112 protein-coding genes and 1 pseudogene (2 of these 113 cut by a window edge) are annotated in these 115343 nt (G+C 38.6%); 64 read left to right on the top strand and 49 right to left on the bottom strand.

Annotated features, from left to right (window positions below; translation table 11 throughout):
* Positions 1-404: the 3' portion of a tetratricopeptide repeat protein gene (locus tag FY049_RS05055; RefSeq protein WP_446083282.1), read on the top strand. 991 nt of this gene lie to the left of the window's left edge; 404 of the gene's 1395 nt are visible here — the last part of the coding sequence; its start codon lies off the left edge, out of view; the stop codon is at positions 402-404.
* 136 nt (positions 405-540) lie between these two features.
* Here the strand turns inward: FY049_RS05055 and FY049_RS05050 are convergent, their stop codons facing one another.
* A complete protein-coding gene (locus tag FY049_RS05050; RefSeq protein WP_446083281.1) occupies positions 541-993 on the bottom strand; it encodes a hypothetical protein in 453 nt (150 codons plus the stop codon).
* Between the two features lie 169 nt (positions 994-1162).
* Here FY049_RS05050 and FY049_RS05045 point away from each other — a divergent pair, with 169 nt between their 5' ends.
* Positions 1163-1660, top strand: coding sequence for an RcnB family protein (locus tag FY049_RS05045; RefSeq protein WP_224964801.1), 498 nt, complete (start codon positions 1163-1165; stop codon positions 1658-1660).
* Between the two features lie 149 nt (positions 1661-1809).
* Here the strand turns inward: FY049_RS05045 and FY049_RS05040 are convergent, their stop codons facing one another.
* Positions 1810-2304, bottom strand: coding sequence for a phosphate-starvation-inducible protein PsiE (locus tag FY049_RS05040; RefSeq protein WP_004723097.1), 495 nt, complete (start codon positions 2302-2304; stop codon positions 1810-1812).
* Between the two features lie 176 nt (positions 2305-2480).
* Here FY049_RS05040 and FY049_RS05035 point away from each other — a divergent pair, with 176 nt between their 5' ends.
* Together FY049_RS05035 and FY049_RS05030 are read left to right on the top strand one after the other, a co-directional pair.
* Entirely contained in the window at positions 2481-2894 is a 414-nt protein-coding gene (locus FY049_RS05035; protein ID WP_004723094.1) for a hypothetical protein, read from the top strand.
* A 10-nt stretch (positions 2895-2904) separates the two neighbouring features.
* Positions 2905-3531 carry an FMN-binding negative transcriptional regulator gene (locus tag FY049_RS05030; RefSeq protein ID WP_419279841.1) on the top strand — a complete coding sequence of 209 codons (627 nt, stop codon included), beginning with the start codon at positions 2905-2907 and terminating at the stop codon, positions 3529-3531.
* Positions 3532-3752: 221 nt separating this feature from the next.
* Here FY049_RS05030 and FY049_RS05025 read toward each other — a convergent pair whose 3' ends face one another.
* From FY049_RS05025 to FY049_RS05005, 5 genes are all read right to left on the bottom strand, one after another.
* A complete protein-coding gene (locus tag FY049_RS05025) occupies positions 3753-5534 on the bottom strand; it encodes an acyl-CoA dehydrogenase C-terminal domain-containing protein (RefSeq protein WP_327858137.1) in 1782 nt (593 codons plus the stop codon).
* Between the two features lie 192 nt (positions 5535-5726).
* A complete protein-coding gene (locus tag FY049_RS05020; RefSeq protein ID WP_446083324.1) occupies positions 5727-7529 on the bottom strand; it encodes an acyl-CoA dehydrogenase C-terminal domain-containing protein in 1803 nt (600 codons plus the stop codon).
* Positions 7530-8001: 472 nt separating this feature from the next.
* Entirely contained in the window at positions 8002-8451 is a 450-nt protein-coding gene (locus FY049_RS05015; RefSeq protein ID WP_446083280.1) for a hypothetical protein, read from the bottom strand.
* 596 nt (positions 8452-9047) lie between these two features.
* A complete protein-coding gene (locus tag FY049_RS05010) occupies positions 9048-10694 on the bottom strand; it encodes an acyl-CoA synthetase (RefSeq protein ID WP_446083279.1) in 1647 nt (548 codons plus the stop codon).
* Between the two features lie 236 nt (positions 10695-10930).
* Positions 10931-11986: an AraC family transcriptional regulator ligand-binding domain-containing protein gene (locus tag FY049_RS05005; RefSeq protein WP_446083278.1), complete on the bottom strand. Its 1056-nt coding sequence runs from the start codon at positions 11984-11986 to the stop codon at positions 10931-10933.
* 136 nt (positions 11987-12122) lie between these two features.
* Between FY049_RS05005 and FY049_RS05000 the strand changes: the two genes are divergently transcribed.
* The 10 genes from FY049_RS05000 to FY049_RS04955 all read left to right on the top strand — a co-directional run bounded on the left by FY049_RS05000 (position 12123) and on the right by FY049_RS04955 (position 21599).
* Positions 12123-13877, top strand: coding sequence for a neutral/alkaline non-lysosomal ceramidase N-terminal domain-containing protein (locus FY049_RS05000; RefSeq protein ID WP_446083277.1), 1755 nt, complete (start codon positions 12123-12125; stop codon positions 13875-13877).
* 12 nt (positions 13878-13889) lie between these two features.
* Positions 13890-15203: a D-arabinono-1,4-lactone oxidase gene (locus FY049_RS04995; RefSeq protein ID WP_446083276.1), complete on the top strand. Its 1314-nt coding sequence runs from the start codon at positions 13890-13892 to the stop codon at positions 15201-15203.
* Positions 15204-15255: 52 nt separating this feature from the next.
* Positions 15256-16416, top strand: coding sequence for an alanine racemase (locus tag FY049_RS04990; RefSeq protein ID WP_335954549.1), 1161 nt, complete (start codon positions 15256-15258; stop codon positions 16414-16416).
* 219 nt (positions 16417-16635) lie between these two features.
* A complete protein-coding gene (gene thrS / locus FY049_RS04985) occupies positions 16636-18558 on the top strand; it encodes a threonine--tRNA ligase (protein ID WP_004723075.1) in 1923 nt (640 codons plus the stop codon).
* Positions 18559-18563: 5 nt separating this feature from the next.
* The gene (infC, locus tag FY049_RS04980) at positions 18564-19115 is read left to right on the top strand and encodes a translation initiation factor IF-3 (protein WP_081401514.1); all 552 of its coding nucleotides are present in this window, start codon (positions 18564-18566) and stop codon (positions 19113-19115) included.
* 88 nt (positions 19116-19203) lie between these two features.
* Positions 19204-19536: a DUF7709 family protein gene (locus FY049_RS04975; RefSeq protein WP_446083275.1), complete on the top strand. Its 333-nt coding sequence runs from the start codon at positions 19204-19206 to the stop codon at positions 19534-19536.
* 180 nt (positions 19537-19716) lie between these two features.
* Positions 19717-20334: a glutathione S-transferase N-terminal domain-containing protein gene (locus tag FY049_RS04970; RefSeq protein ID WP_004723071.1), complete on the top strand. Its 618-nt coding sequence runs from the start codon at positions 19717-19719 to the stop codon at positions 20332-20334.
* An 89-nt stretch (positions 20335-20423) separates the two neighbouring features.
* Positions 20424-20711, top strand: coding sequence for a hypothetical protein (locus tag FY049_RS04965; protein ID WP_004723070.1), 288 nt, complete (start codon positions 20424-20426; stop codon positions 20709-20711).
* A 35-nt stretch (positions 20712-20746) separates the two neighbouring features.
* A complete protein-coding gene (locus FY049_RS04960) occupies positions 20747-21169 on the top strand; it encodes a hypothetical protein (RefSeq protein ID WP_105713310.1) in 423 nt (140 codons plus the stop codon).
* Between the two features lie 4 nt (positions 21170-21173).
* Complete coding sequence (locus FY049_RS04955; protein ID WP_004723066.1) at positions 21174-21599, top strand: YqaA family protein; 426 nt, start codon at positions 21174-21176, stop codon at positions 21597-21599.
* Between the two features lie 99 nt (positions 21600-21698).
* Here the strand turns inward: FY049_RS04955 and FY049_RS04950 are convergent, their stop codons facing one another.
* Positions 21699-22454, bottom strand: a complete 756-nt coding sequence (locus tag FY049_RS04950; protein ID WP_446083274.1) for a TonB family protein — start codon at positions 22452-22454, stop codon at positions 21699-21701.
* Between the two features lie 137 nt (positions 22455-22591).
* On the bottom strand, positions 22592-23842 hold the full coding sequence (locus FY049_RS04945) for an MFS transporter (protein ID WP_151957170.1): 1251 nt from the start codon (positions 23840-23842) through the stop codon (positions 22592-22594).
* A 224-nt stretch (positions 23843-24066) separates the two neighbouring features.
* Between FY049_RS04945 and rpmI the strand changes: the two genes are divergently transcribed.
* From rpmI to FY049_RS04915, 6 genes are all read left to right on the top strand, one after another.
* Entirely contained in the window at positions 24067-24261 is a 195-nt protein-coding gene (gene rpmI / locus FY049_RS04940; RefSeq protein WP_002054552.1) for a 50S ribosomal protein L35, read from the top strand.
* 11 nt (positions 24262-24272) lie between these two features.
* Complete coding sequence (rplT, locus tag FY049_RS04935) at positions 24273-24632, top strand: 50S ribosomal protein L20 (protein ID WP_004723060.1); 360 nt, start codon at positions 24273-24275, stop codon at positions 24630-24632.
* A 226-nt stretch (positions 24633-24858) separates the two neighbouring features.
* Complete coding sequence (locus FY049_RS04930) at positions 24859-25236, top strand: hypothetical protein (RefSeq protein WP_327858144.1); 378 nt, start codon at positions 24859-24861, stop codon at positions 25234-25236.
* 135 nt (positions 25237-25371) lie between these two features.
* Entirely contained in the window at positions 25372-25569 is a 198-nt protein-coding gene (locus tag FY049_RS04925) for a hypothetical protein (RefSeq protein WP_004723056.1), read from the top strand.
* A 97-nt stretch (positions 25570-25666) separates the two neighbouring features.
* The gene (locus FY049_RS04920; protein WP_353161222.1) at positions 25667-26197 is read left to right on the top strand and encodes an adenylate kinase; all 531 of its coding nucleotides are present in this window, start codon (positions 25667-25669) and stop codon (positions 26195-26197) included.
* A 165-nt stretch (positions 26198-26362) separates the two neighbouring features.
* Complete coding sequence (locus FY049_RS04915) at positions 26363-26911, top strand: NADAR family protein (RefSeq protein ID WP_056514870.1); 549 nt, start codon at positions 26363-26365, stop codon at positions 26909-26911.
* A 44-nt stretch (positions 26912-26955) separates the two neighbouring features.
* Here FY049_RS04915 and FY049_RS04910 read toward each other — a convergent pair whose 3' ends face one another.
* Positions 26956-27984, bottom strand: a complete 1029-nt coding sequence (locus FY049_RS04910; RefSeq protein WP_446083273.1) for a hypothetical protein — start codon at positions 27982-27984, stop codon at positions 26956-26958.
* Positions 27985-28201: 217 nt separating this feature from the next.
* On the opposite strand from FY049_RS04910, the gene pheS reads away from it, so the two are divergent.
* From pheS to FY049_RS04895, 3 genes are all read left to right on the top strand, one after another.
* Positions 28202-29182 carry a phenylalanine--tRNA ligase subunit alpha gene (gene pheS, locus FY049_RS04905; protein ID WP_446083272.1) on the top strand — a complete coding sequence of 327 codons (981 nt, stop codon included), beginning with the start codon at positions 28202-28204 and terminating at the stop codon, positions 29180-29182.
* Positions 29183-29312: 130 nt separating this feature from the next.
* Entirely contained in the window at positions 29313-31694 is a 2382-nt protein-coding gene (pheT, locus tag FY049_RS04900) for a phenylalanine--tRNA ligase subunit beta (protein WP_446083271.1), read from the top strand.
* A complete protein-coding gene (locus FY049_RS04895) occupies positions 31691-31987 on the top strand; it encodes an integration host factor subunit alpha (protein ID WP_004723042.1) in 297 nt (98 codons plus the stop codon). The genes pheT and FY049_RS04895 overlap by 4 nt, the downstream gene beginning before the upstream one ends.
* Before the next feature lie 555 nt (positions 31988-32542).
* Here FY049_RS04895 and FY049_RS04890 read toward each other — a convergent pair.
* The 3 genes from FY049_RS04890 to trxA all read right to left on the bottom strand — a co-directional run bounded on the left by FY049_RS04890 (position 32543) and on the right by trxA (position 35112).
* Positions 32543-32791 (bottom strand): hypothetical protein, encoded by a 249-nt coding sequence (locus FY049_RS04890; RefSeq protein WP_446083270.1) that lies wholly within the window; start codon positions 32789-32791, stop codon positions 32543-32545.
* A gap of 381 nt (positions 32792-33172) precedes the next feature.
* Positions 33173-34441 (bottom strand): transcription termination factor Rho, encoded by a 1269-nt coding sequence (gene rho / locus FY049_RS04885; protein WP_004723038.1) that lies wholly within the window; start codon positions 34439-34441, stop codon positions 33173-33175.
* 344 nt (positions 34442-34785) lie between these two features.
* Positions 34786-35112 (bottom strand): thioredoxin, encoded by a 327-nt coding sequence (gene trxA, locus FY049_RS04880; RefSeq protein WP_004723035.1) that lies wholly within the window; start codon positions 35110-35112, stop codon positions 34786-34788.
* 292 nt (positions 35113-35404) lie between these two features.
* Here trxA and ppx point away from each other — a divergent pair, with 292 nt between their 5' ends.
* From ppx to FY049_RS04855, 5 genes are all read left to right on the top strand, one after another.
* Positions 35405-36925, top strand: coding sequence for an exopolyphosphatase (ppx, locus tag FY049_RS04875; protein WP_209826811.1), 1521 nt, complete (start codon positions 35405-35407; stop codon positions 36923-36925).
* Positions 36926-37027: 102 nt separating this feature from the next.
* Positions 37028-37852: an acetyl-CoA carboxylase carboxyltransferase subunit alpha gene (locus FY049_RS04870; protein ID WP_004819131.1), complete on the top strand. Its 825-nt coding sequence runs from the start codon at positions 37028-37030 to the stop codon at positions 37850-37852.
* Positions 37789-39168 (top strand): tRNA lysidine(34) synthetase TilS, encoded by a 1380-nt coding sequence (gene tilS / locus FY049_RS04865; protein WP_446083269.1) that lies wholly within the window; start codon positions 37789-37791, stop codon positions 39166-39168. The genes FY049_RS04870 and tilS overlap by 64 nt, the downstream gene beginning before the upstream one ends.
* A complete protein-coding gene (gene proC, locus FY049_RS04860) occupies positions 39165-39995 on the top strand; it encodes a pyrroline-5-carboxylate reductase (protein WP_004819135.1) in 831 nt (276 codons plus the stop codon). The genes tilS and proC overlap by 4 nt, the downstream gene beginning before the upstream one ends.
* A gap of 26 nt (positions 39996-40021) precedes the next feature.
* The gene (locus tag FY049_RS04855; protein ID WP_004723028.1) at positions 40022-40591 is read left to right on the top strand and encodes a YggT family protein; all 570 of its coding nucleotides are present in this window, start codon (positions 40022-40024) and stop codon (positions 40589-40591) included.
* 137 nt (positions 40592-40728) lie between these two features.
* Here FY049_RS04855 and polA read toward each other — a convergent pair whose 3' ends face one another.
* Positions 40729-43491, bottom strand: coding sequence for a DNA polymerase I (polA, locus tag FY049_RS04850; protein WP_446083268.1), 2763 nt, complete (start codon positions 43489-43491; stop codon positions 40729-40731).
* 162 nt (positions 43492-43653) lie between these two features.
* Between polA and FY049_RS04845 the strand changes: the two genes are divergently transcribed.
* Positions 43654-46371 (top strand): DUF2339 domain-containing protein, encoded by a 2718-nt coding sequence (locus FY049_RS04845; protein WP_446083267.1) that lies wholly within the window; start codon positions 43654-43656, stop codon positions 46369-46371.
* 100 nt (positions 46372-46471) lie between these two features.
* Here FY049_RS04845 and FY049_RS04840 read toward each other — a convergent pair whose 3' ends face one another.
* Together FY049_RS04840 and FY049_RS04835 are read right to left on the bottom strand one after the other, a co-directional pair.
* The gene (locus FY049_RS04840) at positions 46472-47647 is read right to left on the bottom strand and encodes a thiolase family protein (protein ID WP_056514842.1); all 1176 of its coding nucleotides are present in this window, start codon (positions 47645-47647) and stop codon (positions 46472-46474) included.
* Between the two features lie 117 nt (positions 47648-47764).
* Complete coding sequence (locus tag FY049_RS04835; RefSeq protein ID WP_224964820.1) at positions 47765-48187, bottom strand: GspH/FimT family protein; 423 nt, start codon at positions 48185-48187, stop codon at positions 47765-47767.
* 484 nt (positions 48188-48671) lie between these two features.
* Here FY049_RS04835 and omp38 point away from each other — a divergent pair, with 484 nt between their 5' ends.
* The 3 genes from omp38 (at position 48672) to FY049_RS04820 (ending at position 50882) form a co-directional block, all read left to right on the top strand.
* Entirely contained in the window at positions 48672-49703 is a 1032-nt protein-coding gene (omp38, locus tag FY049_RS04830) for an outer membrane protein Omp38 (RefSeq protein WP_056514838.1), read from the top strand.
* Between the two features lie 117 nt (positions 49704-49820).
* Complete coding sequence (locus FY049_RS04825) at positions 49821-50276, top strand: OmpA family protein (RefSeq protein WP_446083266.1); 456 nt, start codon at positions 49821-49823, stop codon at positions 50274-50276.
* A gap of 75 nt (positions 50277-50351) precedes the next feature.
* Positions 50352-50882 carry a cysteine peptidase family C39 domain-containing protein gene (locus tag FY049_RS04820; RefSeq protein WP_446083265.1) on the top strand — a complete coding sequence of 177 codons (531 nt, stop codon included), beginning with the start codon at positions 50352-50354 and terminating at the stop codon, positions 50880-50882.
* Between the two features lie 75 nt (positions 50883-50957).
* Here the strand turns inward: FY049_RS04820 and FY049_RS04815 are convergent, their stop codons facing one another.
* The 4 genes from FY049_RS04815 to FY049_RS04800 all read right to left on the bottom strand — a co-directional run bounded on the left by FY049_RS04815 (position 50958) and on the right by FY049_RS04800 (position 56499).
* Positions 50958-52163 carry an RtcB family protein gene (locus FY049_RS04815; RefSeq protein WP_262780675.1) on the bottom strand — a complete coding sequence of 402 codons (1206 nt, stop codon included), beginning with the start codon at positions 52161-52163 and terminating at the stop codon, positions 50958-50960.
* Between the two features lie 395 nt (positions 52164-52558).
* Entirely contained in the window at positions 52559-54022 is a 1464-nt protein-coding gene (locus FY049_RS04810) for an amino acid permease (RefSeq protein WP_004723010.1), read from the bottom strand.
* A gap of 2 nt (positions 54023-54024) precedes the next feature.
* Positions 54025-55056 (bottom strand): methyltransferase, encoded by a 1032-nt coding sequence (locus tag FY049_RS04805; protein ID WP_446083264.1) that lies wholly within the window; start codon positions 55054-55056, stop codon positions 54025-54027.
* Positions 55057-55125: 69 nt separating this feature from the next.
* The gene (locus tag FY049_RS04800) at positions 55126-56499 is read right to left on the bottom strand and encodes a uracil-xanthine permease family protein (protein WP_004723006.1); all 1374 of its coding nucleotides are present in this window, start codon (positions 56497-56499) and stop codon (positions 55126-55128) included.
* Between the two features lie 174 nt (positions 56500-56673).
* On the opposite strand from FY049_RS04800, the gene typA reads away from it, so the two are divergent.
* The 3 genes from typA to FY049_RS04785 all read left to right on the top strand — a co-directional run bounded on the left by typA (position 56674) and on the right by FY049_RS04785 (position 59913).
* The gene (gene typA, locus FY049_RS04795) at positions 56674-58509 is read left to right on the top strand and encodes a translational GTPase TypA (RefSeq protein WP_004723004.1); all 1836 of its coding nucleotides are present in this window, start codon (positions 56674-56676) and stop codon (positions 58507-58509) included.
* Positions 58510-58702: 193 nt separating this feature from the next.
* Complete coding sequence (gene mscL, locus FY049_RS04790) at positions 58703-59134, top strand: large conductance mechanosensitive channel protein MscL (RefSeq protein WP_327858154.1); 432 nt, start codon at positions 58703-58705, stop codon at positions 59132-59134.
* Between the two features lie 140 nt (positions 59135-59274).
* Positions 59275-59913 (top strand): hypothetical protein, encoded by a 639-nt coding sequence (locus tag FY049_RS04785; RefSeq protein ID WP_262780672.1) that lies wholly within the window; start codon positions 59275-59277, stop codon positions 59911-59913.
* Between the two features lie 255 nt (positions 59914-60168).
* Here FY049_RS04785 and FY049_RS04780 read toward each other — a convergent pair whose 3' ends face one another.
* Both FY049_RS04780 and mutM read right to left on the bottom strand, forming a co-directional pair.
* Complete coding sequence (locus FY049_RS04780) at positions 60169-60453, bottom strand: peptidylprolyl isomerase (RefSeq protein WP_004819160.1); 285 nt, start codon at positions 60451-60453, stop codon at positions 60169-60171.
* The gene (gene mutM / locus FY049_RS04775; protein ID WP_262780669.1) at positions 60450-61301 is read right to left on the bottom strand and encodes a bifunctional DNA-formamidopyrimidine glycosylase/DNA-(apurinic or apyrimidinic site) lyase; all 852 of its coding nucleotides are present in this window, start codon (positions 61299-61301) and stop codon (positions 60450-60452) included. Before mutM ends, FY049_RS04780 begins: the two co-directional genes overlap by 4 nt.
* A 389-nt stretch (positions 61302-61690) precedes the next feature.
* On the opposite strand from mutM, the gene FY049_RS04770 reads away from it, so the two are divergent.
* From FY049_RS04770 to FY049_RS04755, 4 genes are all read left to right on the top strand, one after another.
* A complete protein-coding gene (locus FY049_RS04770; protein WP_262780667.1) occupies positions 61691-62989 on the top strand; it encodes a carbohydrate porin in 1299 nt (432 codons plus the stop codon).
* Positions 62990-63009: 20 nt separating this feature from the next.
* Positions 63010-65148, top strand: coding sequence for a TonB-dependent receptor (locus FY049_RS04765; RefSeq protein WP_327858155.1), 2139 nt, complete (start codon positions 63010-63012; stop codon positions 65146-65148).
* Positions 65149-65167: 19 nt separating this feature from the next.
* Positions 65168-66295, top strand: a complete 1128-nt coding sequence (locus FY049_RS04760; protein WP_004819167.1) for an NADH:flavin oxidoreductase/NADH oxidase — start codon at positions 65168-65170, stop codon at positions 66293-66295.
* Positions 66296-66405: 110 nt separating this feature from the next.
* Positions 66406-67329: an AEC family transporter gene (locus FY049_RS04755; RefSeq protein ID WP_244015099.1), complete on the top strand. Its 924-nt coding sequence runs from the start codon at positions 66406-66408 to the stop codon at positions 67327-67329.
* Between the two features lie 39 nt (positions 67330-67368).
* Here the strand turns inward: FY049_RS04755 and FY049_RS04750 are convergent, their stop codons facing one another.
* From FY049_RS04750 to FY049_RS04730, 5 genes are all read right to left on the bottom strand, one after another.
* Positions 67369-68181, bottom strand: coding sequence for a tetratricopeptide repeat protein (locus FY049_RS04750; RefSeq protein ID WP_004722989.1), 813 nt, complete (start codon positions 68179-68181; stop codon positions 67369-67371).
* A 222-nt stretch (positions 68182-68403) separates the two neighbouring features.
* Complete coding sequence (locus tag FY049_RS04745) at positions 68404-69111, bottom strand: DsbC family protein (RefSeq protein WP_004722988.1); 708 nt, start codon at positions 69109-69111, stop codon at positions 68404-68406.
* Positions 69112-69213: 102 nt separating this feature from the next.
* A complete protein-coding gene (locus tag FY049_RS04740) occupies positions 69214-70953 on the bottom strand; it encodes a DKNYY domain-containing protein (protein WP_446083263.1) in 1740 nt (579 codons plus the stop codon).
* Between the two features lie 110 nt (positions 70954-71063).
* Positions 71064-71384, bottom strand: coding sequence for a low molecular weight protein tyrosine phosphatase family protein (locus FY049_RS04735; protein ID WP_327858157.1), 321 nt, complete (start codon positions 71382-71384; stop codon positions 71064-71066).
* Positions 71381-71638, bottom strand: coding sequence for a hypothetical protein (locus tag FY049_RS04730; protein WP_239046415.1), 258 nt, complete (start codon positions 71636-71638; stop codon positions 71381-71383). Before FY049_RS04730 ends, FY049_RS04735 begins: the two co-directional genes overlap by 4 nt.
* A gap of 175 nt (positions 71639-71813) precedes the next feature.
* On the opposite strand from FY049_RS04730, the gene FY049_RS04725 reads away from it, so the two are divergent.
* Positions 71814-72059, top strand: a complete 246-nt coding sequence (locus FY049_RS04725; protein WP_004722984.1) for a hypothetical protein — start codon at positions 71814-71816, stop codon at positions 72057-72059.
* Positions 72060-72506: 447 nt separating this feature from the next.
* On the top strand, positions 72507-73691 hold the full coding sequence (locus FY049_RS04720; protein WP_327858158.1) for a PQQ-dependent sugar dehydrogenase: 1185 nt from the start codon (positions 72507-72509) through the stop codon (positions 73689-73691).
* 250 nt (positions 73692-73941) lie between these two features.
* On the opposite strand, the gene ygfZ is transcribed toward FY049_RS04720, so the two are convergent.
* The gene (ygfZ, locus tag FY049_RS04715) at positions 73942-74664 is read right to left on the bottom strand and encodes a CAF17-like 4Fe-4S cluster assembly/insertion protein YgfZ (RefSeq protein WP_166783181.1); all 723 of its coding nucleotides are present in this window, start codon (positions 74662-74664) and stop codon (positions 73942-73944) included.
* A 238-nt stretch (positions 74665-74902) separates the two neighbouring features.
* On the opposite strand from ygfZ, the gene acnD reads away from it, so the two are divergent.
* The 8 genes from acnD to FY049_RS04675 all read left to right on the top strand — a co-directional run bounded on the left by acnD (position 74903) and on the right by FY049_RS04675 (position 82416).
* A complete protein-coding gene (gene acnD / locus FY049_RS04710; RefSeq protein ID WP_327858159.1) occupies positions 74903-77509 on the top strand; it encodes a Fe/S-dependent 2-methylisocitrate dehydratase AcnD in 2607 nt (868 codons plus the stop codon).
* A 151-nt stretch (positions 77510-77660) separates the two neighbouring features.
* Entirely contained in the window at positions 77661-77813 is a 153-nt protein-coding gene (locus tag FY049_RS04705; protein ID WP_446083262.1) for a hypothetical protein, read from the top strand.
* Positions 77814-77982: 169 nt separating this feature from the next.
* On the top strand, positions 77983-78117 hold the full coding sequence (locus FY049_RS04700) for a zinc ribbon-containing protein (protein WP_004722968.1): 135 nt from the start codon (positions 77983-77985) through the stop codon (positions 78115-78117).
* A 126-nt stretch (positions 78118-78243) separates the two neighbouring features.
* The gene (locus FY049_RS04695; RefSeq protein ID WP_446083261.1) at positions 78244-78819 is read left to right on the top strand and encodes a DUF4126 domain-containing protein; all 576 of its coding nucleotides are present in this window, start codon (positions 78244-78246) and stop codon (positions 78817-78819) included.
* A gap of 292 nt (positions 78820-79111) precedes the next feature.
* On the top strand, positions 79112-79315 hold the full coding sequence (locus tag FY049_RS04690) for a hypothetical protein (protein ID WP_154129523.1): 204 nt from the start codon (positions 79112-79114) through the stop codon (positions 79313-79315).
* Between the two features lie 392 nt (positions 79316-79707).
* Positions 79708-80157 carry a hypothetical protein gene (locus FY049_RS04685; protein WP_004722963.1) on the top strand — a complete coding sequence of 150 codons (450 nt, stop codon included), beginning with the start codon at positions 79708-79710 and terminating at the stop codon, positions 80155-80157.
* A 249-nt stretch (positions 80158-80406) separates the two neighbouring features.
* Positions 80407-80874: a hypothetical protein gene (locus FY049_RS04680; RefSeq protein ID WP_056515302.1), complete on the top strand. Its 468-nt coding sequence runs from the start codon at positions 80407-80409 to the stop codon at positions 80872-80874.
* A 693-nt stretch (positions 80875-81567) separates the two neighbouring features.
* A complete protein-coding gene (locus FY049_RS04675; protein ID WP_446083260.1) occupies positions 81568-82416 on the top strand; it encodes a GGDEF domain-containing protein in 849 nt (282 codons plus the stop codon).
* A gap of 555 nt (positions 82417-82971) precedes the next feature.
* Here the strand turns inward: FY049_RS04675 and FY049_RS04670 are convergent.
* The 5 genes from FY049_RS04670 to FY049_RS04650 form a co-directional block, all read right to left on the bottom strand.
* A complete protein-coding gene (locus tag FY049_RS04670) occupies positions 82972-83505 on the bottom strand; it encodes a GTP-binding protein (protein WP_446083259.1) in 534 nt (177 codons plus the stop codon).
* Between the two features lie 14 nt (positions 83506-83519).
* Entirely contained in the window at positions 83520-84491 is a 972-nt protein-coding gene (locus FY049_RS04665; RefSeq protein WP_056514772.1) for a hypothetical protein, read from the bottom strand.
* A gap of 457 nt (positions 84492-84948) precedes the next feature.
* The gene (locus FY049_RS04660; protein WP_056514768.1) at positions 84949-85608 is read right to left on the bottom strand and encodes a hypothetical protein; all 660 of its coding nucleotides are present in this window, start codon (positions 85606-85608) and stop codon (positions 84949-84951) included.
* A 15-nt stretch (positions 85609-85623) separates the two neighbouring features.
* Positions 85624-86064 (bottom strand): ClpXP protease specificity-enhancing factor, encoded by a 441-nt coding sequence (locus FY049_RS04655; protein ID WP_004722950.1) that lies wholly within the window; start codon positions 86062-86064, stop codon positions 85624-85626.
* A gap of 26 nt (positions 86065-86090) precedes the next feature.
* The gene (locus tag FY049_RS04650; protein ID WP_004722947.1) at positions 86091-86744 is read right to left on the bottom strand and encodes a glutathione S-transferase N-terminal domain-containing protein; all 654 of its coding nucleotides are present in this window, start codon (positions 86742-86744) and stop codon (positions 86091-86093) included.
* Positions 86745-86914: 170 nt separating this feature from the next.
* Here FY049_RS04650 and FY049_RS04645 point away from each other — a divergent pair.
* A pseudogene (locus FY049_RS04645) lies at positions 86915-87223 on the top strand (hypothetical protein); the annotation flags it as partial.
* A 177-nt stretch (positions 87224-87400) separates the two neighbouring features.
* Here the strand turns inward: FY049_RS04645 and rpsI are convergent.
* Positions 87401-87787 carry a 30S ribosomal protein S9 gene (gene rpsI, locus FY049_RS04640; protein WP_004647927.1) on the bottom strand — a complete coding sequence of 129 codons (387 nt, stop codon included), beginning with the start codon at positions 87785-87787 and terminating at the stop codon, positions 87401-87403.
* A 12-nt stretch (positions 87788-87799) separates the two neighbouring features.
* The gene (gene rplM, locus FY049_RS04635; RefSeq protein WP_004722943.1) at positions 87800-88228 is read right to left on the bottom strand and encodes a 50S ribosomal protein L13; all 429 of its coding nucleotides are present in this window, start codon (positions 88226-88228) and stop codon (positions 87800-87802) included.
* Between the two features lie 251 nt (positions 88229-88479).
* Here rplM and FY049_RS04630 point away from each other — a divergent pair, with 251 nt between their 5' ends.
* The 5 genes from FY049_RS04630 (at position 88480) to FY049_RS04610 (ending at position 93265) form a co-directional block, all read left to right on the top strand.
* Complete coding sequence (locus FY049_RS04630) at positions 88480-89508, top strand: hypothetical protein (RefSeq protein ID WP_335955056.1); 1029 nt, start codon at positions 88480-88482, stop codon at positions 89506-89508.
* Between the two features lie 192 nt (positions 89509-89700).
* Positions 89701-90672, top strand: a complete 972-nt coding sequence (gene pdxA, locus FY049_RS04625; protein ID WP_166783186.1) for a 4-hydroxythreonine-4-phosphate dehydrogenase PdxA — start codon at positions 89701-89703, stop codon at positions 90670-90672.
* 49 nt (positions 90673-90721) lie between these two features.
* The gene (locus FY049_RS04620; protein ID WP_335955055.1) at positions 90722-91576 is read left to right on the top strand and encodes a pilus assembly protein PilJ; all 855 of its coding nucleotides are present in this window, start codon (positions 90722-90724) and stop codon (positions 91574-91576) included.
* 27 nt (positions 91577-91603) lie between these two features.
* On the top strand, positions 91604-92416 hold the full coding sequence (rsmA, locus tag FY049_RS04615) for a 16S rRNA (adenine(1518)-N(6)/adenine(1519)-N(6))-dimethyltransferase RsmA (RefSeq protein WP_446083258.1): 813 nt from the start codon (positions 91604-91606) through the stop codon (positions 92414-92416).
* The gene (locus FY049_RS04610) at positions 92417-93265 is read left to right on the top strand and encodes a symmetrical bis(5'-nucleosyl)-tetraphosphatase (protein ID WP_056514753.1); all 849 of its coding nucleotides are present in this window, start codon (positions 92417-92419) and stop codon (positions 93263-93265) included. It abuts the gene before it with no gap.
* A 131-nt stretch (positions 93266-93396) separates the two neighbouring features.
* On the opposite strand, the gene FY049_RS04605 is transcribed toward FY049_RS04610, so the two are convergent.
* From FY049_RS04605 to hflX, 5 genes are all read right to left on the bottom strand, one after another.
* On the bottom strand, positions 93397-93843 hold the full coding sequence (locus FY049_RS04605) for a DUF2147 domain-containing protein (RefSeq protein ID WP_056514750.1): 447 nt from the start codon (positions 93841-93843) through the stop codon (positions 93397-93399).
* 52 nt (positions 93844-93895) lie between these two features.
* Entirely contained in the window at positions 93896-94339 is a 444-nt protein-coding gene (locus FY049_RS04600) for a DUF2147 domain-containing protein (RefSeq protein WP_004819221.1), read from the bottom strand.
* A gap of 94 nt (positions 94340-94433) precedes the next feature.
* The gene (locus FY049_RS04595) at positions 94434-95102 is read right to left on the bottom strand and encodes an LrgB family protein (RefSeq protein ID WP_004722933.1); all 669 of its coding nucleotides are present in this window, start codon (positions 95100-95102) and stop codon (positions 94434-94436) included.
* Between the two features lie 9 nt (positions 95103-95111).
* Positions 95112-95483: a hypothetical protein gene (locus FY049_RS04590; protein WP_034610058.1), complete on the bottom strand. Its 372-nt coding sequence runs from the start codon at positions 95481-95483 to the stop codon at positions 95112-95114.
* A gap of 43 nt (positions 95484-95526) precedes the next feature.
* Positions 95527-96858, bottom strand: a complete 1332-nt coding sequence (hflX, locus tag FY049_RS04585) for a ribosome rescue GTPase HflX (protein ID WP_056514746.1) — start codon at positions 96856-96858, stop codon at positions 95527-95529.
* 348 nt (positions 96859-97206) lie between these two features.
* Between hflX and FY049_RS04580 the strand changes: the two genes are divergently transcribed.
* Positions 97207-98019, top strand: coding sequence for a lysophospholipid acyltransferase family protein (locus tag FY049_RS04580; protein ID WP_096733262.1), 813 nt, complete (start codon positions 97207-97209; stop codon positions 98017-98019).
* Positions 98020-98160: 141 nt separating this feature from the next.
* Here FY049_RS04580 and FY049_RS04575 read toward each other — a convergent pair whose 3' ends face one another.
* Positions 98161-99789 (bottom strand): phospholipase D family protein, encoded by a 1629-nt coding sequence (locus FY049_RS04575; protein ID WP_327858162.1) that lies wholly within the window; start codon positions 99787-99789, stop codon positions 98161-98163.
* Positions 99790-99951: 162 nt separating this feature from the next.
* On the opposite strand from FY049_RS04575, the gene FY049_RS04570 reads away from it, so the two are divergent.
* Positions 99952-100962 carry a metallophosphoesterase gene (locus FY049_RS04570; protein WP_270382644.1) on the top strand — a complete coding sequence of 337 codons (1011 nt, stop codon included), beginning with the start codon at positions 99952-99954 and terminating at the stop codon, positions 100960-100962.
* Positions 100963-100978: 16 nt separating this feature from the next.
* Here the strand turns inward: FY049_RS04570 and FY049_RS04565 are convergent, their stop codons facing one another.
* Together FY049_RS04565 and FY049_RS04560 are read right to left on the bottom strand one after the other, a co-directional pair.
* Positions 100979-101560, bottom strand: a complete 582-nt coding sequence (locus FY049_RS04565; RefSeq protein ID WP_056514736.1) for a hypothetical protein — start codon at positions 101558-101560, stop codon at positions 100979-100981.
* Between the two features lie 141 nt (positions 101561-101701).
* The gene (locus FY049_RS04560; RefSeq protein WP_446083257.1) at positions 101702-102460 is read right to left on the bottom strand and encodes a ribosomal protein L7/L12; all 759 of its coding nucleotides are present in this window, start codon (positions 102458-102460) and stop codon (positions 101702-101704) included.
* A gap of 201 nt (positions 102461-102661) precedes the next feature.
* On the opposite strand from FY049_RS04560, the gene FY049_RS04555 reads away from it, so the two are divergent.
* The 4 genes from FY049_RS04555 to FY049_RS04540 all read left to right on the top strand — a co-directional run bounded on the left by FY049_RS04555 (position 102662) and on the right by FY049_RS04540 (position 104684).
* Positions 102662-103030 carry a ribonuclease E inhibitor RraB gene (locus tag FY049_RS04555; protein ID WP_004722917.1) on the top strand — a complete coding sequence of 123 codons (369 nt, stop codon included), beginning with the start codon at positions 102662-102664 and terminating at the stop codon, positions 103028-103030.
* Positions 103031-103178: 148 nt separating this feature from the next.
* Positions 103179-103625: an SRPBCC family protein gene (locus tag FY049_RS04550; RefSeq protein WP_446083256.1), complete on the top strand. Its 447-nt coding sequence runs from the start codon at positions 103179-103181 to the stop codon at positions 103623-103625.
* A gap of 248 nt (positions 103626-103873) precedes the next feature.
* The gene (locus FY049_RS04545; protein WP_004722913.1) at positions 103874-104227 is read left to right on the top strand and encodes a DUF488 domain-containing protein; all 354 of its coding nucleotides are present in this window, start codon (positions 103874-103876) and stop codon (positions 104225-104227) included.
* Between the two features lie 112 nt (positions 104228-104339).
* Positions 104340-104684 carry a zinc ribbon domain-containing protein YjdM gene (locus FY049_RS04540; RefSeq protein ID WP_034610071.1) on the top strand — a complete coding sequence of 115 codons (345 nt, stop codon included), beginning with the start codon at positions 104340-104342 and terminating at the stop codon, positions 104682-104684.
* 59 nt (positions 104685-104743) lie between these two features.
* On the opposite strand, the gene FY049_RS04535 is transcribed toward FY049_RS04540, so the two are convergent.
* Entirely contained in the window at positions 104744-105295 is a 552-nt protein-coding gene (locus tag FY049_RS04535) for a LuxR C-terminal-related transcriptional regulator (RefSeq protein WP_004722910.1), read from the bottom strand.
* A gap of 474 nt (positions 105296-105769) precedes the next feature.
* Here FY049_RS04535 and FY049_RS04530 point away from each other — a divergent pair, with 474 nt between their 5' ends.
* Positions 105770-107110: an MFS transporter gene (locus FY049_RS04530; RefSeq protein WP_056514730.1), complete on the top strand. Its 1341-nt coding sequence runs from the start codon at positions 105770-105772 to the stop codon at positions 107108-107110.
* 195 nt (positions 107111-107305) lie between these two features.
* The gene (locus FY049_RS04525; RefSeq protein ID WP_446083255.1) at positions 107306-108808 is read left to right on the top strand and encodes a CoA-acylating methylmalonate-semialdehyde dehydrogenase; all 1503 of its coding nucleotides are present in this window, start codon (positions 107306-107308) and stop codon (positions 108806-108808) included.
* Positions 108809-108995: 187 nt separating this feature from the next.
* Here FY049_RS04525 and FY049_RS04520 read toward each other — a convergent pair whose 3' ends face one another.
* The 5 genes from FY049_RS04520 to FY049_RS04500 form a co-directional block, all read right to left on the bottom strand.
* A complete protein-coding gene (locus tag FY049_RS04520) occupies positions 108996-109412 on the bottom strand; it encodes an ExbD/TolR family protein (RefSeq protein ID WP_004722903.1) in 417 nt (138 codons plus the stop codon).
* A gap of 19 nt (positions 109413-109431) precedes the next feature.
* Positions 109432-109857, bottom strand: a complete 426-nt coding sequence (locus FY049_RS04515; RefSeq protein ID WP_327858166.1) for an ExbD/TolR family protein — start codon at positions 109855-109857, stop codon at positions 109432-109434.
* A 14-nt stretch (positions 109858-109871) separates the two neighbouring features.
* Positions 109872-110738: a MotA/TolQ/ExbB proton channel family protein gene (locus FY049_RS04510; protein WP_105713262.1), complete on the bottom strand. Its 867-nt coding sequence runs from the start codon at positions 110736-110738 to the stop codon at positions 109872-109874.
* A gap of 26 nt (positions 110739-110764) precedes the next feature.
* Positions 110765-111466 carry an energy transducer TonB gene (locus FY049_RS04505; RefSeq protein ID WP_446083254.1) on the bottom strand — a complete coding sequence of 234 codons (702 nt, stop codon included), beginning with the start codon at positions 111464-111466 and terminating at the stop codon, positions 110765-110767.
* A gap of 151 nt (positions 111467-111617) precedes the next feature.
* Positions 111618-114293: a TonB-dependent receptor gene (locus FY049_RS04500; protein ID WP_327858168.1), complete on the bottom strand. Its 2676-nt coding sequence runs from the start codon at positions 114291-114293 to the stop codon at positions 111618-111620.
* Between the two features lie 723 nt (positions 114294-115016).
* Here FY049_RS04500 and FY049_RS04495 point away from each other — a divergent pair.
* On the top strand, positions 115017-115343 hold the beginning of the coding sequence (locus FY049_RS04495) for an ABC transporter substrate-binding protein (RefSeq protein ID WP_412676244.1). It continues 1464 nt past the right edge of the window; 327 of the gene's 1791 nt are visible here — the first part of the coding sequence; its start codon is at positions 115017-115019; its stop codon lies beyond the right edge, outside the window.

Below are 115343 nucleotides of genomic sequence, written 5' to 3'. Positions count from 1 at the left end.
CTCAAAACGATCCTGATGCAATAAATTATCTCGGTGTTTGTTACTATAACGAGGAAAATGAAGACTATGATGAAGCACTTGCGCAAAAATATTTTAAACAAGCTGCTCAACTAGGGTCTGTCAATGCAATGGATAATTTGGCACGCATCGAAAATGACCCAGAAGATTATCGTTGGGCTGTTTTGGCTTATGAAAATGGATCATCTGAAGAAGATACACAGAGTAAAGCCCTAGAAGCTTATCAAACAGGTAAGGGTACAACTAAAGATCCGATCAAAGCGAGAAACCTAAAAACATATATTCAAATGCGAGCCCAGTTCAACAATAATTTAGGTGGCTTGATTGAAAGCATCAATAATGATGCTGAGCGTACTGAAACTGAATCTAAGAACCGAAAAAGATAAACTCAGTTCTTAACGTTAATGCTGATCAATTAAGCATTTTTAAAACCTCCCCCCTTCAAAGTAAGTAAGTTATGTTTGTAGTTGCGAAGGGGGGAGGTTAACGAATTGAAATGAGTTCTTAGCCGGTGCTTTCTATTTATTTTTTTGGATTTGGTGGCACTAACTCATCCAAATCTTTATTTGAAATATGATCTAACTCATGTAAATCAGTTTTGATTTTCCATTTGCTTTCATCATCTACAGGTTTTGGTAAATGTGCCTCTAACCAGTCACACACCACATCGGGTGAAAAATCTGCATGGTTACATTGAATCACCCAAGCTAAAAATTGTTTCGCTTCACCATTCATATACGGAGGAGGAGAAACAGGTAAAAACTGAGTCGGAAGACGTTCATTTTTAGAAATATAATTTAGAACGTGACCCAGTTCTTGCACAGTTTGCCATGCTAACGGATGGTCAATATTGATTTGAAATTTAAACCACCATGCTTGTTTGCCATCTGAACCATAGCTATCAATAAATGCCTCTTGCACACTTGGGATTTTGCAAAAAAATTGATGTAAACGGTCAAAGCTCAGTTCAGCCACAATACAGCACTCATCAGATTAAAATTATATTTTATCAGATTGATGTCAGAATTTACCCAAGTTGATGTATAAACACTAAAGAAGATTAAATTTTGACTATAATTCATCCATTATTTATCTTGAATGATGGATTAAGCTGTTGTGTATACGTTCAAGTTTGGAGGTTGAAATGAAACAGATACTCAGTTTAAGTGTCTTGATGTTGATGCTTTCAGTGACTTCAACAATGACATGGGCAGATGCTAAAGATTGGGCGAATTATCGCAGTGTTGAGCGGCCTCAAAAGAAATATCCGACAACGACCTATAAGTATACAGATCAATATGGTCGCCAAATGTCACAGGAGATTCCTGTTCGACCTCAATACCAGCATCCTTATCCGACATACCCAAGCTATCCAAGTCGCCCCTATCCGCATCCAAATGGCCCATACCCGAGTTACCCACCACAAAATGGTGTGACGATTATTTATAATCATCAGTTTCCAACACGGACGGAGTATTCAGGTAGCAGTTATGGTTATGTAAATGGTGAGGGGGGGCATATAGAAAGCTCACAATATACCTTAATTAGTGATTGGCGCCGTTATGGATTACCTGACCCACAGGTTGGCATGCATTGGATTTTCCAAAATGGTCGTTATTTACAAGTACCCAATGATCGCTGAACGTGATTTAAAAACGTCATCAATAGCAATGCATCAAATTTTCAACACATTTAAAAAAAGTCCCTTCTCCTCTATGTCTTACGCATCAATACAGTAATACTTTGATTTTGCTTAGGGAGAGGGGCAAGCGTATGAATCAAGACAAGAGACTAAGCCAGTTCATCGTCTTCTGGTCGTGGTGTTTTGCCATGAGGTAATGATTTTTCAGTATGTTTATCACGAATGACAGAAGGATATGTCCAAGATGCATATCTCACGATCAAAATTGCAATGGCTAAAATTAAAACCGATCCCGTAATAATCACTAAATCCATATCTGCTTTATGGTCATGCTGAATATCTGAAATTAGTAATCGCGTGAGTGCGGTGATTGCGATATAAATTAAGAAACGTACAGGCATGTGGTTGGTCTTAAAATAAATCCCTACCATTGCACCTAATTCCAAATAGATGAATAACAATAAAATATCGTCAATGCTGGCGTATTGTTTCACGGTTAAAATTTCAATAATTGTATGTACCGCTGACCAAGCGATCATACAGCCAATGATAAACAGCGCAATATAATGAAATGCTTCTACTGCAATATTGCCCAATTTATCGAGGAGGTTTTCTATTTTTTCTATACGTGGATCTTTATTCATAACATCCTCCATTTGTGCGTACTATCTATGATTAAACACTATGCAAATTTCATGCACATGAAAAGTGAAGTAAAATGTTTATGGCGAATAAATAACAACTATTTCATTAAGAAATTGATCATTTCATCTGATTAGTCTATAGATAGATTATTTTCAATACAATTAAAGGAATAACAATGTATTTGTACCGACCAATTGGGCTTTTTGAATATCAATTGATTGCAAAGAGTGGCTTTAAAAATTTCCCACCAAGATTGTATTGGCAACCTATTTTCTATCCTGTTTTAAATCAGAAGTATGCTGAAAAAATTGCTTTAGATTGGAATACCAAAGATCAAGCAAGTGGTTATATTGGCTATGTCACACGGTTTGAACTGAATGATGAGTATCTGGCTCAGTTTGAAATACATACGGTTGGTGATGATTTTTGTCAGGAGTTATGGATTCCAGCTGAGCGACTAGACGAGTTTAATCAGCAAATTATAGGGAAAATTGAAGTGGTTAATATTTTTAAAGGTGAAGCTTTTACTGAAGATGCTGAATTACCTGAAATATTTAAAACTAGTCCAGATGGCTCGAAAGAGTATTAGGAAATAAAACATGTATCTTCCTACTCATTTTAAACAAGAGAATCTCCCTGAACTTTTCGATTTAATTGAAAAAAATCCATTGGGAAGTTTGATGGTTACTTATGACGGTGAAATTGAAGCGAACCATATTCCTTTTGAACTGGATCGGTCAGCTGGCAAGACTGGATTGTTACGTGGACATATCGCCAAAGCCAACCCTTTATTTACCTTGTTAGAACAGGTTCGATCGGCTTATGTGATTTTCCATGCTGAGCAAAGTTATATTTCACCGAATTGGTATCCAGGGAAATTTGAGCATCATCGGGAAGTACCGACATGGAATTATCGTGTTGTGCATGTGAAGGGAACAATTCGAAAAATAGATGATGAAAAATATTTGCGGGGTATTTTGGCGCGATTGACTCGTCAGCATGAAGCACCACAGGCGGTACCTTGGAAAATGGGGGATGCGCCCAATGATTATATCGCTGCTTTATTACAGGAAATTGTGGCTATCGAAATAGAGATCGAATCAGTGATGGCTAAGTTTAAAGTGAGTCAAAACCGTTCTCAGATCGATGCGGCAAGTGCGGCAAATGCTTTACAAAACCAATCTCCAGAGATGGCTGAATCGATTCGGAAGTTTTATCCAAAGTAAGATTTTCTGATGTAACTTGATTTATATTGCGATCAACTTTTATAGCCACACGATATAATTGCACCATCCTTGATTTTAAGATGCATAGAAAAGCAAACCTAACGGCTTTATGACATTCAAGAGATATAGATCAGTAGGTGTTCTAAAAAAAGCATCAGTTGTAAATAAAAAAACGCCCGAATCATCGGGCGTTTTATGTCTTATTTCAATTGATGATGAAATTAAGCCTGATTAGTAAAATAATCTTCGCTGAAATTCATAATAACTTCTGCACCTGCTTTGATTTTAGCAACACGTGCATTTAAATCAGGCAAGAGGCGTTGGATGAAGTAATGAGTCAATGCAAGTTTGTCTTGGTAGAATTGACCTTGCTTATTTTTTGCAGCATTGGCAATACGAGCAAACATATAAGAGAAACTTAATAAGCCAACGACATGCAGATACTCTACTGCCGCAGCATTTGCGAAATCAGCATTTTCTTTTGCACGTTCTAAAATATGCTGCGTAATCATATCTACTTCAGTTGCGATATCTAAAGTCGCATCTTTAATGAAGTTTAAGTCGGTATCTAGACCATTGGCAAAATCACGGATCTCTTCAATATATTCAGCAATGAATTCACCATTACATTTAATTGTTTTACGACCAATTAAATCTTGTGACTGAACGCCGTTGGTGCCTTCATAGATTTGCGCGATACGTAAGTCACGCACACATTGTTCCATGCCCCATTCACGAATATAGCCATGACCACCAAACACCATTTGCGCATCGATTGCGGCATTAAACGCAGTGTCTGTTAAATAGGCTTTGGCAATTGGCGTTAATAATGCAACACGATTATTTGCCTTCGCTACAGCTTCAGGATCAGTTGAAAATTTAGTAATGTCGAGTTGTTGACCAACATAGACTGCAAATGCACGAGAAGCTTCATTGTTGGCACGTGCATTGAGTAACATACGACGTACATCACCATGTACAAGGATGCTGTCAGCAGGTTTGTTTGGAGATTTAACACCTGTCGCGCTACGGCCTTGTACACGATCAGTCGCATATTGTGCTGCATTTTGGTATGCATATTCAGAAGCGCCTAGGCCTTGAATACCCATAGACAAGCGTTCGTAATTCATCATCACGAACATTGCTGCAAGCCCTTCATTTTCTTTACCAACAAGGAAACCTTTGGCTGCATCAAAGTTCATGACACATGTTGCAGACGCTTTGATCCCCATTTTGTGTTCAATTGAACCGGGACCAGCTGTATTACGTTCGCCCAATGAACCATCAGCATTGACGAGGAATTTAGGCACGATAAAGAGTGAGATACCACGTGAACCCGCAGGTGCATCAGGTGTTTTTGCTAAAACAAGGTGAATGATGTTGTCAGCAAGATCGTGATCACCACCAGTAATAAAGATTTTAGTACCAGTAATGTTATACGTACCATCTTGATTAGGTTCAGCTTTAGTTTTGATAATCCCTAAATCTGTACCTGCATGAGGTTCAGTTAAACACATCGTACCAGACCATTCACCTGAATAGATTTTAGGTAAATAGGTTTCTTTCTGTTCTTGCGATGCATAGCTGTTTAAAGCCATTCCAGCACCGACAGAGAGAAGCGGGTAGAGCATGAATGATGGGTTAGTTGCAAATAACATTTCATCTGCAAGTACGGTCAGCATTTTTGGCATTGCCTGACCGCCCCATTCCTCATCAGCACCTAGGCCAATCCAACCGCCTTCAGCGTATTGTTGGAATGCTTCTTTAAAACCAGCAGGTGTCGTGACTTTGCCATTTTCATAATGAGCGCCTTCTTCATCACCTGTACGGTTTAAAGGAAGCGTAACATTTTGTGCAAATTTAGCCATTTCTTCTAAAATTGCTTCAGCCGTTGCCGCATCAACATGTGCAAGCTTTTCGTTGGCTTGCCAGAATTTCTCTGCATTGAAAACGTCATTCAGAATGAATTTCATATCTGCAAGTGGCGCATTATAAATTGGCATGTTCGTTCACCTGTTTATTGTTTGAATCTGTAGACTTAGATCAGTTTAACCAACAAGCTTGTATGTTGTTAGATGGTCTAAGTAAATAACGCTCTATTTATAAAGAAAAAGGACTGCCAAAGCTATGACCGTCCTTTCTCTATTTCTGCACTCTTGAGTACAGTTTTCTAAATACCTAGCTCGGCATTCTACTTAGAATGCAAAGTCTTCAGCATCTAATGACATCAATGGATCTAAGCCACCCGCGATCACGTCAACATGTGAACGAACGCGTGGTAAGATTTTCTTGAAGTAGAAACGAGCAGTCTTAATTTTTGCATTATAGAAGCCAGTTTCAGTAGAGCCTTCAGCAAGTTTTTGTTGAGCAACAAGCGCCATACGAGCCCATAAGAATGCAAGCGTTACATAACCAGAGAAGTATAGGTAGTCAACCGCAGCTGCGCCTACTTCATCTGGATTTTGCATAGCTTTCATACCGATTTGCATGGTTAAATCACCCCACTCTTTGTTAAGAGCAGCAAGTGGTTCAACAAATTCTTTCAGGTCAGCATTGTCTTTGTTTGCTTCTGCAAATTTATGGATGATCTTGGTGAAGTCTTTCAACATTGCACCTTGCGTACCCAATACTTTACGACCTAACAAATCAAGTGCTTGGATTTCAGTTGTACCTTCGTATAAGCAAGAGATACGCGTATCACGTACAATTTGCTCCATACCGTGTTCAGAAATAAAGCCGTGACCACCAAATACTTGTACACCATGCTTCGCTGATTCAGAACCTGTTTCAGTTAAGAATGCTTTCGCAATCGGTGTCAATAATGACAAGATATTGTCGGCAAATTTACGATCTTCTTCAGTAACACCTTGCTCTACGATATCTGCATATTGAGATAAGAAGTAAACCAATGCACGACCACCTTCAGCAAAGGCTTTTTGTGTCATCAACATGTTACGTACAGCTGGGTGAACAATGATTGGATCAGCTTCTTTCTCTGGTGCTTTAGGACCAGAAAGTGAACGCATTGCCAAACGGTCTTTCGCATATGCAAGTGCACCTTGGAAAGAAGATTCAGATGCTGTTAAACCTTGAACAGCAGTACCAATACGTGCAGTGTTCATAAAGGTAAACATTGCATGTAAACCACGGTTTTCAGGTCCAATCAAGAAACCTTTTGCGTTATCAAAATTGATCACACAAGTTGCATTACCGTGGATACCCATTTTGTGTTCAATTGAACCACAACGTACTGCATTACGGTCTGCAATAGAGCCATCTGCATTTACATTGAACTTAGGTACGATGAATAACGAGATCCCTTTAGTGCCTTTAGGTGCGCCTGGTAGACGAGCCAAAACGATGTGAACGATGTTGTCCGCCATATCGTGTTCACCAGCAGAGATAAAGATTTTCTCGCCAGAAATTGCATAGCTACCATCTGCTTGTGGCTCAGCTTTAGAACGGATAATGCCTAAGTCAGAACCTGCATGAGATTCTGTTAAACACATGGTACCAGTCCATTCACCTGAAACAAGTTTAGGTAAATATGTTGCTTTTTGCTCAGCAGAACCATGATGCTCAATTGTACGAACCGCACCATGTGAAAGACCTGGGTACATACCCCACGCCCAGTTTGCAGAACCAACCATTTCAGAAATAGCAGTTGCTAAAGAACCTGGTAAACCTTGACCGCCATGTTCTTCTGGAACTGAAAGAGAAGGGAAGCCTAATTCTACATATTTGTCATAGGCTGCTTTAAAGCCTGTAGGCGTAGTCACTACACCATCATTCCATTTACAGCCTTCACTGTCACCGATTTGGTTAAGTGAAGATAATTCATTTTCACAGAAATCCGCGCCAGCTTCTAAATATTGATCAATCAATTCACGGCTTACGGTTTCTTGGAATGCAGGGAGTTTCGCGTAATGTTCTTCAGCATTTAATAATTCATGCAAAACGAAGTGCATATCACGTAAGGGTGCTTTGTATTGTGGCATATCGGTTTCCTCAATACTGGTTAAACCAGATTTATAATCTTCATAAATACGATGTGTGTCTTCTATGACACATATTTGTTCCGCTACATCGTGCAACATCTTATAGTGACGTACAAGTATTTCATGGTTATTTCTCTGTGACTGTAAAGTCAAAGAAAAAAGGATTGAAAGCTGTAAGTGCATTGAGTGTAAACACTTTTCATTGAAAAATAAGGATACAAATAGTCAAAATCGTAAAAACTTGTGTCCAATAAAATGCCAGTCAAAATATGACGGAAATGCCATTTATATTTTTAAAATGTAGCGAAAAGATTGAAGTGCAGACATGATCTTGGATGAGGCGTGATTGAATGTGTGGTTAAGACTATAGATATTTAGAACGTTTTTAGTTTTTTTACGCAATATGACTCTGAATGATTTAAACCAATAGACGCATTGCATGTTTTGTTGATGGTGATATTTTTTATAGCAATCATTGGCTCCAAAGCCGATCCACAATGTCTTCTACCGAGTATTCAAAATATCGCCCTGTTTGATCTTTATTGCGTTGAAACAATTGATGCTTAAATGCTTTAAAATTGAGTTTTAAAAAGTTATAGAAATACCCGCCTGAGAAAATGGTGCGGAGGTAAAAAGCATTGATGAATTCATTTGCATGTTGAGTATTAAAATCTGAGCTTTTAATCCGCTGGACAATTTCAGTAAGCTCTTGTTTTGAAATATTATGGATGATTTTAGGCTCAGGTAGGCAAATATCAAAGCTTAAATTTTCGATGCCTTCGGCTTCCCACCACTCCCAAAGATCATATTGAGAAATGTCTTTACTGGTAATTTCTGTGAGCTTTTCACTGAGTTTTTGATATTCAAGCGAATCTTCATCACCAAATTCATCGCAATAGTTTAGGGTCTGTTGCCATTTCATAAATGGCTTGCGTTGTAGGTTAAAATTGAGCAGGCAAGGCAGGAAACGAAGAGAATAGCGAGACTATTTTCGAGTTTCATAACGAAGGCTGAGATAATTTTAGCCACAACCCTTCGGGACTAGCGTGTTTTTTGCCGCTACGTCGTTACGAACTACTCATTTAGAATAACTAAATTTCGTATTTCGCGCCTAGTATCGCCTAAAAAACACACGTAGTCGCAAACATAGACGAATTGTCAATAGACCCTAGGCAATTAGCAAGCAATTCGAGCACAGTTGGATAAAGTTGTTGTACTGTTTCAAAATCGGGTTCTATTTCTGTACGAAGTCTATTCATCGTTTGCTATGTTTAAATGATCAAAAAGTTTTAATGGTGCTATCAATAAGCGACAAGAAAAGCATAATTTCTAAAATGAAGTCGAGAAATGAGAAATTAAAGTTTTAAGCCCATTTTCACCCATTTACCGCTCTCTTTCACCAATTTATCTCACTCTTTCATCAATTTACCTTACTCGCCAGTATGACCTTTTGAATAAAAACAGTCGTTTATTTTTACTGGGAAGAGGAAGGTAAATTGGATGATTTAAACGGGTAGGCTAATTAAACTCACCCACTGAGCGCTCTTTTGCCCAGTCGCGTAAGATAAATTTTTGCAATTTACCTGTCGATGTTTTTGGAATCTCACAAATCACTACACTTTTAGGGACTTTAAAGCGTGCCAAATGCTGTTTGCAGAATTCAATCACCTCTTCAGGTGTGGTTTCTGCACCGTGTTTAAGTTCAATAAAGGCACAAGGAACTTCTTGCCAACGCGGATCGGGTTGCGCAACCACTGCCGCAGTCATAATTGCGGGGTGAGTATAAAGAACCTCTTCAACTTCTAAAGATGAGATATTTTCACCACCTGAAATAATGATGTCTTTTGAACGGTCCATAATTTTTGCATAACCATCGGGCTGGCAAACCGCTAAATCACCCGTATGAAACCAACCACCTTTAAAGGCTTCTTCTGTGGCTTTGGTATTTTTTAAATAGCCTTTCATGACAATGTTGCCACGGAACATAATTTCTCCCATGGTCTTGCCGTCATTAGGCACAGGTTGCATTGTTTCAGCATCCAACACACGCATACCATCTTGTAATGGATAAGGCACACCTTGACGCGAGTGTAATTGTGCTTGCTCTTGAATAGACAGGTCACTCCAACCTGCTTGAGATGCACATAATGCAGAAGGGCCATAAGTTTCAGTGAGACCATAGACATGATTGACTTGAATACCGATATGATGCATTCCTTCAATAATTGCCGCAGGCGGTGCAGCACCAGCCACCATCACTTCTACATGATGTTTAAATTTAATTTGTTGTTCTTTTGGAGTGTTGATCAACATCGACAAGACAATCGGTGCACCACAGAAATAGTCAACTTTGTATTGATCAATAAGTTGATAAACCAACTCAGGATCAATTTTACGTAAGCAGATATTGGTACCACCATTGGCTGCAACAGTCCAAGCAAAACACCAACCATTGCAATGGAATAGCGGAAGTGTCCATAAATATTTACAACGTGGCGTCATGCCACAGGCGATGATATTACTGGCTGCATTGATATAAGCACCACGATGGTGATAAACCACGCCTTTCGGATTGCCTGTAGTGCCAGAGGTATAATTTAGACTAATCGCATCCCATTCATCCTGAGGTAAATGCCATTCAAAATCTGCATCGCCACCTTTTAGCCATTCCTCATATTCAATTTGACCAATACGTGCTGTAGCATCATTGTTTTCGTATTCCTCATCTGCAACATCAATGATATAGATCTCTTGAGCAATAAGCGCTACCGCTTCTTTAGCCAAAGCCGCAAACTCAGGGTCAACCAAAAGTACTTTGGTTTCAGCATGCTCTAACATAAACGCAATGGTTTTGGCATCTAAACGAGTATTCAGCGTATTTAAAACAGCACCAGCCATAGGGACTGCAAAATGCGCTTCGACCATCGCAGGGATATTGGGTAAAAGAACAGAAACGGTATCGTTTTTTTGAATCCCCAGATTTTGTAATTGATGGGCAAATTGACGACAACGGGTATAGGTGTCACGCCAAGAGATATGACGAGCACCATGTACAATCGCATCTTGATTTGGATAAATGTAGGCTGCACGCTCTAGATAACGTAAAGGTGATAATGCTACAAAGTTTGCAGGGGTCCGTGGTAATTGATCATAGGCACTGACCATGTTTAGCTCCATCTATATTTGTTCTAATTTCCGTGTTTAAAAGATATGCATAAGCCTGTCAGAATTCATTTAGGCTTTAGTCGAGTACTCCAGCTAAATATGCATCGTTATACATCTTTACCCTTATTTAAATATTTTTTGGAATATTTAATTTATTGAATTAAATTAATATTTTGTAAGCTTAATATAAGTATTAACCCTGATTTTATGCAGAATCTTATTTAAAACTACGTCATTCAAATACGAATAACTGAACCCAACAGTTTCGCTTTTTTGTATTCCGTTGGCGAAGATCCAGTCCATTTTTTAAACGCACGACGAAATTCCCTTAACTCACTAAAACCCAGCTTGAAACTGATTTCACTCATCGATTGATTTTCTTCAATCCACTGTTTGGCTTTTTTTTCTAACACCTGTTGCTTTAATAACTGAAAATTTAGCCCTTCATTGAGTAGTAAACGCCGTAAATGGCGTTCGCTAAAATGAAAATATTGCGCTGCTTGTTGCATATCAAAGCGTTCAGGTAGATGGCTTTCAATCAAATGTGCTAACACTTTTGCCAAACTGTGTTGATTCATTTGATCAAATTGTTTTAAAGCTTGATCACAAATCAGAATTGCACTTTGATAATTGACAGGGCTATAGTTTTTAAGGCTTCTCGACAAGAGTGTTTTGTTAAATCGGATGATATTTTTAGCCGTTTTAAAATAAATTGGGCAATTAAAAATTCTTTGATAATCATTGATGTATGCCGAATTATCATAGCTGAGTTCCAGGCTCACCAACTCATAGCTCTCGTCTAGCATCATATTGACACAGGTAATAATACTGGCAAAAACTTCATCACAGAAAAATGCTTTTAGCTCATCACAGTTACTTCGCTCAGAAAGTTCAATTTCACAATAATCATCAACAAGATTGACGGTTAAATCTAAGACACTGCCTGAAATGGGATGATAGTGCAGTGCGGTCTCCAATGCTTCAGCTACTGTTTTACAGGCTTGCATGGCAAAGCCCAAAATACCAATTGAAATCTGACCTTCACTACTGCCCAGCAATAAACCTAAATTTTGTTGCTGGGTATCTTTAACTGCGAGATGAATAACCTCACAGAGTTCTGAAAAACCAACAAAACCATGCCCTTGGCGAATTTGTTCCAAGTCTAAATTTTGTGCTGCGAACCAATTGTCATATTGCCAGTGTTGTTGTTCTGCATAATGAACCAAACTCGTCAGTATCATTGGTGGAATATAAAATTGAGTATTGGCAATTTCCTTTTGCTGCAAGCTCATAAAGTCCGCTTCGCCCCCCATATTATTGTTGCTTTTACCCTAGTTGGTATCGCATATTTTTGATTAAGATTCAATCTACTTCTGGTATTCGCTGATATAAATTCGCTGACATAAAAAAGATAAAGGATGACTGCATATGTTTATGGTGGGTTGGGATAAGCAAGAAATAAACATTCAGCCACAAGGTTATGCCATGTTTGGTTATGGTATGTGGTCGCATCGTGCTTATCAAAAACGTACAGCATTGTTTGCTCGTACATTCACTATCCGTCGTTTAGCTTTAGAACAACCCATTATTTTTTGTTGTCTGGATTTTGGTTGTATTACTTATGCGATCCGCAGTGGTGTTGTTGAGCGCTTAAAACAACAATTAGCTGAGCAATTTAATGAACAGTATTTGGTCTTGATGGCAACTCATACTCATTCTGGCCCTGGCGGTTGTGCTTATGAAGCTCTATACAATATGCCGACCCCAGGTTTTGTTCCAGAGCATGTCGAAGCTGTAATAAATGCGGTCATGCTCAGTATTTCCAATGCCTTAGACACTGAAAAAGAAACTGAACTTTGTTATCAAAGTTGCCAATTCCCTGATGATATTCCAGTGGCATGGAATCGATCATTACAGGCATATAATCGTAACCCCGATGTGATTCAAAGAACCGAAGCAGAAACCCATCTCGCCTTAAACCGTGAAATGCAATTAATCGGTTTTTATCGTGATGATCAATTATGTTCCTTTATTTCATTATTTGGAGTGCATGCAACCTGTTTGAGTAGTCAACTCAAAGCACATGATGGTGACAATAAAGGCTATGCTGCTGCGTTAAGTGAACATTATCTATTAACACAAGGTATTCCAAACCCTGTTGCCATTTTCGCACAAGCAACAGCAGGAGATGTCTCTCCACATTTTCATGGCCCCAAACAAGATGCGATTCGCAATAAAATTAAGGGCGAAAAAGAATATCAATATGCTGAGCAAAATGGGCGTTATCAAAGTGAAATTGCGATTAAGGCACTGACTACACCGCTTGAAAAAACCACTAACAATGCGATGGAAGCATGTTTACTCCAAGGCAGTATCGATGCTGTTTTATCTTATGTATATCTGAGTCAAGTCGATGTGCCGAGTGAATTTAGTCAGGGGATCCAAGGCGCTAAAACCAGTGCAGCTTGCCATGGCGTCGGCTTCTTCGGGGGAACGCCTATAGATGGTAAGGGGACACCTACAGCGATTCTTAAAGTAATGTCTTTACTTGCTAAGCGAGTACGTAAGCAACGTTTAGCAAACTCGAATTCTCTGCAGTACAGCAAATATAAAGCACTCTATGACTCACAATTCCCGAAAGAGATTGTTTTAGAAAGTCCGGATAATCAGTTGCTGGGTAAAGATTTAGATTTTTCACCAAGCATTTTTGATCCTTTAATTGCAGAAATGAATCGCCAAGTTAAAGCAGGTGCCATTCAAGACAGCCCACTGGTTCCAAGTGTTATTCCGCTACAGATTATCCAAATTGGTCAATTGGCTTTGATTTGTTGCCCCGGAGAAATTACCACAACAGCAGGGCAACGTGTAATTCAGACTGTGGCAAAACAGTTCTCAAAGCATCATGGTATTTCAAAGGTTGGTTTAGTGTCTTATTGCAATGATTATATGGGCTATATCACCACCAATGAAGAATATCAGCAACAAGCTTATGAAGGTGCACATACCTTATATGGTCAATGGACACATGCGGCAATTCAGTACAAATTTCAGCAATTGGCAACGCAACTGAATCTAGATAAATCTCAACGCGAATATGACCAAATCACACGCCCCGTAGCGATTCCACCACACGAAATAGAAAAAAGAACAAATCATGGCAATTTAAAAACTGCTGTACGCTAAAGGATGAGCATCATGAATCAATTGATTAATCAAGCACCGAGCAAGCACAAATCAAATCAGCAAAAATGGAACAATTGGTCGGGCTATCAACAGTCTCAACCCGAGCAGATTTTAAAGCCTGACAGTCTTGATGAGTTAAAACATATTGTCCAAACCCAAGCAAAGATTCGGGTGGTGGGAGCAGGGCATTCATTCACACCTTTGGTGAGTACCGATGCAACATTGCTGTCTTTGGATGGTCTTTCTGGTGTGGATCAAGTCAATACTGAATTTGCCCAAGCCAGTATTTGGGCAGGAACACGATTATTTAATTTAGGGCAATATTTAGACCCGATGCAGCAGTCTTTAATGCAACAGGGTGATATTGACCAGCAAAGTTTAGCTGGTGCTGTTTCAACAGGAACACACGGTACAGGTGTAGGCCTACATTGTATTTCAGGTTATGTACAAGCATTTGAATTACTCACAGCATCAGGAGAAATTATTCATTGTAATCGCCATGAAAATCCAGATATTTTTGCAGCAGGACGAGTGTCTTTAGGAAGTTTAGGGATTTTGACTAAAATCACCATGCAGAATAAACCACGCTATAAACTCAAAGAGCAGGTTAGACTGTGTGCGGTCAAAGACTTTATTCAAAATATTGACCAATGGAAAGCACAACATCGGCATATTGAGTGTTTTGCATTTTCTCATGCAGATAAATTGATTTTAAAAACTTTAGATATTACTGAAGATGAGGTTCAACCACGCACTGAATCATGGCCATCTGAAGATACGTTATTAACCTTATGTTGCGAGTTAACCAAATCTTTTCCTGCATTGAATCCAAAACTACAAAAGCTCTTAAGCGTTTTTATTAAACCAAGTACATTTGTTGATTGGTCAGGCAATATTTTTCCGACACCGCGTGAAACGAAATTTAATGAAATGGAATATCAGATTCCAGTTGAATTGGGTGTGGAATGTTTGCAAGCTGTTCTAGCTGCGCTAAAAAACTCAAAAGCACAAACCTTTTTCCCTGTGGAGTTTCGATTTGTCAAAGGTGATGATATTTGGTTAAGTCCGTTTTATCAGCGAGACTCTATTTCCATCTCAGTACACCAATATTATAAGCAAGCACCTAGACAATTATTTGATGAAGTTGAGTCGATTTTGCAACATTATCAGGGGCGACCACATTGGGGGAAAATGCATAGTATGGCAGCAACACAACTTAAAACCTTATACCCTAAGTGGGATGCGTTTATGCAATTGAGAGAGCGACTTGATCCAAGCAGAAAGTTTTTAAACCCTTATTTAGAAAAGCTATTCTTATCTGAATAATGGATAAAGTTGAGTGAATGGGTAAAATTAAAATAGAGCATAAAGGTAGACTATGAACAACTTTTTTGAGCAATTAAATCGTGATTTAAAACAGTCAAATGGTGCATTACCTCGATTAATTGTTGATGATCAGGCGCTTGAACAAAATCTACAGTACGTTGCCAAAAAGCTTAAATATGGAAGCCATTTGCAACCACGTATCGTGGTAAAGTCTTTGGCATGCTTAGCATTATTAAAAACCATTAGTCTAAAGCTTTCAACTCAACGGTTTATGGTATTTCATATGCCACAGCTTTTACCAATCCTTGAGAACTTTTCGGATGTAGATGTGTTGTTTGGGAAACCGATGCCTGTGAGTATAGTTCAGCATTTTTATGCGATGAATCAAAATTGCAGACAAGTCGATATACAATGGTTAATTGATTCTAAAGCACGTTTATTACAGTACCTTGAGGTCGCAAAACAGTTTAGTTTAAAGCTTAAAATCAATATTGAAATTGATGTGGGTTTGCATCGCGGTGGTGTTCGTTCCGATTTTGCACTCATCGAAATATTAAGATTGATTGAACAAAATCCTGAGCATTTAGTACTTGCTGGCTTGATGGGCTATGATGCCCATGTGACGAAGCTACCTTCAGTGATTAAAAAGATTGATGTCGCGTATCGAGAGTCACAAGACATTTATCAAAATTATAAAAATATTATTCAACAGCAATTTCCACATTTATGGCGAGCTGATCTTTGTTTTAATGGTGGTGGTAGCCCTACATTTTATCTCCACGTGGAGCAAAGTGTGTGTAATGATCTTTCTTTTGGTTCGATGTTGCTTAAACCAAGTGACTTTGACAGTGATGGATTAAGTGTTTTACAAGCTGCATTATGGATTTCAACACCTGTGTTAAAAGTACTGCCATTTACCCAGTTACCTGGATTAGCCGTTTTAGATAAATTACCCCATAGCTCTAAAGCCTTATTTGTTTATGGTGGATATTGGATGGCGCATTATGTTTATCCGCGAGGGATTCATCCGCATGCACTTTATGGGCGGAGTACCAATCAGGAAATGGTTAATGTGCCTAAAAACACTGAAATAGCTGTTGATGATTTTGTATTTTTAAGACCCACACAAAGCGAAGCGATTATTCCTCAATTTCATAAATTATATTGTTATAAAAATCGAGATTTTGAAGCATGGGAAACCTTTAGAGAGTAATGCGCCCAAAAGAGGAAGTTGATGGATAATCAAAAGTACAATTTAAATCAGAATAAAGAATAATTTTAAGACAAAGGTTTATAAATATGCTGTAAAGGTGTAAAATTCGACACACTTTTATTTTGTTCCACCGATTTTATCTTGAGGATCTTCCTCGATCATAATCTCGCGGTGACATGCTCCATTGTACGGGGCATCACTCCTTAAGGATTTTTAAATATGCCTATTATCACATTGCCAAATGGCGATCAAAAAAGTTTTGATCAAGCTGTTTCCGTTATGGAAGTTGCTCAAAGTATTGGACCTGGACTGGCTAAAAATACAGTTGCTGGGAAAGTAAATGGTCGCTTAGTCGATGCAAGTGATTTAATTACCGAAGACTCAACCTTACAAATCATCACTCCAAAAGATCAAGACGGTGTAGAAATTATTCGTCACTCTTGTGCACACTTGGTGGGTCATGCGGTAAAACAACTCTTCCCTGAAGCAAAAATGGTGATTGGCCCTGTCATTGAAGAAGGTTTCTACTATGACATCTGGATGCCGCGTCCATTTACTTTAGATGATATGGCTGCAATCGAAGCGCGCATGAAAAAGCTTATCGATCAAGATTATGATGTCATTAAAAAAATGACACCTCGTGATGATGTGATTGCTGAGTTCACTGCACGTGGCGAAGACTATAAGTTACGTTTGATTGCTGACATGCCTGAAGAAACTCAAATGGGCTTGTACTATCATCAAGATTATTTAGATATGTGTCGTGGTCCACACGTACCAAATACTAAATTTTTAAAGTCATTCAAATTGACTAAAATCTCTGGCGCTTACTGGCGCGGTGATGCTAAGAATGAACAATTACAGCGTATTTATGGTACTGCTTGGGCAGACAAAAAAGAATTAGCAGCATATATCAAGCGTATTGAAGAAGCTGAAAAGCGTGACCATCGTAAAATTGGTAAAGCTTTAGATTTGTTCCATATGCAAGAAGAAGCACCAGGTATGGTGTTTTGGCATGCCAATGGTTGGACGATCTACCAAGTGCTTGAACAATACATGCGTAAAGTTCAACAGGACAATGGCTACCAAGAGATTAAAACACCACAAATTGTAGACTTCACTTTGTGGGAAAAATCGGGTCATGCTGCCAACTATGCAGAAAATATGTTTACGACACATTCAGAAAGTCGTAACTATGCAGTAAAACCAATGAACTGCCCATGTCACGTTCAAGTGTTTAACCAAGGTTTAAAATCTTACCGTGATCTTCCAATTCGTTTGGCAGAGTTTGGTTCATGCCATCGTAATGAGCCATCAGGTTCGTTACACGGGATTATGCGTGTACGTGGCTTTACTCAAGATGATGCACATATTTTCTGTACAACTGAACAAATTGGTAAAGAAGTTGCAGACTTTATTAAACTGACTTTAGATGTTTATAAAGATTTTGGCTTTGAAGAAGTTCAAATGAAATTGTCTACACGTCCTGAAAAGCGTGTGGGTGCTGATGAGCTTTGGGATGTTGCAGAAAAATCTTTAGCCGATGCTTTAGATGCTGCAAATCTTAAATGGGAAGAACAACCAGGTGAAGGTGCTTTCTACGGTCCGAAGATTGAATTTTCATTAAAAGACTGTTTAGGACGTATCTGGCAGTGCGGTACAATCCAGTGTGATTTTAACTTACCGTTACGTTTAGACGCTTCATATGTAACAGAAGATAACGATCGTGACCATCCTGTGATGTTACATCGTGCAATTCTTGGCAGTTTTGAACGTTTTATTGGTATACTAATTGAACACTACGCAGGCTTTATGCCACCATGGTTGGCTCCAATCCAAACATGTGTCATGAATATTACGGATTCTCAAGCGGAAGCTTGTGAGCAAGTCGTCGCAAAACTCAAAGAAAATGGAATTCGAGCAATTTCAGACTTGAGAAATGAGAAAATCGGCTTTAAGATTCGTGAGCGTACACTAGAGCGTATTCCATACCTATTGGTACTTGGAGATCGAGAAGTAGAGGAAGGGACTGTGAATGTTCGTACTCGCTCTGGAAAAAATTTAGGTACTATGTCAATAGACGCATTTATTGACCTAGTGAAAGCAGCCGTAGCCGAACGCGGCCGGTATATTGTGGAGTAAGAAAGATTAAACAGCCTGACCGTAACCAACAACAAGGTGCTAAAAGTAATCGTCCTGCATTAAATGATGAGATCAAAGCGAAAGATGTGCGTCTCGTTGCTGCAGATGGAGAGCAAAAAGGCATCGTTTCACTTGCTGAAGCTTTGCGTGCTGCTGAAGAAGTTGATCTTGATCTTGTTGAGATCGTGGCGAATGCAGAGCCACCTGTTTGTAAAATCATGGATTTCAACAAACATTTATTTGACTTGAAGCAAAAGCAAAAAGATGCGAAAAAGAAACAGCATCAAGTTCAAGTGAAAGAAATTAAGTTGCGCCCTGGTACAGACGTTGGTGATTACAATGTTAAGTTGCGTGCTATTCTGAAGTTTCTTGAAGAAGGCAACAAAGTCAAAATTACTCTACGTTTCCGTGGTCGTGAAATGGCTCACCAACAGTTGGGTCTTGCACAATTGCAAAAAATTGAAGCAGACGTAGCAGAGTTTGGTATTGTTGAACAAGCACCAAAAATGGAAGGCCGTCAAATGGGTATGTTACTTGGACCTAAAAAGAAAAAGTAATTATTCATCTGTTAAAAAAGCACTGCATTAAGCAGTGCTTTTTTACGTTAAAATGCGGGTAAATTGATCTGAATCGAGTGGAGTTGATATGTCATCTATTCAAAATTCAAATGCGCTATCGAGTATTAACCAAAAAATTATTCAAGCAGGTGAGGTGTTGCCTATGGTTAAGTTAAAGGATGGTAGCGCTGTACAAACGGGCACAGTGGCAACCATGTTGCATAATATCAATCTGTATAACTCAGGTTTAAGAGGAGAGATTGAGCAAGAACTGATCCTCGCGATCCCCACCTTAGTGAAAGTTGGTTTATTTGACTTATTTAATCCAGATGAATGGATATTGGGAAACAATGCTGGTCGTAAATTTGTGGGGGAGAAGGCTAAAGCATATATAGATGCAATTGCTGAAGTAGATATTTGAAATTAATATCATAATATGAGAACGTGCTGTATTTAATAAAATGCAATAACATAATTTTAGAATAGATTATTAGAATAATCTCTTTTTATAGCATACTGAATCAAGCCAATTCATGTTATAAAAGTAAACGATTAACGCAATAAAATTCAGAGAATACGTGAAAACGAAGAAGGATGAAATATGATTGATCTCTATTATTGGGGTACTCCCAATGGTCATAAAATTACCATTGCACTTGAAGAAATGGGTTTGGATTATCAGATTTTTCCTATCAATATCTTAGAGAATGACCAGTTCCAGCCCGATTTTCTTCGTATCTCACCGAACAACAAAATCCCCGCGATTGTGGACCAAGATGGCCCAAATGGTGAGCCGATTTCAGTATTTGAATCAGGCGCAATCTTGCAATATCTTGGCCGTAAAACAGGACTGTATTATCCAAGCGATGAGCAAGATCGTGTTGAAGTCGAACAATGGTTAATGTGGCAAATGGGTGGGCTAGGGCCGATGTTAGGGCAAAACCATCATTTTGGTAAATTTGCTAAAGAAAAAATTCCTTATGCAATTGATCGTTATGTTACTGAAACTCAACGTTTGTATGGTGTTTTAAATAAGCAGCTCATTGGACAAAAATATGTGGCTGGTGAATATTCGATTGCAGATATGGCCATTTTACCGTGGGTATTACGCTATGAGTGGCAGCAAATAGAGCTAGATGATTATCCTTATGTTAAAGAATATATTGAGCGTTTAACTGCGCGCCCAGCGATACAAAGAGCGCTATCAATCAAAGTGTAAAATGTATTTTATGTTAAGATGAGAAACCACGTTACGTGGTTTTTTATTTTTTAAATAATCGATTTTTGGATGGTTGGCAGGCTTTAGTCATGAAAGATTTCTTTTTGAACTTTACGAAAATATTAGAAACAAATCCAAAAATCTACTGGAGTATTATTGTCGGTATTGCCGGTTGTTTAATGCTCTATATTGCGGAAATTGTGCATATCCAAAATATTTTAGAGCAATTAAATGGTCAAGCGTCAGCACTGATTAGAAGTGTGATCGACCCGATTGCGCAACGTTATCAATGGTCTCGGATTATCTTTATGTTGTTGGCAATCATTTGGGCACATTTTCAGTATCGTAAAACCAAAAAAATGCTAAATTTAGGGTGATTGAACTGTTAGTAGTACATTCAACAGGGGGGAGTATGAAGCAAAACTTTGTTTGGCACTTCCTTATCTCTTTTGCCGTGATGCTAATCACAGCAATGCTTTGTAGCATCTTGCAGTATCACTCCGCATATGATTACTTCTGGTTTATTATTTTTAGCATCGTGAGTGTTTCAGGCTTGGTTTTTGCTATGGTCTTTGGCATTTTTCAAAGTAAATTACAGCAAAGTCTTTTGAATACCACGATCTTACTCGTTTTGCTTTCGCTTTATTTTATTGTTTTATTCTACGGCTTTATTCATATCAAAATTGATTGGCAAGCGATTTCAGAGGGTAAAGCTCAACTCACATTGTTGCAGAAATTTTTTAAATCAGATCTTTCATTTTGGTTGGCTTTTCTGGCTCCCTTTATACTGTCATTCTTGACTTATACCTTAAAACCTAAACCCAACTTTAGCTAACTTTATGGCTTATCTTCTCTTATTTTTTTCCGCATTTGGTGCAGCGACGCTATTACCTTTACAGTCTGAAGCAGTATTGCTTGGATTACTGGTACAAACCCAGCATTCTGCATATTTATTGCTTGTTGTTGCAACGATTGGCAATGTTTTAGGTTCATGCGTGAATTGGTATTTGGGACTCAAAATCGAGCAGTTTAAAGATAAGAAATGGTTTCCTGTCTCTGAAAAGAATATGCTTAAAGCAGAAAAAATATATCAAAAGTATGGCTTTTGGTCTTTGTTGTTAAGCTGGACCCCAATTATTGGAGATCCAATCACACTTATTGCAGGGCTAATGAAAGAGAACTTTTGGCGTTTTCTATTGATTGTGACCATAGCAAAAGGTGGTCGGTATGTTTTTATTTATTTGGTGTATATCGGATTATTTTAATAAAAAGGTTAGGGGCTGTTGACAAGCCATTTATGAAATGTCAACGGACCCTAAAGACACAAAACTATCTTTAACCTTAAAAGACGCATCTTGATGAATTTATTTACATTCATTGATTCTAAATTGAATCGTATCATTGAAGCTGGATTGTTTATAGATCCATAAAGTACGGTAAGAACGTTTTACATTGATTGATGTATGCTCAACGGCTGCAAGTACTTGTTGATCAAGTGCATTAATACCAGAACGTTTAGTTAGCTTAACTTGGGTAATTTCGCCTTGTTTATTGGTTTTAAATTTAAACTTTACTGTACGATCTTTATTCTTTAATAGTGATTGATCCAGTGCAAGTTGTGGTTGTTTTAAATAAACAAAGGCAACCGACTTATCGAGTTGTTGTTTGTTCCAATTCTTTGAATTAAAGCTATATGTACATTGCTTAGCGCGCTGAACATGATCCGTTGCATTCTCTAGCGTTAAGGTAAATGTTTGATAACCGACTAAAGCAATGGCTTTTCCATTTTTTGAATAGGGTTTTACTTTTGCATTTTCCACAGCATCTACAAGTTTCTGATCCAATGCACGGATGCCTGTACTTTCTTGGATATCGGCCTCTGTGACTTCACCAGCGTTATTGGCTTTTACTCGAATGATCGCTGAACGCTCTTGATCTTTTAATTCAGTGATTTGATAGTTAATTTGAGGAAATTTGACCCATTGTATGCGTGTAGTTAAATGTTGAGGATCATTTTGTTCAGATTGCTCCCCTTTGACTTTTATTGTAGGAAGTTTATCCGCACTATAGCTATAGGTTGAAAGGCACAATAAACAAGTGGTAAAAAGAGCTTTATTCATAGGTTTGGCAATCCATGCAGTTTAATACGCATGAGAGTAGTTTAATTGCGCAAAGTATTTATCGAATTTTGTATTCTCGCAATAGAAAATGCACCCGAAGGTGCATTTTTTTACTGTTTTTTATTCAGCCAAACTCATTATTCTTGGCCTTTGGTGATGTCTACTTTGAATAAATCAGAAGTTTTTACCCAACTTATTGCGACGACAGCCAAGGTCATACACCCACCAAATACAGTGGCTGTGATTGTTCCTAAATATTTTGCAGCCAGCCCAGATTCAAATGCGCCCAATTCATTACTCGATGAAACAAACATCCCATTCACCGCAGCGACACGGCCACGCATATTTTCAGGTGGGTAAACTTGCAAAATGGTTTGGCGTACAACCACTGAGATACTGTCACAAGCACCAGTCATAGCCAAAGCAAATAAAGAGAGCCAGACGTTGTTTGAGAATGCAAAAATAATGGTAAACACCCCAAAACCTGCAACTGCAATCAGCATATTTCGCCATGCATGATGTGTAGGTGGAAATTTGGTTAAAGCGATCATGGTGAGTAACGCGCCAATAGAGGGGGCCGCACGTAAATAACCTAAACCTTCAGGTCCAACTTTTAGAATATCTTCTGCAAAAATTGGCAGCAGGGCAATCACACCACCAAACAGCACTGAAACCAAATCTAAAGATATGGCCCACAGTACAATTTTAGTTTTCCAAATAAAGCGAAAACCTTCACTTAAACTGTCCCAAAGATTGTCTTGTTCCATAGTAGGGAAAGTACGCTTCTTTAATAAGTTAATCAGACAGAAGCAAATAAATAAAAGTACCGCTACCGAGAGTAAGCTGTTTTCACGACCGATTCCTGCCAGCATAAAACCACCCAGCATTGGGCCAATAATGACACCACTTTGCCATCCAATCGTGGTCCATGTTGCACCATTGGCATACAGTTCACGAGGAATTAAAAATGGTTTTAATGAGGTTGCTGATGGATTGTAGAAACCTCGGATGGTACCCAAACCAAAAATAACCGCATAAATCCCCCAAGACAGTGTAGTAACACCAATTTGGCCATGATCATAACTGTGAAATAACCACCAAAGCACCAATGGCAAAGGGAAGGAGAAAAATAAGCAAACTTTCATAATAGTTTGTTTATTCAGCTTATCTGCAAAATAACCGCCCCAAAGCGACAGCGCAATAAAGGGGATTGCTTCTGCTAGTCCAATCAGACCCAAGGTAAGTGGATCTTTGGTAATCTGATAGAGTGAATAGGCAACAATAATTTCTTGAATTAAAATTGCGAGTGTCAAACAAAATTGATTGATGGTAACAATTGAGAAATCTCGATAGCGAAGCGCAGCAAAAGCATCCTGTGCAGGGGTCATAACTGTCCAGTTTTATCATGATGTGATGATTATAAAGATTTAATCCTGATTTTTCTTATAAAACTAGGTGAAATTTACATCGAAAATTACATTGGAGAATTGTGAAATTGTTGGATGTTTTGCTTTTGTTTTGTACAGAGATGATTTAGAATACTGCCTCCCTTACCTGCAGGTCGTTGTCGCAATGGTGCGAACGTACCGAACAGGTGTTTAAAGAGGTTGTTATGGCTAAGTTAAAAACTCGCCGTGGTGCAGCTAAGCGTTTCAAAGCGACTGCTAACGGTTTCAAGCGTAAACAAGCGTTCAAACGCCACATTTTGACCAAAAAATCTGCTAAACGTATTCGTCAATTGCGCGGTTGTGTCATGGTTCACGTAAGTGACATGAATTCAGTTCGTCGTATGTGCCCATACATCTAAGGAGATTATAAATGGCTCGTGTAAAACGTGGTGTACAGGCTCATCGCCGTCATAAAAAAATTCTTGCTCGTGCTAAAGGTTACTATGGCGCGCGTTCACGTGTTTATCGTGTAGCGTTCCAAGCAGTAATTAAAGCAGGTCAATACGCTTACCGTGACCGTCGTCAAAAGAAACGTCAATTCCGTGCTTTATGGATTGCGCGTATCAATGCTGGTGCCCGTCAAAATGGTTTGTCGTACAGCCGTATGATCGATGGCTTGAAAAAAGCTCAAGTGATCATCGACCGTCGCGTACTTGCTGACATCGCTATGCATGACTCAGTTGCATTTGCTGCTTTAGCTGAAAAAGCTAAAGGCGCATTAGCTGCTTAATCATCTTCGATGATTAAAAAAGACCGCTTTTATAGCGGTCTTTTTTATGCCTAAAAATTTATTTTCAAACTCTTGCGGGAACTTTTTAAGGTGAGTTTTCATTGAGTTTGATTGTTCGAATACAGCGCTAATCAGTAAAATTTGTGTTGATGTAAAATCTGTCATTATGGATGCTCTAACTATTTTGTTATGGCATTGAATTGACCAAATTATAGAATCTAGTCTTATGCGTAAACAATATCACTTTCGCCAAGTTGGTGAAGACACTTATATTTGGGATGTGCATCATCTGGTTGAACTGAGCCGAGACTTCCCAATCCATGAAGTTCCATTATCTGATATACAAGAACTCAATGAAGCGTATTGGTTTCCAGATACACATCCAACAACACAGCAAATGATTGAACATTTTCAACTGATACAACAGGCAGATCTAAGTTATCCAATAATTTTATCTGCTGACGGTAAAGTGATGGATGGTATGCATCGTGTGGCAAAAGCAAAATTACTCGATCATCTTACGATTAAAGCCGTCAGGTTTGAAATTACACCACCAGCAAATTTTATCAATATTGACGAGGATGATTTGGATTATGATGATTGAGCGGGCCATCCGAAGGATTTAAACATTCAAATAACTTTGCACACACATTACACAATATCAACGTGAAAGCATTATTGTTTTAGAAATAGCTCGCATAGAGTAGAACAACGAATAATAGAAAATGATGGAGTGGGTATGCGTGTTGAGATTGAAGGTTTACAACAAGGTGCAATTGAAGTTGAGTTGCAACTACTACCCAGAGTTGGGGAAGTTTTAAAAGTGATGTATGGTGCAGATGCGGAAGTTAAAGGTGAAGTAACAGCAGTTGAGCACTATATTAATCAGCATGCAAATGAACATAAAGTGATACTCAGCATACGGCCCGTATTTTGATATAGATCAGCTAAAATGATTGAATCATGATTGGGTTGTTACGTGATCTAAAGTAGCTTATTTGGCTACTTTTTTATTTTTAGAGGGTTCTAAATTTATGAAACGCATCAATGTTGTGGGGACTTCTGCGTCAGGAAAAACAACATTTTCAATAAGATTGGCTCAAAAATTAAAACTCACCTACATTGAATTGGATGATTTATTTTGGCTAGATGATTGGCAAGAGTCTACCGATACTGCATTTTTTCAGAAAATTCAGGCCAAATTAGATCAAGCTAAATCTGGTTTCGTCATAGATGGTAATTATACGCGAACCACGCAGATCAAATGGCGAGATATCGATACTGTAATTTGGTTGGATATTCCTTTTTATATCAATCTTTACCAATCCATACAGAGAGCTGTTCGTCGTGCTATTTTTAGACACAGACTTTGGGAGAGTTCAAATAATCGTGAAAGTTTTAGTAAAATGTTTAGTCGTGACTCGATTATTTGGTGGATGATTAAAACGCATCAAAAAAATCGACAGCAATATATAACGATGATGAATGATCCTCAATATTCACATATTCGATTTATCCATTTAAAATCGCGAAAAGCTGCTGATCAATTTTTGAGTTTAATTTAAGTCCTTTATAAGTTAGGATAAATTTTGAAAAAATATAACAATACGTGTCGAATATTTTTATGAAAAATTAAGTAGAATCGTGATTGAATAAGAGGTTCATGCTAATGATGGTGATGGCATAACAGAAGTATTGTATCAGTGGGATATTAATCATAGGACAATAAAATGAGTGATTCTCAATTTTTAACAACTTTACAAGAACAGGTAAAGAACGGGCAAAAGTATAGTTATTTGTGTTTTTGGGGGCATAGTCAAAAGACTTCTGGAAAAATAGACAAGAGCTGTTTGAGTCAATGGTTTCCTGCAAAATTTGAAATTGATGGTGTCAATTATCAAAGTACAGAACAGTATATGATGGCGCAGAAAGCCAAACTATTTAATGACGAGGATATTTTTCAGAAAATTTTACAAACAGACGATCCTAAGAAAATAAAAGCATTAGGTCGTTTGGTCAAAAATTATCAAGATGAGATTTGGATTGCTCATCGTTATGAAATTGTGGTTCAAGGTAATTTGGCTAAGTTTTCTCAAGACAATGATCTTAAAGCGTTTCTACTGAGTACCTCAGATCAGATCATCGTTGAAGCCTCGCCTGTAGATCAAATCTGGGGGATTGGACTTGCAGCAGATCATGTTAATGCGACAAATCCAAACGCATGGCAAGGTTTAAATCTTTTGGGTTTTGCCTTAATGGAAGTGAGAAAGCAACTTTAAAGTTGCTTTCTTTTTAATATTCATTTTATCAAATAGATAAGACATTATAGTCCAAAATAATAAGCCGCAAGGCAGATTAAAATGGTCACAATAATTAATGCAAAGACACCTGTTTTACCTGGTTTATGCTCAGGATTTGTCTTGCTGTTAAACGCTTGACGCTGCTCAGTTTTGATATTTTCATGCGTGTCAAAGGGCGAGGCAATTTGTTTTGGCGTTAAGCGTGCAGATTTATAATGATTTGCAACTTTAACAATAAATTTTGATTTTAAATCTTCAACTTTTTGCAGGAAATGGCGCAAATTCGTTTGTTCTTCAGGGCTCATGATTTGCTCATTTTCATCATAGGGATGCTTTAATTTTGCAGAAATAAAACCCTCTAATGCATCTATACGACAGAAGGTTTCATGTGCGTAATTAGCTTGATAGTCAGTGGGTAACAACGCAAGTTTAAGACTTGAATCCTCGGTCGTGTATACAGTTTCTTCTAATCCATAATAAGGTAAATCTTTATTTGCTGGTTCTGGAAAACCTTTGGCATATTGGGTATCAAACAATTCATTGTCTGTATAAATTTGAATATCATCCCAATTCGGTTGAACTAAATCTTGTTCAATCCGTTTAATTAATTTTGCATTGAGATCATAGCGCCAAAAAATCTCGGTACGCAAATCGGGACGTTGCTGCTCAGGCGCTTCATAATCATTTTCTGCGCTATACCATTCCGCCAATTCTTTACCAAAAATCCATGCGGTTTTCTTTTGTTGATCATGGCTAACAATAAAGTGGGGGATGGCTAACAGTTCAACATTTGCATTTGGATTTTGTTCATCATTTAAAATGCTAGCGCTATGTAGGCTGAGTCGATACACGCCTTGTTTTTTTAGCCCTTCAAGCCAAATCTGAAAATGCTGTGCCAATAGGTGCTGGTTGGTTAAATCACGGAAGCCAAAAGCATGCTGATTAAAAATGGCATGATTGACCCAACGAGAAAAACTGATCCCTTGAGTGAGATACTCATTGCCATAAGTGACGAGTGTAAGTTGACGTTTCCAGATTTGATCGAGTGCCATTTTTTATAGATCTCAGCGACATTAAATCCATTTTATACTTTTTATAAATCAAAGTTCTAGCATTTCAACAGGAATCAAACAGGGAAATATACAAATTATTTAGAATAAGTTGTGACTAATCGTATTTTTTGTAAAGCGGAAACTTCATTCAACTGCATAAAAACTGTTAGAATATAGAGTTATATTATTTTTCTAAAATATTGCTTTGAGAGTTACTATGTCACTGGAAGCCCTGACCACTGAAGCGCTCGCTGCGATTGCAGCAGCTCAAGACCTGACTACACTCGACCAAGTACGAGTGCAATTTACAGGGAAAAAAAGCCAGCTTGCGGAACAATCTAAGGCACTTGGCAAAATGGACCCTGAAGAGCGTAAAGTTCAGGGTGCTGCAATTCATGCAGTACGTGAAGCGATCAGTGCAGCGTTGACTGAACGCCAAACTGAATTACAGAAAGCTGAATTAGAATTAAAGCTAGCAAGTGAAACAATCGATATTACTTTGCCTGGACGTGGGCAAGCTGTAGGAAGTATTCATCCTGTTACTCAGGTTCAAGAACGTATTTGTCAATTCTTTACCAAAGCGGGTTTTACTGTTGCGACAGGGCCAGAAGTTGAAGATGATTATCACAACTTTGAAGCATTGAATATTCCAGGACATCATCCTGCACGTGCGATGCATGATACTTTTTACTTTGATGCAAACCATTTGCTACGCACCCATACCTCAGGTGTACAAGTACGCACAATGGAAAACTCGCAACCACCGATTCGTATCGTTTGTCCGGGGCGTGTTTATCGCTGTGACTCAGATCAAACCCATTCTCCAATGTTCCATCAAATCGAAGGTTTATACGTTGCTGAAAATACCAGCTTTGCACAATTAAAAGGTTTGTTGATTAATTTGCTAAATGAATTTTTTGAGAAAGATTTGAAAGTACGCTTCCGTCCATCTTATTTCCCATTCACTGAGCCAAGTGCTGAGGTGGATATTATGGATGAGCGTGGTCGTTGGTTAGAAGTTTTGGGTTGCGGTATGGTGCATCCAAATGTTCTACAAGCTGCGGGTATTGATCCTGAAAAATATAAAGGCTTTGCATTTGGTCTTGGTGTAGAGCGTTTCGCAATGTTGCGTTATGGCATCAATGATTTGCGTATGTTCTACCAAAACGATGTGCGTTTTTTACGCCAATTTGCTTAACAAATTTATACCTCTCCCTGACCTCTCCTAAAAGGAGAGGGGATGTCCAAGATAATGAGACGAAGGGTTCTGCCTCCTTTTTAAAGGGAGTCAGAGAGGAATTCATTGATATTGAATATAGGTTTTAGAAATGAAAATTAGCGAAAATTGGCTTCGCACATGGGTCAACCCTGCAATTGATAGCGATACCTTGTCTGATCAACTGACCATGTTGGGACTTGAGGTTGATGAACTGGTTCCTGCAGCTAAACCATTTACAGGTGTGGTGATTGGTGAAGTTTTAACTGTTGTACAGCATCCTGATGCAGATCGTTTACGTGTCACCACAGTGAATATTGGTTCGGGTGAACCTTTGCAAATCGTATGTGGTGCGCCAAATGTACGTGTTGGGATGAAAGCACCAGTTGCAACCATTGGTGCAGTGCTCCCGGGTGATTTTAAAATTAAAAAAGGCAAACTTCGTGGTGTTGAATCACAAGGAATGCTGTGTGGTGCTTCAGAAATTGACCTTGAAGATAAAATTGATGGTCTGTTAGAACTTCCTGCAGATGCTCCTGTAGGCACAAATATTCGAGAATATTTAAATCTTGATGATCATGTGATTGATATCAGCATCACGCCAAACCGCGGTGACTGTTTTAGTATTCGAGGGGTGGCACGTGAAATTGGGGTAATAAACCAATTGCCTGTAACAGCACCTGAGATTCAAGACGTTGCTGCTACGATTGTTGATCAGAAGCAAGTCGTTGTGACAACGGATGGTTGCCCTCGTTACTTAGGCCGTGTGATTAAAAATGTAAATACCAAAGCACCTACGCCAGCGTGGATGGAGCAAGCTCTAGCACGTTCAGGTATTCGTCAACACAGTATTCTTGTTGATATTACCAACTATGTGCTTATGGAGATTGGTCAACCGTTGCATGCGTTTGATGGTGGTCAGGTTCAAGGTTCAGTGCATGTGCGTCAGGCAAGTGCAAATGAAAAGCTTGTTTTGTTAAATGAACAAGAAATTGAATTGACCGAAGATGTTATGGTGATTGCAGATGATGTAAAAGCATTGGCGATCGCAGGTATCATGGGGGGCTTATCCTCATCTGTAACAGATGAGACCACTGAAATTTTCCTTGAATCTGCATTCTTTGCACCATTACATATCGCAGGCCGCGCACGCCGTTATGGTTTGCATACAGATGCGTCACAACGCTATGAACGTGGTGTGGACTTTGAATTGCCTATGATCGCAATGCAACGCGCTTCACAATTGATTCAAACCCTTGCAGGTGGTGATTTCGGTCCAATTACCGTATCTGAAAAAACTGAATTATTGCCTAAGCGTGAAGCAATTGAATTGAATCAAGCGCAAGTGGATCAATTGCTGGGTTATCAAGTTCCTACTGCATTTATTACAGATGCACTGCAACGTTTAGGTTGTGATGTGACTGTAAAAGCTGAAGGTGAATGGACTGTTGTACCACCATCACATCGTTACGATATGGCAATTTATCAAGATTTGATTGAAGAAGTTGCGCGTATACATGGTTATGACAATATTCAAATTAGTCTGCCAGTGATTGATGTAAAACTTGCTAAACATCAGGATCAATTTGAACTGACTCAGTTACGTCAAACTTTAGTAACACTGGGGTATCAAGAGGCGATTAGTTTTAGTTTTGCAGATTTAAAACTTGAAAAACAATTGAATTCACAAGTAAACCCATTGGCGCTTGCTAATCCGATTTCAAGTGATTTGGCAGTCATGCGTTCAACCCTGCTTTCAAGCTTAATTCCGTGTGTTCAGTACAATATCAATCGTCAACAAAGTCGTGTGCGTTTCTTTGAGCTAGGGTTACGTTTTGATTATCAAAACGCGAAAAGTATAGAAGATTTGAAACAGATTCCAACTTTGGCTATGATTGCTGTAGGATCAAAACAAATTGAATCTTGGCATGGAAAAGCTCAAGTTATGGATTTCTTTGATCTCAAGGGTGAGGTCGAAGAGATTTTAGCAGCTGGACGTGTTCACGTTGAATATGTTCGTTCTGATCGTGAATGGTTACATCCAGGTCAGTCTGCGGAAATTCTCGTGGATGGGAAATCAGTAGGTTATTTAGGTCGTCTACATCCATCTTTGGAAAATGCACTGGATTTGAGCACAACTTGGATCGCAGAGCTCGACCAATCGGCTGTTTTGCAAACTTATGTATCTAATTTTACAGAATTATCACGATTTCCATCGGTTAGACGTGATATTGCGCTTGTAATTAGTGATAAGATTAATGTTAGTGAAATTCAGCAACTTATCGAAAAAACGGGTGGAGAGCTTTTAGACTCTACTTGGTTATTTGATGTGTATACAGGGCAAGGTGTTGAACAAGGTAAGCGCTCTTTAGCATTTGCATTGTTATGGCAACATCCATCACGTACACTCGAAGATGCTGAGATTAAATCCGGTATGGATCATATTATTCAAGTGTTAGAAGACACTTATCAAGCGACATTGAGGGCCTCATGACAGCATTAACAAAAGCAGAAATGGCTGATCATTTAAGTGAGCTTACGAGTTTAAACCGTCGTGAAGCAAAACAAATGGTCGAGTTGTTCTTTGACGAGATTAGCCAAGCATTAATTGCAGGCGAACAAGTCAAACTTTCAGGTTTCGGAAATTTTGAACTACGTGACAAACGTCAACGTCCAGGTCGAAATCCTAAAACTGGAGAAGAGATTCCAATCTCAGCACGTCGAGTTGTAACATTCCGTGCAGGTCAAAAATTTAGACAACGTGTGGGTACAGAACAAGAAGATTAATCGGGAATTTGTGTGTCGTAAGATGAAAGCTCTGTAATCTAAAAGTTTTGTAAGATAAAAACCCTGAGTAATCTGCTTGGGGTTTTTTATTGCCAGAAATAAACATCATTTGAATTCCGATTAACCAGTTTGCTGTAATCACAGTGATAAGACTGGAATATCGCTTTTTATCTCTATACCCAAAGATCAAATGGGTTTAGGTGGGTGATGTTTGGTTAAAAACAGAGTAGGGGGAGATGGTGCAATTGTTGGGTGAAAGTGAGACCCTTATGCGGGATAAATTTATTTTAAGAAAATTCTAAGCACCTTTATAAAAATGCAAATAAGTAAACCTATTCTAGTGTTGGTTAAGATGATCTAAATACGCTTGCAATTTTAAAGGGCAATAACCAAAGTAAAATAGAGTGGTGTGGTTTTGTGCTTATTGGATCTAAGTGTTCTGTAGCGAAAGATAATGCAGCTTGTTTATGATGATTTAAACTTTAAAGTAAAAAACAAAGCAAAAAAAAGAGAACCTAAAAGGTTCTCTTTTCTTGATAATAATCTAAGCGATTATTATTGAGCAGCTGAAGCAGCAGCAGAAGCGTCTGCAGCAGCAGCAGTAGCATCAGATGCAGCAGCAGTAGCGTCAGCAGCAGCATCAGTAGCAGATGCAGCAGCAGCGTCAACAGCAGCAGTAGCTTCTACAGCTTGAGAAGCAGCAGTGTTTGCATCAGCAGCAGCTTCTTCAGTTTTTTTAGCACAACCAACGAAAGCTAAAGTAGTAGCAACTGCAGCAGCAATAGCGATTTTTTTGAATAACATGGCATCACTCTCATAAATTTAATTGAGACAAAAAACCCAAGTTAGCCTGTTTTTTGCTTTTTGCATGAGCAGTCTAACTGGTATGCGAATATGCTATCACTGCGCATTTTGAATTGCTACTGTTTATCTTAAAAAAACTGACCAAATTGATGAAAAAATGATGTTTTTTTAACAGTATTTTACAATCAAGTTGCGTTTTTAGATTGGTTTATTGATAAATAAGTTATTAATAAATATAAAAAATCTTAATGAATAATTTTTATATTCAAATATTTGCAATATCGTGTAACGTTGAAACTCGATGATTGTATATTTATGTAAATAATGTCAACCAAATAAAAAGGCTACTCTTAAGAGTAGCCTTTTTAAGTATTTATTGAATTAGTTAGCAGCTTTGCGCTTCATTTGATCAAAGAAATCATCATTGGTTTTGGTTTCTTTCATGCGATCCAACAAGAATTCCATCGCCACTAATTCATCCATAGGATGAAGAAGTTTACGAAGAATCCATACTTTACGTAGGTTTTCTTCGCTCATGAGACGCTCTTCACGACGCGTACCTGACTTTTTGATATTCATTGCTGGGAAGACGCGTTTTTCAGCAATACGGCGATCAAGGATGATTTCTTGGTTACCTGTACCTTTGAATTCTTCGTAGATCACTTCATCCATTTTACTGCCTGTTTCAATCAATGCAGTCGAAATAATGGTGAGAGAACCACCTTCTTCGATATTACGTGCAGCACCAAAGAAACGTTTAGGGCGTTCTAAGGCATGTGCATCAACACCACCGGTAAGTACTTTGCCAGATGAAGGAACAACAGTGTTATAAGCACGTGCTAAACGCGTGATTGAGTCAAGTAAGATCACAACATCTTTTTTGTGCTCTACCAGACGTTTGGCTTTTTCAATCACCATTTCAGCAACTTGGACATGGCGAGCTGGAGATTCATCAAATGTTGATGCAACAACTTCACCACGCACAGTACGTTCCATTTCGGTCACTTCTTCAGGACGTTCGTCGATCAGAAGGACAATCAGGAAACATTCCGGATTGTTACGCACAATAGATTGGGCAATGTTCTGTAATAACATCGTTTTACCCGCTTTTGGCGGTGCTACGATAATTGAACGTTGGCCTTTACCGATGGGTGCAACCAAGTCCACGACACGCGCTGTCAAATCTTCAGAAGAACCATTACCCAGTTCCATAACCAATTGCTCAGTTGGGAAAAGTGGTGTGAGGTTTTCAAATAAAATTTTATTGCGTGAGTTTTCAGGGGTGTCATAGTTAATTTGATTAACTTTTAATAATGCAAAGTAACGTTCACCTTCTTTAGGTGGGCGAATCGTACCTGTAATCGTATCACCAGTTCGTAGATTAAAACGACGAATTTGTGAAGGACTAACATAGATATCATCCGGACCTGCAAGATAAGAACCTGCAGCGGAGCGTAAAAAGCCGAAACCATCAGACAAAATTTCAAGAACACCATCACCAAAAATTTCTTCGCCATTCATTGCATGGCGTTTGAGGATGGCAAAAATGATGTCTTGCTTACGGTTACGAGCCATTCCTTCAAGGCCCATAAACTCAGCAATTTTAATGAGTTCGCCGATCGGTTTTTTCTTGAGTTCAGTTAAATTCATAAATGGTCAGATTGAATAAGGATGTGTGGAACACAGATAAAGAGAAAAGAAGCAAAAGTCGCCAGCAGTGTAATAGGTGAGTTGAAATTGTATAGACACAAAAACAAACTCAGAATCTATGTAGTTCTTTCGAGGAGAAATATGTAAAACAATTTCTGTTGCCGAACGGCGATCTTATGTGTTGTCCTTTAAGAAACAGGAAGAGAATCCTAATGTTCCTTGAGCATGGAATATAAGTTAGATCAACAAGTTTGTCAAATTATAGTCGAAAAAAAATACGCTCGAAAATCAAGCGTATTTCTCATTTTCCTAGATTTATACAAATAATGTATAAATTCAGCAAATTAAATATTTTCTTCAATGAATGCAGTTAATTTAGATTTTGGCACTGCACCAATTTGTTGAGCAACAACTTCACCATTTTTAAACATCAATAATGCTGGAATGTTACGAATGTTGTAGTTGACCGCAGTTGCTTCACACGCAGTTACATCAACTTTAACGATTTTAACTTTACCTTCAAATTCAGTTGAAAGTACTTCAAGGACTGGTGCAATCGCTTTACACGGTGCACACCAGCCTGCCCAGAAATCTACGATTACAGGGATATCAGATTGAAGTACATCTGCATCAAAGTTGTCATCAGTGGTATTTACGATATTGCCAGACATGGATTTTGCTCCAAAATATTTTAAAGATGAATCTATCTATGGATATAAGTATTACATAGTCATCTTTAACAATGTAGGGGGATGCTTAAATTTTCATTCTAATTTGTGAGTTTGTCCAATTGATGCTCACGATATTTACAATCGGATCTTTAGAAAAACCAGTGAAACTGTCACATAATTGTCATATATGCTGAAAAAGTAATGACTCATCAAATTGTCTAAATAAATGGCTTTTAAAAAGCGTGTATGTGAATTAATCTAAGCAGCAATTCAGTATGAGTTTGTATAAATAATGTCTGATTTTTTGATTGATGAAGAATTACTTGCTGCGATTGATATGGGGTCAAATAGTTTCCATTTGGCAATTGCTCGTGTGGATCATGGTGAAGTTAAGAAAGTTGCTTCTATGTCAGAAAAGGTTCAGCTTGCAGCTGGATTAGATGAAAATAAAAACTTAACTGAAGCTGCACAGCAACGAGGCTTGGCTTGCTTAGCGCGTTTTGTTGGGCGTTTAAGTTCAGTACAGCCGACTCGACTCAGAATTGTAGCGACAAATGCGCTGCGTCAAGCGAAAAATGGGCATGAATTTATTCAAAAAGCAGCGGAGATCTTGCCAAAACCCATTGAAATTATTGCGGGACGAGAAGAAGCCCGACTCATTTACTTGGGTGTTTCCCATACCATGGCCAATAGTGGTCGTCGTCTGGTGATTGATATTGGTGGTGGATCTACTGAACTGATTATTGGTGAAGAGTTCGAGCCGATTCATACCGAATCTTTACAAATGGGCTGTGTGGCCTTTACTAAAGCCTACTTTGCCGATGGTGATATTAACAACAAAGCTTTTGATAAAGCTGTGGTTGCGGCACGAAAAGAATTATCTTCGATTGCAAATACCTATAAAGCTGCAGGCTGGGATACTGTGGTCGGTTCTAGTGGAACCATCAAAGCATGTCGCCAAATTGCAGTCAATATGGGCTGGAGTGATGAGCAAGAGAATCTGACTCGTGAAGGTTTAGAAAAATTAAAAGACAAATTGCTGAAATTTAAAAATATTTCAGATATGGAATTTGATGGTTTAAAAGAAGATCGCAGAGCAGTATTACCTGCGGGTCTAGCGATCCTTTATGCTGTGTTTGAAGTCTTGAATATTGATAAATTGGTATATTCAGATGGGGCATTACGTGAAGGTGTAATGTATGACTTACTCGGCCGTTTCCAACACGAAGATATTCGCGATCGTAGTGTACAGGCGATGATGGGACGCTATGGTGCAGATGCAAAACAAGCTGAGCGTGTGGTTGAAACAGCACAACATTTGTTTAATGCTGTGGCCAGCACACTTAACTTAAACAGTGATGATAGTGATCTGTTGCGTCGAGCTGCTTACTTGCACGAGATGGGTTTAGCCATTAGTCATAGTGGTTATCAAAAGCACAGTGCTTACTTATTACAACATTCAGACATCCCCGGTTTTTCACAAATTGATCAAAACCATTTGTCACATTTGGTCGCTCATCACCGTCGTAAATTACGAGTAGATGCCAAATTAGACGTGTTAAAAGTGGGCGGTAACAAGCTTGTGTACTTGTGCTTGTTGCTTCGTCTTGCAGTTTTACTAAATCATAGTCGTAGCGATGAGATGCTTCCTGCCATTGAATTGACGATAGAGAATGAGCAACAATGGCAACTCAGCGTTTCTGGTGATGCCAAACAATGGCCATTGCTGGTTGCAGATTTGCATGATGAGCAAGTGCAATTTAAGCATTGGGACATTGAATTGAATATTCAGTCGGAACAGTTTATCGATTAACTTAAAGGTTTGGTGATGATGGAATGATCAATCATTTCATATCACTTAAACCTAAACTTCCGATGCGTAATCCATCGGTGAATTAGGGATAATACTCGACTTATGAAAAATAAAGCTGCTCAATCTCAAGCTTGGAAAACGGTTCAAATTGCACGTCACCCTGAGCGTCCGCAATTTTTGGATTACGTAGGCGAAATCTTTACTGAATTTGATACCTTGCATGGTGATCGTCTATACGGTGATGATGGTGCGATGGTGGGTGGATTGGCCCGTTTTAACGGTCAGCCAGTAATGGTTGTGGGCCAACACCGTGGTCGTAGTACGCGTGAAAAATTACAGCATAACTTTGGGATGTGTAATCCTGAAGGATACAGAAAGTCTCAACGCTTACTGGATATGGCGGAACGCTTTAATCTTCCTGTATTTACCTTTGTTGACACCATGGGAGCATACCCGGGTATTGGTGCTGAAGAGCGCGGTCAAGCAGAAGCAATTGCAACCAGCTTAGCACAACTTTCAAGCCTTAAAGTGCCAGTCATTGCAACTGTTTTAGGTGAAGGTGGTTCTGGTGGTGCGTTGGGCATCGGTGTTGCAGATCGCGTTATTATGCTGTCACACAGTATTTACTCTGTGATTTCACCTGAAGGTTGTGCTTCTATTCTATGGAAAACTGCAGATAAAGCAGAACAAGCCAGTGAAGCACTTGCATTAACTGCTGACAAGCTCAAAGAAATTGGTATTGTTGAATATGTGGTTGATGAAGGCGAGGGTGCTCATTTACATCCTTTTGAGGTTATGGAAAAACTCAAGGATGTGTTAAAACAAGCGCTTGATGAATTACAGCCAATGACTGCGGAAGAACGATGCGAAGCACGTTATCAACGTTTAATGAAGTTTGGCAGCGACAATTTAGGTCTTGCTTCTTAAAACAGTATTCTCAATTTCCTGAAAATACCCGTTTCTTAATCGGATGTAGTGGTGGTATGGATTCCATGCTGTTGCTACATCTGATGGCACAACTTTTCCCCAAGCAAATTCGTGCAATTTATGTCAATCATCAACTGCAAAAAGTCAGTGATGCGTGGGCTGATTTTGTAGCTCAACAATGCACAGCGCTCAATATTCCTTATATTCTTCAGCCGGTTCAAGTCGCTCAAGGCAATCTTGAGAGTCAAGCACGTCAAGCGCGTTATCAAGCCTATTTACAGCATATCGATGAAAATGAGGTATTGGTTCTTGCACATCATCAGCAAGATCAGGCTGAAACGTTAATGCTGCGTTTGCTATCAGGTGCGGGGGTTACAGGTCTATCTGCAATGCAATCCATCGATCAGCGCGATCAATTGCTGATTTGGCGGCCTTTACTTGATACTTCCCGTGAGCAGATTTGCCAATGGGTTGAGCAACTGAAAATCGATTATGTGGATGACCCTTCCAATTTAGATATACATTATGACCGTGCATGGTGTAGACATGAACTTTGGCATATTTTGCAAAGCCGTTATCCTAAAATGCAGCAAGCATTGGCACGTACCAGCTATTTAATGCAAGATGCTGATGAAATTCTCAATGAGGTGGTACAACAGGATTTAAAGTTCTGTGGTCATCCTACACAATTGGATTTAGCCAAATTGGCATCACTTTCCCCTGCTAGACAGCGGCAACTTCTCTCTATGTGGATGAAAGGTGAGGGGGCATATCGCCCAGCCTTGGACATGGTGCAAAGGCTACAAGATGAAGTAGTTGAGTCTAAGACAGATGCGCAAGCCGCTTTACATTGGAATCATTTCTATTATTTACGTTATCAAAATCAGTTGTATCGAATTGAACAAAACCAATATTTAGCATCAAAATCTAAACAATTGCCTCAAGAACAGGAAGTTCAATTTCAGCTTCATCAACAACTACAATTCACATCTGGTGTGTTTCAGATCGAAAGCTCTAAAATGGGCCTGGCTTTTGCATTAATCAATCATAAGCTAACATTAAAGCCGCGTTTGGGTGGTGAAAAAATTCATCTTTATGGCAGAGTCGGTGCTTGGCCTTTGAAAAAAGCCATTCAAGAAGCACATATTTTTCCGTGGATGCGTCATACAATTCAAATATTAAGTGTAGATAATGTTATGCTTGGGGTGTTTACACCAAATGGTTTTTGGTTGGCGCAATCTGAATATTGTGAAGTGGGTGGATGGCAACCAAATTTAATCTCTGAGTTAAAAACTAAGGTCGAGCGTGATTCATGAGTGCAGCGTTAAATTGTAATATTACTTTCATTGGTGGTGGGAATATGGCACAAGCCCTAATCGGTGGCTTGTTGAGTCGTGGATTACCTGCAACACGTATTACAGTTTCTGACCCCTTTGAAAATATTCGACAATTGCTACAAGAAAAAGATGTTCATGTGACTGATGATAATATCGCAGCAATTAAAAATGCCGATATTGTTGTTTTTGCTGTAAAACCTCAAGTTTTGGGTGGGGTGCTTAAACCTTTAAAAGGTTTACTCGAAGATAAATTATTGATCTCAATCGTTGCTGGTGCTGAAATTAAAACGATTTCAGACTTAACCGGCAGTGAGCGTGTTGTTCGTGTTATGCCGAATACCCCTGCTTTGGTTCAAACTGGTGCACATGGTATGTTTGCGAAACCAGAGGTCAGTGCTAAAGACCGTGAATTGGCAACACAAGTACTTGCTGCGACAGGTTTAACGCTTTGGGTGAGTTCTGAAGCACAGATTGATGCTGTGACTGCTGTTTCTGGTTCTGGTCCTGCATATTTCTTCTATATGATGGAAAGCATGATTCGTGCTGGAAAAAATATGGGTTTAGATGAGAAGGTTGCGACTGCTTTAACTTTACAGACAGCACTTGGTGCAGCACAAATGGCAATTACCAGCTCAAATGCGCCATCGGAATTGCGTAAAAATGTAACTTCTCCAAACGGCACTACACAAGCTGCTTTAGAAGTATTTGATCGTGCTCAAATTTCTCAAAATATTCAGACAGCTTTAGCTGCTGCGCAGAAGCGTAGTCAGGAACTGGCTCAAGAATTAAGTGACAGCATTAAATAATTATTGATTTTTAGGAACGTTCCAGTATGGGTGCAAATTCTGCGCAAATTTTTGGCATTATTATTAACGTAGCGATTTTGCTCGTATTCTTTCGTTTTTTAATGCAATTGGCCATGGTGAGTCCATACAATCCAGTGGTGATGTCGACAGTTAAAGCGACAAAAATTGTGGATATGTTTGGGCGAATTTTTCCGCCTTTGGCCAAAGGGCGAGTAAATACAGCTGCATTAGTTTTGCTAGTGGTGTTATATCTGCTTAAAATTTTTGGAATGATGTACTTGCAAGGTGCAATACCCAATAGTCCTGTACATTTGATCATTCTAACTTTTGTTACCATGATCCAAGACCTGATTCGTTTTTGTCGCTATTTAATTTTTGCGACCATTATCCTCAGTTGGGTGGTGATGTTTACTCAGTCGAGATCACCTTATATTGAAGTGATTCAAGAGCTTGCTGAACCGTTGTTGGCACCGTTCCGCCGTATCATGCCAAATATGGGAATGATTGATCTTTCTCCAATTTTAGCGATTTTGGCATTGATCATTGCTGAAAAAGTTATGGATTATGCTGCGATTGCATTGTTAACAGGGCTTTAATTTACCAGTTTAAATAGCAAAAGGACTCAATCGAGTCCTTTTTTTGTGAATGTTAAAATATAAAATTGAGTGTGCTTTCAACAAAAGATGATCGCTCCCTAACCCTCTTCTAGAAAGTTAGGGAGTCTTTTAAAGGCTTAATGTGCTTCACCCCAATTCTTGCCTTGACCGACTTCAACAACTAAAGGTACCGATAAGGTAACGACTTTTTGCATTACATCTTTAATCTGTGCAGCCAATTGATCTGCAATAGCCTCATCAACTTCAAACACCAATTCATCGTGTACTTGAAGTAAAAGTTTGGCCTGGTCTTGAGGTAAGATTTTATTGACTTCAATCATCGCCATTTTAATGATTTCAGCCGCAGAGCCTTGGAGTGGGGCATTAATCGCAGCACGTTCCGCACCTTTACGCACCATCATATTTCGAGCATCAATATCTGGTGTATATAAGCGACGACCTGTGATGGTTTCTACAAAACCTTGTTCCAGTGCGACTTGGCGGGTACGTTGCATATACTCATAAATACCCGGATAACGGTGGAAGTATTGCTTAATATAGTTTTGCGATTCTTCACGAGTAAAGCCCAGTTGACGAATCAAACCAAACTCAGACATACCGTACAATAAACCAAAGTTAACAGCTTTGGCTTGGCGGCGTTGATCAGAGGTCACATTTTCCAGCGCGACACCCAAGACCTCAGATGCTGTACGACGGTGTACATCTTGCCCATTTTGAAAGGCGTCAACCAAAGCATCATCTTGTGAGAAATGCGCCATTAAACGTAATTCAATTTGTGAATAATCGGCTGCCAAAAGTACACGCCCTTGAGGTGCAATAAAGGCTTTACGAATCTGACGACCAATTTCTTCACGTATCGGAATGTTCTGTAGATTTGGATCGGTTGAAGACAAACGACCTGTTGCTGTTAAGGCTTGATGGTAACTGGTATGTACGCGATGGGTCTCGGGATTGGCTTGTTTGACTAAGGCTTCAGTATAAGTACTTCTAAGCTTGGTTAAACCACGATACTCAATGATCAGTTCAGTAATTGGATGATCGATTTTTTCTAAAACCGCTTCAGAGGTACTGTATTGTCCCGTTGCAGTTTTTTTGCCACCTTTTAAACCTAATTTTTCAAATAAAACTTCACCGACTTGTTTGGGTGAACCGACATTAAAAGATTCGCCAGCGATTTCGATAATTTGATTTTCAAGATTTTGAATGGTATTGGCAAAGTCCACACTGAGCTGATCCAAGAAGCTTAGATCAAGTTTAATCCCATTTTCTTCCATGGTCGCCAAAACACTGGCTACTGGCATTTCAATGTGATGTAAGATATTGATCAGTTCAGGAATTTCTTTTAGCTTACGTTCCAAAACTTCATAAAGGCGGTAGGTGACATGCGCATCTTCTGCTGCATAATGTCCAGCGGTTTCAATCTCGATTTGATTAAAGGTCTTTTGTTTTGCACCTTTACCAGCAACCTGTTCAAAAGTCGTGGTCAAATGGCTCAGATAAACACGTGCAACATCATCCATACCATGGCGTGTTGTCACTGCATTCAAGACATAAGAGGCCAGCATGGTATCAAAATACCAGCCTTGTAAATGGATACCGTGATTTTCAAAAATATGTGCATCATATTTTAAATGATGTCCAATTTTTTCAACACTTGGATCTTCAAGAATCGGTTTGATTTGCTGAATAATCGCATCACGATTGAGTTGCTCAGGTGCACCTTCGTAATCATGTGCCAAAGGGATGTAATAAGCATCATTGGCATCAAAAGCCACTGAAAAACCAACCATTTCAGCGATACGGTAATCTAAGCTTGTGGTTTCAGTGTCAATTGCAAAACGTTTTTCTGTGCTTAAGCGCTGGAAGAGCTTATCCCATGCTTCTTGACTTAAAACAGTATGATAAGTGGCTTCACCAAGGCGGTCATCAACACTCGAACTTGTTGCTTGATCTGTAATTTCATTTTCAACAGGCTGCTCAGTTTTGCTAATACTTTGTGTTGTTTGTTTATAGGCTGAGCTATTTGGATTATTGGGATGATCTAGCGATTGTAATTGATTACGGAATTCAAGTTCAGTATACAAGTTGCGTAATGCTTCAACATCAGGTTCACAGAGCTTTAAATCATCATAGCTCAAGCTTAAATCGAGATCGATAACAATACTTGCCAATTGATGATCAAGTGCAATCCCTTCAACATTGTCTTTTAAACTTTGTCCAACTTTACCTTTGATATTGTCAACATTTTCTAAAATGCCAGCAATCGTACCATATTCATTTAACAGCTTCGCTGCCGTTTTTGCACCAACACCAGGTACACCACGAATACCATCAGAGGCATCACCCATCAAGGTTAAATAATCAATAATTTGATCTGGACGGACGCCAAATTTTTCGATTACACCGTCGACATCCATCGGTTTGTCTTTAAAACTGTCTTCGAGGGTCACTTTATCCGTGACCAACTGAGCCATGTCTTTATCACCAGTAGAAATTAAGACTTGATGACCGGCTTTTTCAGCGCGTTTTGCCAAAGTTCCAATGATGTCATCCGCTTCAGCACCTGGAAGCGTATGTAATGGAATACCTAAAGCACGAATCAAGGCATGCAGATAAGGGATTTGTTGTGACAATTCTTCTGGCATGCTTGGGCGGTCACCTTTATATATTGGTGACAGTACATGGCGAAAAGTCGGTTCAGGCGTATCAAAAATAACCGCCATATGTGTTGGTTGCACACGACGCATCAGTTTTTGAATTGCAGAAATTGCCCCACGAATCGCATTGGTCTGTAATCCAGTTGATGTGGTTAAAGGTGGGAGTGCATGAAAAGCACGAAATAAAAAGTATGACCCATCGACCAATACAAATGGTGGCATTGATATTTTCCTAATTCAAATAACCGCTTTATTGTACGTGATTTTTTGCGCTTGCGAAGATGCAACGGTCATCCTTGTGTTACTGAATATCTGATGAATTCACATAATCATCAGGTAAGGCTGTTGTATCATCGAGTTACTCAGGATCGAGAAAGATGAAATATGCTCAAAGGGCAGAGTGAAATTCGCATCATTTGGTTAATGATGCTGATCATTATCGCAGTCAGTGCATGGTTTTTAGATGCACGGATATTGACCTATATCTGTGGTTTGGCATTTGTCATGAGTGTGATGCAGTATGTGGATGCGATTCAAGATCCATTGCAACAGATCGCGCAACAGACACGGGTTCCACTGCAAAGCACATCAAAAGTGCCATTATATATCTCCTCGATTATCGCCGTTGTGGGTTTAACACTGCATTTGAGCTGGATGGTGGGTTTAGGGTTAACTGCTTGGATTTTCTTTTTTTTACGCTGGTTACGCCGTTTAGAGCGCTATTTGAGCCAAGTTCAATTGCAAATTCAACACTTGAAAGTGTCAGAGCTGGTACCCGCCGATATAAACCATCCATCATCGATACAACGAAGCATCGGCACGCCACAAGATTCGTCGCTAAACTTAATGGGGCAAATTCGCCAATGGATTTTTCAAGGCAACCCTGTTTTGAAAGTTGCGATCTTGGTTTTGGTGATTGGTATTGTGTTACTGCTGCGTTTTGCGACAGAGCATTGGCAATTAAGTTTAGCAGTCAAACTTTCAATTGTTGCTTTGTCCAGTGGTGCAATCACTGCGTTGGGTGTAGTACTACAAAATAAAAATCGTAGTTTTGCTTTAGCAATAGAGGGGTTGGGGCTTGCGGGATTATTTTTAACCTTATTCTTTGCCTATTACAATCAGGTGATTCCGAGTCTTTATCTGGCAAGTTTGTGTTTTGCTGTAATTATGGCGCTGACATTGAGTTTAAGCTTAAAGCAGCAAAGCGTGGAATTGGCATTGATGGCAGTGCTTATCGCTTATATTGCACCATTTACGTTGCCTGTGCGAAATGCAACGGTAGCAGAACTGATGGCTTATTATTTAGTGATTAACATTGCGATTGCTGTACTGAGTACATTAAGACCTTGGAAATATTTAAATCAGATCGGTTTTTTAGTGACTGTAATCATTGGTGGTGGTTATGCGTTCTATCATGGCTATAGTCAAGAAAAACAATCACTCACGATACTTATTCTTGCACATCTTGCAGTATTCATTTGGCTTGGTTTTCGATTTAGTCAATTGATCGCCAAACAGGATCTTGAGCAATTTAAACTGAAACCCAGTTTAGATGTTGCGTTGATTTTTGGTGCACCGATAATTGGCTATTTATTTTTATATTTAATGTATTTTCACCAAGAACTGATTCTTGCTGGTTTTAGCCTTGGTTTTGCTGTGGTGTTTGCTGGGATTTATCAGCTTTCAAAACGTAATCAATCTATTCAACTGATTTCTCAAAGTTATTTTAGTTTGGCATTGATCTTTCTTGCTTTAATTCCACCGATTCTTCTGCATGGTCAGTGGAGTGTGGTGGGTTGGGCTGTTGAAGGCCTCTGTATTTTTGGCTTTGCCTTATATAGACAATCGGTGATCAGTCGTTATATGGCGATTGCCTTGTTGATTGTTGCAGGCTGTTCAAGCCTTTATTACTTGTTTGAATTGCCTGATTTTCCAACCACGATGTATTGGTACTTATGTTTAAGCTATATCGCCGTGGTGTTATTGGCAAATAGCCGTGATGATTTTCGCAAACAGATCAGTTCAGTAACGACGTTGTTTTTAAGCCTACTGATGATTTCTGCAACCACGATGATTCTTGCATTATTGCTTGATCTCTTAGAGGGAGAGAATCGATATATATACAGTGTATTGATTGTAGTTATTGCTTATCTGTTGATGAATGAATTGATGTTATGGCTAAAGGCCAGATCAACATGGTTGATTCCAAAATGGATTGGGGTAATTCCCGTCTATGTATTTACACTCATTTTATTGCTGGATATTAGTAAAAATGGCATGTTGCTATGGACCAGTGATATTGAACGATGGGGTATCGCAGTTTCAGGTTTAGTGCTAGCGACAGTCTGGTTAAGACCTGCAAAAGGGCTACAGTTTGAAAGTGAATGGCTCAGTTTAGGTGTTTTAATCAGTTTAAGTCTAAGCAGTCTTAGCTTAATTGCAACGATGCCTTATATCAGCATGGTCATTTTACCTTTAGTGTTTTGTGGATGGTGCTTCTTTCAGAAAAACTCAGAATGGACAATGTTTTGGCAAACGCGCAGCAGTTTGTTACTGATGTTGATTTGGATGATTTGTTCTCAGCTATTTTCACAGCAAGCATTTCAAGGATATTTATTACCAATCTTAAATCCCTTTGATTTGGTTAGTATCGCCATGTTAATTGGTTTTTTCTGGATGCTGAACCTTCAATTTAAACAAGCTTTGAAGCCGGGAATCGACCATGGAATACTTGCAGTACTATGTGTTTTAAGTTTGTTATGGCTGAGTAGCTATATCGTTCTAAGAGCCTTACATGTGTATTTTGCTACACCTTATAACCAACTGAGTCTTTGGCAAGATGCCACTGCTCAACTGAGTCTAACCTTGCTTTGGGTAAGCTTAGCCTTTATTGCGATGAGCTTTGCTAGCCGTAAATTATTACGTCCTTTATGGATTTTAGGGGGGAGCATTTTGGTGATTGTCACCTTAAAATTGGTACTGTTTGATTTATCTCATATTGGAACGTTAACGCGCGTGATTTCTTTCTTGGGTGCGGGTTTTGTGATGCTGATTATTGCCTATATTGCCCCGATTCCAGAGCAGAACAATTTAAATCCTTAATTATGAATTGAGCGATATTTAAGTTGTTCAGGTGAAAGCAAAATAAAAGAGGCGTCTACCATGTAATAGACGCCTCTTTTTAATTCAAGGATTGAGGTGCTTAAAGAATTTCAATCGCTACAGCAGTCGCCTCACCACCACCAATACAAAGGGCAGCAATACCTTTTTTACCACCAGTACGTTTTAACGCATGAATCAAGGTCAGGATGATGCGTGAACCTGTAGAACCAACAGGATGGCCGAGGGCACATGCACCACCATGAATATTGACTTTTTCAGCGTCCAATTTAAATTCATCGATAGGGCACATGGTAACCATAGCAAATGCTTCATTGATTTCCCATAAGTCAACATCTTGAACATCCCAACCGGTTTTATTCAGTACTTTTTGGATTGCACCTACTGGGGCAATGGTAAATTCAGAGGGATGTTGTGAGTTTGAAGCATAGGCAACAATTTTTGCTAAAGGTTGAAGCCCTTTTGCTGCAGCATGATCCGCAGAGGTTAAAACCAGCGCAGATGCACCATCTGAAATTGAACTGGCATTGGCTGCCGTGATTGTTCCATCTTTGGCAAACGCAGGGCGCAAGCTAGGAATTTTGTCGATATTGGCATTAAATGGTTGTTCATCTTGATCTATAACAACATCGCCTTTACGGCTTGAAACTGTGACAGAAACGATTTCATCTTTAAACCAACCTTCAGTAATAGCTTTTTGTGCACGTTGTAAAGAACGAATCGCAAAATCATCCATCTGTTGACGTGTATAGCCTTTGCTATTTGCCATATCTTGGGCAAAAGAACCCATTAAACGACCCGTTTCAGCATCTTCTAAGCCATCAAAGAACATATGGTCTTTTACTTCACCATGGCCCATGCGATATCCACTACGTGCTTTTGGCAAAAGATAAGGTGCGTTGGTCATCGATTCCATACCGCCAGCAACAATCACTTCCGCCGAACCTGCTTTGATTGCATCCGCAGCCTGCATAACTGCTTTCATGCCTGAACCACATAATTTGTTAATGGTTACAGCACCGGTTGAATCAGGTAAGCCGGCTTTGCGCATCGCTTGGCGTGCCGGGCCTTGTTTTAAACCCGCAGGTAAAACACATCCCATAATGACTTCTTGTACATCATTTGGTTGTAAGCCAGCACGGGCAATGGCTTCTTTAATCGTCGCAGCACCTAGTTCTGGCGCAGTCAAACTGGTCAGGCTTCCTTGAAAACCACCCATAGCTGTACGCGCACCATTCACAATTACGATGTCAGTCATTGTTTTAATCTCCAAATGATTATTCTGTGAATATATCCAAAACCTAAGCAGTATATAAAAAATAGTATAAGAATAAAGTCTAGCGATTGAATATATGCTGACCGTAGAGAACAGTTTTTAACATTCAGGTGGTGGCCCTAAATTTATTGCTCCCATTCGTCCGATTTTGTAGCGCTTATTATTTACCTCATCATATTGGCTACAATAATAGAAGCTTCCAGGTGAACCTCTGGGTAAACCTGTATCACCTTGTAAAGTCAATACATCTCTACTGCTGGCACTTCCGACCCAAGTCAGTTTGCCATATTTAATTTTATTTTCAGTTTTGAGGAGTATGTGATCTTCAGAATCGACTTGTTTGTTTTTATTTTTATCTGTAAAAATAAGTAATCCTTTGTTCCATTTGTCTTTTTCACATCGAATTAAATCTTCAGATGAACAAATGACCACAGTAGTATGTCGAACTAAAGCTTGACTTCTTGCATAAGAAACATGCTGTTGAATATGTGCGGAAATGATTCTAATCTCTTGTTTTTGCATCCAATTATGATAATGGGGCAAACAGATTAGGCTGATAATTGTAAGGATACAAATAGTGGTAATAAGCTCGAACAAGGTAAGTCCTCGTTCTTTACAATAAAAATACATCTTTGAGGCTTCTGTTAAGTCTTGTTTTTTATTTGAAAAATAATGATTTTTCTATTAAATTTAATTGAAATGTTAACGTAGTAAAATATTTATTACTATCAGTTTCTTTTACTGCTAAAATGCACGTAGCAAAAAGATAAGCGATCCACGCAAAAAAATTGAGTAAAAAGTTACCGAATTACAACGGAAATTGTAAGTAATTTTGTCAATAATTTACTTGATTAAAGTTATCAAGCACTTGGAAAAAGCCTCAAGTGTTTGTATGATTCAACGTGAGTAGCTTAAAAATAATACTGGGGTATTAAAATTTATCTCAGGATAGCCAATAAATTTTAGGCTAAGCTTGAACAACAATTGTTATCTCTGGAGGATATCCATGAAATTGAGTCGTATCGCACTTGCTATGCTTGTTGCCGCTCCATTCGCTGCTGCTAATGCTGGTGTAACTGTTACACCTTTACTACTTGGTTACACTTTCCAAGACTCTCAACACAACAATGGTGGTGATAAAGGCGAGTTAACTAACGGTCCTGAATTACAAGACGATTTATTCGTTGGTGCTGCACTTGGTGTAGAACTTACTCCATGGTTAGGTTTTGAAGCTGAATATAACCAAGTTAAAGGTGATCTTGACGGTACTGGCGTAGCTGGTTCTGAATACAAGCAAACTCAAATCAACGGTAACTTTTATGCTACTTCTGATTTGATCACTAAAAACTATGACAGCAAAATCAAACCGTATGTATTGTTAGGTGCTGGTCATTACAAGTACAAACTTGATGACATGTCTTACCATAACAACGAAGAAGGTACTTTAGGTAATGCTGGTGTTGGTGCTTTCTGGCGCTTAAACGATGCTTTATCTCTTCGTACTGAAGCTCGTGGTACTTATAACTTTGACGAAAAATTCTGGAACTATACTGCTCTTGCAGGTCTTAACGTAGTTCTTGGTGGTCACTTGAAGCCTGCTGCTCCTGTAGTAGAAGTTGCTCCAGTGGTTCCAGTTGCTCCAACTCCAGTTGAACCAGCTCCACAAGTTCTTACTGAAGATTTGAACATGGAACTTCGTGTGTTCTTTGATACAAACAAATCAAATATCAAAGATCAATACAAGCCAGAAGTTGCTAAAGTTGCTGATGCGTTAACTACATTCCCGAATGCGACTGCTCGTATTGAAGGTCATACAGATAACACTGGTCCACGTAAGTTAAACGAACGTTTATCTTTAGCTCGTGCTAACTCTGTTAAATCAGCGCTTGTAAGCGAGTACAACATTGATGCATCTCGTTTGTCTACTCAAGGTTTCGCTTGGGATCAACCGATTGCTGACAACAAAACTAAAGAAGGTCGTGCTATGAACCGTCGTGTATTCGCGACAATCACTGGTAGCCGTACTGTAACTAAATAATCCTTTATTTAGTGAATAAAAAAGCGACTCAATTGAGTCGCTTTTTTATTTAAAGTACTTATAATTATAGAATATCTAAATAAAATTGAATCAGAAATTAATAATTACAGGTTAACAATGAAATATATTATTTTAGGACTGGTACTCATGGCATTAAATGCCTGTACGTCGACACCAATAAATTCAAATCGTGTTTCAATCCAAAAACAGTATCCAAATGAAGTGAAATCATTGAAAAGTGGGCTGTCTATATATTTTCAACCGAGATCAACAGACATTGAAGCTGAGTATAAACCTGTTTTATCTGTTGCTTCACAATTATTGAAAGACAATAAAAATTTTGTTCTCTACATTGAAGGCCATACAGACAGTACAGGCTCTTTGGCTGCAAATAATAAAGTCTCCTTAACACGCGCGAATATTGTGAAAGATTTTCTCTTAAATGAATATCAAGTCAATCCAGAACAATTGATTACGCTCGGTTTAGGACCAACCAAGCCAATTGCTGATAATAAAACAACTGAAGGTAGAGTGAAAAATAGACGAGTAACGGTGACTTTAAAAATTAAGTAATTTTGAGAAAGCCTCTCAATTTGATCATACAGCGTTATAATTGTTGATTGTAATTTCTACAAGTTTGAAAATTGAATGAGTGTGCAACTGCCTAAAGCCTTATTAGACCTAGAATCAAATTGCGGTATTTTTGCTGTTTGGATGTTATTGCAAAATTACTCAATTCAGTTAGATATTCAACAACTGGTTAAACTTTGTCATCACGATGCAGAGGATGGTACTTTTACGATTGACCTAGCCGTTGGATTAAAAAAATTAGGTTTTGATCTGTCTTTTTATACAGATGAAGACTCAAATATTCATGAAAAAGAAATCGTCCGTTATCAAGATGCGAAGAAGTTAGGGTTGCAGATTAGTCCAGCGCTGAGCTATCAAGAAATTCAAGCCTATATTGAACAAGGGTGCAATATCATTGTTTTTTATGACACTTTAGAAGGTGTTGGAAATCATTCATTGGTTTATTCGATAAATGATCAGGAGATTTGTTTCTATGATAATTTTGAAGCTATGCCGAAAGCTGTCTTTGAACAACAACGTTTAGCTGAAGGAATTTGTCAGCAAATGATTGTGATTCGTGAATATTGTCCTGTGATTCGATATTGTTAATTCAATTGCAAATGTGAATCTCAGTAAATCGAAATTTACTGAGATTCATGATAAAAATTAAGGGCTATTTCGGCTTTAGCCTTTAATACACAATACTTGTTTTAGTGTATGGACCACATCAATCAAATCATTTTGATTGGCCATAACTTGATGAATATCCTTGTAGGCACTTGGAATCTCATCAACCACACCTTTATCTTTGCGGCACTCAATGCCTACTGTTTGTGCAATCAAATCTTGCTGATTAAACAAATGCTTGGCTTTAGAACGACTCATTTTACGTCCTGCACCATGTGAGCATGAACAAAAAGAATCTGGATTACCTTTACCTTTAACGATAAAAGATTGCGCGCCCATTGAACCGGGGATAATCCCATATTCATCGAGCCCTGCACGAATTGCACCTTTACGTGTAACAAATACGTCTTCACCAAAGTGAAGTTCTTTCTGTACATAATTATGATGACAATTAATCGCTTCTTTGGTCATTTGAAAACTTGGTAATAAAGGGCGAATTGCTTCTAAAATTAAACGCATCATTTCTCGTCGGTTTTCAAAAGCATATTCTTGTGCCCATTCTACAGCTTCAACATAATCATCGAAATTCGTCGATCCTTCTGCAAAGTAGCTCAAGTCTTTATCAGGCACGTGACCAAAACGATGTTGTGCTTCTTTCTTGGCACGTTCAATAAAGTAAGTGCCAATCACATTACCTAAGCCACGGCTACCTGAATGCAGCATGACCCAGATATCATCATTTTCATCAATACACAGTTCAATAAAGTGATTACCACCACCTAAAGTCCCGAGTTGCTTTTGCCATGTAACATCAAAACTACGTAACATGCGTTTTAAAGCAGGGTGTTTGTCTGTAATACGCTGGAGTTTTTTATCTAAGGGCGAAAGGGTTGAAGCCTTTGCTTTGATTTGTTTGTGCATTTCAAAGCCGACAGGTACTTTTCTTTCAATGGCATTGCGTAAAGTGCTTAAGTTATCGGGCAGTTGAAATGCTTTTAGACTAAGTCTTAATGCATTCATACCACAACCGATATCCACGCCAACCGCAGCAGGAATGATGGCATTTTTGGTGGGAATAACACTTCCCACGGTTGCGCCTTTACCCAAATGTACATCTGGCATGACTGCGATATGTGAATGAATAAATTGCAATTGTGCCATTTTTCGCAGTTGCGTTAGGCTTTCCTCATCCACATCTTTTGTATAAATTTTTACAGGAACGCCATATTCTGCTTTGGCGTTTAAAATCATTTGTATGCTCATTTTTTTTCTCGAAGCAAATTTTTTTATTGTCCGAAGGCGGTTACAACACTATTGTCAAAGCAATGATCGATTCAAATTTTAAAGACAATAAAAAACCTAGCGAATGCTAGGTTTGACTGACATTCGGACACTTTGATTAATTCAGTGCCCGTGGGTAGACGACTGCTTAATCTTAATTTAAAGTTTTCTCAAGTTGATGCATGTCGTACTCCTATACTTTTTGATTTAAAATCAAAGGTGAAAATTCTGATTGGAAATAATCCAATGGGCGTTATTCTATAAAGAAAAAAAACTTTGTCAATGAAACATAGCAAATTAATTTTTAATTCACGTTGAATTGCTGTTATAAAAAACAATAAAGCAGCTAAAAAGCTGCTTTATTTACATCAAGTGATTTACTCTTTTTCGACTTGAATGGGTTGTACATCCATCTGATCATAAGCAATCAATTTAGATTTGTGTTTCCACTTATAGCCAAGCCAGATAACAAGGAACAGTGGAATACTGATATAAGTAGACAACACACTCATCCATTTTCCATCAAGCACAGCTTCTGCATTTTGGCCAAGAATAATGATGGCACAAAGAATAAAGGCAAACCACGGACCAAAAGGGAAGAATTTTGCACGATAAGCGAGATCTTCAAGTTTATAGCCTTGAGCCAAATAACCTTTACGGAAGCGATAATGTGAGATTGCGATACCTAACCAGACAATAAAACCGCACATACCTGACATGTTTAACAGCCAAGTAAACACGACACTTTCACCAATAAAGGTGGTTAAGAAACACAGTGCCGCAATTGCCGTTGTTGCATACAGTGCATTCATGGGTACACCGCGAAGATCGAGTTTAGAGAAAACTCGTGGCGCTTTACCTTCACGTGCCATATCAAACAACATACGTGTTGATGAATACATGCCTGAGTTACCTGCAGACATAATTGCAGTCAAAATCACGGCATTCATTAAGCCTGCTGCAAATGCTAAACCTGCTTTTTCATATAACAGAGTAAATGGTGACAGGGTAATGTTTCCATCACCTTCCGCAGCAAGTGCAAGGTTTGGATCTGTATACGCAACCAATGTACCAATGATAAAGATACACAAGATATAAAATAAAAGAATACGCCAAAAGATTTGTTTAATGGCGATTGGAATGGTTTTTTTCGGATCCTTAGATTCACCTGCAGCGACACCGACCATCTCCGTCCCTTGGAACGAGAATCCAGCGATCATGGCCACACCGACTAAGGCTTGAAAGCCACCTACAAATGGCGCTTCACCAACGGTCCAATTCTTGGTAATTGAATCTGTTGGATCTAACATGATTTTACCAATCATGAATAAGCCAATGACAATAAAGAAGATGATGGCAATGACTTTAACCAGTGAAAATAAAAATTCACTTTCACCAAAGCCTTTTACAGTTAAGGCATTGATACAAAAGATAATCGCAAGGAATAGCGCACTCCACCAAAAGCCGGGGATGTCTGGAAACCAAAACTTCATGATGAATTGAACAGCAACCAATTCAAATGCAACGGTAATGGCCCAGTTATACCAATAGTTCCAACCGAGTGCGAAACCAAAACCTTCTTCTACATACTTATTACCATAGGTAAAAAATGCACCTGATGTTGGATTGTGGGTTGCAAGTTCACCTAAACTGGTCATCAAGAAATAAATCATGATACCAATCAGAACATAAGCAAGTAATGCACCACCAGGTCCAGCAGTGGCAATCGTTTGACCAGAAGCAAGGAATAACCCTGTACCAATAGAACCGCCAATGGCGATCATGTTTAAATGTCGTGCTCCAAGCTTACGCTGGAGTTGAGGATGATCTGTTTCGCTCATCGTTATTCCTTACTACTTTTTTGAGTGTTGGCGAACAGCACTTTAAAGCCTTGTTGATCTGCTTTAGTCGTACATTGACTAAAACTCTGCTCAATGAGTAATGGGTAATTTAGGAAGCGGTTTGCCACAATCCATAATTCACCACCTGATTTTAAATGTCGTCTCGCAGTTTTACATAACGTTTCACTGGCATTGTAATCTGTTTGAATACCTTGGTGAAATGGAGGGTTACTCACAATGGCGTGTAAGAACAATGGCGCATCTTCAATCCCTGTGACTGCTTTTATTTCAAGTTGTTCTAAAGGTAAATTATTTTTTTCAAACGTCATTTGCGTTGATGCTAAAGCAAAAGCATCGACATCTAAAGCAAAAATACGATTTTTCGGATTAAGTTTACTCAGATAAGCACTGATGACACCTGCACCACAACCAAAGTCCGCAATCTTACCAGACGTCACTTGTTTGAGATAAGGTAAAAGCACTGCAGTTCCAATATCTAGACGATTTTGGCTAAATACACCAGGGACTGCACAAATGCTAAGTTCTCCGGCAGGTGTTGGAACATTATAGACTTGCGCCCATTCTGCTAATGGCTTTGCTGTCACGGTTTTATCTGTGGTGAGTTGCCACATTTGACAATGACGTGCGCTATCAAGCTTGATGGCTTGACCATAAGGCTGGAGTTGTTTTGCAGCACGTTCTACACCACCTTTTTTCTCTCCAACCAAGAAAATCGAAGCGCCAACAGCTAAACGACTGACTAAATTGTGCAAGATATAGTTGAGTAGCTCTTTTGATTTTGGAACAAAAACAACAGCTTGATCAAATTCAGCTTCTGGCAGGTCAGTACCAAAATGTACCTTTGCCTGCTGATTCTGAAAATATTGAAACTCATTGTAATTCCAAGTCCAAATGCTTGCTTCGATGTTATGAGCTAAATTTGAAAGTAGATCATCCGTTGCTGCATTTACAAATAGCACGCGTCCAGAAAGGTAGTCATGCTGTCGAATGACAACTTCGCTTTTTGGCTCCATATTCACCATCCATCAATAAAAATTAGAGCAATGCCCAGTCTAAGCTGGGCATTATAAAGAATAGATTTATTATTTTTTAGTTTCGGGTAAAACTAAATTCAAAATTAATGCAGCTAGCCCGCCAGTTGCGACACCAGAACTAAAAATATTACGCGGTAATTCTGGCAAATGTTCCAAAATTTGAGGAACTTGTGCAACCCCTAGGCCGAGACCTAAAGAGATAGCAATAATCAGTAACGCACGACGGTCTAGTTGAATTCCCGATAAAATGTTAATGCCTGAAGCAGCAACTGCACCAAACATTACCATAACCGCACCACCCAGTACCGCTTGCGGTACCGCCTGAATGATACCAGCAACAGCAGGGAATAACCCCAGAATGATGAGTAGGATTGCAATCCAAATCCCAACAAAACGACTTGCAACACCCGTCAACTGAATTACACCGTTATTTTGTGCAAAGACAGAACTTGGGAATGTATTAAAAATCCCTGCAAGAAATGAGTTGGCACCATTGACCAGTACACCACCTTTAATTCGTTCCATCCACACTGGGCCATCTACAGGCTGATTTGAAATTTTAGAGGTTGCGGTGACATCGCCAATTGCTTCTAAAGACGTGACAAGATAAATAAACGCCATAGGAATAAATAAGCTCCATGAGAAGCTAATTCCAAAATGCATTGGTGTCGGAATTTGAATCAATGGGGCATCTTTTAAACCAGAAAAATCTAAATAGCCCATAAAGCCCGCAAGAATATAGCCAATGACTAAAGCAATAAGAATTGCAGAACTTTTCACCCAAACCACTTTGAAGCGATTGAGAAGGACGATAATTGCCAACACTGTACATGACATGATGAGATTGTCGGCGCTGGCAAACGTATGGCTTTCCATGGCTTGGTAGCCACCACCCATGCTGATTAAACCTTCTTTAATTAAGGTTAAACCAATCAACAGTACCACAATCCCTGTAACCAAGGGCGTGATCAACTTTTTTACCCAAGGTAAAATACGTGAAACACCCATTTCAATAAATGAGCCTGCAATGACCACACCAAAAATAGATGCCATAACCGCTTCTACTGGTGTGCCCGCAGCAACCATGGCTGAACCAATCCCAATCATTGGACCAATAAAGTTAAAGCTTGTACCTTGAACAATCAGTAGCCCTGCACCAAATGGTCCAATTTTTTTACATTGTAAGAATGTTGCTACCCCAGAAATCACCAATGACATGGAAAGAATCATGTTGGTATCTTGAGGAGAAACACCTAAAGCTAAACAAATCAGTAAACCGGGTGTTACAATTGGAACAATAATCGCAAGTAAATGTTGCAAAGCCGCAAAAAAAGCGATGAGTGGTTTTGGGCGATCATCTAGACCATAAACAAGATCAATTTGAGCCTGTTTCTGATTGGGAGAGGGGGTAGAATTGGACATGGCACAGCAATTGGAAGTGGCAAGATGGCGCTATTCTAATCGCTTTACACACTATTACAAAATAAAAAGCCTGCTGTTGTGAAAAAAACTTGTAACTGTCAATAAACTGTCACTACTAAAAGTTAAGATTTTTCTGTATAATTTGCCCTCAAATTTAAAGCGTATCGAATTTACATGTCTGATATTAAAACTCTCCGTAATATTGCCATCATCGCGCACGTCGACCATGGTAAAACGACTCTTGTCGACAAACTTTTACAACAATCAGGTGCACTCGGTGACCGCGCGGGTGAGATTGAGCGTGTTATGGATTCGAATGCGCTTGAGTCTGAACGCGGTATTACCATTCTTGCAAAAAACACTGCAATCAAATGGTTAGACAAGCGTACAAATACTGAATACCGCATCAACATCGTCGACACCCCAGGACATGCTGACTTTGGTGGTGAAGTTGAACGTGTAATGTCTATGGTTGACTGCGTACTTCTTCTTGTCGATTCACAAGAAGGCCCAATGCCACAAACTCGCTTTGTAACACAAAAAGCGTTTGCTCGTGGTTTGAAGCCAATTGTTATCATCAACAAAGTAGATAAGCCAAGTGCTCGTCCAGACTGGGTAATCGATCAAGTATTTGATTTGTTCGATAACTTAGGCGGTAGTGATGAACAGTTAGACTTCCCAATCGTATATGCTTCTGGCTTACGTGGTGTTGCTGGTCCTTCTCCTGAAGAATTAGCAGAAGATATGACACCGTTGTTCGAAACAATCGTAGATATCGTTGAACCACCAGCAGTTGATATTGATGGTCCATTCCAAATGCAAATTTCATCACTTGACTATAATAGTTTCGTGGGTGTAATTGGTGTTGGTCGTATTCAACGTGGTTCAGTAAAAACTAATACACCAGTGACTGTTATCGATAAAGATGGCAAAACACGTAACGGCCGTATCTTAAAAATTATGGGTTACCATGGTTTAGAGCGTGTAGATGTAGATTCTGCTCAAGCGGGTGATATCGTATGTATCACTGGTTTAGATGCTTTGAACATTTCTGACACAATCTGTGATCCTAAAAATGTTGAAGCATTACCTGCATTGTCTGTAGATGAACCTACAGTTTCGATGACTTTCCAAGTAAACAACTCACCGTTTGCTGGTAAAGAAGGTAAATTTGTAACTTCACGTAATATCCGTGAGCGTTTAGATCGCGAATTGATCCATAACGTTGCTTTACGTGTTGAAGATACTGACAGTCCAGACCGTTTCAAAGTTTCTGGTCGTGGTGAACTTCACCTTTCAGTATTGATTGAAACCATGCGTCGTGAAGGCTTCGAGATGGGTGTTTCTCGTCCGCAAGTGATCATGAAAGAAGTTGATGGCGAAACTCAAGAACCATACGAAAACGTTACTTTTGATGTTGAAGAGCAACATCAAGGTTCTGTTATGGAACAAATGGGTAACCGTAAAGGTGAGTTGACCAATATGGAAGTTGACGGTAAAGGCCGTATCCGTATTGAAGCAACTGTTCCATCACGTGGTTTGATTGGTTTCCGTTCTGAATTCTTAACCATTACCTCTGGTACTGGTATCATGACTTCAAGCTTCTCGCATTACGGTACAGCTAAACAAGGTGCAGTTGCGAAACGTCAAAACGGTGTGTTGATCTCTATGGTTAACGGTACTTGCTTAGCGTTTGCATTATTCACTTTACAAGACCGTGGTCGTCTATTTGCTGAACCACAGTTAGAAGTTTATGAAGGTATGATCGTGGGTATGAACTCTCGTTCAGACGACATGACTGTGAACCCAACCAAAGCGAAACAGTTAACTAACATGCGTGCATCTGGTACAGATGAAGCGTTAACGTTAACACCTGCAATTAAATTCACGCTTGAACAAGCATTAGAATTTATTGAAGATGACGAATTAGTTGAAGTAACACCTAAATCAGTTCGTATTCGTAAAAAATTCTTAACTGAAAATGAACGTAAACGTGCTTCACGTGGCTAAGCGTTCAAACTGGGAATAATTCAATTTCTAGAAAAAAAACCGCAATTTTTTAATAAATTGCGGTTTTTTTATATAAATGTAAAAGGATATTGGTTTTTAATAAAAAGCGAGTAAATTAGGCGGAAATATATGTTGAAACATAATGTATACTTCGTCACATAAAAAATACGCAAAATCGGCGTGGAGTTAAAATATGAGTATTCTTTCAGAATTCAGAGAATTTGCTGTTAAAGGCAATATGATGGATTTGGCAATTGGTGTCATCATTGGTGGTGCTTTCAATAAAATTATCGACTCATTAGTGAAAGACGTGATTATGCCTTTAATCACAGTGATTACGGGTGGTGGTGTTGATTTTACCCAAAAATTTGTCGTACTTGGCGATAACCCAAATAACCTTTCATCATTGGATGAATTAACCAAAGCCGGAATTAACGTATTAACCTATGGTAATTTCATCACAATTGTATTGAACTTCCTGATCTTAATGTGGGTGGTTTTCTTGTTGGTTAAATTCCTAAATAAAATCCGTAAACCTGCTGAAGAAGCTCCAGCTGCTACACCAGAAGATATTGCATTACTGCGTGAAATTCGTGATGAAATAAAGAAACGCCCTGAAGCTTAATCTTCATTAAATTGATTCAAATTACAGTATTTTAATATGTCTAAACCCTGATAAAGGTATTAAATTATTGTAAAAGAGTTGAATGAAACGGTACGATCAAGTACCGTTTTTTATGCAAGCAAGAAAATAGGGATGGGCTGATGAAAAAAAACATAGGGATTATGGCAATACTTATCAGTTTGCATGCATGTTCAGAGCATCCAAAAGAGCAACAATCCGCTGATACTCAAACATCTACACAAGCGGATCGAAACCGACCTGCCAGTGGTTTAACCTTTAATGAGATGCCAAATGAAGATACCAGCTATGCCACTATAGAAACAGACTCAGTGGATGAAAATGAAACATTACTGTTGGCCCTACAAACACGTTTATTAAAAGCCAATTTTGAGTTTATAGAAAAAGACAGTGGTAGTTCTTGGTCTGAAAATGATTGTTCTCTGAATAAAGTGATTCAAGTAAAAGGTGAGGGCATCCGTTCTTATAAGGCAATCAGTAAAGTTAAGTTAGGTGATGAAAAACAATATCGTCCAGATTTTGTTTTGCTGGTTTTTGCGTTTAAGGATGAACAGGTTGCTGAGCAAAGTTTTCAAATGCTTAAGTCTGCTGTCTATTCAGCAGGAGGGTACTGTAATGGTAAATCTCCTGAAACCATCGTTAGAAATGGCAATGAAATATTTTACTTTACCACTCGCGAAGAAGCATTTAGATCATATATTGATGATTATGCCAAGTTTATCCATGAATTTAAACCTGAGCAAATTGATTCAAAAATATAGGAGGGTTTAAATTAACGAGAACAGCTCAGATTTTTATTGTTTTGTTGTCTTAATAAACAATAAGGTTTAAAGCAAATATTAACATCCTTGTCATTGCGCTACATGATAGACACACTTTGAAAGCCTGAATGATCGAAAAGCAAAAGTATTTTAATTTAGCTTCAGTGATGGTGGTTGTTGTGACTCTAATTTGAACATTGCTGATAAATAGTGGAACATTCTCTCAATGTCTCCAAAAGAATGTAAATCTTTAAACTAAAAATCCATGCGAAATTTAATCTCAACCAAGTGAAAGCCGAATTGGCTTTTTACTGGACCATGAAGTACACGTTCAGCAGCGGTAAATACCAGTTTATCAATCACAGGAACAAGTTGTCCTTTTTTTACTTCACCCAGTTCACCACCACGTTTTGCTGAATTACATGTGGAATGCTGTTTGGCCACTTTGGCAAAATCAGCGCCATCATGGATCTTCTTCTTAAGTTGTTCGGCCAAGTCCTTATCTTTGACGAGAATATGTCGAACGATTGCAGTTTTCATTTACTTTTTCCTCGTGGTTTTTGCGGGATGCTTTTCGCGATCTTTAATGGCTGGCATTGTGGGCAAAACACACTGGCTCTTTGTCCTAACTTTAAATTTTCTAAAGTGGTTTCACAGTTAATACACATCTCACCCGCACGACCATAAGCCAATAAGGTCTGCTGAAAGTAGCCATTCTCACCCATGGCGTTGCTATAGTCTCTTAAGGTTGAACCACCCAAATCAATCGCTTGCTTTAAAATTCGTTTAATTTCGATAACCAATTTTTGAATTTGCGCTTTCGTCAAACTCGAAGCAGGCTGCGCCGGATGAATCCCTAAATTAAATAAGCTTTCGGTTGCATAAATATTGCCTACACCCACAACAATATGATTATCCATGATTGCAACTTTTGTGCCGACATTTTTATTTTTAAACTTTTCTGCTAAATATTCGGCATGAAATTCATCACTCAATGGTTCAGGCCCTAAAGTATTAATCAATTTTGTTTGGCTTTCCTCATTCAGCCAAATGATACATCCAAAACGTCGAGGGTCATGATAGCGCAGCTGTGTGTCTTCAAACTGAATGATCAGATGGTCATGCTTTCTAAGCGCTTCATGTTCATCACAGATTCTAAAACTACCCGACATACCCAAATGCCATAACATGCTATGGGTTTCAAACTCTGCCAAAATGTATTTTGAACGACGTGTTAAGCGAACGAGTTTTTGACCTTGAAGTTGTTGAATATCTTCTGGAATAGGCCAGCGTAACCGTGGCTCACGCACTTGAACATGAAGAACTTTCTGGTCAATCAGGGGGAGTAAACTGGTTTTTGTTGTTTCAACTTCTGGTAATTCAGGCATGCACTTGTCACATTGGTGTGAGGACTGAATATTGTATGCAAGAATTGGATTGCGTTAAAGGGCGGTTGTGTTGAGCCTACGACTTTAGGTTAAAATTATGGATATGATCGTAGAATAAGATTGCACTTCTGTTATTAAGTGATTGTTATCTAAAATAAAGTTTATTGATAAAATAAAGTTTTCCAATTGATAAAAAATATCTGATAGTTATATGTAAAAAAATGTGTAAATTTCTAGTGAATTGTTTACTGAAATAATTCTTTTTATCTCGATATTTTAGGAAAAATAGTCATTTTAAAGCTGGAACTTTCTATTAAATTTAGACGGTTAAAGTGATTGAGAGTTGACTAGTTTATCTTTATTCGTTTTGTTCCTGATTAGGCTTTCCCATGAAAAAAATTGCTTATCCGTTATTGGCAATCTCTGCATGTAGCATGATGTCTTTTGCATCAGCTGAAGATGCGTTTAATTTACACGGCTCAACCATGACGGGTGATTGGAATGGGAGTCGGACTGAACTTGCAGAAAAGGGAATCAAATTTGATGGCACCATTGCCATGGACAGTTCATATCTCGCTGATGGTGGTTATGATGCGCACCAAGCGCCAACATTTGCGACACAATTCGGACTGGGTACAACCTTAGATATGGGGAAACTGGCGGGTTGGAATGACGTGACTATTCGTGCATTAGTTACAGCACGTCAAGGTGAAAGTACTTCACTCAGAGGTATTCAAGCACCAGATGCACCTCAATGGGCAAACTCGCAAGCCAATTGGGGACGTGGTAATTCGGGGAGCCGTCTCAGCGAGTTATATATAGAAAAGAATTTTAAGGATCAAGGACTAAGCTTGCGTTTAGGTCGTATGGGTTTAGGTACTGAATTCAATACCATGGCTTGTGATTTCCAAGGCAATGCATTTTGTGCAGCACAGATGGGGAAATGGCAAGGTAAGCTTTGGTATAACACACCAGTCTCACAATGGGGCGCACGCTTAAAATATCACATCAATCCTGAACTATTTGCACAAGTGGGGGTGTTTGAATACAACCCTGATAATGCTTTAGAGCGACAGGGCTGGAATCTGGATACAAAGCATGCTGATGGTGTAAATATTCTTTCTGAAGTGGTGTGGTCACCTAAGCAGGGTGTGAATGATTTACCAGGCAGTTATCGTATTGGTACGCTTTACAATACTGCTGATGAGGCTAAAAATCAGTACGATGTTGCTTACAAAGCAGGAACTAAGGCTGAAGATCGCACATATGGCGGTTGGATTGCGTTTGAACAGCAGTTGACTTCAACTGGAGAGGGGAAACGTGGTTTACATAGTTTTGGTAATTTCACCATTCATGATCGTACGACGACAGCCGTAAATGATTCACAGCAACTTGGTCTAAAATACTATGGTCTGTTTGATGGTCAACCAAACGATATTCTTGGTTTGGCTGTAAATCGGGTACATTTGAACGATCGGTATACTAATTATGTGAATAGTGCTCGTTCAGGAACAAATTTAAGACAGTTGAATGAAGATGCAGAGTATAATGTTGAGTTGAATTACTCATATTACCCTGCCAAATGGTTCATGCTTCGTCCTTTAGTGCAGTATGTGGTACATCCTGGTGCAACCAATCAGGTGGACAATGCGTTTGTCGTTGGCTTGGGGTCTAAAATTATTTTTTAATACCACCCGAGGACACCTTTATGCAAAGAGTGAAACATCTAAAAATTAATACAACACTACTTTGCTTAACGGTATGTATCACACAGAGCTTATATGCTGAAGTGGAATCTCAAGATTCCATTCAGCAAGATTCTACTCAGCAACTTCCAACCATCAAAATTGAAGCAACACGTTCAGATACCAGCATATTAAACACCCCAGCATCGGTATATAGAGTCGATCAACAACAAAGTCAAAATAATATTGGGGTAAACCTCACTGAAACACTCAAAGGTATTCCGGGTTTACAGCTCAATAATCGTGAAAATTATGCCCAAGACTTACAACTGTCTATGCGCGGGTTTGGCGCACGCTCAACTTTTGGGGTCCGTGGGATTCGTCTTTATGTCGATGGGATTCCTGCGACGATGCCAGACGGACAAGGCCAAACTTCAAATATTGATTTAACGAGCTTAGATCATATTGAAGTGCTGGGTGGGCCCTTTTCATCACTGTATGGAAACTCCTCTGGGGGGACTATTCTCACCACGACCAAAGAAGGAACAGGGCGTGATTCGGTCGAGTTAGGATATTCAGGTGGAAGTAATAATAAAGGCCGCGCTGACATCACCTTACAAGGTGGTGCAGATAAAGCCAATGAACCGAGCTATGTGATCAGTTCTTCTTATTTTGATACCGATGGTTATCGTGACCACAGTGCCGCAAGAAAAGTGTTGAGCAATGCCAAACTCACGTGGGATTTAGATGATGGCTCTAAGATCAATTGGCTGATCAATCATGTAGATATTTCTGCTGATGATCCACAAGGTCTGACTCGTGAGCAATGGAAGCAAAATCCTAAGCAGGTCAATGACAGTAAAAATATCTATGATGTTCGCAAAGATATTAACCAAACACAGACAGGTATCAATTGGACTAAGCCTCTGAATGATCAACAAGAGCTTTATAGTATGGCTTATATTGGTCATCGTGAAGTGACCCAATACCAGTCTATTCCAAGTTCTGCTCAAAAGAATCCACGCCATGCAGGTGGGGTGATTGATTTCGAACGAGATTTTTATGGTGCTGATTTACGTTGGACTGGCAAAGACTTATTACCGAATACACGGATCAGTGCAGGCTTGGCTTATGATGCGATGAATGAAGATCGTCAAGGGTATGAGAATTTTAATGCCAAGGGCGAATATGGGGTAAAAGGCAACTTACGCCGTGATGAACGAAATACTTTATGGAATTTAGATCCATATTTACAGGCAGCTTGGCAATTTTTGCCGACTGTACGTCTAGATACAGGATTGCGTTATAGCAATGTTCATTATGAGTCGAAAGATCACTACATCATTGGTTTGAATGGCGATGACAGTGGTCAAACCGATTATAAAAAACTGCTCCCATCAGCTGCTTTGACATGGGAAATTACTCCTGAGATCAGCAGTTATCTCAGTTATGCCAAAGGTTTTGAAACACCAACCTTTACCGAAATGGCCTATCCAACAGAAGGAACGGCAGGGATTAACTTTGCGCTTAAACCTTCAACCAGTGATAACTATGAGCTTGGTTTAAAAGCACAAAATCGTCTAGGTAATTTTACTGCCGCAGTTTTCCAAAGTAATACCCAAGATGACATCGTTTCTGCGGGAACACTCAATGGACGTGCAACCTATCAAAATGCAGATAAAACACTGCGCCAAGGGGTAGAGCTGTCTTGGAATAAAAAGCTGTGGAAAAATTTAACGGCTCAAGCCAGTTATAGTTTCCTTGATGCAACATTTGATGCAGACATTCCCAACACAGATCCTAAAAAAGTCATCCAAAGTGGCAATTACATTCCGGGAATTGCAAAAAACCAAGCCTTTGTATCTTTCGGCTGGTTGCCTGAGCAGGGCTTTAATGCAGGTGTCGATGTTCGATATATGGATAAAATCTATGTGGACGATCTCAATACAGATACTGCACCAAGTTATACAGTAACCAGTATGAATGTCGGTTATATCTGGAAAAACAACGATTGGAAAGTACGTAGTTTTGCTCGAGTCGATAATTTATTCGATAAAAATTATGTCGGTTCAGTCATTGTAAATGATGGTAATAGTCGATTCTTTGAACCTGCTGATGGTATTAACTGGAGTGCAGGACTCAGTGTCACCAAACAGTTCTAATTCATTGGGAAAATAATTTATGTCTGCTCAACCAAAGTTATTTGAATCTATTCAATTTGGTTCACTCTCCCTCAGCAATAAAATTATTATTGCGCCAATGTGTCAATACTCTGCAACAGATCAAGGTGAAGTGACCTATTGGCATGAACAGCAATGGGCAAGTTACGCTTTGTCAGGCGCGAGCTTATGTATTATTGAAGCAACAGCGGTTCAAGCCGAAGGGCGGATCAGTTATGCCGATGTGGGACTTTGGAATGATACGCAACGGGATCAAATCAAAGCTTTACTCAATAAGGTAAAAAGCATTGCTCCAACACCTTTTGCTATTCAGCTTGCGCATGCAGGTCGTAAAGCTTCGACTGAAAAGCCTTGGTTGGTCAAGCAGGGGAAAGGTCAGATTGCGCCCGATCATGCACACGGATGGCAAACTGTATCAGCCAGTGATATTGCTTTTAGCCCGAATGATATTGCCCCGCATGAATTAACCATTGACGAAATTAAAACAATTATTCAGGACTTTGCGCAAGCGGCAATTCGTGCAGTAGATGCTGGTTTTTCACTGATTGAAATTCATGCAGCGCATGGGTATTTACTGCATCAATTTATGTCGCCATTGTCTAACCACCGAACTGATGAATATGGTGGAAGTTTTGAAAATCGTATTCGTTTTACATTAGAAGTTTTTCAAGCCATTCGAGCAGTTGTACCAACTGACTACCCAGTAGGTGTACGTATTTCTGCAACCGACTGGATGGATGCAGAAAATAGCTGGAATGTTGAATCAAGCATTGGCTTATCAAAAGCTTTAGCGCAACTTGGTTCTGCTTATATCCATGTATCCTCTGCGGGATTACATATTCAACAAGATATTAAAGTGGGTGCAAATTACCAAGTGCCTTTTGCAAATGCGATTAAAAAACAGGTGAATATTCCTGTCATTGCGGTGGGCTTAATTACCGAAGCTGAACAAGCTGAACAGATCCTTCAACAAGGCGAAGCAGATGCAATTGCATTGGCAAGAGCGATTTTATATGACCCACGCTGGCCTTGGCATGCCGCAGCAAAATTGGGTGCAAAAATCTCGATTGCACCACAATATTTACGTTGTCAGCCGCACGGAATCAAAGATTTGTTCTCAGCATATTGATGGCATAACAGTTTTGATTCACTCATTATTCTTTAAACGTATTTAAACTGAATAAAGATATATTCTAGGATATATCTTTATTTGTATGATCTGGAAAAGGAACGGCTTGAATGATTTTTTCGGTAATTTTTCCAGTATTTTTCCTGTTATTTTTGGGTTTTATATCTGTCAAAATCCAATTGATCTCTAAAGAGCAAATTACTGCAATTGGTGCTTTTGTAATCAAAATTGCATTACCTGCTTTATTACTTCACGCACTGGCTGCAAAAGATTTACATGAGATTTGGTATCCTGCTTATTTCTTTGTTTATGCAGGCGTCACTTTTACTCTATTTATTTTGGCCTTTATTTTAGGGCAAAAGCTTTTTAACAACCATTTTACCCATGCTTCTGTGTTTTCACTTGGCGCATCAATGTCCAATACCGGGTTACTGGGCGCAGCAATTTTGACTTTGCTGATGGGTAGTGAAGCCATGATTTATATTTCACTGATTGTGATCATTGAAAGCGTATTTCTTGTACCGCTGATGTTAACCTTGGCCGAAATAGGGCGACAAAGACAAGCCAATTTAGCCGCTATTTTAAAAACAACATTTCTGACTTTATTAAAAAACCCATTGTTCTTGTCAGTGATGATTGGCATGAGCTGTGCGATCTTCGAAATTCAAATTCCACATGTATTAGACCAAGTATTTGCCTTGTTAGGTCAGACTGCCTCACCTTTAGCGTTATTTATTATTGGTGGTGGGATGGTTGGGATTACGATTCAATCACTTAATCTGCAAACTATTTATTTGGTGGTTTCTAAAAATATCTGTATGCCGATATTGGTCTATTTAGGCTTGACTCATTTAACCGATTTGGATCAAAAGATGATTTATGCAGGTACCTTGATTGCCGCTTTGCCTATGCCTTCTATATTTGGAATTTTTGGGCAAGTCTATGGTTTAAATGAAAAAGCACTGACACCATTGATGATTAGTACTTTACTGAGTTTTATTGTGGTGAGTGTTTTGATTGGTGTTTGGTGGTAAAAAAATACTCTCTTGCGAGAGTATTTTTTTAAGAGCTGCTTATTTTTTTGCTGGTGCTTTGGGAGCAGGTGTTTTGCCTTTTTCAGCAATCAGTTTGTTTACAACATCCAAAGACTCTTTTGCCTTAGGCACATTATTTTTAGCAAGTTCTGAGAAAATCTTTTGTGCTTCTGGCAGATTTTGATCAATGATATTGCCATTGGTCAGCATATTTCCGACAGCCATCAATGCTGGAATATATCCTTTTTTAGCTAAATCTTGGATTGATTTTAAACCTTGATTGACTGCGGCTGCATTTTTCTTCTTTAAACCATCGGTGATGTCATATAGCGCTTTCGCATGAATCGCGGGTGCAAAATCTTTTTTCACTAAAGGATCAAGTTTTTGTAAGCCAAGCTTGTCAGATGCGGGTGTGCCTTCAGCAAATAATAAAACCGCAAGTTCCACTGTAGCATCATCAAATCCTTGAGCAGAGGACTTTTCTAAGTATTCACGAACTTTCTTTTCGTCTTTGGCTAAGCCCAATTGACCTACCGCATAGCTTTGTGCCAAGACATAACTTGCAACAGGATAGCCTTTTGCAGAAGCATCTTGATAATATTTCAAAGCTTTCTTATCGTCTTTGGTTGTGCCTTGTCCCGTTTGGGTTAAATAGCCTAAGTTATATAAGGCTTGCGCATTGCCAGCTTTTGCAAGACGTTCAAGTTCTTGATACGCCGCAGGATAGTTTTTTGCTTGAATCAGCTCTTGTGCTTTGACAAATGCAGGGTCAACGTTACTTTTAGCTGTATCTGCTGCAAATGCAGAAATACATGAAAAGCTGAGTAGTGTAGCGAATAGAATTTTTTTCATTTTGACGATATACCTTGTTTTAATTTCAACATAATTCCATTTATGGTGTGAGAACATTGTTGAGGACGTTTTTATCATAATTTGAAAATTATAAATGTAAACATGCCTATTGTATAAGTTAGTGTATTTAAATTTTAATTTATTTATAAATAAGAAAGAATTAAGGATATTTTAACAACATTAAAGCCTAGAGAAATTTTTTATTCTCTAGGCTGTGGGCTGTTATTTTACTGCTTTGAGGAGTAATTCAATTTCGCCTGCCTCACGTGCGCCTGAAATACGGGTGCCATCTTGTAAGAAGAATGTCGGTGTACCATCGACTTCGAGTGATTTTGCTAAAGCAATGTTTTTCTCAATTGGGGTCGTACATGACTTGTTTGAAGTCGGTTGTTTCTTGTCAATTAAATAGTCTTCCCACGCTTGGTACTGGTTTTTAGAGCACCAGATTTGCTGTGAAATACTTTCAGCATTTGGATGTAAACGGGTAATTGGGTATAAAAATAAGTAAACGGTTAAGTTGTCGATATTTTTTAATTCTTTTTCAAGATGTTGGCAATATGGACAGTCAGGATCACTAAATACGTAGATTACACGTTCACCTTTACCTTTGACATGCTTAATGGCTTGTTTCAACGGTAATGATTTTACATCAATACTTTTTAGGGCTTGCATACGTTCTTCGGTCAGGTTTTTTTGTTCTTTAAGATCAATTAAATTGCCGACAAAGAAATATTTTGCTTCTTCATTGGTATAAACAATACGTCCACCCATATAGACTTCATAAACATCTTTAATTGGTGAGTTTTGTACCGATTTCACCTGAATCTCAGGATATTTGGTTTTTAAGTTTTGCTGCAAAGTTTGAATATCTGCATGTGCAGAAGAAAAGGTAAAAAGACCCAAAGTCAGAAGAGATAACCAGATTTTCATGTTAAAGCTCAAAATAATAATGTGGATATTGTGCACTCAATAATGATCAAAAATATATTGAGATCATGTAATTGCCAATGCGATATTCAGTTGATACCACGTTTAATTTCGTATTGTATTCTGGATACCATGGCGTGTTAACTCATTTCTGAGTTGTTGGATATATTGATTTAATTCTACTTGTGAGTCACTCCGTAAACGTAATTGCGTACTAAAATTAAAGATTCTGCTGCGTTTTCCATTGCGCTGTAAAATTTGAAAGTGCCCAAGATAACCACCATTCGCTGTTGTCCTATGGGCACTAAATTCAACGCATGTGACCTGATCTAAAGGGTAAGAGGTCATCATCAAATTACTGACGATCAGTTTATGATTGCGTATATAAAATGGGGCAAAATTTAAATTAAACCGTTTAAAGATCCACATCAGCATACTCAAAAATGCTACAAACATGATTGGAATAAACAAGCCCCAATATTTGTCTGAGCGGTTAGTTGTCTCTACTTCGAGTAATTCTACATGTTTGGCTTCAACCATTTTTTGCTCATCAATCCATTGTCGAATATCGTCAGTGCGTGGTTGAGTTCTCAGTAAATTCTGAATCGTTTGTGGGTCACGAATATGATAAATCGTGGCCTTAACCAGTTGGCTATTTCCCAACTGATCAAAATAGTAAAATGCATTGCCATTTTTCCATACAGTGCCATAGTTGTAATTTACATCTCCAAGTTTTTGCCATGTGGAATGAAGTGGTTCAGCTAATTTTAGAATATGGGTGGATTTGGAAGAGGCTGATCCTTTATTGCTGCGATATTCACTGGCTTGTAGATAGAGTATTTGTGTGCCATCAGAAAAAATCAGCGGTGCGACTTCTTTAAACGCGTTGCCTAAAAACGGATTATCACCTGCGCGATGCATTTTTTTCTTATTCAGATCAAAATAGTAAATCCCCGTGTCGTTATAAAACAAAGCATGGTTAATGTGATCGCCATGTTCGCTTAAGAGATGATAGGGGGCGTATTTGGGATCAAAGGCAAATTCGTTGACATAGACCATACCATCGACAGGATTGAGTAAATAATATTGGTTATTTAAACCATCTATTTCAATACTATAAAGTTTTCCATTGTCTTTTAAATCGAGCAAAGTGTTGTTGTAATAGACGTTTTTACCATCCGCTCGATAGGCATAGTTACGTTCGCCTAAGACAAGTTTGAGTTGGTCTGGATTGGCTCCAGAAAGCAATTTCCCTTGAAAATAGGTGAATGTCCCATTACTTGCCGTATCATTTTCGGAATTAACACGATAAGGCCAGTTGCCTCGTTCAAGTTTAAAATAGGGGTAGAGATAGCTTTGTGGTTTTGAGCCTAGGGCAAAATTTTGTTGCATGATTTGCCAAATTTCTCGAAGCGCAGCTAAATCCTTATTTCGTTCGGTGGAGGGGGAGCAATACCAAGTGTCTTTTCCAGCAGTAAAATAACCATCGCCAATGGTCTTCACCTGTTGAGGTTGCACACCTTTTAGGATGATATTGCCACAATAGACATGTAGTTTATCTGCACCTAGTTGTCGGTATTGGTAATTATCATTGGGTAAATAAAAACTTTGAATATCTGCTTCTGGGATCAAATAATCACCATTGCTGGGTACAGCGGCATAGATTTGGTTGTTATATTTTTCAAATATCCCAAGTTTTTCTGTAGTCGCAGTAAAAGGAATCTCATCTGAATTTGAGTCAGAAAATCTAAATATAAAACTAAAGCTGAACAGAAGCGCGCATATCACTAAGATAAGCATGAAGGTTTTAAGGATAGAAAATACTTTTAGTGGATTCTGCATCATTTATTTTATTGTTAAATATTGATCGGGTTGAGTTATGGCAATTTAAGGTTGTTTCGTCATCATTTTGATTATGAATTGGTCATACAGATTGATGGCAACGACTTTAGCATTTAAGGCAAATAGGGTTGCATAGCCTCTGTTAAAATTTCAATTAACTCTTCATCCATATAGTGATAATCGTCTGGAATATCCAATATCATGACTTTTTTATGTTGTAACTGGTTGGGGAATTTCTCTTTGATATTTTGTTTATGTTTTTGCTCCATGACAAAAATCATATCTGCCCACGCAATATCTTTGGCAGAAATACGATGTTTGGCGTGTTTACTTGTTCCAGCGGAACGTGTGGAAATGCCATAGCCCACTGCAAAGACACGCTCGGCAGTGGGACTACGCCATTGGTTACGACTACAAATAAAAAGGGTGTTCAATCAGCAGTCTTCCAAAAATCATATTGTGCTTGTTTTCGTCTTTTGGCAGAAGAAATACGTGGATATTCAATTCTTAATTGTTTCGAGCGAGATCTTTTTAACGATCTGTTCCAAAGTAATTTCCAGTCTTTTTCTGGTTTCCAAAGGGTTGAAGTATGTCTGCAATCTCGACCACGGTGTAAATAATTTACCTTACGTCTCCAAGCGCGATTGCGGTTTAATTCATTTTCAAAATATTGTTGTGTAATGTCCATAGATAAAACTCATGAGTTGATCGGGTTCAGCAGCCGCGATAACACATGATTGGGCTATTTTATAAGTATTTATCTGGGTAAACAAGCCGAATGATTTTGATAATGTTTATTTAGGGCCATTTTAAAGGCAATGAAAAGGGTATAATTCTGGCTAAATAGAACGTGTGAGTAGACGATGTTTATTAAAGGCATTAGACGTAATTATGACAAAGTCAGCCAAGATGACAGTATTGCCGATGAAGATAAGATAGATGCTTTGTTGATCAAACTGGGTGGTGAGTTTCTTGTCAGTAAGGATGACCGTGTTTATATTTTTGAAAAAGATGGTCAGACGGCCAAGTTTGATGCAAAACATGCACGGGCATTTCACTTTAAAGATTATTTGTGTAAAGACATGAATAAATTATTTCATGGGTTTTAATCAACTGCTAAATCTATTGGGCTTTTGGTGTTTACCATGAGCCTGATGTACTACTACCATTTGAGCTGTCGCTTAAATCTCTACTGCTACTTGATGAGCTTGAAGTAGAAATTGAATAGGATGATCGTGCTAAAGTTGATGGTCTTTCTTTAAACCATTCTTGATATTCTAATGGATAATTATGTTGATAAGGTTTGGCAATTGAATCTAACAACGCCTAGAACAAAAAATAGTATAGATGCGCTGCATGCCGTAGAACTAGAGTCAATGCATTAATCCACTACAACAATACTTTCGGCGCTTGGCTAAAAACAATATAAAATAATGGTTTGTATTTGGATGGTCTTTGTATTTTTCTAGCAAAATTATTTGACTATATACTCGTGCTTCAAGTTATATAATATAAAAAAGAAGGCTGTTTTTGCTAAGATTAATCGAGACGTATCTATGATGAAAGTACTGTCAATCTTATTCATAAGTTTAGTTTGTTCAATGGGGATTTTAGCTCAACAGCCAAATCTTGTGCCTCATCAGGTTAACTTAAAAAATGGGAAGCGCTTTTCTTTAAATCTTCCAGCAAATTACGAAATTATTCCAGCGGCTGAGGGCTTAAAGCGAGTTCGTTTTTTTAGCAAAGCTCCTGATGGCAGAATGTTTGTAACAGATATGCACGATTTGACTGATAATAAAAAAGGCATCGTTTATATTTTGGATGAATGGAACCCTGAAACGGGAAAATTCGGCAAAATTATTCCTTATATGACGGGGCTGAAGAACCCTAATTCAGTCCAATTTTATACAGATTCTTCAGGACAAGATTGGTTGTATTTAGCGGAAACTAATCAACTGACCCGACGAAAATTTACCAAAGGTGAAATTAAACCAACCGATAAAGCCGAAGTTTTAGTGACTTTTCCTGACTATGGTTTAAGTTATAAATATGGTGGTTGGCATCTAACGCGAACAATTGCTGTGGGTGGGAACGGGAAAATTTATGTTTCAGTCGGCTCAAGTTGCAATGCTTGTACTGAGAAAGAAAAAGTTCGGGCAACAGTATTAGAAATGAATCCCGATGGTTCGCAACAAAAGATTTTTGCTACAGGTTTACGCAATGCAGTCGGTTTGAAATGGGTTGGTAATTTTTTATTTGCCACCAATCAAGGTGTGGATCATTTGGGTAAAAATAAGCCTGATGAAACTTTTTATGCACTCAAACGTGATGCAGATTATGGTTGGGCTTCATGTTATTCGTCGAATGGTAAAATTTTGGCAGATCCAAAATTTAAACGTCCGTTAGGTTGCAAAAATGTATTGCCTCCTTATGCCTATTTCCCTGCGCATTCATCTGCACTTGGCTTTGATTATTTTGATCATCCCGATACAGACGATACCATCAAAAATTCTTTTTTAGTTGCTTTACATGGTTCTACGGATGCCACAATTGGTCATGGTTATAAAATTGTGATTATGCGTAAAGGGCAAAAATTACAGACATTTATGGATGGTTTTTTAGTGGGCAAAAATGTCTATGGTCGCCCTTGTGATATTTATCGGGTAGATGAAAATTCATTTTATTTTTCCGATGATAAGAGTGGTGTGATTTATTATGTGAGGCAGAAAGAATCTTCCTAAACTTTGAACTTTTCTAAAATTTTAGGAGTTAGTAAAAAGAGCATGGCTGAGAATACAAAATTCAGGTGAAAGTAAAAATATAAATTGTCGATAAATCTTTGGAAGCAGTACTAGATTAGTAAAGTATTTATCTATGGAAGTGAATCTAAATAGTTATTATTATTGAAATTATTGTGATTGAATTAATCGTTTAATTCTCTAAATAAACCTACAAGGTTGTAGGTTTATTATTGTAGAAAATTTTGAGAAATTACTGCGGTCTCGCCACATCACCACTTAAGCTTTCAGGTAATGCTAAAACAGTCACGTTTAACTCTTCTAAAGCATCAGGACGGGCAACCACAAGCGCAATATAACCATTTTCAAATGCTGCACTGTTTACCACTTGAACACCTTTATTTAACTGTTCAGCTTGAGCAGGGGCAGGACCTGTACCTTGAATGACATGTAACCATGCTTTTGGTTTTGCCTTAAACCAGAGGCGTGCAATCACTTCCTGACCAAGGTAACAGCCTTTGTCATAATTGATTCCTTCACGTTGGTGTAAGCGTAATTCTTGTGGTTGAAATACATGTTCAATTGCTTGATTTATATAAGCCTGACCAGTTTGAATTGCAGCAATTTCCCATACTGAAATATCGGTTTCTGTAGCAGAAAAATCAGTCGTTGAACCATTCAATGTTGGAAAAACTTGTCCAGTTTCTTCAAGCTTCATTTTAGAAAAAGCGCCGTATTTTTTAATATGTTTAGCAAATTCTTCGGCTTGATCTTGAGTCGTAACAATCTCTAAATGTTCAGGATTAATTTTTTTAAGCCATAAGCCAAAATGGATACGGCCTTTAAGATCACAAATCGCAGTGTATTGGGTGATATTTTCAGCCAAAGCTTCAACGTTTACAGTCACTTGACCTTGTAGAAATTTGATTGCATCAACACCAATCAAGGTAAATGAGGAGAAAGCTAGATCGCTCATGAATTGCTCGCTTATCTTAAATCTAATACTAAAGAATTAATCTTATTTTCCGCTATTTTTCAAAAAAAAGCAGATTTAGTGCAAATATTTTAATGAAGTTGTTACTAAATATTTCCAAAACCCCCGTTTTTATATCTAAGCTTATGAAATATAAACGATTTGGGAAATGGGTTTTCGACAGTGTACTATGCCAATCATTAGACACGCAGTACAAAATGATGCAAGAGGCACAAAACTAATGAATAACAACTATCGTAAACCACTGCAAGGTACCCAGCTCGAATACTTCGATGTGCGTCAAGCCGTAGAAGATATCCAGCAAGGCGCATATGCAAAACTTCCATACACTTCAAAAGTATTGGCCGAACAGCTGGTACGTCGTTGTGATCCAGCTATTCTCGAACAGTCTTTAAAAGAACTGATTAATCGTAAACAAGACCATGATTTTCCTTGGTATCCGGCACGTGTGGTATGTCACGATATCCTTGGACAAACAGCATTAGTCGACCTTGCAGGTTTGCGTGATGCGATTGCAGATCAAGGCGGTGACCCTGCTAAAGTTAATCCTGTTGTACCAACGCAGTTGATCGTTGACCACTCTCTAGCAGTGGAATACGGTGGCTTTGACCCAGATGCATTTGAAAAAAACCGTGCTGTAGAAGACCGTCGTAATGAAGACCGTTTTCACTTTATTGAATGGACCAAAACAGCGTTTGAAAATGTCGATGTGATCCCAGCAGGGAATGGCATCATGCACCAAATCAACTTGGAGAAAATGTCTCCAGTGATTCAAAACCGTGAAGGTATCGCATTTCCAGATACTTGTGTCGGTACCGATTCACATACGCCACATACAGATGCGTTGGGTGTAATTTCTATCGGTGTTGGTGGTTTGGAAGCTGAAAATGTCATGCTGGGGCGTGCATCTTGGATGCGTCTTCCAGACATAATCGGTGTGGAATTGGTGGGACAGCGTAAAGCTGGTATCACGGCAACAGATATCGTTTTAGCACTTACAGAATTCTTGCGTAAAGAACGTGTAGTGGGTGCATATTTAGAATTCTTTGGTGAAGGTGCGGACAGTATGTCTGTAGGAGATCGTGCAACGATTTCCAATATGACTCCAGAATATGGCGCAACTGCGGCAATGTTCTATATCGACCAGAACACCATTGATTATTTAACCTTGACTGGTCGTGAATCAGACCAAATCAAATTGGTGGAAAGTTATGCCAAAGAAATTGGTCTTTGGGCATCGGATATGCAACAAGCAGAATATCCTCGGGTACTTCGTTTCGATCTTTCAACGGTAACACGTAATATTGCAGGTCCATCAAACCCACATGCACGTGTATCAACTGCAGATTTAAAAGAGAAAGGCATTGCAGGCGTAGTTGAAAACCGTACTGATGGTTTAATGCCTGATGGTGCAATCATTATTGCCGCGATTACCTCTTGTACCAATACCTCCAACCCTCGTAATACAGTTGCCGCGGGTTTGTTGGCACGTAAAGCAAATGAATTGGGCTTAGTACGTAAACCTTGGGTGAAATCATCATTTGCACCAGGCTCTAAAGCTGCTGCACTTTATCTTGAAGAAGCTGGCGTACTTGAGGATTTAGAAAAGCTTGGTTTTGGTATAGTGGCCTATGCATGTACGACGTGTAACGGTATGTCTGGTGCTTTAGATCCAAAGATTCAGCAAGAAATTATTGACCGTGATTTGTATGCGACTGCGGTACTTTCAGGTAACCGTAACTTTGATGGTCGTATCCATCCTTATGCAAAACAAGCATTCTTGGCTTCACCACCATTGGTGGTGGCTTATGCAATTGCAGGCACAATTCGTTTTGATATTGAAACGGATTCATTGGGCAATGACAAAGACGGTAATCCAATTTACCTAAAAGATGTTTGGCCATCGGATGCTGAAATTGACGCGCTGGTTAAAGAATCTGTAAAACCTGAACAGTTCCGTAAAGTGTATATCCCGATGTTTGATTTGGGTGTGACAGAAAAATCAGAAAGCCCGTTATATGATTGGCGCCCGCAAAGTACTTATATTCGCCGTCCACCGTATTGGGAAGGGGCTTTGGCTGCACCACGTACATTGTCAAATATGCGTCCACTTGCAATCTTACCTGACAACATTACCACGGATCATTTATCACCATCGAATGCAATTATGATGGATTCGGCAGCGGGTGAATATCTGCATAAAATGGGCGTACCTGAAGAAGACTTTAACTCGTATGCAACGCATCGTGGTGACCATTTGACCGCGCAACGTGCAACTTTTGCCAACCCAAAACTGTTTAATGAAATGGTGATTCGTTCTGACGGTACCATTAAGCAAGGTTCTAAAGCGCGTGTTGAGCCAGAAGGCGAAGTGATGCGTATGTGGGAAGCAATTGAGATTTATATGAATCGTAAGCAACCACTGATCATCATTGCTGGTAAGGATTATGGTCAAGGCTCTAGCCGTGACTGGGCTGCGAAAGGTGTTCGCCTTGCTGGGGTTGAAGCGATTGTGGCTGAGGGCTTTGAACGTATCCACCGTACTAACCTTGTTGGTATGGGCGTGTTACCACTTGAGTTTAAAGCGGGCACCGACCGTAAAACCTTAAAGCTTGATGGTACTGAGCTGTATAGCGTGATTGGTAATATTGCACCACGTACAGACTTAACTTTGGTGATTGAGCGTGCCACGGTTGATGGTAAGAATGAAGTGATTGAAGTTCCTGTAACTTGTCGTTTGGATACTGAAGAAGAAGTGCATGTGTATGAAGCGGGTGGGGTATTACAACGCTTTGCACAAGATTTCTTGGAAGGGCAAGTGGCTTGATGAGTTCCGTTCTTTAAATCCTCCCCCAACCCTCCTTTGAAAAGAAGGGAGTTCTGCTCTTTTAAAAAGAAGATTAATTGAGGATTAAAAGTAATTGATAGTGTTGTAAAAAAGCCCTACTGTTAAGTGGGGTTTTTATTTGGGGAATAAAATGTCTTTATTACGAAAAACTCAAAGTGATACGGTAAATTCTGATGAATCAATCACAGCTGAGCGCCTTTTAAATGTATTGTCACAGATGTCTGATGATTTTTATGAGGAAGAAAGAACAGATGAGCCATCTCAAGAAAGAGAAGAGCTTTAAATGGTTTACGATACTTAATGATTAAGCAGTAGCTCTCAAAACAATAAATTTCTCTCTTGAAATCATTTCTTGCAAAAATGACACCATCATTTTTGGAAATAGACAGTAGACATACATCAAAATATGGTTATACTTTATTCACCATTTCTAAAACCTATGGAGAACAAAAATGGTTACTGCTGGCGAAAAACCCGGAACAGGCTTCTATTTTTGTGTCCAATGCGGACATCGCACTTACTTAGAAATTGGTACAGATCGTTTACCCCAGTGTACCAAATGCCTTGGCAATCAATTTAAAAAATAAGATTGCTAAGCCGCACAGATAAAACAGATACTCCCTGTTTTAAGCAAAAGCCCTATCCAGTGATAGGGCTTTTTGTTAATTTAATAATAGTTGAAAAGATAACGAGAAAAAGGCAGATAAATCATTATGGAAACAATCCTGAGTCTATGTATTGGCATTGGTTTAAGTGCCGCCTGCGGTTTTCGTGTATTTGTACCGTTATTGGTGATGAGTGTTGCATCACTGATGGGCTGGTTTGAGCCAATGAAAGGTTTTGAGTGGTTAGCGATACCATCGGTATGTATTGGCTTAGCTGTCGCAACCATTTGTGAAATTGGTGCGTACTATATTCCTTGGGTCGACAATGCTTTAGATACTATTGCCACGCCAGCAGCGATGGTGGCTGGAACATTGACCACCATGGCGGTCAGTACAGGTGAAATGTCACAGTTTGCAAGTTGGACGGCTGCGATTATCGTTGGTGGTGGTACAGCAACAGCTGTACAAATGGGCACGGTTGCGGTCCGTGGTGTATCTACTGCAACGACAGGCGGAATAGCCAATCCTTTGGTGTCTACAGGCGAGTGGATTGGGGCAATCGTGGTATCGGTATTATCACTTATCGTTCCTGTATTGGTGGTGATTGTTGGTATTATTTTGATGGTGCTAGCGGTTCGCTGGTTAAGAAAGAAAAAACAAGAAAGCGTTGTTCATCCATTGTAGTTAGTGTGTTTTAGCATTTGTGAAACAAGTGTTTATCAAGATTCAAAGAGGATAATGACTCAATTCAATTGGGTTGAGTCATTAAATTGGATTAAGTGTTTTCTGTTTTTTGACATAGAAAGTTGATTCACTTTAAATCGAATACAAAGACAAATTTCCCCCAACAATAAATCAATAAAAGAGAGATTGATTTTTGCACCATAAAGGCATACTTTTATTATGGGATTAATAAAAACATCATCTTTATGGATTTAATCTCAAGGTCTTTTTAAGAGTATTGGGGGAAACTTTTATGATGGACAAGTTCATTATCGATATAAATGCGCAAGCCAATGGTGTATATGAGGTACACAATGCAAGCAAAGCTTGTGAGCATTTACCTAAGGCGGAAAATCAAAATCTACTGGGATTTTTTGCGACAAGTGAGCTGGCAATTAAACGAGCAAAGATGAATTGGCCTCGTGAAAAAATTAAGGGATGTGTTTGCTGTTGTTAAGAAGCTCATAGCCTTTAACCATCACCAAGGTTACCTGCCGTTCCATCTTTATGTGGTGGAACGGCATAATATTAAAAGGGATAGAGCGTATACCTATTCAATTGAAATGTATATTTTAAACGTCAATTGTTTGAAGTTACGATGAAAGCTTATGCTGACTCATCGTTTTAAAAATACCTTGGGGATTAAAAGTATGCTGATACTTTTTACTGTTTGATATAAAAATAGAAAAATTAATAAAAAATTCATTAATAAATAATCTGATTTTTGTGATGTGTATTTGATAAAAAGTAATAAATTTTAATGATTTAACGTAAATATTTGTTTTAAAAAAAAGATATAAATGCTATTAATAGCTCATAATATAAACATCACATGGATAGGTGAGAACAATGAGAAAGTTCGAGGTCGAGATCAATTTGCCTGCGCAAGATATCGTGTCATTTGAGGCAGAGGACATTGAGCAAATTCGTGCAAAATTTTATGCGATCAATTGGCGTCGTTTATTCCTGATACAGGGACAAGTTGAAAATTCTGATATTTCCTTTGCTGTACAGGACACGGAGACAGAACTTTATTTACATATTCAGTTAAATACACACTCGAGTAAAGCAGACCCTGTTTTTCAGATCGATAGCAATATCCAACTGGTTGTTGAAAGTAAAGAATTTCTGGGGCTTTTAACGCGTAAAAAGAAATATGATGTGGTGTATAAAAACTTAAACCAATCGCAAGTTTCAGAACAGCTCAGCTTATTCCTAAATGGTCAAATCGAAGAGATGACAGAACAATATCGACAATTAATGCATAAAAAAATGCTGCAAGAGCATCGTTTGGCATAACGACTAGAGGTCGCATCTTCTATAAAAAAATAAGGAAGCGTGAGCTTCCTTATTGATCTGTAAAAAAAGTAATAAACGGGCTTGATTATTTGACCAATGGATAAAATACACTTAGTACATATAAAGGTTAAATATAGTGAGCGATTATACAATTTAAACTTTAAAATCAATGACTAATTTATAAAAATTTGGTTTTAATTGCTATTAATTTCAATGAGTATTGTTACACTACAAATAGATTTTAAAGGTATGCGTTATAAAATAATGAACAATTTTGAAATTCAAATTCAGTATCCTAATCACACAGATGAGCGTGAGATGGAGCATGAGAGCGATTTAGATATTGCTGAGATATTGGCGAAATTTGAAAGTATCAGCTGGCGCCGTCAACGTGTTTTACAATTACAACTGGATGGTCGAAATACTATTTTTACAGTGTTCAGCTCAGCATCAGAAGCATTTTTAAAAATTACATTAAATGCTTATGCGAAAAGTGAAGATTTTGAATTTAAGATAGAAAGCAATATAAAATTGATTTTCCCACAACGCGAATTATTTGGCTTGATGACGCGGAAAAATAAAGAAGTATTTGCAATCAAACACAGTACGCTTGAACAGGTAAAAGCGAGTTTAACCGCATTTTTAAATCAGGATACCAAAAGCTTAGAAGATATCTTGCGTGACAGTAAAGCAACTTCACTAAAAGATGCGTCTTAACTCAGCAGATTAAAGCATGTGCCAATTGAAATAGAGTGACTAAAATGCAAATTTATAAATTAAATTTGCATTTTTTTTAGAATTCATGCAATAAAAAATCATTAAATATACTTTCTTGGAAAATTTTCTTTATTAAGTGACTTTCGAAGGAAAATTTTCCTAAAAAATAAAAAAATTAATCTATCTTAGGAAAATAATCCCGAGCCGATTTCGTTAATATTTATCTCAAGGATGTAAGGGATCGAAAAGAGTAGATTGCTACCAGTTACGTACAAAGTGAGTGTAGTACTTACCCACAAGGTCTCGATTCGGCTTAGGACGCTATAAATCAAAAGTTTATAGGCAATAGGATTAAAACTTACAAAGTTTTAATAGTTGAAGTAAACCAGAGTTGTTTTCCCGCTCATCCTGAAAAATTCGATAAAAATTATACTGTACAATTCCTTTTATTTGATCTAATTAACCTAGCTACAAAGTAATTAAGAAATTATCTATAAGAAGCTAAAAATCATCGTACTCAAAACTTTACTTTATTGAATATTTTAACTATAAGTGACTAATGAAGTCTGAATTTTATTATTAAAATTAATTAAAACATAGCTTTAGTTCGGTTTCGTGGTGTTGTTGTTTTTGGTTTTTTATATTCAAGCTGTTTTAAAAGCTTACTGCTATTGGTCAAGGAATGATGTCTAAATGATTAAACAATTGGAGACCTATCTGTTGATGAGTTCGATGGTTGTACGTCGTATTAGTTTGCTTTTTATCATCATCATTTTAGGTGCAATTGATCTGGCGACTGGCTATGAATACTCATTTGCAGTGTTTTATCTGATTCCTGTTTCTATTGCTGCGTGGTATGACAACAAGCATATCGCGATGATTGCTGTTATTTTATCGGGGATTACTTGGTTATATGCTGACTATAGTGCAGGGCACCAGTATACAAATTCGATTATCCCTTTCTGGAATGCTTGTGTAAGGCTTGGCTTCTTTAGTGTTGTGGCTTTTTTATTGTTGAGAATAAAAAATAATTTGAATGAAATGACCTTAATGGCAATGAAAGATTCTCTGACATCGCTGAATAATACTCGTGCCTTTAATTTAGAGTATCAGGCACTAAAAAAGCGATATTGCAAAAAAGAACATACCTTAGCTGTCGCTATTATAGATTTAGATGGCTTTAAAGCGGTAAATGATACCTATGGACATAGCAACGGTGATGATGTTTTAGTCGAGTTCGCTCATGTATTGCAAGCTGCGACACGCCATTCTGATGTGGTTGCTCGTATGGGCGGTGATGAATTTGTAGTGATCTTACAAGATACTGATTTAAAAGGAATCGAGGACTACGCAAAACGACTTAGAAATAGTTTCTTATTTAGTGGCTTAAAGCAAAAATTCGGTATTGATTTTAGTATGGGGATCCGTATTTACAATGAATTACCTGACGATGTTGATGATGCAACGCATCAGGCAGATCTATTGATGTATCAGTCTAAAGCACAAGGGAAGTCACAAACAACAATTCATGCAATCTTATAAACAGTAGCCTTACAAACAGTAATAAGGCTAAAGATTTTATTCCTTTATGCTATCAAGTGGATTCGGTTTTATTTCTCCATTGCTTAAATAACGGCTTTAAATATAGTTAACCTGTCAAAAAACGCATACACAAGAATATAATTTTTATTAATTAATATTGTTAATTAAATTAATTATATGTAAAAAATCAATTGTTTAATTAAAAAATCTTGCAATGCCATACCTTAAATTCAACGTTTAAATCCCTTTGCGTAGGCGATGCCTCACTTTTCAGAGATGAAAAGTGACAAAAATCTTTAGTTGGGCGAGGGGTACGTCCTGTACCCCCGCCCAACGGCGACATCAATGTCGCCCCGCGGTAGGATAACCATCTAGGATTCAAAGTACAAAAAATCAATTGATAACCAAAATTCCCTAAAAGTTAATATAAAACATAAGCTTAATTTCTTATCAATGACTTGATAGATATCACTTATATGAATAATTAACTGGTTTAAATATAGTGACTTTTGAGTATCCGAATACGTTTACAGTAAGCGGATACATATCAATAGCCTATAAATATTTTACTTCTAATGTGGTGAACAAGGTTTCTAAGAGCAATAACACATCGGCTTTCTTGCGTGCATCAATAAAAAACACAGGTAAATTTAGATCGCGTTCCATCAACCATTGACGGTATTGGTGCGTTGGCTTATTCATATCATCATCGATATGGGTGACTCCAATCACAATGTTTTCACCATACTGTTTAAAAATATTGAGGTAATATTCAAGTTCATCTAAGGGTGTTGCTAAGCTATGATCAATCAACAAAATCGTACCAATCGCGCCTTTGCATATCACACCCCACATAAAGTCAAAGCGACCTTGTCCTGGTGTGCCATACAGCCCAACTTTACTGCCATCATCAAGGGTTACTTCGCCATAATCGATTCCCACGGTTGTGTTTAGTTTTTTATGGCTACGATCATCGGTGTTAAATGCTTCAGTTGCTAATACAGGTACTTCTGATAATGATTTAATCGCTTCAGTTTTACCTGCCCCCATTGAACCTGCAAAAACAATTTTATACTTCTGAATAATCATCGTGTATTTATCCCTTAAAATTTAAATCGACTTTTTAATTTGTTAAAAAAGCTTTTTAAAATTCCTTTTTCTTCCGTTTGCTCAGTATCACTTGATGTTTTATCAAATAGGCTTTCTTTTGCTGAAATCAGTTCAGCGTTATGGATGGCTAAATTCGCAGCAACAAAGTGCTGCACGGTTGTGACTGGAATGTTGAGTTTGTCTGAGACGTGTTGAATCTCAGCCCCAGAAATAAAACATGCACTTAGTTGTAACAGTAATTTCTTATCCAGCTCATTGGGTTGAACCCAAAATTTGAGGCGATAATATTTATCAGCTGCAGGTACGGTAATTAAATTGGGATTTTTCCAAATCAGGTTAAATAACCAATTTTCTAAATTGAATTGTCGTTTACGAGAGACTTTTATAAAGTCCGCAGTGACTGCCGCGGTGTAGTGTATCGAGCGATCTGTTTGGTATTCTTCACGGGTGGCTTCTAGCCATGCCAGATGCGCATGATGGTCGATAATCGCAATCGTGCCGAGATGATCATTTAAAATAACTTTGCGGCTGTCGTGATGGAAAAGCGCTGCAAAAAAATCAATTTCTTTGATTTCAAGTTGATCATCAGCTTCATCATCTGGAGTTTGGCTAAGTTCAGATTGTTCTGTTTCAGTCTTATGCAGTAATTTGATATTGACCCAGTTTTTCAGTGTAAATTCGTCATAAATCGGGATGCAGAGTAAATTATCTTCAGCACTTTCTTTATGTTCACTATGTTTTGAAATTTTTAAATAAGGAATATTTTTATTTTGGATAATATTCTGGATATTATTATTTTCAAAAAACTGCTCATTGATCAAAATACAATTTATATTTTGATCTGAAACACTTGTCCAATTTATACCAATGTTGGTTGGTAAAATTTTTCTAAGTCTTATTTTAAGATCGTCAGAGGTGGTTAAACCTAAGCCTGAAATTGCGATATTGATACATTGATTGTTCATAATATCACTTATCTAATATTAAAAAATTAAAGTGTAAACTGTTTTTTAACGGTCGTAGTTAGTTTAAGTTAACGCTAGATTTGTTCTTTTTCCAGTAAAATCATTTTTTTAATGTTTAATTGCTTGGCATTTAATCAGTATATTTCTTGCATTATTATCCTCCTGTGTAAACTGTTAATTTTTCTTAACGTTTAGAGAGTTTCATGGCTTTAAATTAACATTAGTTATTATAAAAAATCTATCTTAAAGTTAAATAAATTGCTTAGTTATTTTTATCAATAAAAGCTTAACTTAATAGTAATTTGAATGTTTATTATGATTGTGCATATTTTATCATTTATAATATTATTACTGTGATTTTAATCACGTGAAATGATTAAAATTACTTAAGTATTTTTTACATGAAAAAAAGCGATCATTTCGATCGCTTTTTATAATTTTTGATTATCAGACTAAATTAAGCAAAAAGCTTCGTCGCTGCTTCAAAAAGAATATACAAAACCACAAGTGCCACCACAGGTTCTGCAATTTTAGCCCAAGTAGGATTTGCCGTTTCGGTTACTACAACTTCTTGGTGATCTGTATGAAGATCTGCTTTTTGAACATTGACCATTTGATTAAACTCCTTCATCGTTTCATCTAATGATATCTCTTCTTCAGGCACAGGTTGAGAGCCAATCAGTTCGGTTAGTTCGTTTGTTGACCAAACCCAATCTTTCGCCTGACCTGAGAGGTGCTCAATTTGCCCAATCACCAATTCTCGAAGACCTCGCTTACCTAAACTTCCTGCTGTTTCCAGCTGCTTTAATTCAGCAAGCTGTAGTTCAAGAATTTCAGTTGTTGCTGGTTCAAGTATAGATTTATCTAAACTGGATTTATTCTGAGTAGAGGTGGTGAGGTGTCGAGAAATTTCTTGGCTGTATAACTGATCTTGCGAAAGAATTTCTTGATACAACGCATCATCATCTTTACGCCATAGCGTAATGAGTTTACCCAACGTTAAAGCATTGAGTTCTTCAATATGTGCTATACGTTGAGCAGGCTCTAATTGAGATAATAGCTGAGGCTTTTGAATCTTTATCTGCTCAGCAAAGTATTGTACGAGATCAAAAGCCATTCAGTTCTCCTTGTTCTATTCTAAAATTCTTAAACTTGGTTTTTTCTTTGGTGCCTCAGTTTTAGTTTCTACTTCTTCACTAGTATTTGATTCTAAAACATCTTCATCTATTTGCACATTGGCATATTCATCAGGATCAAAGAATAATCCTTGTCCATTTTCGCGTGCATACAAGCCTAATACTGCATTTATAGGCACATAGATATCTTTAGATGCACCACTAAATCGAGCAGAGAAGGTAATTGCTTCATTGGTCATATTTAACATATGCACAGAATGTGGTGCGATGTTCAATACAATTTGCCCATCTTGTACAAATTGTTGTGGTACATCGGTATAGGGTTTGGTTGCGTCAACAAGTAAGTATGGCGTTAAATTGTTGTCGCAAATCCATTCATATATTGCGCGTGCAAGGTATGGTCGAGTTGGGGTTAAGTTCAATTCTTGTTCAGACATTAAAAAATACTCTATTGATTTGCGATCTAGAATTTTGCCAAAAATTCACTATATCTGTTTTTCTCTTTAAAAGTCATCGACTTTAAAAAAGCAGGGCGGCTAAAAATCCGTTGGCAATATAATAAAATTGGACGAGATTGCTGTTTCGGTAATTCAATTCCCATATGTTTTAACCGTATGAAAATTGGCGCTAACATGCAATCTAAAATTGTAAAGTTTTCAGACATAAAATAAGGATAATGTTGAAAAAGTGGGGTAAGGGATACCAAAGTATCTTTTAATTGTTTTTGTGCATTCTTTTTTGCAGCTTCATTAAGTGTGTCTGGGTGGCGTAGCATAATGTCTGCAAGTTTAAGCCAATCTTGTTCAAAGCGCCAAATATACTGTCTTTGCTCTGCGCGTGGTGCTGGGGCATCCGCATAGAGTTTATTTTGTCGATAACGGTCATCTAAGTATTCAGAAATAATACTGGTATTAAACAGCTTTAAATCATTTTCAATCAGCATAGGTAGTTGATTATATGGATTTAAACTGGCTAAATCTTCATCATCTTCTTCGACAATGATTAAGGTGTGTTTAATTTGTTTTTCTGCAAGAAGAAATCTAATCCAATGTGAACGAAAGTCATCCTCGTGGCTATACAACGTAATCCCTTGTTGAGGTGCATTTTCGACAGGCATATTCCAAAAACTAAGTGAAGTGAATAGAATAGAATACTAAAAATAGACAATAAAATCATCTTAACTTTAATAAGCTTATGGTGGGTATTGCTATCAAGTAGATAGAAAATAAGGATAAACCTATGAATTTAATAAATAAGCACAGTAAATTAGCTTTGGCATTGCTGTTGATGATGAGTATTTCAAATACATATGCAAAGAAGCAATCTGTAGATGCTCAAGTACAAGAGGCTGCTGCTGAAGCAATCGAAGCCGCTGGAGCGGAAGTGGCTGGAGCAGGGGCCTTATGTAGTGCAGATGAGGCCTGTGATGTTGCGTCTGCTGCTTCTGAAGATGAAATGTATGGTGGGATCAAACAAGAATATGTCGTAAAAGGTTGTAAGGTGACGATCTATAATGATGGACCTGTCAAAATGGTCAATGTAAAGACCGATAAGCCATGTAATGCACCGATTCCGAAAGATCATAAGTTCTCTAAGGAAACTCGAACTTATCAGGAAAATGGTTGTACGATTACAGAATCAAAAGCTGCCGATGGGATTTCTGACGCTGTCATGGACTGTTCTAAACGAGATAAAACAAAATAACTTCGAATAGTTACCCCATAAAAAAACCTCGGCAAATGCCGAGGTTTTTTGTCCGATTCGGTAAACGAATTAACGTTTAGAGAATTGAGGACGTTTACGAGCTTTACGTAAACCAAGTTTCTTACGTTCAACTTCACGAGCATCACGAGTAACGAAACCAGCTTGACGAAGAGCAGGTTTTAAAGTCTCATCAGAAGCGATCAATGCACGAGTAATACCGTGACGGATAGCGCCTGCTTGACCACCGATACCACCACCAGCAACAGTGATGTAAAGGTCAAATTTTTCAGTAACTTCTAAAAGCTCAAGTGGTTGACGAACAACCATACGAGCAGTTTCACGACCGAAATACTGTTCAAGAGTGCGGTTGTTGATTACGAGTTTACCAGTACCAGCTGATAGGAAAACACGTGCAGTTGCGGTCTTACGGCGACCTGTACCATAGTTAGTAGCCATGTGCTGTATCCCTTAGATGTCCAAAACTTGTGGCTGTTGAGCAGTATGAGGATGCTCAGTACCAGCGTACACTTTCATTTTCTTGATCATCGCGTAACCAAGAGGACCTTTTGGCAACATGCCTTTTACAGCACGTTCGAAGATTTCTTCTGGTTTGTGAGCAACTAATTTTTCGAAATTAGTTTCACGAATACCACCAGGGAAACCAGTGTGGCGATAGTATTTCTTATCAAGTGATTTTTTACCAGTCACTTGTACTTGTTCAGCATTGATCACAACGATGTAGTCACCAGTGTCAACGTGAGGCGTATAAGAAGTTTTGTGTTTACCGCGTAAACGACGAGCGATTTCAGTCGCAAGGCGACCTAAAGTTTTGCCAGAAGCATCAACAACATACCAGTCGTGTTGAACTTCAGCTGGCTTAGCGCTGAGAGTTTTCATTAAACCACTACCTATTATAGTTGGTTTGGACTATGGAATCTGTCCAAACAAAAAGGAGTGCGAATTCTATCTGAAAAGAGTTAGAGTCGCAATTGAAATATTGAATTTCAAGCGCATCATTATATGGACAAATGTACCCAAAAGCAAAGCTTAGTTTGGATAAAATGTAGTAAGGTTTTCTGATTTATATTGGAATTGTGACGGGATTCATGAATAATTAAGGTGATATACAGAAAATAAGTCAGGCAAAAATGAAAATAATAAATTCAATAAAATTCGTTCTACTGCTATTGGGTATAGGTAACTTAAACCTGAGTTTTGCTCAAGCGGATTTGCAGGATCAGGCATTATCTTTACCGAAACTTTATCCCAGTGTTCCAGTACATTATCAAAGTAAAGCTGATCTTGGAGATCGGCTTATCGCAGTTCAATGGATGACGGAAGATTTTTCAAAAGAATTAAAAGGCGGTGTGGCTATCAATTGCCAGCCTTTCGGTATTCAAGCGACCACAAAAGATATCGTTGCAGGCTCAACGATTCCACTTACGCTATATGATCCAGAAAATGACAATGGAGACGAATATAAATTAAGGGGGACAGTAGGTGCAGATGGTATCGCAAGAGTTGTTTTTGATTTGTGTGAGCCAGAAGCATTTCATGATTTTATTACAGTATCAAATGAGAAGGCGATGCCGTCTAAAACCGTTGAAAGCAAACTTGTTCAAAAAAATCAAACTCAAAAAAATCAAATACATATACCGTTTTCTTTAAAGCCAAACCAGTTAAAGCCAAGCCAATTAAAGAAAGCCCAGTTCAATCAAATGAATTCAAAGAAAGTACTAGAAAATGGAAAAACATGGGAAAATGAAAAAATAAAACAAGTAGGAAAAACCGAAGAAGAAAAAGCAGCAAGAAAACAACAGCGAGGAGAATTAGATACGATCTTGGATGCGAAATGGATGACTGTCGATTTTAGTGAAGAAATTCAATCTGCATATCCTTGCCAAGCGATTGGATTACTCATTCAAACGCAACACATCCCTATTGGTGAAGAAGTCGATACTGTCGTGCAATGGGAGGATGATGACGATAAAAGCCGAAGTGGGGAATATACGGTCTATGGGAAAGTTGAACCAGACCATCGAGTCAGAATAATCTTTGATCAACATATTGATCCAGCCAAGTGTGGGAAAGACGTTGAATCGATGTTTGATTTCACTAAAGTTGATCAAGAGCAAGCTCAACCAGAAACTCGGCCAGCGTCTAAAAGTCAGCTCTAAGCATTCTGTTTACGATGTGATATTCAATCCGTTAATTTTTATAATTGAGTCGCATAGTTTTCTTGAGAAATTGTTTTTGGTTTATTTTTTACATGTTTCCGTTATATTCGATATAAAAATGAACTTGAATTGGAAATGATAATTTAGAACCGATGTATACTGTCTATGCAAGGTCTGTTAAAAGAGTTCTAGATGCTTCCTTTATATATAACCAGTGGTGAGCCTGCTGGCATTGGCCCAGATATTTGTTTAGATTTGGCAGATCGTATTGATGATCGTCCAGTTGTTGTATTGGCTGATATCAATATGTTGAGGGATCGTGCCAAAATTTTAAACAAAAGCGTTCAGCTTATTGAGTATCAAGGGCAGACGGAGTGTTTGGCTCAAGGTCAGCTCTATGTGGAACATGTTCCTTTAGCCGTGGATGTTGCTTTAGGGACGTTAAACTCGCAAAACTCTGCATATGTGATCGAACAATTACGCCGTACTGCATACTATGCCATGCAAGGCCTCAGTGTTGGTGTTGCTACAGCGCCAGTACAAAAGTCAATTATCAATGACGCAGGGATCCACTTCAGCGGTCATACGGAATATTACCAAGAGTTTGCAGGCGTGGAACGTGTGGTCATGATGCTTGCAACAAAAACCTTAAGAGTCGCTTTAGTGACCACACATTTACCATTGCGGGATGTTGCAGATGCCATTACCAAACAGCGTCTCCATCAGGTAATTGATATTCTTATTCATGATTTAAAAACAAAATTTAAAATTAATCATCCGCGTATTTTAGTGTGTGGTTTAAACCCGCATGCTGGAGAGGGTGGCTACTTAGGTCATGAAGAAATTGATACGATCAATCCAGTGCTTGAAAGTTATCGAGTCCAAGGCATAGACATGAGTTTAAGTATGCCTGCTGATACCTTATTTACTGTGGATCATTTAAAAGATACTGATGCTGTTTTGGCGATGTATCACGATCAAGGTTTACCTGTGTTAAAATCGCAGGGATTTGGTGAAGCCATCAATATTACTTTAGGGTTACCTTTTATTCGTACCTCAGTTGATCATGGTACTGCGCTCTCCCTTGCCGGCACAGGCCTTGCAAAAAGTTCAAGTTTGCATGTCGCTGTTGATTTAGCGCTTGATCTCGCTCGCTCGAATTAACTTTATTGAATAATAATTATTTAAATTTCAAACAAATGGAAAATGAGTAATGACAATCATTAAGCATAAGAACAACCATATAAAACCACAATCCATGAAGCGTTGCATAAAAAGTAGCATAGCGGCTGTATTGATCGCCTCTATGCTATCTGCTTGCTCGAACCTTGCAATAGATCACAGTGTATGTGATTTACGGGTTTTGTCACTGCAAATTCCAAGACAGTCACAAGATGTTGTGCAATATGCTGGTTCACTCACTGTAGATAATTTAAAGAACAGCCAAGAAAAATTTAATCAAGCATTGGCAATGGTGCATAAAAAATATGCGAATCATAGTGGCATGGATAAAATGCTTAAAGACGGAGAAGCAATCAATGCTAATATTGATCTTTTGGTAAAGCATAAAAGTAGTATAATTGCCATACAAGACCTCAATATCATCATTCAAGACACTATTCTTGATATTCAAGCTGAATACAATCTGTTAACGGATCAAATGATTCGAGCAAATTATCCCTCAGCTCAAGCCATCATCTCGAAAAATCAAGCTTCTATTGCTGATCGTTTTGCACGTTCAATGAAGAAAATATCAGAAGGTGATGAAAACGTTGTCTATAATATCGAGGATTTTTGGTCTGACCTTGATACATTTGATACTTATCTTCAAGCACAGCTTAAAGGTAATGCTGAATTAGGTATTGAACGTGTTAAAGATGCAGAGATGCGTCAGAGCTTACAATCTATTCAAGAAGATTATGCGAAGATCTTAGAACATCATGAGGCACTCGACCTGCTTAAAAAACGAGATACCTTAGTTGCTATATATCAAGCAACAAGGGAAAATTTAACTAAATCTGATGAAATCTTTAATAGCCTAAGCAAGTTAGAGTCGAATACGCAATAGTGGTCATCAATCAATGTGGAGAATTTTATGTATCAAATTAATGCCCTAAACCCTAAAGATGAAGGGCATCATACGCGTAAGCGTTTTGGACAAAACTTCTTACATGACCAACGTGTGATTGCCAAAATTGTTCGTTCTGTTGCCCCACGATTAGGGGAAAATATTGTTGAAATTGGACCGGGTTTAGCCGCTTTAACTTCACCTTTAAATGGTGAATGTGATGCTTTGACAGTGCTAGAACTGGATCGTGACTTGGCAGCAGGCTTGCCAGGTCGAGTACCACATCCTGAACGCCTCACCATCATTGAAACTGATGCGTTAAAATATGATTTTACTGAATTATTTCAGGAAGGTCGTCCTTTACGTGTGGTCGGAAACCTACCTTATAATATTTCAACACCTTTGCTTTTCCATCTCTTGGAATTTGGTGACAAAGTCAAAGACATGCATTTTATGTTGCAAAAAGAAGTGGTTGATCGTATTACCGCATCTCCAAACACCAAAGAATATGGGCGTTTGTCGGTGATGATTCAATACTTTTGTAAACCTACGTTCTTGTTTGAAGTACCACCGGGATCATTCAATCCACCACCAAAAGTAACATCTGCGGTATTTCGTTTAGAGCCTTATGCGACTAAACCAATTGTTGCTAAAAGTGAAAAAGCCTTGGCTCGTTTGGTATCGCATGTGTTTACCCAACGCCGAAAAACATTACGTAATAGCTTAAAAGGTATGTTGGTTGAAGATGGTTTTGAAAATGCTGGTGTAGATCCAATGGCACGCCCAGAAACCTTAACATTGGCTCAGTTTGTTGCATTATCTGACCAAATGGTGGCTTAAATGGCGCTGGAAAAAGTCAGATATAATTATGTGATTGGTGATGTACAAGGGTGTTTTGAAGCACTGAAAGCACTACTCAAAGAAATCCAGTTCGATGCTGATCAAGATTTTATTTGGTTTGCGGGCGATTTAATCGCACGTGGTGAAAATTCAGTGGGTGCATTACGCTTTATCAAAAAATTATGCGAACAAGGCAATGCTGCGACAGTCCTTGGCAATCATGATTTAAATCTGCTGGCGGTTGCACGTGGGATCAAAAAGCTCAAAGAAAAAGACCATATTGATGATGTCATTCATGCTTTAGAAAGTGATGAATTGGTTGATTGGTTGCGTAAACAGCCTTTGTGTTTATTTCCCAATGAAAAGACGATTTTGACCCATGCGGGTATCCCGAATATTTGGGATGCGGAAAAGACTGCCGCGTTGGCCAAAGAAGTGCAAGCAGTCTTAGCGCATGATGACTTTGCTGTACTGGATTCATTTCTGAAAGAGATGTATGGCACTGAACCAGATTTATGGGGTGATGATTTACAAGGTCATGCTCGCTTACGCTGTATTACTAACTATTTAACCCGTATGCGGCTGACAGATGCACAAGGTCGTTTAGAGTTTAGCTTTAAAGATGCTTTAGATGAGCCGATGCCAGTCGGTTTTCAGCCATGGTTTAAATTTGAATCACAGACAGCAAAAACTCATCAAATCGTTTTTGGACATTGGGCAGCGTTGCAAGGTGAGCGTATCAATGCGCAAATCCAAAATGTAGATGGTGGCTGTGTCTGGGGGCATCAACTGCTGGCTTATCGACTAGAAGATCAAAAACTTTTTAGTGTCGATAATCCTGTTTTTTGAGATGAATAAAAGCCACAACATGTGGCTTTTATTTTGGATAATGTCACGAGATTCAAGCACAGTGTTAATGTGCCATTTTCAATGATTTTAATCTTTTAAATGGCGGGTTTGTCTATCAATTAAAAAGCAAATTATTCTTGTCGAATCCATGTCTGACTTCGACCAATCAGAGAAATACCAAGATAGCCACGTAAGGTTAGGCGGTTTCCACTCGCATTTAAGCGGGCTTTACCGTGATAAATTTTTCCTCCACGAGGATCCAGAACTTCACCACCAATATAGTTGTTTGGGTTATTTGGATCAGCTTTTAACTTTTGTAAAATGGTTAAGCCAATAATTGGTTTATTGGTAAAGGGTGCGGGGCAATTGCGACATTGTGTTAAAGCGGTTTCACCGGGTGCAGGAAAATCTTTAATGATTTTCCCGACATAAGTATCATCTTTTAGTTTCTCGATTTGAATATGTGCACGAACATAACCTGTTTTATCATCAACAGTGCGCCATGTGCCAGTGATGTCAGCTGCATGTGTCCAGCTGATCATTCCCAGTAGCATACAACTGAAAATTCCTTTTTTCATAAGCATACCTATTTTCTTTTAAGTTTAAATGTTGTGATTAGTGAATAAAACCTTATTCACGAATCCAAGTTTGACTACGACCAAGTGCAGACACCCCCACATAACCTCTTAACATCAAGCGATTACCGTTTGAGTTGAGTTTGGCTTTCATGGAGTAAATTTTACCTGTAAGTGGGTCAATAATCTTTCCACCGACATAATCTTCTTCACTGGTTTGTTTGAGATTTTTAAGAACATCCATACCTAAAATGGGTTTATTGGTATAAGGCGCTGGACAGTCTATACAGGTTTCTTTTGGGGTATAACCAGGACGTGGGGTAATTTTGATGATTTTACCGGTATATGTGCCATTGGCTTCTTTGCGTATTTCAAGCACAGCTTTAGATGAGCCAGTTTTATCATCGATATTTTTCCAAGTACCAGTGATATCTTTTGCCATACTGCTACAGCTTAAAACAGAAAATAATGTCCCTAAGATGAACTTATTAAACCTCATTTATTGATTCCTTATCAAAATGGGGGAAAGAATAGTTCATCTTAAGCTGAATAATTACTCTAGGCAATCATGTGAAAAGTAAAATAAATCACATTTATTTTATAAAAAGTATGAAGGTTGGCAACCAGATGGCTGTGAACACCGCATTTACTGCCATTCCAAAGGCTGCATAACGACCTGCAACCGCGCCACGTTGCCAAGCTTGGGCCGTTCCGATGGCATGTGCAGCCAGTCCTAAAGCCAAGCCAGACGCGCGTTCATCATTAATATTGCGTAAAATAATCGATGAAAATGCGGCCCCAATCACGCCCGATAAAATGACGATCAAAATCACCAATGTGACTGGTGAGTGCAATAAAGTTGCAATATTGATTGCAATTGGCGTAGTCACGGCACGTGTAGCAAAGGCCATAATGGTCGGTTCCGACATATGCAGTAAATAAGCCAAGCTCATGGGTAATGCGACAGCACTGATACTGGCAAACACCAAGATCCCCACAACAGATTTCAGTGGTAAATCATCATAACGCATTGCCGCTAATGGAATAGCCAAGGCCACAGTGACATAACCGAGTAGGTGGCTAAATAGACCATTCATATCAGTATTGTATTTTTCATAAGGAATTTTAAAGATCATTAAAATTCCAATCACAAAAAACATGCCAATGACCAGAAGCGGAATTTGAGGAAAGCGTTTATTAATTGGTTTCGCTGCCAAATAGGCAATTAGCGTGATTAAAAACCCAGTGAGTACACTTAACATATCAGCCTCCTATAGCCACTTCTTCGCCATTTTTGCATAAATCCAGAGTGGAATTAGTGTGCTGACAAACATCACAACCAGAAATAAGGGGATCTCTTTTCCCATACTGACCAGCATGATTAATGAACCCGCACATATCGGTAGGAAGGCAAAGCCACTTTCTCTCATTAATTTATTATTGGTATCGACCAGACGGGCAGGGATTTTTTTGAATCTACGCCATAAAACCAACACAAACAGTAGGCTGAGTAGACCTGTTAAATTGCCCAATTCAGGATGATTAAATTGTGACATCACCAACACAGAAGCTTCACGAAAGAAGATGATAAGTCCTATTGTGAAGATCCATGCTTGCCAATCGATACCTTTTAACTGATCCATGTGTGTTTATTTATAAAAATTGATCTTTCACGTTTTAACCGATTTAGCGCTTTATTTCAAACTCTTCTAACGGCCTTTTAAATTGTTCTGCCTTATTTCCAAGGATTTCAACGAGGGGTAAATGTGCCTGATTGATGAGCTGTTCCAGTTTTTGTGGTGCCATGGCAACCACCAATTGTAAGTTGCCTTCATCATCATAATGCTCAGATTCGATGACATTAAGATCGTAAAGTTGATTTTTTAACTTGCCATAAGCGGGTTTTAATTGCAGTTCAAAACGTTGAATTTGGCCCATCAAACATTCATGGACCGCTTTACGTAACAAGTCTAAACCTTGTTGTGTATGGGCTGAAACATAAACACGTTCAGGTTGGTGCGGTTTGGCATAAATGATTTTGGCTTCTTCGCCGCTTTGATCGATCTTGTTATAAACTCTTAATATCGGAACATCTGCGCCAATTTCATTTAACACCGTTTCTACAGCATCAATCTGTTCCATGACATCTGGACTACTCGAATCGATGATATGTAACAGTAAAGAGGCTTCTAAAGTTTCTTCCAAAGTTGCCTTAAAGGATTCGACTAAAGAATGAGCGAGATTGCGCACAAAACCAACAGTGTCTGCAAGAACAAGCGTGCCAATACCATCCCAATCTAAACGGCGTAAGGTTGGATCGAGTGTGGCAAATAATTGATCCGCTGCATAAACATCACTATTTGCCAAAATATTAAAAAGTGTTGATTTGCCTGCATTGGTATAACCGACCAAAGACACGGTTGGGATATTGGCTTTTTGGCGAGCAGCACGACCTTGAATACGTGTTTTTCTGACTTTTTCCAGACGATCTTTGAGCTGTTCCATACGGATGCGTAATAGACGTCGATCTGTTTCAAGTAAGGTTTCACCGGGTCCACGTAGACCAATACCGCCTTTCTGACTGTCTAGATTGCTACGACTGCGGACTAAACGTGATGAAAGATGATCCAACTGAGCCAATTCAACTTGCAGCTTACCTTCATGGGTACGGGCACGCTGCGCAAAAATATCAAGAATCAAACCCGTACGGTCAATCACACGACATTTTAAAATACGTTCTAAATTACGTTCCTGAGCGGGTGAAAGCGCTTGGTCGAAAATAACCAACTCCACTTCATCTGCCTCAACTTGTTCAGCAATTTCTTCTGCTTTACCTGAACCAATAAAGAACTTAGGATCGGGTTTAATCCGTTGTACGCTTAAATGCTCTAATATATCCGCGCCCGCAGATTTAGCCAGTAATCGAAATTCTTCTGCATCAAGATCTTCTAAGATTTGAACATTCACACTGACTAAAATGGTTTTTTCACCACCTTGATTTTGATCAAAGTATTCCACAGATTGTAAAACTCAGACATTAGATTAGAAAAATCATTCTAAAGGATATTCCGTGTGAAATCCTAAGCCGTATGCAAAGTATTGCAATAAAATTATAAATATATGAATTTATGGTGAAATCTTAATTTGGGTTTTCCTGTTGTTTTAACGGGGGAGTTAAAATTTAGTAAAAATGTATAGCTGCTTGATGGAGCGCAAATTTTGCTACAATTTAGCGTTGAGGTGATTTGGCTATTCATTTCGCACAGTAAATCAATGTTGTTGTCTTTATGATGAATGCAAGTTGATTTAGATATGTATACAATAGTGTCAGTTTAATATGACATACATTTTGTTTAGTGAATATCTATGACTCAACAACAAGCAATCAAAAAGTCAAAATCATCGAAATTAAGTGCTTTATCTAAAGTCTTTTTGTACAGTAAAAAACTGGTATCAGGAACATCTGCTGTTGCAGAAGGCTTTTATCTGGTTTACCGCCATCAACTCTATAAAGATCCGAATAATCCTAAAAATACCCGTTATGTGCAGTATTTTTGTCGCCGTTTAAGTGAAGTATTTAATGTCGACGTGCGTGTACATGGCGATATTCCGCGTGAACCAGCATTGTGGGTGAGTAATCATATTTCATGGTTGGATATTGCTGTTTTAGGTTCAGGGGCACGGGTATTCTTTTTAGCGAAAGCTGAAATTGAAAAATGGCCAGTTTTTGGCAATTTGGCTAAAGGTGGTGGAACCTTATTTATTAAACGTGGTTCAGGGGATTCGGTGCGTATTCGAGAGCAAATCGCTGAGTTCTTAAGTAAAGATATTCCAGTGTTGTTTTTCCCTGAAGCAACGACCACTGATGGTTCAAAAGTTAAAAAAGTACATGGTCGGATCTTAGGTGCGGCAATCGAAGCCAAGAAACCCGTACAAGTATGTGTGATTTGCTATGTAAATCAACATGGGCAATTAGATACCGTGGTGCCTTTTATTGGCGAAACCACATTTGTCGAACATGTCCAAGCTGTGCTGGAAATGCCAAAGGTTGTGGCGCATCTCAAAACCTTTCCGGCGATTGCAACAGAAGGGCATACGGTTGAAAGTCTGACGCAACAAGTGCAAGTGATGATGCAAAAAGGTTTGGAAGATCTACAGAAAGAAGTTTTGCAAGGCTAGGCTTTGCTAAGGATCAAAAGCTTTTAGATTATTTTAAGTAGAAGCGAAACTAGCTATGTCTCTGTGGTAAATGAGTATGATCTTTTAAGCGTGCATCATTTACCACATGAGATGATGATCATTTAAGGCAAAATGATCAGCTTACATAAAGCCCTCAATCGGCAACCAAGAAATCACCTTAATTCCTGCTTTTTGCCACCACTTCATTTTTGGCTCTTTTCTTAAAGTGACAATGCCTTGAGGCGTTTCTTTGAGCCAGTTGATTTTATTCTGTGAATCTAAAACCAGCTTATAAGCATATTTTTTTAAATTATCGTCCATAGTTTTATGTACGGCAATCGCCAACGGTGGACTATTGATAATGACCCCAATCTCAGTATTTAAGTTGGCTGAACGTGGGTCGAAATTAAATGAGCCAATAAACACTTGTTTATTATCTACAGCCATCAGTTTGGCATGCAAGCTAGAACGGCTTAAGCCTTTTAAGCTAACTTTGGCTTTCTTTGAGATTTCTTCTGAATTGGCATAGAGATTCTCTTCAGAAACGGCAGGCAGAAACTCATAAAGCTCGACACCATTTTTTAATAAATTATCTCGATATTTTGCATAAAATGCATGCACCAACGCGACATCATTGGCTTTAAATGAGTTGGTCAGGACACGTACTTTAACGCCCTCATCTGCCAACTCAACCAGTTTCTTTGCCCCTTTTTTTTGCGGAACAAAATAAGCAGAAATCAGATCGACATTTTGAGTCGGGATATCTAAGCGCTTCACCATTTGGAAGTTAAGATGCTGTTCTTTTTTGGCCTTGGCCTGAATTTTATCAGGAGCATCTTTGACCACCTCTGCTTTGACCCAATCCAGTTGAATATTCTGATTGAGCCACTGATCAAAAGCATGGGTGCGATTACTTAAATTCAAATAATTTTGAACCGTAATTTCTTGGTAATGGTGGGTTAATTGTTCTTTTAGGCTGTCATAACGTAAGGTGTAGGTACTGTGATTGACAATATTTCTCACCGGATAAGCATAGCTATGATTCCAGTATTCATCAAAGGAATGGGTAATATCATCTACCGCTTGCCCCACCAGCATGACATCTACATCTGAAAATTGGTAATTGTCACTGACGTTATAATATTGATTACTCATATTACGTCCGCCAATTAATGAAATTTGATTGTCAGCAGTAAAGGTCTTGTTATGCATGCGACGGTTGATACGTTTTAAATCCAGTACCATGTCTATGGGGCGAATACTTCTAAAACGGTAAGGGTTAAATAGTTTTACTTCTATGTTTGGGTGTTGATCTAAGGCGAGATAAACCCCTTCCATTTGTTTGGCATTATTATCATCAATCAGTAAACGAACTTTAACACCGCGATCTGCGGCTTCAATAATTTTGTATAAAGCCAATGAGCCAATTTTGTCATTGTCCCAAATGTAATATTGCAAATCTAAAGTTTTTTGTGCTTTTTCAATCAAGTTGATGCGTGCTGCGATTGCTTCCAGCGGATCATAAAGAACGTGATAACCGGTTAATTCAGGGTTTTGTGCTTTTAATGGAGAAATAATTTGTGCCAAAGGGGTGTCTTTGGTGTCTATATCGTAGGCATATTCGGGTTTAATATTTTCTTGTCGAGGTAGGGTTGAACAGGCAGAAAGGCTGAGTAATAGGCAAGAACCGATCATCACCCAGCATTTTGAAGCATGGTGATTGTGAGCTTTTTGCTGTAATTGGGTATTACGATTGATCGTTCTTTGCATAATATTTTCTAAGATTTCTCAGAGCTAGAGTATAATTGCCTGAGGATATATTGACAATTCGTCGATGTTTGCCGAAATGCAATCCATTTATGAAATGCCAATGTAGCCTTTTCAAAAGATAAATAAAGAGATGACAAGTACACGCGACTTGCGAGATTGAATATGTTTCCAACCCTAACTGTTACATCAATTTTTTATCTCTGCTTCATTGTGCTTGCGGTATGGGGAATAAGCCAAGCCTGGTTAAGTCAATCTAGAACTGAAACGATCCATCCTTTTAAGTCTTTCGTCCATTTACTGGCATTCTACCTGTCTTATTTATTAATTCCGTTGTTATTTTTTAGCATTTATGCAGGTTATATCGGAAAATTCTCATTACATGAAAGTATTTTTATTTTCTTGCTTAGTGCATTGCTGATTTATGCACGCTTTATTGAACCACATCGAGTTCATGTTCAGCATATACAATATTCGTTGGGGCAGGAGAAAACCTTCACTCAACCGATTAAAGTTGCGTTGCTTGCTGATTTACACATTGGTCTGTTTTCTGGACATGAGCGTCAGCTTAAAACAATTGTCAAAAAAATTAATTTGGCTCAACCCGATTTTGTCGTGGTTGCAGGGGATTGGACCTATGAACCTGAAAATAAATTGGTTGAAGAACTGGCGATTTTAAAACAGATCGAAGCTCCGGTTTATTCAGTAAATGGTAATCATGATGAGCAATATCCAGGACCACCGATTCAAGCCTTATTGGCCAGTGCCTTAGAGGCCAATAACGTGATGGATATTGAAGGTAAAATTGTTGAATTTGATGATTTTCGCTTAATCGGTGTCGGGGATTTATGGGCAGGCAAGGCGGATATGCGTTATATGCCCGATTTACCTCAAGACAAGCCGTGGTTAATTTTGTCACATAACCCTGATACGGTAGATATGGTGCCACAGTTGCCTACACGTCCGTTGATGCTGTCAGGGCATACACATGGCGGGCAAGTTGAATTGCCGTGGTTGACCAGTTATGTGATGAAAAAAGTTTCTATCCTTGGTCATAAACGAGGCTTGTATCAGCATGAAAATGCCGATGTATTTGTCAGTGTCGGTACCGGTATGGTGGGTGTACCTTTTCGGTTTAGAGTACCACCAACCATTGATATTATTGAGCTGAGTTAAATTTCATACTGATCAATCATGTTTTAAAATAGTAAAAGGCTGCAATCCCAATCAAAACAAGAAACCCAATCAATAACAGCATGCTGCTGGACTTATTCTGATGACTCAAGTCTTCCACCCCTGAGGTTTGAACCGAAGCGTGAGTAGGGCTTGTTGAATCATAAGATGAAGACTTTGCTTGTGATGAGGTATTTTGCGTCTGTCCTTGCATAAAGTTTTCGGCAAATTTGGATAAAGCATCTGGTTGAGTCAAATCGATTTGGAATTGTTTTTTGATCTCTTGCCAGTCGGGATGTTGATCATTGATTTCAATGGTCTTACCATCCTGATTGGTCATTTTCACCGTACTAGATGAAAAGTTGAATTCAAAAGATTTGCTTTCATTTTTTATATTCGGCATTTCTCCCGATAAAATTTGAGGGTTTGCTTTAAAAGCCTGAAGCGCATCTGGTGATTCATGCAGGATGCGGACTAAATTTTTTGCTGCGGTTGGATCTAGCTGAAGGTGTGCAATAAGGAATTGTTCAGCCTGTTCTGTTTGATGGTGTTCAAGCAGATCAAGCAATGTTTGTAATTGTGTTTGATTCAATTGGTACATACGCATCTCGAATAATTTAAATGATGAGAACAATAGCGTTTAGTTGAATGGCTTTCTTTTGACTGTTTTAAACTTTATTAATCATCCTGTATTGCATATTCAATTTTATTGCCGTGTTAAATTTTATCGCGGTGTTGCATCTTATTGCTTGATAAAAAATTGATGGGCAATCACAGCAACAATCACAATCACAACAAGCATAAAAATAGCTAAGCCTTTTTTCTTGGTTTGATCTTCAATACCGACAGGTTGGGTTGTTGCGCTGGATGGGCGGGGAATTGGTTGAACATTATGTGTCGAATTGACAGCACTATCACGTGCTTTGGCTTTCATCGCAGCAATATAGGCAGCAGCCGAATCATATGTTTCACCTTGTGTAAAATGACGCATAATTTCATCCCAGTCAGGATGATGTTCATCAATCAACACTTTTTGATGATCTTGATATAACACATAGATTTCACCAGTTTCAAAATTTGACTGAATTGTCTTATAGCGAGGATGCTGACTGTCATAAAAATCATCATCGAACTGAAACTGATTGATTGCTAAATTGGGATTTTCAGTGAGCTGTTCTACAAAGTCTTTGGCATCTTTTAGCCCAAGGTTTGAATTTTCCATGACCAGTTTAATCGCTTCAATTTTACGATTTTGTTGGATTAGGGAAAGGATGTCTTGTTGAGGAATTTGCAAGTGTATATCACGGGAATTATCACTTTGAGCTGTATCTGCAAATGCGAAGTTGTATGCGTTTTCTGTCAGATTTTCTACATAATCCTTGGCTTCTTTTAAGCCTAAATCTGAATGGTCTTTGACCCATTTAACTGCTTCAACTTTACGACCTTGTTGAATCAGTAACAGAATTTCTTGTCGTTGTTGTGGGTTAAAGTTTGGCATCATGCACCTTTCATTATTGGTTTAATCATCAATGAATATTGATCAACAACAGACCCTAATCATAGAATTAATTCAATTTTTATTACAAATTGATGCCAAATAAAAGTAGTAATTTGTGTGCGAATAGGCAATATTTTAAAACTGTCATAAAACTTTGCTATTGTAAAAGTCATAATATTTATAACCTTAAAAGAGGGCTTGGCCATGACTCGTGATTTTGAAAAATTCCCAGAAGATGATAATGGTAATCTACTTTGGCAAATGCACGAAGATGGTGATGATTTAGAAGAGGTACATGAAATCGAGTTTTCTGTGTATTTTAAAACACAAGAACTTGCTGAAAAATGTGCAATCTATCTTTTACACGAAGAGCAAAAAATTTCGCTGTATTTGGATGAAGAAGTGCAGCCTAATGAATGGGTGATTACGGTTTATGTTCATCTGATTCCAGACTACGAAGATGTTGTTGATTTAGAGCAATGGTTTAGTAAAATTGCTGAGCAGTTTGAAGGTGAATATGATGGTTGGGGATGTACAACCTATATATTTGATGATGAAGACGATGAAGAATAATGGTCTTTAGACGACGCATATTGTTTTAAAAGCATATCCTTGTTGATATGCTTTTTTTTAAGTTTCAGACTACTCAAACCATACAAATGAAAGCTTTGTACAGCGCTAAACTTGATTTTCAACAACAATAATAGTCAAGGATATGAGTATGAGTAATACGGTAAAGTTGCATCGCGTTTTTAGTGCACCACCAGAGCGAGTCTATAAAGCTTTCTTAGACCCAGATGCAATTGTAAAGTGGATGCCTCCACATGGTTTTACAGCAAAACTTCATCAAATGGATGCAACGGTTGGTGGTTCTTATCGAATGTCATTTACCAATTTCTCTACAGGTACAATCCATTCATTTGGTGGAACTTATGCAGAGCTGATTCCCAACCAACGCATACGATATTTTGATCGATTTGATAATCCTGAACTCGCTGGCGAAATTGAAGTAATCATTGAAATAAAAGGTGTGCTTGTCGGAACGGAAGTCAATATTACCCAGTCAGGTATTCCTAAACTGATTCCTGTTGAGGCTTGTTATTTGGGATGGCAAGAGTCTTTGCAATTACTTGGTCTCTTGGTCAATCCAACAATTCCAGATCAATAAACTCGCGTGAGTGACCTATAAACTATCGCTATAGATCTGCTTTGGTATTTATATCATTCATCTATCATCCATTAAACGGGCAATACAATTCAATCATTGATTGCCTGAGTAAGCACCAAGCCTCGCCTATGTTTGCAGGCTAAGCTGTGATGGGGGACAATGTGTTTTTATTCCCACATTGTCACTTTACACAACCATATTTCTCATCATTTGAAATAATTTTAGAATAACTTCGGTTCGGAATAACAATGACGATTTATAGCAAACGAATTTATGATGCGGTTTCAGAAACAGATGGTCAACGAATTTTGGTTGATCGTTTGTGGCCACGTGGTATTAAAAAAGATGATGCTAAGATTGACTTATGGCCGAAAGAAATTACCCCGTCCAATGAACTCAGAAAATGGTATCACGAGGATAGCGAAAACCGTTGGGATGAGTTTCAACAACGTTATCGCGTTGAATTATCACAGGTTACAGTACAATTAGAAGAGCTGCGGAAACTTATAGCACAAGGTCCTATAACCTTATTAACGGCGGCCAAAAATCAAGGGCGAAATCATGTCAGTGTTTTGTTGGATGTTCTAAATCATAAAGCCTAGTTTTATTGATCGCGGTTGATTTTAAATTATTCCTTATATTTATTATGGTTTTTAAGTTGATGAAAAATCTTAAAATGCTATGATTGTGATTTGAACCGAAGTTGAGCTCATTATGTCTTTGCCACATTGTCCAAAATGTAATTCAGAATATACCTATCAAGATAGCGATTTATTGATTTGCCCAGAATGTAGTTATGAATGGAAAGATGGCGAGCAAGTAACAGCAGATGACAGCGTGACGATTAAAGATGCTGTTGGCAATATCTTGGCAGATGGCGATTCAGTGACAGTGATTAAAGACTTAAAAATTAAAGGTTCTTCTGCAGTGGTTAAGGTAGGAACCAAAGTCAAAAGTATTCGTTTACTGGTAGACAGTAATGATGGGCATGATATTGATTGTAAAATTGATGGTATTGGTCCCATGAAGTTAAAGTCAGAATTTGTGAAAAAAGCTTAATTTTTTTGAGGTTCATCAATGATCACAGCAATTCAACTGTGATCATTTTTTTGTCTATATCATTTTTCTCGAATGATAATTTTTGAGGTTAGTTCTGCTTTGGAGCGAACGCCCAACTTTTTCATTAAATTTGCTTTATGTACTTCTATGGTCCGATGCGACAGCTCTAATTTTCGTGCAATTTCTTTACAGGTAAATCCATTGACAATCAATTGGGTAATTTCTGATTCACGTTTAGTCAATTTTTGCTTAGAAGACAGCACCTGATCTTTACGTTCAAAATGCCAGACCATCAATTTAAAGGGATCTTCAGGTGTTAAGGTTTGCCCATGGGTATGTGTCCAAAAGATTTCGCCATTTTTGTGCTGCATAAAGCGCTGATCAGAGTAGTAATGGCTTTTTTTTAACAATAGGCTTTGTAATGCATCATTCCCAACCTTTTCATAATCCTCAAGGCTAGGAAAAATTTTGACTATGGATTGCTCAATTAATTCCCCACGCTCATAGCCAAACAGATTGGCAAATGCAGCATTCATTTCCATCATGTGTCGATAACTTAATACAACAATCGGTGCAGGGCTAAAATCAAATGCGATTTTATTATAGTTCATAATAAGCATCCTTACTTAGTATAATAATGAATATAACGCGATAGCGAGAAATAACAAGTATTCGATCGTTGATTTTTTATAATATGATGAAAATTAAATAGATTATTTTTTTAATGTGATGCATATAAATTTAGAGTTTCGAATAGTTTGTAATGGATCACATTTTTTATATTTAACTTTAGTCTATATTGGTGTTTTTTTGTATAAGTAATTGTATTTAATTTATTTATTTAATTTTAAAAACTACTTAAGTAATTAAGGGTGTTGACTGAAAAAAGCAATTGATTCACATTGATGATGAGAAGCACTCAGGTTATTTAGAATTTTTTATCAGGATAAATCAATATTAATCTTGGCTTCTTATTTTAAATTGTTTATGTAAAAAGAATTAGATCACCTTAATAAATATAATCAGGATGGATTATCTCTAAGGTGATGAATGGATGACAATACTAAGAATTGGGCGAGGTAGCGATGGAGCATATACAAGGATCAAGTCCTCAACAACCGAAAAAGTCTTCACACCGTCTGGCGGGTATCTCCAGCATGGTCGGAACGACAATCGAGTGGTACGACTTTTTTATTTACGGTGCAGCCGCAGCATTAATTTTCAATAAACTGTTTTTCCCCAATCTTGATCCATTAACAGGTGTATTGGCCGCGTTTGCCACATACGCTGTTGGCTTTATTGGACGTCCGTTGGGAGGCATTATCTTTGGTCATTTTGGAGACAAAATTGGTCGGAAAACCATGCTGCTAACCACGCTGATTATGATGGGGATTCCTACCGTTTTAATTGGCCTATTGCCAACCTACGAAAGTATTGGATATTGGGCGACATTTTTTCTGGTGATTTTGCGTTTTGTTCAAGGTATGGCAATGGGCGGAGAGTGGGGCGGTGCCGTGTTGATGGCTGTGGAGCATGCTCCTGAAGGCGGTAAAGGCTTTTGGGGCAGTCTACCTCAAGCAAGTGCTGGTGGTGGTTTAATGTTGGCCTCTATCGCATTGGGTTTGGTTTCACTTTTACCCGAAGCAAGTCTATTTAGTTGGGGCTGGCGTCTGCCTTTCCTTGCCAGCATTTTATTGTTAGGTGTGGGTTGGTATATCCGTGTCAAAGTGCCTGAGTCACCCGATTTTGAAAAAGTAAAACAACAAGCACAAGAAGTTAAAGTTCCAGCAATGCAGGTCTTTAAAAATCATCCACGCGAATTACTCACGATTATCTTTGCCCGTGCTGCTGAAAATGCATGGTTTTATATTGCCTCTACTTTTGCCTTAGCCTACACCACAACCAAGTTGGGTATTCCTCGCCAAGACATTTTGTTTGCAACGATTTGTGGTGCAGGCTTAATCATGGTGATGACGCCATTATGTGGACATTTATCCGACAAAGTTGGGCAGCGTAATATGTTTATGTTTGGTCTAGTGGTCCTTGCATTGTATTGCTATCCGTTCTTTAGCATGTTGGATACCAAGGACCCAGTCTTGGTATGGACCGCAATTGTTTTAGCAATCGGCGTGGTGTTTCCGATCATGTATGCGCCACAGTCTCAGTTATTTGCTCGACAGTTTCCTGCCGAAATTCGCTACAGTGGCATCTCGATTTCAGTTCAATTCGCAGGTGTATTAGGCGGTGGACTTGCACCATTGATCGCCACCAAATTACTAAGTATTGGTAATGGTAGTCCTCATTTGATTATTACCTACATCATGAGTATGGCGATTTTCGCAATCTTCTGTAGCTTCTTTATGAAGCGTGATGATCTTAGCCCCGCGAGACAGCGTAAATCAGTGAAAAGCAAATTGTCTGTTTAATGCAAAGTAGTGATTCAAAGCAAAGCATTGCAATCAATCATTCAATTTACCACGCTTAATTTTCAGGAATGAATATGAATATTTCCTTTATCAGCCTTGGGAATATGGGGTTTTCTCGCCAAAGTGGTCATGGAAAGACCGTCTTCAGTAGCATTTTAAATTTAGTTTCAGTATCAGCGTGAAGGAAAAATCAGGATGAACACTTTGATCGGACATTATATTTCAGGCCGTCATATCACTGAAACTCAACATTCAGGCCCAGTATTTAATCCCTCTAAGGGTGAAGAAATTGCGCGTTGTGCTTATGGTGATGCAACAGTGATTGATACTGCCGTGAAAGCCGCCACATCAGCAAATGCAAAAAAATGGGCAAAAGCTTCACATGCTACACGTTTGCAAGTTCTGTTTAAATTACGTGAATTAATGATTGCCAAAACAGCTGAGTTGGCAGAAATCATTGGTCGTGAACATGGCAAAACCATTGCCGATGCAATCGGTGAAATTGGCCGTGCGATTGAAGGAATTGAATTTGCTTGTAATGCCCCACAGATTACTAAGGGCGAATATGCACGTAATGTTGCAGGCGACATCGATGTGTTTTCTGTACGGGTTCCTGTGGGTGTGGTGGGCTGCATTACCCCGTTTAATTTTCCCATCATGATTCCTGCTGTCATGATAGCCATGGCTGTTTCTGTGGGGAATTCAATAGTTTGGAAACCGTCTGAAAAAGTGCCTTCGGCTGCATTATTTTTTGCAGAGTTATGGAAAGAAGCGGGTCTTCCAGACGATGTATTTAATGTTGTACAAGGGGATAAAACAGCAGTCGATGCATTACTTGAACATCCTGAAATCGCGGCTGTGAGCTTTGTGGGCTCTACACAGATTGGTGAATATGTTTACCAAAAAGGCACCTCACATAACAAACGTGTTGCAGCATTTACTGGCGGGAAAAATCACATGGTGGTGATGCCTGATGCCGATCTTGAAGCGGCTGCAAATGCCTTTGTTTCAGCAGGGTTTGGTTCAGCCAGTCAGCGTTGTATGGCGGTATCACTGCTGATTCCCGTAGGTGCTGAAACGGCAGATCACTTACGCCAACGTATCGTAGAAAAAATCAAAGCATTGAAAGTTGGCGCATACAATGATCCGACTGCAGATTTTGGTGCGGTGATTAGTGCGCAATCGCAACAATCTGTTTTAAAGGCAATTGATCAATGTATTGCAGATGGTGCTGAGTTGGTGGTGGATGGTCGTGATTTTAAACATCCAGAGTATGCCAATGGCTATTATATCGGACCAACTTTATTTGATTATTTATCTATGGATATGGATTTTTATCAACAAGAGGTTTTTGGCCCAGCGCGAGGAATTTTACGCGTCAATAGTTTAGATGAGGCAATTGCTGTGACCAATAGCCATGAATATGGCAATGGTTCGGTGATTTTTACCCGTGATGGAAAGTCAGCACATCGCTTCTTTATGGAAGTTGAGTCGGGCATGATTGGTGTTAATGTGCCTGTACCACTCCCAGTGAGTTATTTTAACTTTGGTGGTTTGCGACGTTCAAAATTTGGTGAGTCGCATTTATATGGTCCAGATGCCGCTCGTTTCTATACCAAGTTAAAATCTGTTTCACAAAAATGGCCTGATCCTGAACAACAAGATCAAGCCATTTCTTTGGCATTTAAAATCACTTAATTGATTCCATGTCGATGATCAGCCAGCAGATGCTGGCTTTTTTAAGTGTGAGTGAATGCCAAATATATCGAGTGTTGTGTTCTTTATAATGTTGCACTATGAATAAATCGTCCCGAAAGATTGCATAGATCAAGGACTCAAAGCTGCAAGTCGATTGCACTGTGCAGCTTTGTTCATCCCTTAAATATTATTGGCTTGCTGCAATTCCGATTTTTTTAACATTTAATCGTTGCGCGGCTGCCATCACCATTGCCACATCCTTATATTCAGTCAGTTTATCGGGCTGCACTTTAATCGGATCTTGATCTGATTTCTGTGCAACACCCGCAAATAAAACTTCTAGCGCTTGTTTATTTTCAACAGCTTGATCATTCCAAAAGATTTTACCTTGAGGGTCAATACGTAAGGTGACTGGCTCAGGTGGCTTCTCATTGGTAGGTGGTGGTGCGCCATTGGGCAAGTCAATATTGATCGCATTATTTGGAATTGGGATGGTGATAATAAACATAATTAACAACACCAACATCACATCAATAAGTGGCGTCATATTGACATCTAACATCACATCATCATCGTCTTTATTGGCACCTACATTCATACCCATAAACTGTTCCTTCTCCCGATTATGGTGCGGCAACAGGTGTCGTGACAAAAGCGATTTTGCCGATACCTGCTTGCTTGGTAGCACTAATGACTTCATCAATCGCTTCAAATTTTGTCACTTGATCACCACGAATATGTACCTCTGGCTGTGGGCGTTTTGCTGCCTCAGCCTGTAAACGATTGATCAGTGTATTTTTATCTGTGATATACTTTTCGTTCCAAAAAATATCTCCCGCTTTATTGACCGCGATTTGCACATTAATTGGCTTAGTGACATAAGGTGTATTTTTTTCCTCAGGCAACTTGACTGGAACCGTGTGAATTGCAACGGGGACGGTGATTAAAAATATAATCAGCAGAACCAGCATAATATCCACCAAAGGTGTGGTGTTAATCGCTGAAATTACATCATCTTCGTCACTGCCTGAATTGACTGTCATGCTCATAATAGATACCTCATTTATTTCGCATCACCACTGTTTTTGATCTCGCCACTGAGTAGAACAGTATGTAAGTCAGAACCAAAAGTACGTACATTATCCAATACTGCTTTATTACGGCGGGTGAGCCAGTTATAACCAAGTACCGCAGGCACGGCTACAGCAAGACCGATTGCCGTCATGATCAGTGCTTCACCGACAGGTCCAGCAACTTTATCAATAGAGGCCTGACCCGAAATGCCAATTGCAGTAAGTGCATGATAGATTCCCCAAACTGTACCGAACAAACCAACGAATGGTGCGGTAGAACCGACGGTTGCAAGAAATGCTAAACCACCACTTAAATGACTTTGAATTTTATCAATTGCACGTTGAATTGACATTGTGACCCAAGTATTAAAGTCGATACGCTCGAGTAGGTTTCCGCCATGTTTTTTGGTTGAGTTAATGCCTTTTTCAGCAATAAAACGATAAGCACTTGCTTCGCCTAGCGTTCCCGCAGCGCCGTCAATTGATGCAGCATCCCAGAATTTGGCTTCAACTTCTTTACCTTGGCGTTTAATTTTTGCCTGCTGAATAAACTTGGTCACCATGATGTACCACGTTCCAATCGACATCAGGACCAAGATAAATAAGGTTGATTTAGCCACAATATCACCTTCGCGCCATAGTGCTTCTAAACCGTAAGGGTTGTGAACAGCTTGTGTTGTTGCTGGTTTAGGTGGTGGTGTATGTGTTTCACTGGTTGCTGTATTGGTCGTCGTTACAGTCGCAGGCGTTGCAGTGGTTTCTTCTGCAAATACACTAGATACAGGCAGTAGGGTGCTTGCAGTTAAAATCCCAACAGAAGCAAATAGTCGTACAGATTTCAGCGTTTTATTCATCATTTATCTCCAATTTTTTATTTAATTGATTACTGCAATACAAATTCATAAGGTATGTCGTACCAAGAATCTTGAGGTTCGCCATTCTTTAACGCAGGTTTAAACGTACATAAGCTATAAGATTTCGCAGCCGCTTTATCTAAGCTTTTACTCCCACTCGATTTTTTAACTTTGGCCTCTTTAACTTTTCCATCACTACCCACAAATACCGAAATAAGAACTTCACCTTGCTCTTCATTTTGTAAAGCTTCACGCGTGTACCCGGGTGTTTTACAACCTGCTTCTCCACTCGATACACCTCGTGTTTCACCTGCTGGTTTGGGTTTTGCAGGTTCAGGTTTTGACGTCGTTTCTGGCTTTGGCGTCGGTGTCGGCTCAGAACTTTCTGAGGTTTTTGGCGTTGCTGTGGGTGTAGGTGTAGCCGTCTGCTTTGGTGTTGCTGTAGGTTTTTCCATTGGTTTTTCGGTCGGCTTTGGATCTGGTGTTTTCAACACTTTCTCCACCAACTTTGGCAGTTCTGGTGGCTTTTCAATGGGTTTAGGTTTTTCTGGTTCAGGTTTTTTGTCCTGAATAATCAGTAATTCAACAGGTTCATCCGCTGGTTTTTCAACTGTCTTGGATAAACCCGTAATCAAGCCATAGAGAATGATTAGATGCAGTAAGATGACTGCTCCAATCCCGATCAGGCGTTTGGAAGAATTATTTTCTAATTCTGAAAAATTCTTGCCCATTGCTACTCCTGAAATGAGAGACAAACAATAAATAGTAAAAGAGAGACGATAAAAAAATTCTGTTCAATTCTTTTGTTTGGCTAAGTGAATGAATCAATTTCGCAAACACCATGACTTGATTAGGCCTAGACAATGTTTGCGAAATGCCCAATTAGAATTTGTAAGTTGCTCTGACGTAATATGCGCGACCGGTTGGGTCTGCATAACTAGAGTCATAACCGTATTGGAAGTTATCAGTCACGTTGGATGCAGGCGGATCTTGGTCAAAGATATTTTTGATCCCACCAGTGAGTTCTAAGTTCTTGAATCCGCTATAAGTGCCCGCAATGTTATATAGAATGTAGTCACTGACACGATGGTTATCATATTTGGCCTCACCAATAGAATTTGAGTCTTTATAACCACGGCTAAACTGTTGCTCAAAGATCATTTTCCAGTTGTCGTAACTCCAATTGACATTGGCAACATGTTTCCAGCGGGAATAGACTTGTTGGTTATAATAGCTACCTGCACGGCTGATCCATTCACCGCCTTTCTCTTCTTGTTTGTCATATTTAATGACATAGGTCCCATCAATACCAAAACCAAAACGTCCTGTTTTAGTCACAGGCGTGAGATAGTTCAAACTTAAATCAACCCCTTGAGTTTTAATTCCACCCATATTGATCAAAGTGGTACTCACATATTTGATTCGTCCATCTGCATCTCGGACAAATAAACTTGAATATTTACTTGGGTCAGCAAAAATAATTGAATCGGTAATTGTATCAATCAGATTGTCTACTTTGATGTTGTAGTAATCTGCTGTAAATACCAGATTTTTGATTGGCTCAAACACAAGTCCAGCAGTATAAGATGTTGACTCTTCAGCTTTTAAGTCGGGATTTCCACCTTGCATACGTTTAAATTGAATATTACATTCAGTTTGGTATTGTGGTGCAGTTGCAGTACCACCGGGGCAGAGCACAGGGTCATTGTATTTCGAACCTGTGAAGGTTTGGCTTTGCGGTGAGTTGATGTCATATAAGCTTGGTGCACGGAAACCTGTGCTGTATGAGGTACGGAACATTAATTGCTTTAACGGTTCCCAACGTAAAGCGACTTTTGGATTGAAGGTATCGCCAAAGTCACTATAGTCATCATAACGTGCTGCAAGCTGCGCTTCTAAATTGGCTAAAATCGGGATATGTAATTCTGTGAATACCGCTGAGATATCTCGATCACCCTTACTCACAGGTTTATCTGGATCTATACCGCTACCAGGCACTTGTCTGACGATCTCAGCATTAATTTTTTGATCCCAATTTTGTTTGGTAAAACTACCGCCTAAGGCAAATCCAACTTCACCTGCAGGTAGTGTATAGATTGGACGAGATACAGTAACATCAAAAGAAGTTGAGTCTAAACTGGCTTTGTTGGTATCCCCATTGACTTCAAAGGATTTCCAAATATTAGCATCGGCGGAAGGGCCAAATGGATTGAGTGAACCGTCATTTAAAGCAGCTTGAACTTTACTTTGATTGAGGTAACCCGCATTAAAGCTATCGGTTGCTTCACTTTTTGCATAGGTTAAACCGGCATTGATATCCCAACCATAGGCTTCACCTTCAATTCCTGCAAATGCACGATGTGAGTCATTGGTTGTTTTGCCTGAACGGTTACCACCTTGTGAACGCAGATAGAGTTGTAAATCTCCATCGCTGAGTCCATTCACTGCAGGAACAATGCCTTTGCCTGGATAATATTGACTTGTCGAGGGTAAGGTGACTGAACGGCTATATACATCAGGCGCAATCGAAGTGGTAACTTCGTTACGTGAGAAGATATATTCGCCAATCAGATTAAATTTATCTGAAAGTTTAAAGGTTCCGCGACCAAGTGCTGAAATTGTTTCAACTTCTGGGGTAATCCCAATCAGTGCTTGGGTATTGAGATAACATAATCCACCATCTGCAGCGACATTTGGTGTGTTATTACAATTTGTATTGCCATATGGATTTGCTAAAATATTGTTTTTAGGATCAAAAATGTTTGCAGGGAAGGCATTTGCTGAGCTGGCATCTAAACCGAGCTCAGGAATTACACCACCACGGCGACTGATTTTACGGTCTTTTGCCATGATATTGTTGCTTCTACGATAATCGACCACACCGTAAACGTTAAAGCCTTGTTCATCTAGATTGCCATAGCCCCCAAAGATGGAAATATCTTGTTTATCACCACCACTGGCTTCGGGTTGAGTTGCACCCACACTGATGTTGAGACCTTCAAAAGATTTTTTGGTAATAAAATTGATGACACCACCAATTGCATCGGCGCCATAAACCGCAGATGCACCATCACGGAGGACTTCGATACGTTCAACCATTGCCATTGGAATAATATTGAGGTTGGTGGTTGATGTACTAAACGGGCTATAAGCCAGACGACGACCATTCAATAAGACCAGGGTTTTATCTGTACCTAATCCACGTAAATTGGCTGATGAACCTTCGGTATTACTTGCACCCACATTTTGAGATGTAGAAAAACCAGCTTGGTTGGAACTGACTTTGGTCAGTGCTTCTTCGACAGTGGTTACCCCTTGTTTGGCTAAATCTTCACCTTTAATAATGGTAATGGGTGAAGCACTTTGAGCTGCAACCCCTTTAATTGAAGATCCTGTAACGGTGACTTTGGCTACTTTTATTGGCTGTGTTGTTTCTTCAGTTTCTGCTGCATGCGCTAGCGATAGGCACATCATACTTAGACTAAGCGTACTTAATTTTAGTAATGTTTTCCCCATCGTTGGCGATCCCAAAGTGCAAACATTTTTGTTTACTTTCATATTTTCAGACATCCGTTTTTTTTTGTACTTAGCGATATTGCTGCATTGCTTTCTAGCAATTCAAGTGCCAACTATCTAATTATATGTTTTAAAAATATACAAAAAAATGATAAGAATTTACGTGACTAGTGTTTAATCTCCTTATTCATCCGTGACTTGATAGTAGAAAAATAAGTTTGGAAGTTGCCCTGATTAATGTTAATACAATATGAAGATGTGGTTAAAAAATACTCAAAATGTTTTAGTTTTTCTTTATATTTAGTTGTTAATTAAAGAGTTTAACTATATTTAATGAGTGGTATAACTATTAATTATGGCTTTATTTTTGCTATTAATTATTTTAAATCAAATGATTAATTTGATATTTATAGTGTTTGATAAAATAAGTGATCAATTTTGGAACGTGTGTGTACTTAAATTGTGCATTATGAGTAGTTCTGATAAATGATATCTGAATTTAATATTTAGATTGAGACAGAAGATGACGCTAGGATGTCAATCACAGATAATCATTGAATAAATGCAATTTTATTACGGTAAAAATAAACAAAATTTAGAAGGGGTAAGTGTAGTGGCATGATATTCGCTTTGTATTTAATACTGTTATATCGTTCAATTTTTCACTATTGTTAATTTAACGTTCTGGTTCGGCACCAAAGCAGCAATCGACAGGATGATGGTGCTGCCAGTATTCTGTTTAAATAATTTGATGAATAAAAATACATAGGTGTGAATTTGGAATCCAAGCTTTTACAATTTGCGTTGTTGGTCGGTGCAATGGGTTGTGGGGAAATGGCGATTGCGAAAACGCCTGCACAACCGAATAAAATCCTGAATTTGGCTTTTGAAGCACCAGATGATGGTTTTGATATGGTGAAAACCTATAATTTCTACAGTGGAAATATTGCAGAGGCGATATTTGAACCCTTACTCAAATATGATTATCTGGCTCGTCCCGTGGTATTGGTGCCCAATACGGCACAAGCATTGCCAAAAATAGAACAAGAGGGCAAGGTCTATACTTTTAAAATACAACCCGGCATTTATTTT

This window comes from Acinetobacter sp. 1125_18A (assembly GCF_052824985.1).
The sequence above is the reverse complement of the archived record's forward strand: the minus strand, read 5'-3'. Positions and strand labels throughout refer to the sequence as shown.

Coding starts and splice junctions, on each gene's coding strand:
- FY049_RS05045 (WP_224964801.1), top strand. CDS start 1,163: ATGAAACAGATACTCAGTTTAAGTGTCTTGATGTTGATGCTTTCAGTG.
- FY049_RS05040 (WP_004723097.1), bottom strand. CDS start 2,304: ATGAATAAAGATCCACGTATAGAAAAAATAGAAAACCTCCTCGATAAA.
- FY049_RS05035 (WP_004723094.1), top strand. CDS start 2,481: ATGTATTTGTACCGACCAATTGGGCTTTTTGAATATCAATTGATTGCA.
- FY049_RS05030 (WP_419279841.1), top strand. CDS start 2,905: ATGTATCTTCCTACTCATTTTAAACAAGAGAATCTCCCTGAACTTTTC.
- FY049_RS05025 (WP_327858137.1), bottom strand. CDS start 5,534: ATGCCAATTTATAATGCGCCACTTGCAGATATGAAATTCATTCTGAAT.
- FY049_RS05020 (WP_446083324.1), bottom strand. CDS start 7,529: ATGCCACAATACAAAGCACCCTTACGTGATATGCACTTCGTTTTGCAT.
- FY049_RS05015 (WP_446083280.1), bottom strand. CDS start 8,451: ATGAAATGGCAACAGACCCTAAACTATTGCGATGAATTTGGTGATGAA.
- FY049_RS05010 (WP_446083279.1), bottom strand. CDS start 10,694: ATGGTCAGTGCCTATGATCAATTACCACGGACCCCTGCAAACTTTGTA.
- FY049_RS05005 (WP_446083278.1), bottom strand. CDS start 11,986: ATGAGCTTGCAGCAAAAGGAAATTGCCAATACTCAATTTTATATTCCA.
- FY049_RS05000 (WP_446083277.1), top strand. CDS start 12,123: ATGTTTATGGTGGGTTGGGATAAGCAAGAAATAAACATTCAGCCACAA.
- FY049_RS04995 (WP_446083276.1), top strand. CDS start 13,890: ATGAATCAATTGATTAATCAAGCACCGAGCAAGCACAAATCAAATCAG.
- FY049_RS04990 (WP_335954549.1), top strand. CDS start 15,256: ATGAACAACTTTTTTGAGCAATTAAATCGTGATTTAAAACAGTCAAAT.
- thrS (WP_004723075.1), top strand. CDS start 16,636: ATGCCTATTATCACATTGCCAAATGGCGATCAAAAAAGTTTTGATCAA.
- FY049_RS04975 (WP_446083275.1), top strand. CDS start 19,204: ATGTCATCTATTCAAAATTCAAATGCGCTATCGAGTATTAACCAAAAA.
- FY049_RS04970 (WP_004723071.1), top strand. CDS start 19,717: ATGATTGATCTCTATTATTGGGGTACTCCCAATGGTCATAAAATTACC.
- FY049_RS04965 (WP_004723070.1), top strand. CDS start 20,424: ATGAAAGATTTCTTTTTGAACTTTACGAAAATATTAGAAACAAATCCA.
- FY049_RS04960 (WP_105713310.1), top strand. CDS start 20,747: ATGAAGCAAAACTTTGTTTGGCACTTCCTTATCTCTTTTGCCGTGATG.
- FY049_RS04955 (WP_004723066.1), top strand. CDS start 21,174: ATGGCTTATCTTCTCTTATTTTTTTCCGCATTTGGTGCAGCGACGCTA.
- FY049_RS04950 (WP_446083274.1), bottom strand. CDS start 22,454: ATGAATAAAGCTCTTTTTACCACTTGTTTATTGTGCCTTTCAACCTAT.
- FY049_RS04945 (WP_151957170.1), bottom strand. CDS start 23,842: ATGACCCCTGCACAGGATGCTTTTGCTGCGCTTCGCTATCGAGATTTC.
- rpmI (WP_002054552.1), top strand. CDS start 24,067: ATGGCTAAGTTAAAAACTCGCCGTGGTGCAGCTAAGCGTTTCAAAGCG.
- rplT (WP_004723060.1), top strand. CDS start 24,273: ATGGCTCGTGTAAAACGTGGTGTACAGGCTCATCGCCGTCATAAAAAA.
- FY049_RS04930 (WP_327858144.1), top strand. CDS start 24,859: ATGCGTAAACAATATCACTTTCGCCAAGTTGGTGAAGACACTTATATT.
- FY049_RS04925 (WP_004723056.1), top strand. CDS start 25,372: ATGCGTGTTGAGATTGAAGGTTTACAACAAGGTGCAATTGAAGTTGAG.
- FY049_RS04920 (WP_353161222.1), top strand. CDS start 25,667: ATGAAACGCATCAATGTTGTGGGGACTTCTGCGTCAGGAAAAACAACA.
- FY049_RS04915 (WP_056514870.1), top strand. CDS start 26,363: ATGAGTGATTCTCAATTTTTAACAACTTTACAAGAACAGGTAAAGAAC.
- FY049_RS04910 (WP_446083273.1), bottom strand. CDS start 27,984: ATGGCACTCGATCAAATCTGGAAACGTCAACTTACACTCGTCACTTAT.
- pheS (WP_446083272.1), top strand. CDS start 28,202: ATGTCACTGGAAGCCCTGACCACTGAAGCGCTCGCTGCGATTGCAGCA.
- pheT (WP_446083271.1), top strand. CDS start 29,313: ATGAAAATTAGCGAAAATTGGCTTCGCACATGGGTCAACCCTGCAATT.
- FY049_RS04895 (WP_004723042.1), top strand. CDS start 31,691: ATGACAGCATTAACAAAAGCAGAAATGGCTGATCATTTAAGTGAGCTT.
- FY049_RS04890 (WP_446083270.1), bottom strand. CDS start 32,791: ATGTTATTCAAAAAAATCGCTATTGCTGCTGCAGTTGCTACTACTTTA.
- rho (WP_004723038.1), bottom strand. CDS start 34,441: ATGAATTTAACTGAACTCAAGAAAAAACCGATCGGCGAACTCATTAAA.
- trxA (WP_004723035.1), bottom strand. CDS start 35,112: ATGTCTGGCAATATCGTAAATACCACTGATGACAACTTTGATGCAGAT.
- ppx (WP_209826811.1), top strand. CDS start 35,405: ATGTCTGATTTTTTGATTGATGAAGAATTACTTGCTGCGATTGATATG.
- FY049_RS04870 (WP_004819131.1), top strand. CDS start 37,028: ATGAAAAATAAAGCTGCTCAATCTCAAGCTTGGAAAACGGTTCAAATT.
- tilS (WP_446083269.1), top strand. CDS start 37,789: ATGCGAAGCACGTTATCAACGTTTAATGAAGTTTGGCAGCGACAATTT.
- proC (WP_004819135.1), top strand. CDS start 39,165: ATGAGTGCAGCGTTAAATTGTAATATTACTTTCATTGGTGGTGGGAAT.
- FY049_RS04855 (WP_004723028.1), top strand. CDS start 40,022: ATGGGTGCAAATTCTGCGCAAATTTTTGGCATTATTATTAACGTAGCG.
- polA (WP_446083268.1), bottom strand. CDS start 43,491: ATGCCACCATTTGTATTGGTCGATGGGTCATACTTTTTATTTCGTGCT.
- FY049_RS04845 (WP_446083267.1), top strand. CDS start 43,654: ATGCTCAAAGGGCAGAGTGAAATTCGCATCATTTGGTTAATGATGCTG.
- FY049_RS04840 (WP_056514842.1), bottom strand. CDS start 47,647: ATGACTGACATCGTAATTGTGAATGGTGCGCGTACAGCTATGGGTGGT.
- FY049_RS04835 (WP_224964820.1), bottom strand. CDS start 48,187: ATGCAAAAACAAGAGATTAGAATCATTTCCGCACATATTCAACAGCAT.
- omp38 (WP_056514838.1), top strand. CDS start 48,672: ATGAAATTGAGTCGTATCGCACTTGCTATGCTTGTTGCCGCTCCATTC.
- FY049_RS04825 (WP_446083266.1), top strand. CDS start 49,821: ATGAAATATATTATTTTAGGACTGGTACTCATGGCATTAAATGCCTGT.
- FY049_RS04820 (WP_446083265.1), top strand. CDS start 50,352: ATGAGTGTGCAACTGCCTAAAGCCTTATTAGACCTAGAATCAAATTGC.
- FY049_RS04815 (WP_262780675.1), bottom strand. CDS start 52,163: ATGAGCATACAAATGATTTTAAACGCCAAAGCAGAATATGGCGTTCCT.
- FY049_RS04810 (WP_004723010.1), bottom strand. CDS start 54,022: ATGAGCGAAACAGATCATCCTCAACTCCAGCGTAAGCTTGGAGCACGA.
- FY049_RS04805 (WP_446083264.1), bottom strand. CDS start 55,056: ATGGAGCCAAAAAGCGAAGTTGTCATTCGACAGCATGACTACCTTTCT.
- FY049_RS04800 (WP_004723006.1), bottom strand. CDS start 56,499: ATGTCCAATTCTACCCCCTCTCCCAATCAGAAACAGGCTCAAATTGAT.
- typA (WP_004723004.1), top strand. CDS start 56,674: ATGTCTGATATTAAAACTCTCCGTAATATTGCCATCATCGCGCACGTC.
- mscL (WP_327858154.1), top strand. CDS start 58,703: ATGAGTATTCTTTCAGAATTCAGAGAATTTGCTGTTAAAGGCAATATG.
- FY049_RS04785 (WP_262780672.1), top strand. CDS start 59,275: ATGAAAAAAAACATAGGGATTATGGCAATACTTATCAGTTTGCATGCA.
- FY049_RS04780 (WP_004819160.1), bottom strand. CDS start 60,453: ATGAAAACTGCAATCGTTCGACATATTCTCGTCAAAGATAAGGACTTG.
- mutM (WP_262780669.1), bottom strand. CDS start 61,301: ATGCCTGAATTACCAGAAGTTGAAACAACAAAAACCAGTTTACTCCCC.
- FY049_RS04770 (WP_262780667.1), top strand. CDS start 61,691: ATGAAAAAAATTGCTTATCCGTTATTGGCAATCTCTGCATGTAGCATG.
- FY049_RS04765 (WP_327858155.1), top strand. CDS start 63,010: ATGCAAAGAGTGAAACATCTAAAAATTAATACAACACTACTTTGCTTA.
- FY049_RS04760 (WP_004819167.1), top strand. CDS start 65,168: ATGTCTGCTCAACCAAAGTTATTTGAATCTATTCAATTTGGTTCACTC.
- FY049_RS04755 (WP_244015099.1), top strand. CDS start 66,406: ATGATTTTTTCGGTAATTTTTCCAGTATTTTTCCTGTTATTTTTGGGT.
- FY049_RS04750 (WP_004722989.1), bottom strand. CDS start 68,181: ATGAAAAAAATTCTATTCGCTACACTACTCAGCTTTTCATGTATTTCT.
- FY049_RS04745 (WP_004722988.1), bottom strand. CDS start 69,111: ATGAAAATCTGGTTATCTCTTCTGACTTTGGGTCTTTTTACCTTTTCT.
- FY049_RS04740 (WP_446083263.1), bottom strand. CDS start 70,953: ATGATGCAGAATCCACTAAAAGTATTTTCTATCCTTAAAACCTTCATG.
- FY049_RS04730 (WP_239046415.1), bottom strand. CDS start 71,638: ATGGACATTACACAACAATATTTTGAAAATGAATTAAACCGCAATCGC.
- FY049_RS04725 (WP_004722984.1), top strand. CDS start 71,814: ATGTTTATTAAAGGCATTAGACGTAATTATGACAAAGTCAGCCAAGAT.
- FY049_RS04720 (WP_327858158.1), top strand. CDS start 72,507: ATGATGAAAGTACTGTCAATCTTATTCATAAGTTTAGTTTGTTCAATG.
- ygfZ (WP_166783181.1), bottom strand. CDS start 74,664: ATGAGCGATCTAGCTTTCTCCTCATTTACCTTGATTGGTGTTGATGCA.
- acnD (WP_327858159.1), top strand. CDS start 74,903: ATGAATAACAACTATCGTAAACCACTGCAAGGTACCCAGCTCGAATAC.
- FY049_RS04705 (WP_446083262.1), top strand. CDS start 77,661: ATGTCTTTATTACGAAAAACTCAAAGTGATACGGTAAATTCTGATGAA.
- FY049_RS04700 (WP_004722968.1), top strand. CDS start 77,983: ATGGTTACTGCTGGCGAAAAACCCGGAACAGGCTTCTATTTTTGTGTC.
- FY049_RS04695 (WP_446083261.1), top strand. CDS start 78,244: ATGGAAACAATCCTGAGTCTATGTATTGGCATTGGTTTAAGTGCCGCC.
- FY049_RS04690 (WP_154129523.1), top strand. CDS start 79,112: ATGATGGACAAGTTCATTATCGATATAAATGCGCAAGCCAATGGTGTA.
- FY049_RS04685 (WP_004722963.1), top strand. CDS start 79,708: ATGAGAAAGTTCGAGGTCGAGATCAATTTGCCTGCGCAAGATATCGTG.
- FY049_RS04680 (WP_056515302.1), top strand. CDS start 80,407: ATGCGTTATAAAATAATGAACAATTTTGAAATTCAAATTCAGTATCCT.
- FY049_RS04675 (WP_446083260.1), top strand. CDS start 81,568: ATGATTAAACAATTGGAGACCTATCTGTTGATGAGTTCGATGGTTGTA.
- FY049_RS04670 (WP_446083259.1), bottom strand. CDS start 83,505: ATGATTATTCAGAAGTATAAAATTGTTTTTGCAGGTTCAATGGGGGCA.
- FY049_RS04665 (WP_056514772.1), bottom strand. CDS start 84,491: ATGAACAATCAATGTATCAATATCGCAATTTCAGGCTTAGGTTTAACC.
- FY049_RS04660 (WP_056514768.1), bottom strand. CDS start 85,608: ATGGCTTTTGATCTCGTACAATACTTTGCTGAGCAGATAAAGATTCAA.
- FY049_RS04655 (WP_004722950.1), bottom strand. CDS start 86,064: ATGTCTGAACAAGAATTGAACTTAACCCCAACTCGACCATACCTTGCA.
- FY049_RS04650 (WP_004722947.1), bottom strand. CDS start 86,744: ATGCCTGTCGAAAATGCACCTCAACAAGGGATTACGTTGTATAGCCAC.
- rpsI (WP_004647927.1), bottom strand. CDS start 87,787: ATGGCTACTAACTATGGTACAGGTCGCCGTAAGACCGCAACTGCACGT.
- rplM (WP_004722943.1), bottom strand. CDS start 88,228: ATGAAAACTCTCAGCGCTAAGCCAGCTGAAGTTCAACACGACTGGTAT.
- FY049_RS04630 (WP_335955056.1), top strand. CDS start 88,480: ATGAAAATAATAAATTCAATAAAATTCGTTCTACTGCTATTGGGTATA.
- pdxA (WP_166783186.1), top strand. CDS start 89,701: ATGCTTCCTTTATATATAACCAGTGGTGAGCCTGCTGGCATTGGCCCA.
- FY049_RS04620 (WP_335955055.1), top strand. CDS start 90,722: ATGACAATCATTAAGCATAAGAACAACCATATAAAACCACAATCCATG.
- rsmA (WP_446083258.1), top strand. CDS start 91,604: ATGTATCAAATTAATGCCCTAAACCCTAAAGATGAAGGGCATCATACG.
- FY049_RS04610 (WP_056514753.1), top strand. CDS start 92,417: ATGGCGCTGGAAAAAGTCAGATATAATTATGTGATTGGTGATGTACAA.
- FY049_RS04605 (WP_056514750.1), bottom strand. CDS start 93,843: ATGAAAAAAGGAATTTTCAGTTGTATGCTACTGGGAATGATCAGCTGG.
- FY049_RS04600 (WP_004819221.1), bottom strand. CDS start 94,339: ATGAGGTTTAATAAGTTCATCTTAGGGACATTATTTTCTGTTTTAAGC.
- FY049_RS04595 (WP_004722933.1), bottom strand. CDS start 95,102: ATGTTAAGTGTACTCACTGGGTTTTTAATCACGCTAATTGCCTATTTG.
- FY049_RS04590 (WP_034610058.1), bottom strand. CDS start 95,483: ATGGATCAGTTAAAAGGTATCGATTGGCAAGCATGGATCTTCACAATA.
- FY049_RS04580 (WP_096733262.1), top strand. CDS start 97,207: ATGACTCAACAACAAGCAATCAAAAAGTCAAAATCATCGAAATTAAGT.
- FY049_RS04575 (WP_327858162.1), bottom strand. CDS start 99,789: ATGCAAAGAACGATCAATCGTAATACCCAATTACAGCAAAAAGCTCAC.
- FY049_RS04570 (WP_270382644.1), top strand. CDS start 99,952: ATGTTTCCAACCCTAACTGTTACATCAATTTTTTATCTCTGCTTCATT.
- FY049_RS04565 (WP_056514736.1), bottom strand. CDS start 101,560: ATGTACCAATTGAATCAAACACAATTACAAACATTGCTTGATCTGCTT.
- FY049_RS04560 (WP_446083257.1), bottom strand. CDS start 102,460: ATGATGCCAAACTTTAACCCACAACAACGACAAGAAATTCTGTTACTG.
- FY049_RS04555 (WP_004722917.1), top strand. CDS start 102,662: ATGACTCGTGATTTTGAAAAATTCCCAGAAGATGATAATGGTAATCTA.
- FY049_RS04550 (WP_446083256.1), top strand. CDS start 103,179: ATGAGTAATACGGTAAAGTTGCATCGCGTTTTTAGTGCACCACCAGAG.
- FY049_RS04545 (WP_004722913.1), top strand. CDS start 103,874: ATGACGATTTATAGCAAACGAATTTATGATGCGGTTTCAGAAACAGAT.
- FY049_RS04540 (WP_034610071.1), top strand. CDS start 104,340: ATGTCTTTGCCACATTGTCCAAAATGTAATTCAGAATATACCTATCAA.
- FY049_RS04535 (WP_004722910.1), bottom strand. CDS start 105,295: ATGAACTATAATAAAATCGCATTTGATTTTAGCCCTGCACCGATTGTT.
- FY049_RS04530 (WP_056514730.1), top strand. CDS start 105,770: ATGGAGCATATACAAGGATCAAGTCCTCAACAACCGAAAAAGTCTTCA.
- FY049_RS04525 (WP_446083255.1), top strand. CDS start 107,306: ATGAACACTTTGATCGGACATTATATTTCAGGCCGTCATATCACTGAA.
- FY049_RS04520 (WP_004722903.1), bottom strand. CDS start 109,412: ATGGGTATGAATGTAGGTGCCAATAAAGACGATGATGATGTGATGTTA.
- FY049_RS04515 (WP_327858166.1), bottom strand. CDS start 109,857: ATGAGCATGACAGTCAATTCAGGCAGTGACGAAGATGATGTAATTTCA.
- FY049_RS04510 (WP_105713262.1), bottom strand. CDS start 110,738: ATGATGAATAAAACGCTGAAATCTGTACGACTATTTGCTTCTGTTGGG.
- FY049_RS04505 (WP_446083254.1), bottom strand. CDS start 111,466: ATGGGCAAGAATTTTTCAGAATTAGAAAATAATTCTTCCAAACGCCTG.
- FY049_RS04500 (WP_327858168.1), bottom strand. CDS start 114,293: ATGAAAGTAAACAAAAATGTTTGCACTTTGGGATCGCCAACGATGGGG.